Source organism: Halosimplex halobium, assembly GCF_051414055.1.
GTDB lineage: Archaea > Halobacteriota > Halobacteria > Halobacteriales > Haloarculaceae > Halosimplex > Halosimplex halobium.
On sequence record NZ_JBLKNX010000005.1, the window covers coordinates 56008 to 167009 of the forward strand.

Sequence of the window (111002 nt, forward strand, 5' to 3'; positions counted from 1 at the left end):
AGAAGTCCGAGCGTGCGGCCGGCGAACACCGCCAGCGTCCCGACGGCGTTGACCGACGCGAGCGCGGCGGGGAGCGCGACGGCCGCGATCGCCGCGCGGCGGGAGAGTTCGCGGCCGTACTGTGCGGCGACCACCCACAGGTACACCATCCAGAGGGTGAACACGGGTCTGGTAGCGGTGGCGGCCACGTAGACCGGATCGGCCACGACCTTGACACGGACCCACTCGCGGAGGGCGGCCTCGGTGGCGAACTCGGGGGCGCCGAGGAAGAGAGCGCCCATCACGACGGCCCGGAGCACCGCCGGGACCAGCGTCGGCACGAGCGTCCACCCGACGAACGCGAGTAGACGGCGGAACGAGCCCTCGCCGTCGAAGTACAGCGAGACGAGGTAGGCGACGGCGGCGACGGCGAGCCAGAGCGCGAAGTAGAGCCCGCCCGTGGCCCAGAGCGCGAGGACGATCTCTCGGGGTGCCGAAACGCGCTGTTCGCCGGCGGCGTAGACGACCCGCGCCGCGTCCGCGGCGGTCACAACGTCGCCGACCGCCCGCAGGACGACCACCGTCCCCGCCAGCGCCACGAGCGCGTGGGCGACGACCACCGCGGTCGGCCCGGCGAGCGAGTAGTCGTCCCGTCGCGCGGCGAAGAAGGCGCCCGGGTCGGTCACCAGCGTCCGCAGGCTCATCGTCTCTGGTCTCGCCCGGCCGGGGGCTTAAATCTGCCCGGTCCACGCCGCTTCGTGGCCGCCGTCCGATTCTCACCGTCGATACGGCCGCCAGAAGGTACTTGGGCGTCACCGCCCTACTGGTGGGATCCCGATGGCCCGCGACGCGTACGACTTCTGGCTGTTCGACCTCGACGGCACCGTCGTCGACGTCGACCCGGACTACCCCCGGACGATCGTCTCCGAGATCGGGGACCGGCTGGGCCACTCCTTCACGGACCGCGAGGCCGAACTGCTGTGGTACGGCGTCGGCGGCGCCCGCGAAGAGGTGTTCGCCGACCGTGCGCTCACCGCCGACCAGTTCTGGGAGACCTTCCACGAAGTGGAGGACCCCCGGGCCCGCGCCGAGTCGTCGTTCGTCTACGACGACGCCGCCGAGTTCGTCGCCGGCCTCGACCGTCCCACGGGGATCGTCACTCACTGCCAGTCGTATCTCACCGAGCCGCTGCTGGAGTACCACGACATCGCCGACTGGTTCGACACCGTCGTCTGCTGCGACGACGAGGTCGGCTGGAAGCCCGACCCGACGCCGGTCGAACTCGCCATGAACCGCCTCGGCGTCGGATATAATGGCCACGAGGGCGCCCTCGTCGGCGACGACCCCGACGACACCGGCGCGGCCTGGAACGCCGGCCTCGACGCCGTCCACGTCGACCGCGTCGACCCCGTCGAGCGCGGCCAGTGCGTCCTCGGCGACCGCCGGATCGACGGCCTCGACGAACTCTGAACGGTCGGTTTTCTACCCCAAACAGCCATCCTGGCGCGCGCTGGAGCGCGCTTTCATGCGCGCGACTGTAGCCGCGCGAGGGATGAGAAGCGCAGCCTGCGAGCATCGCAAGAGGCTGGGGAGGCGTGAGGCTCACGCCTGGCCGGTCAACCGCCATTTTGAGACGACCGTGACGGGAGTTCCCTGGCGGACTGAAAGGGCGAGGCGCGCTCGCGTTCGTGTAGTCGTCTGAGCGACCCCTATCCGGAGCGGCCGCAGGCCGCGAGGATATGTCGCTCAGCGACCGCGAGCGCGCCGAGGGCTTTCAGCGCCTGCCATCTCCCGCGGTACTGACTCCAGAGAGCGAGCGCGCCGAGGGCTTTCACCACTTGCCGTCGAGTGTGGTTGCAGTTACTGCCGGTGAGCGCGTCCAGGACCCTCATCCCCCGTCACCGACTACGTTCCAAACGGCGGAACCGAATCCCGGGACGACCCTCACTCGCTCTCGAAGCCGGTGAGGTCGTCCAGTACCGGCTCCACGTCGCCCAACAGCTCGTCTAACTCCCGAACGCTCGCTTTCTCCAGCCGCTCGGGGTTGGCCAGCACCCGAACCGACTGCGAACCCACGGGTACGAACCCCAGATCCAGCTTCTCGGCGGTCGCACGCAGCCCCAGCCCCGCGCCGGCGTCCCCGGCGGCGACCGACCGGGCGGGGCTCTCGAAGGCACGGGCGGCGAGGCCGAACCCCGAGATCGCGTCGGTCACTGCCCGCCGGTCGACGCCGCGCTCGTCGGCCAGGTCCGCGAGCGCGTTCGAGAGACTCGTCCGCAGCCCCGACTCGGTTCCACGGTTCACGAACGACAGGTCGCGGTCGACCAGGTCCGCGAGTCCCGACACTTCCTCGGAATTCCCATCGGGGACCACCAGCCCCCACTCGCGGGACCAGCCGCCGAGTACCGCCGCGTCCGCGACGCCCTCCTCGTCGGCGTCGAACGGCCCGGCGACGACGGCCACGTCGGCGAGCCCGTCGCGCAACTCCCGCAGCCCGCCGCGGGAGCCGCGAGCGAGGTACCGCGGCCGGTCGAGGCGGTCGAGCAGCCGCGAGAGCGCGGGGTCGTCCTCGCCGACACCCAGCAGCGTCGGCGGGCGCACGTCCGGCGAGAACAGGTCGACGCTCACCGCGTCACCGGCCGACAGCGCGTTCGTGTCGGCGGGTACGTCGACCACGCCGTCGGCCGCGGTGAGCGTCGTCGTCGCGCCGCTGCCCTTGTCGACCGGGTAGACTAGCGTCCGGCCGTCGGCGTCCTCGACCAGCCCGACGGCCAGCAGTCGGCGCCGGCCCTCCTCGGTGCGCTCGCCGACGGCCATCTCGCCGTCGACGCGGGCGGTCCGGGGCTCCGGCAGTCCCACGGACGACCGGATCGCCGGCGCGACGAACGTCCGGAAGATGGTCAGCGCCGACACGGGGTAGCCCGGCAGGCCGACGTAGGCGGCGCCGGACTCGCCGCCCTCGCCGGACTCGCCGCCGATCCGACCGACCAGCATCGGCTTGCCCGGTTTGATCGCGACGCCGTGCAACAGGAGGTCGCCGCGGTCCTCGATGACGCGGTAGACCACGTCGACGGCGCTGGCGCTGGTCGACCCCGAGGTGAGCACGAGGTCGCAGTCGGCGGCCGCCTCGACGAGCGTCTCCTCCATGGCGTCCATGTCGTCGCCGACGTGGGGGTAGACCACGGGCTCGCCGCCGGCCTCCTCGACGGCGGTCGCCACGGCGTAGCTGTTCACGTCGTAGATCTGGCCGGCGCGGTGGTCCAGGTCGCCGCCCGGCCGGACGAGTTCGTCCCCGGTCGAGACGATGGCGACCCGCGGCGTCGCCCGCACCGGCACCTCGTCGACGCCCAGCGCCGACAGCAGGCCGACCTCGCGGGGGGTGAGCTCCGTCCCGGGACCGAGCGCCCGCTCGCCGGCGGCGATGTCCGCGCCGGCGAGCATGACGTTCTCGCCCGGTGTGACCGCCGTCTCGACGCGGACGCGGCGGTCGGCCTCGGGATCCGGGGGACTGCCGGCCGTTTCGCCCGCCTCGACTTCCTCGGTCCGCTCGACGATCACGACGGCGTCGGCGCCCTCGGGCATGACGGCGCCCGTCGATATCTCGGCGGCCTCGCCCGCGTCGAGGGTCACGTCGGGGGACTCGCCGGCGTGGACGCTCCCGACGACCGGGAGGACTTCCGGGTCGGAGTCGGCCCCGTAGGTGTCGGACGCCCGCACGGCGTAGCCATCCATCGCGGCGCGGTCGAACCCCGGCACGTCCAGCCCGGCGTCAACCCGCTCGGCGAGAACCCGCCCACGGGCGTCTTCGAGGGGCACTCGCTCGGTCCCCGCCGACAGATCCAGCGAGGCGACGACCTCGCGGGCGCGCTCCGGGTCGGCGAGGTCGCGGAACTCCTTGCGGTCGCTCATACGGTCGCCTCCCAGCGCTCGACGGAAACCGTTTCGCCCGCGGCCGCGCGCTCGCGGTCGGCGCCGACGGCGACCCACCCGTCCGCCCGCGCGAGCGTCGACAGCGGCTCGTCCGCAACCGGAGACGCGGTCGGAGTCGCGCCTTCCTCACCTTCGCCGTCGTCGAGTTCAACCGGAACGATCGATTCGACTCCGGACTCGCTCTCGACCGGCTCGCCCAGTTCGGCCGCGACGGTCCGGGGTTCGGGCGCTTCGCGGTCGGCCAGCCGCGCCGCCGCCGGAACCACGACTCGCGTCGTCGCGACGAACGCGGCCACGGGGTCGCCGGGGATCGACACGACCGGCCGCTCGCGAACGACGCTCAGCGCGGTCGTCCCCGCGGGGTCGAGCGCGACGCCGTCTGCCAGTACGTCGCCCAGGTCGGCGATGGCGTCGACGATCCGGTCGGATTCCCCGCGCCCGGTTCCGCCGACGGTCACGAGCAGGTCCTTCGTCAGATCGCGCTCGACGGCCGGCCGGAGCGCGTGGGGGTCCGGTTCGACCGGGTCCCGCAGGACGACCTTCCCGCCTGCTCGCTCGACGAACTCGGCGACGGTCGTCCCGTCGGTCTCGACGACTTCCCCGGGCCCCGGATCACCGCCGACCAGGCCACCGCCGACCGGGACGATCCCGACCGTCGGTCGCTGGCGGACCTCGACGCGAGTCCGACCGACCGCGGTACACAACCCGGGATCGGAGGGCCCGATCCGGTCGCCCGCGGCCAGAACTTCCTCCTCGACCGCCACATCCGCACCCGTCGAGCGGACGCCCTCGCCGGGTTCGACCGGATCTGTGACCGACAGGTCGGCACCGTCGACGGTCTCCAGATCCGCTCCCGTCCCCGCGGTCGCCAGCGCGCCCAGCCCGACGACCGCGTCGGCGCCCTCCGGGAGCGGCCGCCCGGCGTCGACGCGGACGGCCGTGCCCGCGTCGGGTTCGCTCCCCACAGCGAGCGTGGCGGGGTCGCGCTCGGTCGCCCCCTCGGTGTCGGCCGCCCGGACGGCGAACCCGTCGCGGGCGGCCTGGTCGAAGCCAGGGACCGGACGGCGGGCGACCACGGGCGCGGCGAGCGTGCGACCGACGGCGGTGCTGACCGGCAGCGTCTCGGTCCGGTCGACCGGGGCGAGGTGGTCGGCCAGTCGCTCGCGCGCCGCCGCGAGCCCGACCCCCTCCGCCGTCGACCGGCGTCGTTCGTCCATACCCGGGGTTTCGGCGCCCGGCCAATAAGGGGTCGGGCGTCGCCGTTCGACCGTCGAGCGTCGCGGCCGGGGTCGCCGTCCCGGCGGCCTCGGGCGGGTGCGACCGCGGGGTTTAACGCCGTCGCATCCTAAGCCACGCTCATGTCAACGTTGCGTGATGCGCTCCGGGACCTGCCCGACGCGGTGTTCGCGGACGTGCTGGAGAGCGACGACGCGTACCTGCTGGTGATCGACCTGCCGGGCGCGACCGAGGCGACGGTCGACGCGGCGGTCGAGGGCAGCCGCCTGCGCATCGAGGCGCGCCGCGAGAAGGACGCCCCCGCCGACTTCGACTACGTCGAGGAGGAGCGGTCGCTGTTCCTCGACGTGGAGCTGCCGCTCCCGCCGGGCGTGACCGGCGCCGGCGCCTCGGGGACCGTCGACCGGGGCGTCCTCGAACTCGAGTTGCCGAAAGCCGAGGCCGCGCCGGAGACGCAGATCCCGATCGACAGCTGACTCACGTGAACCCACGCGCCTACTGGCGGTTCGTCGTCGTCACGTGGCAGTTCCTGCCGCTTCTGGTCGCCTACACGCGGGACCGCAACCGCTTCGTCTTCTTCGGCCGGAGCCGGTCGGTCTCGCCGGAGACCCAGCGCGAGCGGGCGCGGGTGCTGCTCGACACGCTGCTGACGCTCGGGCCGACGTTCATCAAGCTCGGGCAGCTGCTCTCGACCCGGCCGGACATCCTCCCGCCGGAGTACATCGAGGAGCTGGAGGAGTTGCAGGACCGCGTCCCGCCCGCGGACTGGGAGCGCGCTCGCGAGGTGCTGGAAGAGGAAGTCGGGCCGGTCGACGAGGCGTTCGAGGAGTTCGACACCGAGGCCATCAGCGGGGCCAGCCTCGGCCAGGTCTACTACGCGACCACGGAGAACGGCGAGGTGGCCGTGAAGGTGCGCCGGCCGGGCGTCGAGGACCTCGTCGAGTCCGACCTGCGTGTGATCCGCTGGTCGCTACCGGTCCTGATGTACTTCGTCGACGAGTCCCGTTCCTTTTCGCTGCAGACGCTCGCCGACGAGTTCGACAAGACGATCCGCGAGGAAATGGACTACAAACGGGAGGCGGAGATGCTCACCGAGATCAAGGGCAACTTCGCCGACGACCAGCGGATCCGCATCCCGGCGGTCGACGAGTCCCGCTCGACCGAGCGGGTGCTCACCATGGAGTACGTCCCGGGGACGAAGATCACCGACATCGAGGAGCTGGACGACCGTCGCCTCGACCGGACCGAACTGGCCGAGACGCTCCAGGAGGCGTACCTCCAGATGATCATCGAGGACGGCGTCTTCCACGCGGATCCGCACCCGGGCAACCTCGCGGTGCAGGACGACGGCACGCTGGTGTTCTACGACTTCGGGATGAGCGGCTACGTCGACCCGTTCATCCAGGACAAGATCGTCGACTTCTACGTCGCCGTCGCCGACCAGGACATCCAGGCCATCCTCGACACGCTCGTCGAGATGGGGACCCTGAGTCCCGAGGCCGACCGCAAGGTGATGGCCGACGTGCTCGAACTCGCCATCGCGGACGCCCGCGGCGAGGACATCGAGCAGTACCGCGTCCAGCAGATCGTCCAGCAGGTCGAGGACACCATCTACGACTTCCCCTTCCGCCTGCCCGCCAACCTCGCGCTGGTGCTCCGCGTGGCGACGGTCGTCGAAGGGGTCTGCGTGACGCTGGACCCGGACTTCGACTTCATCGACGTGGCGACGAACTACCTGCGCGAGCAGGGCTTTCTCGCCGACACCGCCCGCGAGTACGTCGAGGACCGCGTCGACGAGGTCCAGGAGGCCACCAAGTCGGCCGTCCGCACACCGCCGAAACTGGAGGAGGCGCTCGACCAGGCCATCAACGAGGACCTGCAGGTCGAGGTCGACATCCGCGACTCCCAGAGCCTCCTGGACCGGGTCGCGAAGCGACTCATCTACGGGATGGTGCTGGCCAGCGCCGTCTTCTCGTCGGCCGTCCTCGTCGCCTTCGAGCAGTTCGCCGCCGCCGCCGTCGCGGTCGGGTTCACTGTGATCGTCGGCGTGCTCCTGTATCTCTCCTTCCGCGACCGCAAGGGGATCCGCGCCCAGCCGCAGTTCACCCGACAGAGTATGCGCGAACGGGACCGCGAGCGGCGGTAAACGGGCGGGGCGGATCCGACGTTCCCGCGAGCGCCGAAAGATATTCACTCTCGAATTCAAAATGAATTCGTATGTCGCGCACATCGATCCCGGTGGACGAATCGACGAAGGAGCGGCTCGACGAACTGAAGCGGGACGACGAGACCTGGGACGAGTTCCTCAGACGGATCTCGTCGGAAGACGAGCCGATCCGGACGGGCGACCTGTCCGACGAGGCGCTCGACGAGATCGAACGGAACATCGAGCGAAGCCGCGAGAGCTTCTGAGATGCTGTTTCTAGACACGTCCGCGATCCTCGCGTACAAGCGCGAACGGGAGGCCGCGCTCTCGTATCTCGAAGGTCGCCGGCCGTGGTTCACGTCGACGATCTGCGTCTACGAGTTCGTCAACGGAGCCATGTGGCGGGACGGTGTCTCAGCGCACGTCGCGCGCCAGTCCATCGGCGGCGTGCGCTCGATCGACCTCACGGAGACGGTCGCGATGGAGGCGTCGCGGATCCAGAACGAACTGCGGGCGAACGGCGATGAGATGGCCGTGCGGGACCTGTTGATAGCCGCGACGGCCCGGTCGACGGGGGCGGAACTGGTCGTCGCCGATTCCGATTTCGAGACCGAACTCGTCGAGGATTCGCTGACGGTGACGAACTTAGACGGATAGGAGGTTTCCGCGCGCGACAGAGGTTTCCCGTCGCTTAACTGCCGAGCGACCGCGGGATCGGTATGGACATCGAGCCGTTCGCGCTCGAACGCTGGCTGGCCGACCACGAACACGGCGCGGCGGTCAACCTCGGCGACAGCGGGGTCCGACCGCTCGAAGCGGATCGGTTCGACACCGATCCCGGGTCCCTGGGGTACGTCGTCCCGACGAACGGCGACCCAGCCCTGCGCGAGCGGGTCGCCGACCGCTACGACCGCGGGGCCGACGAACTGCTGTTCACCTGCGGCACCCAGGAGGCGAACCTGCTGGCCGTCCTCGCGGCGCTGGACCGCGAGAGCCACGCCGTCTGCGTGACGCCGACCTACCAGTCGCTGTACTCGCTGCCCGCGGCCGTCGCCGACGTGACGCGGGTGGAACTCGACGCCCCCGAGTGGACGCTCGACCCCGAGGCGGTCGCCGACGCGGTCCGGCCGGACACCGAGCTGATCGTGCTCAACAACCCGAACAACCCCACTGGCAAGATCCACCCGCAGGGGACCGTCGAGGCGCTCTACGACCTGGCGGCGGCCGCCGACGCGTACCTCCTCTCCGACGAGGTGTACCGCCCGCTCGCCGCGCCCGACGAACGGGTCGACCCGGTCGCGAGCATGGGGCCCCACGGGATCAGCACCTGCGGGCTCTCGAAGGGGTGGGGACTGCCGGGCCTGCGGTTCGGCTGGCTGGCCGGCCCCGAGGCGGTCGTCTCCGACGCCTGGGGGTGGAAGGACTACACCACCATCTCGCCGTCGGCGTTCGGCCAGCACGTCGCCCGGCAGGCGCTCGACCGGGAGGCCGACCTCCTGGCGGAGAACCGCGAGCACGTCCGCCGGAACCGCGACCTGCTCGACGAGTTCGCGGCCGAGCACGGCCTCGACTGGCACCGCCCGGCGGGCGCGACGGGCTTTCTGACCGTCCCGGGCGGGTTCGACTCGGGCGAGGCGTTCTGCCGGGCGCTCGTCGACGAGGGCGTGGTGGTCGTCCCCGGCGAGACGTTCGACCGGCCCGGGTACGTCCGCGTCGGGTTCGGCGCCGAGCGGGCGACGCTCCACGAGGGCCTCGACCGGATGGCGACGGTGATCGGTCGCGGAGGGCGCTAGAGCGGTCCTCGGAAGGGTGTCGGAGACCGCGATTCCGGGGCCGAGGCGTTCCAAACCGTTTATACCGGTCGCTCGTTTACGCCGCGGTATGGCAACGAAGCAGGTTGAGGTCCGCGATCTGGACGAGGGCAGCTACGTCATGATCGACGACGTGGCCTGCAAGATCAACTCCTACAGTACTGCGAAGCCCGGCAAACACGGCAGTGCGAAGGCCCGCGTCGAGGCCGAGGGCGTCTTCGACGGCAAGAAGCGGAACCTCTCCCAGCCGGTCGACGCGAAGATCCGCGTCCCGATCATCAACCGCAAGCAGGGCCAGGTCGTCTCGACCTCCGGCGACGAGGCGCAGGTCATGGACCTGGAGACCTACGACACGTTCACCATCGCGCTCCCCGACGGCGTCGACCTGTCGCCCGACGACGACATCGAGTACCTCGAGATGGAAGAGCAGCGCAAGATCGTCTGATGTTCCCCGGCGCGGACGCCCCCCGGGCCGAGGCCGACTACGCCCTCGTGGGCGCGCCGCTCGACGCCTCCACCTCCTTCGAGCCCGGCGCCCGCTTCGGCCCCGACCGCGTCCGCCGCTACGCCGAAGCCTTCGACGACTACGACCACTACACCGACCGGCACTTCTCGAAGCTTGCAGTCCACGACCACGGCGACGTGGGCCCCACCGCCGACACCGGGGAGTATCTCACCTTCCTCCGGGGGACCTGCGCGGACTTCCGCGAAGCGGGCGCGGTCCCGATACTGGTCGGCGGCGAGCACACCGTGACCGTCGCCGGCGTCCGAGCGGTCGAGCCCGACGTGTTCGTCTGCCTCGACGCCCACCTCGACCTGCGGGAGTCGTACGCGGGCGACCCGCTCAGCCACGCGACGGTGACCCGCCACGCGCTGGCCGTGGCCGACCGGGCCGTGATCCTCGGTGCCCGCACCGGCAGCGAAGCCGAGTGGGACCGGGCGAGCGAGGGGGACGTACGCGCCGTCGCGCCCGCGGACGTGCCCGACTGGGAACCCGACTTCGACGCCGACGACTCGGTGTACCTCAGCGTCGATATCGACGCCTTCGATCCCGCGTACGCCCCGGGTACGGGGACGAAGGAGCCGTTCGGCATCGAACCCCGGGAGGGGCGGCGAGTCGTCCGCGAGGTGGCACCGTTCGCGGAGGGGTTCGACGTGGTCGAGGTCAACGACCGCGACGACGGGCAGGCGGCGGTACTGGCCGCGAAACTGCTGCGAGCGTTCGTCTACAGCCACGCCGCCGACCGATAGGTCGCGGGGGGTCGCACCGACTGTTTTACGTCGGCCGAGATACAGGGTGGTGGCATGGACCGACTCTCGTCCTGTTACTTCTGTGGCGCCGCCCCGGACGCCACGCTCGAAGAGCATCCCGTCGTCCCCGAATCGCTCGACCCGGGGGCCGAGGCCCAGACGACGGCCGTCCTCTGTCGCACCTGCTCGCGGAAGCTCGACGCCGTACTCGACACCGTCGTCGGCGCGGTCGAGGACGGCGACGCGACCGCCGGCACCGGACCCGGTGGCGACGCCGCGAGCGCGGACAGCGCGTCGGGGGAGGGCACGGGGGACGACCTCGAATCGACGCTCGGCGACGACGAGGAGATCCTGACGCCGCTGGGCGACGACGAGTCGACGGCCGAGGAGGCCGCGGAGGCGTCGGACATGGAGTTCGGCGACGACCGCGAGGCCGACGGGGCGGACGACGACGGGGGCCCGGACGACGGCGACGACCCGTCGAAGGCCCGCAAGTACACCCGGTCGCGCGGCGCGGGCTTCCGCAAGGAAGACGACGACACGGTCGAGTCGGGCTCGCTCACCGGCGGCGCGTTCGACGACGGTGACGACGAGGACGAGGGCGACTCGGAGTCGCTCACGGGTGGTGCGTTCTCCGACGACGGTGACGACGCGGGCTCCGGCCGTTCGACCGCCGCGGACGGCGAGTCGAGCGACCCGCTGGCCGGCGGGTCGGCCGACGAGTCCGCCGAGAGCGGATCCGGCACGTCCAGTTCCGAGAAGTCGTCTGCCGGGTCGAGTCCCGACGACGGATCCGGCGGCCAGTCGAGCAGCGACCAGTCGAGCGGCGGTCCGTCCGGTGGCGACACCTCGGACTCGGACGGCGACCACCGCGTCTCGATGACCCGGCTGGAGAACACGAAGGTGATGCGGCTGCTGGAGAACCGGGAGTTCCCGGTCGACAAGGAGGAGTTCGTCGTCGTCGCGGCCAACGCCTACCAGGTGTCTCAGAGCGACTGCGAGAAGGTGATCGATCTCGCGGTCGAACACGGCCTCCTGCGCGAGGAGGACGGCCAGCTCTACGGCGGCGACGCCTGATAGCCGACCACCCTTCCCGACAATCTTCCCCGACCGCTGGTCGCCCCGCTTCTCACGCCGGCCGCCTCGAGGTCCGTTCGGAAGCCGCAACGAATAGGGACACCTCCCTCGAACGGGGAAGCATGGACCTCTCGACGATCCGCGAGCGCTACGACGAGCGGCTCTCGCCCGGCGACTACGCCGACGTGGACGCCAGCGCCAACGGCCTGCAGGTCGGCCCCGACGAGGCCGACGTGGAGACGGTCGCCTTCGCCGTCGACGCTGCGGGCGCGACCATCGACACTGCACTCGACCGGGGAGCGGACCTGCTGGTCGTCCACCACGGGGTCTCCTGGGGCGGTATCGACCGCGTCACCGGCCTCGACTACGACCGGATCGCCCCGCTGATCGAGGGCGACCTGGCGCTGTACGCGATGCACCTGCCGCTCGACGGCCACGACGAACTCGGCAACGGCGCCGGCGTCGCGGACCTGCTCGACCTCGAAGCCCGCGAGCCGTTCGGCGAGGTCGGCCCCGTCACCATCGGCCAGCGCGGCCGGGCCGCCGACCCGTTCTCGCCCGACGAACTGGCGACGTTGCTCGAATCCGAACTGGACACCGGCGGCGAGGGCGTCCAGTACTTCGATTTCGGTCCGGCGGAGATCGAGGACGTGGCCGTCGTCACCGGCGGCGGCGCCGACTGGCTGGAAGAAGCCGTCGACGCCGGCGTCGACGCGTTCGTCACGGGAGAGGGCAAAGGGAAGGTGTACCACCAGGCCCGCGACGCCGGCGTGAACGTCTTTCTCGGCGGCCACTACGCCACCGAGACGTTCGGCGTCCAGCGGCTGCAGGGCCTGGCCGACGACTGGGGCCTGGAGACGACCTACGTCGACCACCCGACCGGCCTCTGAGTCGGTTCGGCCCCCCCGGCGCCCTACTCGGGGACGCGGTGGTCCGCCACCAGCGGCACGATCTTCTCTCTCACGACCCGCGCGTCGACCTGGTTCCAGCCGCTGACCGAGACGCCGCTGCCGAAGTTGACGGCGATCGCCTCGTCGTCGTTCGCGCCGTCGTGTGCCCGCACGAGCGGGACGATCTCCCCCTCGACCACGGAGCGCTCGACCGGCGTCCAGCCGTCGATCGGTGCGCCGTCGCCCAGATACACCTTCTGCGACTCCCGACCGGGCCGGCTCTCCGATGTCCCTCGCTCGCCGTCCGTCTCGTCGCTCTCGGACTCCTCGTCCGCCTCCGCCGATCCGGGTTCGTCCGTCGGCCCGAGTTCGACGCCGCCCGCCAGGTCCAGGTCCCGCCGCCGGACGTACTCGCTCTCGGTGACCTCGAAGAGTTCGTCCTCGGCGACGGTGTCCCGCTCGTCGAGCACCGTCTGGACCTTCTCCGTATCGACGGTCTCGCTCGTGACGCGCTCGACCGGGACGCCGTGCTCGCGGAGCGCCGCCGCGACGGTCTCGTCGTCCCGCAGCGACCGGCGCCGGCGCTTCGCCCCGGTGACCGACCCGACCGAACCAGCGACCGTCTCGTCGGGCTCGACCCGCGAGGTCAGTTCGTCCCGGGCGGCGGTCCGCAGCTCCTCGATCTCCGACTTCGCCTTCGAGAGGACGGCGTAACTGTCCGCGAGCGCCGCCGTCTCCAGCCCCGAAACGTCCGCCGACTCCATCGCCTCCAGCTCCGTGACGGTGTCCGCGAGGTCCCGGAGGAGGCGCTCGGCGCTGTCGGCGTCGAGTTCCTCGGCTCCGTCGGGTCGTTCGCGGTCCTCGTCGCTCTCGCCGGAGTCCGACCGGTCGTCGTAGACGCGCGCGCAGAACGCGCGGTCCGCGAGCAGCGACTGGACGGCCTCCCTGGACGGCTGGTCGGTACCGGGACCGGACCCCTCTAACACCGCCAGTACGGCCCGGTTTTCCAGGTCGCGCCCCGCGATCCGCTCCTCGATCGAGTCCAGCGTCGTCGACCCGGTGACCTCGAACTCGAAGGTGCTGAACGGTCGGGCCTCCAGTTCGTGGCGCGTCACCGACAGCGCCCCGCCCGTTATCGCGTACTCGTCGACACCGCGGGCGGGCGGCTCCTCGCCGACCGTCGACTTCGAGAGGACGTGCTCGGTGCTCCCCGGGTCGGAGAGTCGAACGCCCGCCCGCTCCGCCCGGGCCGGGTCGGTCCGCTTGCCGGCGAGGACCGCCGCCGGTCGCTCCGGGAGGGCGTCGGCGAGTTCCTCGACGGCGTCCTCGCGGACGTGCGCGACATCGAGGTCGCCACACGCGACCAGCAGCGTCCCGTCGTCGGTCGGGTCGTCCATCTCCCGGACGGACTCGACGGGGTCGGAGTCCGCATCGACGCCGACCAGCGTGACGCCGTCACCGACCGCGACTGCCTCGCCCTCGACCGGCGTGAGCAGGCCGCTGGTCGCCAGGCTCCGGAGCACGGTGGACCGGACTTCGAGTTCTTTCGGGCCGGGGACCAGGTAGAAGGGGATCCCCGCCTCGTCGAGCCGCGCGAGCTCGGTCTGCAGGTCCGAGACCGTCTCGCGGTCGGGCGAACCGCTCTGGAACAGCCGCCCCGTCTGGACGACGGCGTCGACGCCGCGCTCGATCGCGAGGGCTATCGCCTGTGCGAACGCGTCGAGATAGTCGGCCGTCCGGGCCGACCGACCCATGTTCTCCCGGCCGAGCGTCGCCTTCCCGACGTGCAACAGCGAGGCGTCCGAGGCCGGGTCGACGGCTGCGGACCGCACCGTTTCGGTATCCGTCGGCACGGGTTCCGCTCCCTCGCGTTCCCCATCCTCCGGCTCCCCGCCCTCGTGCTCTACATTGTCGGGACCCGCGTCCTCGCGTTCCACGCCCTCGCCGCTCTCCGCGTCGCGCCCGTCGGCCTCCGTGACCAGCGAGGCGGTTTCGGCGACGAACTTCTCGGTCGAGGGCAGTTCGTCGACCGAGAGGTGGCCGCGCAGGGCCGACGACGCGACCACGTCCGCCAGCCGCTCGCGGCGCTCGGACCCGACCCGGCAGTCCCTGAGGTGGTCGGCGGCGGCCGCGGCCTCCGCGTCGTCCATCCTGGTGATCGAGTCCGGCGCGGCGAGGTCGTCGGCGATGTCGTCGGCCGTGTTCGGCAGCCACACGTCGCCGACGACCGCGAGCGCTTTGAACAGGAACCAGGGGACGGCGTCGCCGGGACCGTACCCGAGCCCCGTCAGCAGGTCCCCGGCCTCCGGGCGGAGCGAGAACGTGTACCGGCCGCTCGGGAACGACGCCGCCACCCGGAGGTCCCCGTCGGCGGCCCGTCGCAACTCCGGTTGCTTCGCCATGTGTGCTCGGATACCCCCGGACCGGTACAAAAAGTTGATCCTCAGTACAGCTCGCCGCCCAGCGGTACCGACTCCTCGGGCGTGACCAGCACGGGGTTGCCGTCGTCGCCGGGAACCCCGACGGTCAGCGCCTCGGACTCGAACCCCGCGATGCGGACCGACCCGAGGTCCGTCGCCGCCAGCACCTGCCGCCCCTCCAGGTCCGCAGCCTCGTGGTGGTAACCCAGCTGGGCCGCCGACTGGCGCGTCTCGTCGCCGAAGTCGAGCCGGAGCTTGACCATCTCGGGCTTGTTCGCCTCCGGGAACGGTTCGGCGCGCTCGACCTCCGCCACCCGGATCGTCACGTCGAAGAGACTCTCGGCCATGTCGCGTCGCTCGCCCGAGACCGAGTTAACGGTTTCTCCGACCCGCGGCCGTCCCGTCAGTTCCCCGGTTGCCACTGTCTCACATCCGATGGTTATATTGTTACCCCCTCACACGGGGACGGAGAGGGACTGAGACCACCGATCCGACGTATTCGATCGGAAACGCTTTAGCCGGACGATCGGGTACAGGTGGCAATGAGTTACCGCATCGGACTCGTCGGCAAGCCCTCGGTGGGCAAGTCGACGCTGTTCAACGCCGCGACGATGAACGACGTGCCGGAGGGCGCGTATCCGTTCACCACCATCGACCCGAGCGTCGGCGAGGCGTACGTCCGCGTCGACTGCGCCGCCCCGGAGTTCGACCACACCTGTACGCCGAACACGGGCTACTGCGACGACGGCGTCCGGTTCGTTCCGACGAAACTCGTCGACGTGGCCGGCCTCGTCCCGGGCGCCCACGAGGGTCGCGGGCTGGGCAACCAGTTCCTCTCGGACCTCAACGAGACGGACGTGCTGGTCCACGTCGTCGACTTCTCCGGCGAGACCGACATCGAGGGCGAGGCCACCGAGGACCACGACCCCCGCGAGGACATCGACTTCCTCGAGGAGGAACTGGACATGTGGTACCTCGACATCCTGGAGAAGGGGATCGAACGCTACAGCTCGGGCTATCAGGGCGAAGAGCGGGACATCGAGACCGACCTCGCCGACCAGATGGACGCCTTCGGCATCAACGAGGACGAGATGAAGCAGGTCATCCTCTCGCGCGGGCTCGACCTGGACCCCGACGAGTGGGACGAGACCGACCGGGAAGCACTGGCCCGGGAGATCCGCCTGCGGACGAAGCCGATGGTCGTCGCCGCGAACAAGATGGACAAGCCCGCGGCCCAGGCCAACTACGACGAGATCACCAGCGACTCCGACTACGACCACCTGACGTTCGTCCCCGTCTCCGCCCACGCCGAGAAGGCGCTGAAGTCGGCCGACGAGCAGGGCGTCGTCGACTACCGCCCGGGCGACGCCGACTTCGAGATCGTCGGCGACCCGAGCGACGAGCAGGAAGCCGGGCTCGAACAGATCCGCGAGTTCGTGACCGAGTACGAGGGGACGGGCGCCCAGCGGGCCCTCGAAACCGCCCTCTTCGACGTGCTCGACGCCATCGCCGTCTTCCCGGGCGCGGAGAATCCCCAGGACGACGGCACCTTCCTCCAGGACTGTTTCGTCCTCCCGGACGGCTCGACCGCCGAGGACTTCGCCTACTTCCTGCACACCGACATCGGCGAGGGGTTCCTCCACGCGACCGACGTGCGGTCGGGCCGGCAAGTCGGTGCCGACACGGAACTCGACCACCGCGACGTGGTCGAGATCACGACGACGAACTGAGCGAACTCGCCGCTCCGACCCACCGCGGCGCCACACCGTTCTTCGCCCCCGCGAGCGATCGATTCAAGAGACCGCGCGTCATTCTCACCCCTATCGTGACGGCGCCGTCGTACGACGACATCGAGACTCACGACGCCCTCGTGGCGTGGTCCCGGGAGTACTGCAGGGACGTTCGTCGGGAGTGGCTGGTCGACGTACGCTTCGACCTCGTCGAGTGGGTGGTGTCGACCCGGGCGAAACGGCGCGCCGCCGCGCTCAAGCGCCCGAAGATCCCCGCGGCGGAAGTCGGGACACCCATCGACTGGGACAGCGCGGAGGCCGCGGGCGGGCGCGTCGCCGACGGCCGCCCCTTTCCAGTGACGCTGTCGCTGACGTGGGACGCCTTCGAGGCCTTCGACCGCGCTGAGTGGGAGTCGACGCTGCGGCACGAACTCGTCCACCTCGAACAGTACCAGCGCTGCGGCACGACGGGCCACGGGCGGGCGTTCAAGCAACGGGCCCGGGAACTCGACACGGAGGTCCACTGCGAGACGTTCTCCGACCCGAAGTACGTGGTGCGGTGCGAAGCGTGTGACGCGCTGGTCGCCCGACGCTACCGCGAGTGCAAACTCGTCCGCCGGGCCGAGGAGTACCGCTCGTCGTGTTGCGACGCGGCGCTCGCGGTCGAGTAGGCCGGCAGGCGGTCGACCGCGCCGGTCCGGTCATACGGATTATTGCAAGTCATTCCGGGATCGACCGCACGACTGCGTGCGGTCGAACCGGTAAACGCTTGCAATAATCCGTATCAGGCCATCGCGCCCGCGCCCTCGTCGAGGTGCTCGCGAGCGTACGCGACCAGCCGGTCGGCGTACGAGGAGAAGAGCGGACAGCGCACGTCGGTCTCGGCGAGCGCCCGGCGCGTGTTCTCGTCGGTGTAGGTCGTCGGCTGGGAGAGATACGGGAGCGCCGCGGGTTCGATCCCGAGCCCGTCGGCGACGCCGGGGACCCGCTCGGTCGCGAGTCGGGCGAGTTTCGTCGTCCCGCGCGCGAGAACTGCGCGCCGCCCGGCCGCCCGGGCGAGCGTCCGGACGAGTTCCCGTATCGTCGGCGGGTGAGGGTTGCAGAGCTGGTAGGTCTCGTCCACCGAATCCTCGCGCGCGGAGATCGCGGCCATCGCGTCGACCACGAAGTCCCGGGGGACGACGTTCAGCCGCGTCGCCGACGGCCGGAGGGGCACGGGCACGACTGCGACGGGCCACTGCCGGAGGACCAGCTTCAGCAGGTAGTACGGACCGTCGAACTTCTGTGTCTCCCCGGTCCGGCTGTCGCCCACTGCGATGGCCGGGCGGTAGACGGTGGCGGGCAGCCCGTCGGCCATCCGTTCGCGGACCAGCCGCTCGGCCGCGAACTTGGTGGCCTCGTAGTGGTTGTGAAAGGACTGACCGACCACCAGATCCCGGTGGGAGAAGGTCCCGTCGTAGCGACCGCTGACGTAGCAGGTGCTGACGTGGTGGAACCGGTCGGCGTCGGCCCTGGCCGCGAAGTCCAGGACGTGGCGCGTCCCGTCGACGTTCACCCGCTCGGCGAGCGGGCGGGCGACCCCGAGGTCGTAGACCGCGGCGAGGTGGTAGACGACCCGCGCCTCGCGGCAGAGTCGCTCGTAGTCGTCGACCGCGAGTTCGGGGTCGGTGATGTCGCCCTCGACCAGGCGGACCCGGTCGCGCGGGACGCCGGCGGCGTCGGTCAGGGCGGCGGCTCGCCGGGCGGCCGCCTCGCGGTACTGCGCCTGCACGAGACAGGCGACGGGTTCGTCGCTCCGTTCGAGCAGCCGCTCGACGAGCGCGGAGCCGAGGAACCCGGGGAAGCCGGTCAGCAGTCGCACGGTCACTCCCCCCACGGGCCGGGGAGCGAGCGGTTCCGCAGCCAGCGCAGCGGGCGGAGCGACGCGGTCGTGGCGGCGGCCGCGAGTCGGTCGGGCACGGCGTCGGGAAAGGCGAGCGGGTGGCCGCGCTGGGTGACGACCGTCCGCGAGTCGGTGTAGTCGCGGATCCCCTCGCGGCCGTGGCGGCGGCCGACGCCGGAGTCGCCGACGCCGCCCATCGGCGCGTCCGTCGAGGCCCACATCGCCCGGTAGCCGTCGTTGACCGAGACCGTCCCGGCCTCGACCCGGCGGGCGACCCGTTCGCCGCGGGCGGGGTCGCCGGTCCAGACGCTCGCGTGGAGGCCGTAGTCGGTGTCGTTGGCACGTTCGACCGCCTCGTCGACGCCGTCGACCGGGACGAGCGAGACGACCGGCCCGAACGTCTCCCGGTTCGCCGCCGTGGCGTCGTCCGGGAGGCCGGTCAGCACCGTCGGCTCGTAGACCCACGGCCCCACGTCCTCCCGGTGCTCGCCGCCGGTCTCGACGGTCGCGCCGCGCTCGCGGGCGTCCGCGACGTGGGACTCCACGGTGTCGAGCTGGTCCCCGCCGATCAGCGAGCCCACGTCCGGTCCCCAGCCGAGGCCGACGCCGAGGGACTGTCGCTCGGTCGCGGCGACGAACCGCTCGCGGAACTCGTCGAACAGCGAGCGGTCGACGTAGACGCGCTCGGTCGCGATGCAGAGCTGACCGGCGTTGGCGTAACAGCCGTTGACCAGCCCGCGGACCGCCTTCGACAGGTCGGCGTCGTCGAGGACGACGGCGGGGTTCTTGCCGCCGAGTTCGAGTGAGGCGTCGATCAGGTGCTCCCCGGCCAGCGCCGCCACTTCTCGACCGACCTCGGTGCTGCCGGTGAACCGGAGGTGGTCGACCCGCGCGATCAGCGGTTCGCCCAGCCGCTCGCCGTCGCCGGTGACCACCTGGAGAAGTCCCTCCGGGATGCCCGCGGATTCGAGCAGTTCGACCGCCGCGAGCGCCGAGAACGGCGTCGCCTCCGCGGGCTTGAGGACGGCGCCGTTGCCGGCCAGCAGCGCGGGCAGGAGATCCGAGACCGCGAGCGTGAGCGGGTAGTTCCACGGCGCGATACAGCCGACGACGCCCACCGGCTCGACGTGTTCGACTGCGCGCGTGAGCCCCGGGATCGCGCCCGTCCGCTCGCCCGACTCGAGGTGGCCGGGCCCCTCGCGGGCGTAGTAGTCGGCCGTGGCGACGACGTCGAGGACCTCTTCCAGCGCGTCGAACCGCGCCTTCCCCGTCTCGACCTGCACGATATCGAGCAACTCCGAACGGTTCGCGGTCACTGTGTCTGCGACCCGCCGGAGGACTTCCGCGCGCTCGGCGACAGGTCTGGCCGCCCAGTCAGCCTGGGCCGCTCTCACGCGGTCGACGGCCGCCGCCACGTCCTCGGCGGTGCAGGACGGGACCGCACCGATCACTTCGCCGGTGATCGGCGTCCGAACGTCGAGCACGTCCCGGTCGCCGACCGTCGTGACGCCCGCCCGCAGGCGGCGCTCGCGCGACTCAGGCAGGACCGCGTCGCCCCTCGCGTCCATGCCGGTAGCAAGGAAGCCACCCATTTCGGTGTTTCCCGCGACCACTCCGGATCGCGGGCTTGAAGCGCGCGGGCGGCCGACGGACGAGCGATGACCGACGAGACGCCCCGAGAGACGTTCGAGCACGACCCGATCGGTCACGCGGAGGCGCGGGCGGGCATGACCGTCGGCGAACTCGCCGACGAGTACGGCGACGCCGGCATCGGCGCGAGCGCGCTCCACGAGGCCGTCGACGTGTACGCCGAGATGCTCGGCGACGACGAGGTGACCAACTTCTTCGGCCTCGCCGGCGCGATGGTCCCGACCGGGATGCGCCGCATCGTCGCCGACCTCGTCCGCGACGGCCACATCGACGCCTTGGTCACGACCGGCGCGAACCTCACCCACGACGCCATCGAGGCCATCGGCGGCAAACACCACCACGGGCAGGTCCACGCCGAGGGCAAGACCGAGCGCGAGCACGACGAGCGCCTCCGCGACGAGGGCGTCGACCGCATTTATAATGTCTACCTCCCCCAGGAGCACTTCGCGCTGTTCGAGAACCACCTCCGCGACGAGGTCTTTCCGCCGCTCGAAGCCGAGTGCGAGGAGGAAGGGGCGGTCAGCATCCAGCGGTTCACCGAGGAACTGGGCCGGGCCAACGCCGAGGTCAACGAGGCCGAGGGCGTCGAGGAGGGCCCGGGCGTCGCCGCAGCGGCCTACGAGAACGACGTACCGATCTACTGCCCCGCCGTACAGGACTCCGTGCTGGGCCTGCAGGCGTGGATGTACTCCCAGACGAGCGAGTTCACGCTGGACGCGCTGGCCGACATGACGACCATTACCGACCAGGCGTTCGACGCCGAGAAGGCCGGCGCGATGGTCGTCGGCGGCGGCGTCCCGAAGAACTACACGCTCCAGACGATGCTGGTGGCGCCCGACGCCTACGACTACGCCGTCCAGCTGACGATGGACTCCCCCGAGACGGGGGGCCTGTCCGGCGCGACGCTCGACGAGGCGCGCTCGTGGGGGAAACTGGAGAAGGCGGCCCGTAACGCCTCCGTCTACGCCGACGCGACGATCACCCTCCCGCTCGTCGTCGCCGCCGCCCGCGAACGGGTCGAGTCCGACGACTGAGCGGTGGCCCAGGAAAGAATTGCGAACCGGGAAACGATTTACTCGGTATTTAATAATTTATTCTATGACGGTGATTAGCAAACGAACGGTGAATATGACACCTTTATCACGGACGGATGTGATCGATCGGGTACGATGTCACAACACGGGACGGCGATAGAGTCGCCGACCGCGGCGCTCGCGGACCCCCGGACAGCGGACAACGTCGCCTACGACCCCTCGCTGGCGACGCTGCGCGAGTTCGCGCGCGAGGGGGAGACGACGACGGAGTACGGCTCCCCGTCGTACACGAGCGAGCACCGGTCGCGCAACGCCGACCGGACGGAGAACGCGCTCGATACCGAGTTCGGTCCCGCCGACTACGAACACGTCGAGCGGGTCGTCGAGGCCGCCGGCGACCGCGAGATGGTCTGTCTGGACCGCAAGCTCGGCCGCCATCCCGACAACACCTACGTCTGTCGCTACTACGTCCCGAAGGAGTTCAGCCGCATCGCGCTGACCTGGGCCAACCTCTTCGAACCCGCGCCCGACGGCGCCGACCCGGACTTCACGACCGTCCAGGTGCCCGACGCCGACGAGGTGGCCATCCGCGTGCTCCCCGAGGAGGGGTTCACCGCCGTCCGCGGCACCGACTACACCGGCGAGGCCAAGAAGTCGTTCCTGCGACTCTTTATGTTCGACGCCAAGCGCCAGGGCGGGCTCGGCCTCCACGCCGGGACCAAGCGCGTCCGCCTCGAACCCGGCGACGGCGAGACCGGGGACGCCGAGACTGACGAGGAGGCGGACCTTGAGACGGTCGGCCAGGTCTTCCTCGGGCTCTCGGGCACCGGCAAGTCGACGCTGACCGCCCACGGCCTCGGGCTGGACGAGCCCGAGGACGCGACGATGCTGCAGGACGACGTGTGCGCGCTGCGCCCGGACGGCACCGTCGCCGGCAGCGAGGGCGAGGGCCTGTTCATCAAGACCATCGGCCTCGACCGCGAGGAGCAGCCGGCGCTCTACGAGGCCGCGACCCACGAGTCGGCCGTCCTGGAGAACGTCGACGTCGACGAGGACGGGACGGTCGACTTCGACAGCGACGCCCACACCGCCAACGCCCGCGCCGTCGTCCGGCGCGAACACCTCCCCTCGGCCGACGAGGAGATCGACCTCGAGTCGGTCGACCAGGTGTTCTTCATCACGCGGAACCCGGCGATGCCGCCGCTGGCGAAGCTCTCGCCGGAGGAGGCCGCCGCCGCGTTCATGCTCGGCGAGTCCGTCCAGACCAGCGCCGGCGACCCGTCGAGCGCAGGCGAGGCCATCCGCGTCGTCGGGACCAACCCCTTCATCATCGGCTCCGAGGGCGAGGAGGGCAACCGCTTCCGCGACCTCGTCGCCGACCTCGACGTCGACGCGTACCTGCTCAACACCGGGACCGTCGGCGACCGCGACATCGGCGTCGACGACACGGTGACGCTCCTCAGGGAGGTCAGCCGCGGCCGCATCGAGTGGGCCGACGACTCGACGACGGGGCTGACCGTCCCCGACGCCGTCCCGGGGCTCGACGTGAGCCGGTTCGACGTGGGCGATGCCCTCGACGACGCCGACGAACACATCGCCGACCTCCGCGAGGAGCGCCGCGACTACCTCGCCGAGTTCGACGACCTCGACGAGGAGATCCGGGCGGCCGTGTACTGACGTATCAGAGCCGGCCTACTGACCGGACGGTGGGATCGGGCCGCTTCGACCGCCGGTCAGGCCTCCCCCGCTCGTTCCCTGGAGACTTCCGCGATCCCGCTGTTGGCCGAGCAGGTCGGACAGGCGTGGACCTCGCCGTCCTCGTCGGCGAAGACGCGTGCGAACTGTTCCGAGACGTGCGTACCGCAGTGTGCGCAGGCTGGCATCGGTCGAGATTCCCGGACTGGCGTCCACGCGGAGACAGGTCGCGATCCCTACAAGACGGTTTTCCGACCTGGGACCCAAATTCCCCCGAATTGCGGTCGAATTCGCGCTCGGACGGCCTGTCGAAGCCGCTCGCTACTTGAGTGCTCCTCGCCGATACCCGTGACAGGGTCCTGTCAGTCGGAGCCGTAGCGCCCGACGACCCTCGGTCGCAGCGACGGGTCAGGCGTCGCCGCGGGCGCGGTCGACGAACTCGTCGGGGAGGTCGTCGATCTCGCCGGCCTGGACCGCCCAGAGGTTGGCGTAGAGGCCGTCTGCCCCCAGCAGTTCCTGGTGGGTGCCTCGCTCGACGACCCGCCCCTCCTCCAGCACGAGGATCGTCTCGGCGTCAGTCACCGTCGAGAGGCGGTGAGCGATGACGAAGGTCGTACGGTCGGCGGCCAGCCGGTCGAGCGAACGCTGGATGAGGACCTCGGTCTCGGTGTCGACGGCGGAGGTCGCCTCGTCGAGGATCAGGATGTCGGGGTCCTGGAGGACGGTGCGGGCGATGGAGATCCGCTGGCGCTGGCCGCCCGAGAGGCGGGCGCCGCGCTCGCCGACCTGCGTGTCGTAGCCGTCCGCGAGGTCCGTGATGAACTCGTGGGCCTCCGCGGCCTTCGCCGCCTCGACGATCTCGTCGCGGGACGCGTCGAACTCGCCGTAGCGAATGTTCTCGGCGACGGTCCCGTCGAAGAGGTACGTCTCCTGGCTGACGTAGCCGATGGACTCCCGGAGGCTCCCGACGGTCACGTCGCGGATGTCGTGGCCGTCGACGCTGATGGCGCCCTCGTCCACGTCGTAGAGGCGCATCAGAAGCTTGACCGCCGTCGACTTGCCGGCGCCCGTGGGGCCGACGAACGCGACCGTGTCGCCGGCGTCGGCCTCGAAGCTCACGTCCCGGAGGACGGTCTCCTCGCCGTCGTAGCTGAAGGTCACGTCGTCGTAGGCGACCTCGCCGCGCACCGACTCCAGTTCGACGGCGTCGGGCGAGTCCTCGATGCGGACGGGCGTGTCCATGAGGCCGAAGATGCGCTTGCCGGAGGCGCGGGCGTTCTCGAACCAGTCGATGATGTTCGAGATCTGGGCGAGCGGGTCGATGAACCGCTGGGTGAGGAAGATGAAGACGACGAAGTCGCCGACGGTGAGGTCGCCGGAGAAAAAGAGCGGCGGCCCCGAGAACAGCCAGAGGCCGCCGACGACGAACGTGGCGACGAACGAGAGGCCGGCGAGCAGGCGCATCCCCGGCCGGTAGAGGAAGGCGAGTTTCAGCACGTCCATGTTCGTCGTGTAGAAGTTCCAGGAGGCCTCCTCGACGCGGTCGGTCTCGAACTCCTCGGTGTTGGAGGTCTTGACGAGTTGCATCCCGCCGATGGAGTTCTCCAGGCGGGTGTTCAGGTCGCCGACGCTGGAGCGGACGGCGTCGTACCGCGGCGCGACGCGGCGGCTGAACCAGACCGTGAAGAGGGTCATCAGCGGCACGCCGACGAGGGTGACGAGGGCGAGCTGCCAGTTCATCGAGAGCAGCAGGGCGCCGATGGCGACGACCATGATGACCAGGCGGAAGCCGTTCTTCAGCGCCTGGTCGAGGTAGCGTTCGAGGTTGGTCGCGTCCTGGTTGAGGATGGACATGGCCTCGCCGGTCTGTTGCTCGTCGAAGAAGGCCATGTCGAGCTCCTGCATCTTCCGGAAGGTGTCGACGCGGACGGCGTGCAGCGAGCGGTGGGCGAAGATGTCGCTCGTGATCGCCTGCGCCCACGTCGTGACCGCGGTGACGACGAACGCGCCGACGATCAGGTACACCGAGAACCAGAACTGCGCCCTCGGTTCGGTCGGGAGCCAGCCGCCGGGCACGAGCGGCAGCGAGTAGGCGTTCGTCCCGCTGAAGATGGCGTCGATGGCCGTCCCGAGCACCAGCGGCGGGACGAGGCTGGAGAGGCGCGCCACCAGGTTCATCGCCACCGCGACGGCGAACCAGTGGATCCGCGGCAGGCCGTACTCCCTGAATACGCGCCGGAGCGGCGCCTCTACCTCGTCGACCCGGTCGGCGACTGCGACGGTGGTGCCCTCGGACATTCGGTCGTGTCGCCCCTGTCGATAGACGCGCAAAAGGGTTTTCATCACGGAAGCTCGACAGGTCAGATACCGGAGAGCCGTTCCGGGACCGTTCACCGTCGTTCCGTCCGCCTGTCCCCCCGTTTCGAAACGTGTCAGCTACCGATCAGCGACGAGCACGGGCGCCGGGCCGGACCGGTGGACGGCGACCCGCCGGTCGAACGCCGCCAGCAGTTCGCGGCTGGTGGCGACGTGGTCGGAGACGCCCGGGACCGCGACGCGGCCGCCCGCGAGCGCCAGGAAGACGAGCAACTGGTCGGCCATGTGGGGGTCCACGGCGGCGCCGCGCCCGCGGAAGCGCCGGACCTGGTCGGTCACTTCGGCGGCGACCGCCTCGGACCGCTTGTCCGGCGCGCCGTAGGCGTCGAAGCCGGCCAGCGGCCGTCGTCTCCCCTCGGTCCCGTCCGCGACGGGAGCGCCGTCCAGTCGGACGACCAGGACCGAGCCGGGGCTGTCGCTGGCGACGGAGGCGGTCCGGTGTTCGACGGGTTCGACCCCGAGGTCGGCGAGGGCGTCGGTCGCGGCGTCGGCCTGGCGGTCGGCCACCTCGGCGTCGGCCAGGTCCGCCGCGGCCTTCGAGTAGACCCGGGCGGCGGTCGGTTCCAGCGGCGAATCGAGGTCCAGCGGCGACAGTTCCGACGGCCAGAGGTGCAGCGTCGCGCGGCCGCCGCCCGCCGGGTAGAAGCCCGTGCGGTCGAGTTCGACGGCGGCCGCGAGCCCGAACTGACGGAGCAGGGGGAGCTTGACGGCGCGGTAGTAGGCCATCGGCGGCGACCACGTCACGTCGGTCCCGCCGGTCGCCGTGACCGACAGCGGCTCGTCGATCGCCGTCGCCAGCGGCAACAGTGTGTCGAACAGCAGCGTCACGCTCCCGGCGGTCCCGATGTCGGCTTCGTAGCGGCCGCCCGAGACCGGCCCCGGTTCGAAGGTGACCGTCTCCGAACCCAGTTCGGCGCCCTCGACCTCGGCGTCCGCCACCGCCGCGGCCGTCTCGACCGCGGCGAGGTGCTGGGCCTTCAGCCCGGGTTCCGATCGGTCGCCGCGCACGTCGTCGATCTCGACGGCGACCCCGTCGAGCATCGACAGCGTCAGCGCGCTCCGGACCAACTGGCCGCCCCCGTCGCTCCCGTCCACCTCCAGCATGGCCGGGGATAGCTCCGCTCCCGGTTTAGCTCTCCCGGTGGGGTGGCGTGGTGTCACAGACCGCGGCGACGGCGGAGGCGGCCGGCGTGGCTCCGCTCCGGCGAGTCCCGCCGCTCGCCGGTGACGAACCGCGAAAAGGAACCGGCCGCCGGGAAGCCTGACAGTACCACGGGGCCGGTGTGGGCGTCGATACGGGGGCGACGCTCAGGGGGTCGCTACTCCGTGCGGCTCTGGACCATCCGCTCGACGCGCCCGACGAGGGTGTCGCGGCCGGTCGCCCGCTCGACCATGTCGCTCATCCTCGTCTGTTCGAAGTAGCTCGCGAACGCCAGGATCGTCGGCGGCCAGAGCCCGACGAACAGGCCCTGCTCCTTGTCCCCCTTCGCGTAGAAGAAGAACCACGACAGGGCGACCGACCCCGCCGCGAGGATCACAGCCGGGTCGGTTCCTGTGTCCTCCGCCGCTCGCATCGCTTCCTGCTGTTGGCCTTGTGTTTCCATGCACGCACCCTTGCGACGGCACGGGCTTAGTTAGCCGCCGGGTAGCCGACGAAACCAGCGGTTATCGCGTTCGACGGCGTGACAACCGTGGGTTACGCCCGGAAATCGGAGGTTACTCGCCGACGGCTCGGTTGGCGTATCGTCGTCCGCGGTGGAAACCGACTTGCCGGACGGCCGCCTACGTCCGCCCGGCCGATGACGACCCGCGGTTCCGAGCCGGCCTGACGACCCGGCGGTGACGACCCCTATGAGTACCGAGGCCACTGTTTCGAGGGAAGACGACGTTTCCAAGGGCATCTAGTCGCGGCCACAGGAGACAGGGGCCCTGGTCAGATCTATGCCGGGCGGGCGGACACGGATTTAAGAACGTTGCCGAGCAATCGTACGATATGGCCGCCGAGATCTCCGACCGGGTTCGAGAAATCGCCGAGGCCCGCGGTCTTCCGGAGTCCGAGGTGTTCGAGCGGGCGCTCGAACGCGGTCTCGAAGACCTGTGGGAGGACCTCGTGCTCGCCCAGTATCTCGACGGGGAACTCGACCGCGAGGAAGCCGTCGAGCACGTCGGGCGGACGAAAGTCGAGCGAGCGGAGCGAGAGCGTGATGTCGTCGAGGAAGACGTCGACTGGGGCCTGAACGCGTGACGCTCGCAGCGGTTTCGGACGCGGGACCGCTCATTCATCTCGCCGAAATCGACTCGCTCGAACTGCTCGCGACCTTTGACACACTTCTCGTTCCGGAGATGGTTTACACGGAGGTAGACGCCGGTGGCGTTCCGGACGGGTTGGACAACCTCTCGTACGAACTCGTCAAAGCCGACGAGAGCCGAGTCGGCACTGAAGAACTGGACGCCGGAGAACGCGCGGCGATTGCGGTCGCTGAAGAGCGGGGAGCCGTTCTCCTGACCGACGACCTCGCCGCCCGAGAGACGGCATCCGACGCGGGCGTCGAAGTACGCGGTTCTATCGGCGTCATCGCGCTCGGTTACGGTCGCGGATCGCTCGATAGAGACGAAGCGCCATCCCGTATGCGAGCACTCCAGCGCGAGACGAGTCTCTTCGTGACTGAGGCGGTCGTGGAGCGCGGCATCCAGATGCTGGACGAGCAGTAACGGAACGAGCGAGACCTACAGGCGCGCTGAACACATTTTAGGTAGACTGCGAGTCGCGACACCGAGGCCAGTCTCTGACCGACCGACCGCTCACCGGGCGCGGAACGCCCGGACCGTGTCGCGGTTCACGTCCCGGCGGTCGACCTGTTCGAGGCCGAGACCGCCGAATATCTCGCCCCAGTCGCGGTAGTACAGCGGGAACTCGTCGCGGACGAAGTTCACGTCGGGGTCCTCGTCGCGTTCCACGCGCTCGGCGTCTTCGGCGTCGTCCTCGATCTCGGCGGTGACGAGCACGTCGCCGGCGACCCGTGCGATCTCGGCGAACACCCACTCGGCGTCGGGGTGGACGTGCTGGAGCGTCTCGACGGAGTAGACGGCGTCGAAGGCGTCGTCGTCGAAGTCGCCGACCACGTCCTCGATGGCGTCGGCGTAGAAGCTGCCGGCCTCCCACAGGTCGGGGTAATGGTCGGCCATCACGTCGAAGGCTTCGTCGTTGAGTTCGACCCCCGAGAGGTCGGTGAAGCCGTCGTCGAACAGGTGCGAGAGGTGGCGCCCGGAGCTACAGCCCAGCTCCAGCACGGCCGCGTCGCGGCCGACGCGGTCGCGAAGGATCTCGCGGACCGACTCGCTCGTCTCGTCGGGGCCGTAGTGGGCGTAGTACGCCGGCGAGTACTCGCCGGACCGGTCGGCCCACTGGCGCCGAACGTCGTGAGAATCCACAGTGGGACGACGAGTGGCGGACGTATAGTCCCGTCGGGCTCGGCCGGACCGACCCCACGGCGCCGGCCGCCCGGGGCGACGGCAACCGACCGCGACGACCGCGGGAACTGTAGATCCCGTCGAACCCCGCCCGTGACCCGCCGGATCGGTCACCGATCCGGGAGAAAGCACTCACTCTGGACATTCGAGTTCTGAACACGAATATAGAACACGTTCGTTTTCGAATTGCGGCTTTATCCGCACAAATACGGAAAACTTATCCGTATACCGGGCATCCGTCTACTCGCAATGGCAAACGGTAAGGTCGACTTCTTCAACGACACTGGCGGTTACGGTTTCATCGACACCGAGGACTCTGACGACGACGTATTCTTCCACATGGAGGACGTTGGCGGCGAGGATCTGACGGAAGGAACCGAGATAGATTTCGAGATCGAAGACGCCCCCAAGGGCCCGCGCGCGACGAACGTCGTCCGCGCCTGACCGAGGTTCGGACCGTCGCCTGACGGCGACCGGACGCATCTCGCTTCTCACGACAGTTCGCCGGCGAGCGACGGCACCGCAGGACGCTCGCTCCGACGGAGCGGCCGCTCCGAGTGACGAGTTTCATTAGCGCTCGGCCGCTCGAACGGGTATGAGCAGCGTCGGCGCCGGCCCACCGGAGGATCCGGGGCCGCCGGAGGACTCCGATCCACCAGCGGAGCGGGGGTCACCGAAAGACCCCGGTCAACCGGACGGCCCCCGGGAGCGGGTGCGCTTCTACCTGCTCGACCACCGGACGCCGCTGGGCAAGGCCATCGATATCGGGCTGCTCGCCCTGAACCTGGTGTTCGTCGCGGTGTTCGTCGCACAGACCTACCCGATAGCTCCGGGAACGCGAGCGCGCCTCTGGGACCTGGAGGTCGTCGTCGCGACGGTCTTCGCAGCGGAGTACGTCCTGCGACTCTACGGCGCCCGGGACCGGCTGTCGGAGGCGGCCGACCCCTACACGGTCGTCGACCTGCTGTCCGTGGTCCCGACGTTCCTGGTGATCCTCTACCCGGTGCCGGCGGTCGTGGCCAGCGCCGGGTTCCTGCGGGTGCTCCGGGTGGTTCGCGTCCTGCGGTTCTACCGGTTCACCCGCGACGAGGAGTTCTTCTTCGGCACCGTCTCCGGCGGCGCGCTCCGCGCGATGAAGCTGCTGTTGACGGTGCTGGTCGTTCTGTTCGTCTCCGCGGGGCTGTTCTACACCGCCGAGGTCCGTGCCAACCCCGGTGTCCGGCACTTCGGCGACGCCTTCTACTACGTGGTGATCACCCTGTCGACGACCGGCTTCGGCGACATCGTCCCGGTGACCTCGGCCGGGCGATGGGTCACGGTCGCCAGCATCCTCGCGGCGATCATCCTCATCCCCTGGCAGGCGAGCAAGATCGTCCGCGCCTGGACCAGCGACGACAAGGTGCCGGCCACCTGCCCCGACTGCGGACTCACCGGTCACGACCCCGACGCCTCCCACTGCAAGGCCTGCGGCCACGTCATCTACCAGGAGTACGAGTCCGAAGAGTGACGGACCGTCGCGCGGCGCGGGGACACCGCACCTCGTGCGGTTGCACGACAGTACCCGGTTGCAGTGTGTAACCCGGTTCGGTCCGTCCAACGGGGTAGCACATCCGATAGCTGATACTTATCCGGACACAGCACGACGGTTCACACGAGATGACCGACGCTTCGAGCGGTTCCGACGACGGCGGCGAGGGGCGAACAGTGACGGACGGCGGCGAGGCGGTGGCCGCGGAGCGGTCGCCGCTGACCGAGTTCACGCCGGAGGTGGCCGAGAATCGCGACCCGGACCACGACGTGGCGCCCGTGTTCGTCAACAGGTGGTCGCCGCGGGCGATGACCGGGGAGACTGTCGCCGACGGGGACCTGCGGGCGCTGTTCGAGGCGGCCCGGTGGGCGCCGTCCTCGCGCAACAACCAGCACTGGCGGTTCGGCTACGCCGAGCGCGACGACGAGGAGTGGGAGAGCTACCTGGACCTGCTGGCCGAGGGCAACCGGACGTGGGCCGCCGACGCGGGCGCGCTGCTGGTCGTCGTCTCGAAGACCACCTTCGACTACAACGGCGAGCCGGCGGGCAGCCACTCGTTCGACACCGGGGCCGCCTGGCAGAACCTCGCGCTGGAGGCCACCCGGCGGGGACTGGCGACCCACCCCATCGGCGGGTTCGACCACGAGGCCGCCCGCGAGCGACTGGACGTGCCCGAGGAGTTCGACGTGGAGGCGATGGTCGCGGTCGGCCACCGGGCCGACCCGGAGACGCTGCCCGAGGACCTCCGGGAGCGGGAGGTCCCGAACGGCCGGAAACCGCTCGGGGAGATCACCTTTCAGGGTCGATTCGACGCCGGGGAGTGACCGGCTCCGGTCGTCGCCCCCGGCTGTCGTCGCCCCCCGCTGTCGTCGCCCGGCTGTCGTCGCCCCCCGCTGTCGTCGCCCCCCGCTGTCGTCGCCCGGCTGTCGTCGCCCCCCGCTGTCGTCGCCCCCCGCTGTCGTCGCCCCCCGCTGTCGTCGCCCCCCGCTGTCGTCGACAACGGTGTCGCTATTCGCCGCTCCTCTCACGGGCCGCTCGCACGTGCTCGCGGGCTTCCTCCGGCGTCATCCCGCGGACCCCGCACGAGCAGGAACGTAACTCGGGGTCGCTCAGCTCGTCGACCCGTTCGACCTCGTCGCGCTCCAGCGAGTCGGTGTCGGGGTCGTACTCGAAAGTGACCCGGTGGTTGACCTGGGTGACGCCCTCGATGCGGTGGTCCTCGTCGGGGTCGGGGTTCGCGATTGCCTCGGCGTGTTCGGCCCCCATCGCCTCTTTCCACTCGTCGAGAGTCGCCTCCGGGTCGCGCTCGTCGGTCATGGTACGACGAGGGTTCGGCCCGGGGAAAAGTCCGACGGGCCGAGACGACCGGGGTCGCGGGCCGCTACAGCTGCAGCCGGCGGACCGTCGTGCCCGAGGCCTCCACGTCGGCGGCGCCGGCGGCGACGATCACCTGGTTCTGGCCGCGTTCGATCCCGACGGTCGTCTCGAACTCGGTGCCGTCGGGTTCGACGAGGGCGCTGTCGACGGGCGTCTTGACGGCGACGCGCTCGCCGGTCGTCTCGCCGGAGACGACCAGCTGGTCCCCGCGGAACTCCGTGTTCACGCGGAGCGCGGGGCTGCGGTCGGGCTCCTGGAGTCGTTCCTCTCGGTAGCGCTCGTGGACGACGGCGGGCGTCTCGACGGGCTCGCCGGCACTGACGCCGTGGGCGAGCCGGACGTACTGGGCCATCGACCACGCCAGCGGCGTCGCCGAGCCGGTCCCCTCGCCGAACGCCCAGTCGTAGTCGGTGGCGTGCTCGCGGTCCCACACCTGCTCGGCGATCATCCGCCCGGAGTTGGCGAACTCCTGCATCGCCCGCAGGCAGTCCTCCGGGGCCAGGTCGGGGTCGTCCAGCTGGAGTTCGTACTCACCACGTTCGCCGGTCAGGAGGGGCCACAGCCGGCCCTTGCCCTTGTGTTCGACCGACCACGGTCCGCCCACGTCGCCGCGCTCGCGTTCGCCGTAGCCGTCCCCGTTGTAGCGGTAGAAGCCGGCCGCGGAGCCGGCGTCGACGCGGATGGTGTCGTCGACCTCGGCGACGGAGTTGCGGACCACCTCGTCGTCGGCGGGTTTGATGCCGAGCCGCACGAGGTCGAGGAAGCCGCCGTCGATGATGTCACGCTCGTCGAGCGTGGGGCCGGCGTTGGCGAGCGTCCGGAGGTGGCCGGCCTCGGGGTCGCCGTCGCGGGTCACGCGGACGTAGTAGGGGGTGTTCTCGTGGCGCTCGGTCCCCGTCTCCGTGGCGGTCCAGCTCTCGACGTTGTTGACCCACTGGTCGGCCAGCGCCGTCCAGACGAGCGCGTCGGCCTCGTGGCCGGTGTCGACCGCGAGCTTGCCCGCGCAGGCCAGCCCCGCGATCTCGGCGGCGATCGAGGACGGCGAGTAGCCCGACTCCTCCTCCCAGCGCTCCTGGGCGGTCTCGGGGCCGTTGCGTGCGACGTAGTCGGCCGACCGGCGGACGTGCTCGTAGTCGTAGTCCACATCCGAGAAGTCGAGCCCGCGCTCGGCGAGGTGGTAGGCCATCACCGCCGGGAAGGAGATGTTGTCCATCTGCTCGCCGCCCCAGCGGGTGATGCCGTTGACGTAGGTGTTCTGCGGGATGAACCCGTCCTCGTCCTGCTGGTACTCGTAGATGTAGGCGAGCTGGGCGGCGGCCACGTCGAGCTCGCCGACCGCCTCGAAGACGGTGAACACCTGGTACAGATCCCGCGACCAGACGAAGTTGTAGCCGTAGCCCTTCGGCTCGTCGGCGGAGACAGCCTCGCCCCACGGGACGGACGGAGAGGCGATCGAGGCGCCGGTGTAGGTCTTGTCCTCGACGGCGTAGAGGGTCATCAGCGCGGTCCGGTACTGGGCCGCCAGGTCGCGGTCGTCGGCGACGGCGTCGGGCAGCGAGCGGTCGGCGAGGAAGTCGGCCCAGGTGCCGGCGTACTCGGCGCTGACCGTCTCGAACCCGCGGTCGAGCGCGCCGTCGGCCTCGCCGAGCGCGGCGGCGGTGTCGGCGGCGCGAGCGAACCCCAGCGCCAGCTCCGCGTCGACGGCGTCGCCGGTGCCCAGCCGGCCGACGAGGACGACGCTCTCGTTGTCGACGGCGTCGCGCGGTTCGGGGAGGGCGCCGTCGGTGAACAGCGCCCGTAGCGGCTCGCTGCCGGCGGCGCCGACGGTCGCCCACTCGAAGCGGTCGCGGGCGGCCATCGCCATCGCGACGGAGTAGCCCTCGCCGTCCTCGTCGACGAGCAGCGGGTCGGCCGTGTCGCCGGTGTAGGCGGTCGGGTCGCGGGCGACGAGGTGGTGGCCGCCGGGCTCGCCCAGCCGCAGGCCGCGGTCGGCCCGGGCGCTGTTGACCAGCGCCGTGTCCGCGACGGCGAACACCTCGTAGTCGTTGCCGTCGGCCGCCGAGAAGTCCACGTCGGCCAGCACCGCGTCGTGGTCGGGGTCGGCCGCGTACTCGACGGTCAGCTCCCACTCGTGGCCGCGGCCGTCACCCGCCTCGGTGAAGACGTGCCGGAACAGCAGCGCGTCGTCGGCGACCGGCTCGACGCGGCGCTCGACGGTGTCGTCGCTGACCCGTGACTCGTTGTGGGTCCGGATCGTGTACTCGTCGTCGTCGCGGTCGCTGACCAGGAAGTCGAGCGTGCGGAGGTTCATCAGGTCGACCTGCGGGAACCGCACCTCCGTCATCGCGCCCTCGGTGAGCGTGAACCAGACCCGCGAGGGGTCGGCGGCGTCGTGGTCGGCGGCGGTCCCGACGCCGTACTTCTCGCCGGTCGTCCACCGCATCCGGTCGGTCGGCCCCTCGATATCCGAGGTGCGCGCGGGCAGTGCCGCCTGGGCGTCGAGGAGGGCGGTCGCGCGCAGCCGGAGCGCGTGCGACCAGCCCAGCGGGGCCGCGCAGTCCAGGTCGCCGTCGTCGAACGCCTGCTCGGCGAGATACCCCGCGTCGGTCGTCAGCGGGCCGTCCGCGCCGAGCAGTTCGTACAGGTCCGCGGCGCGGTCGAGGTAGGCGTCGCCCGCCCGGCCACGCTCGTTGAGGAGGACGCCCACCTCGGCGGCGGCGACGGCGCCCATCCCCGTCGTCGCCGACCAGACCTTCTCGCGGTCCTGCTCGGCGGTGCGCCAGTCGTCGCCCTCGTAGCGGACGAGCCCGGCGACTTCGCTTTCGGGCGGGTTGCGGAAGAGGCCGTCCAGCGTCGTCGCCACGTGGTCGGCCACCCGTTCCAGGCGGTCGTCGGAAAGCGTCGCCTCCGGGACGGCGTCGTAGGCGGCGACCGCCTCGGCGAGCGCGAGCGTCGCCGCGTCGAGCCGGCGGTCGGCCTCGCCCCCGGCCAGCCGCATCGGGTAGGCGCCACGCTCGGCGTCGTACACGTCGTCGAGGCCGTCGAGCACCGCCTCGGCGGTCGCCAGGGCCCGGTCGCTCAGCTGGCGGTCGACGGGCGCCCGCGCGACCGCCGCGAACGCCTGGACGTACGTGGCCGCGGTGTGAGTGAACCGGCCGGTGGCGTCCTCCCAGACGTTCTGGCAGGGCTCTGGCAGCCCGTCGTCGACGGTCCGGGCGAGCGCGTCGACGGCCTCGGCGACCGTCTCGCGGATCGAGACGGTCAGGTCGTCGTCGAGGTCGCGCCGCCGCTCGCGCAAAAGCGTCGCGAGAAAGGCCGTCACGGAGGCGGTCTGGTCGGCCTGGTACTCGACGGCGTCGTCGGTGCGCTCGACGGTCGCGTTGGCCCACCCGGGCGCGAGCGAGCCGTCGCTCGCCCACACGCGGTGGGGCCAGGTCCCGTCGGGGAGCTGCGCCTCGCAGTAGAAGTGGGCCGCCCGGTCGACGAGACCGCCGACCGACAGGTCGAGGGAGTCGCCCGCCGCGAGGACGTGGCGGGCGAGTTCGGCGTCGTCGCGGAACCAGACGTAGCCGTAGCCGCCGGAGTTGGCGTGGAACGGGTCGAACTCGGGGGCGGCGACCCGCGCGCCGGCCGCCCCTTCGAGCAGGTCCGCCACCCGCAGGTCGGCCCGCACCAGGTCCGACCGTGGCGTCGACTCGGGCACGTCGACGGTCGTCCGGTCGCGGGCCGCCGCGCGGAGTTCGTCGGCGCTCGCGTGGTCGGTCGCACAGGCGCGCAGGTCCGCCAGCGCCCCGCCCCTGTCTATCTCGCGGTGGTCGGACAGCTGGGTGACCAGCGTCGTCCGGTTGCTCCGCCCCTCCCGTTCGAGCGGCGCGGTCACGACGAAGTCGCCGGTCATCCGCGTCTGGTCGTAGGCGCGCTCGCCCTCACCCCGCGGGAAGTCGACCGGGTCGTCGTCGAGGATCTCCGCGAACCGCTCGGGCCGCTGGCCGTGGATCCCGTCGATGCCCGTCGACGCGGTCAGGTAGTCGTGTTCCGTCCGATGGAAGACCTCCAGGGCGTCCGCGCCCGCGGGGCCGCCCTCGTCGTGGACCAGGGCGCCGACGCCGGCCTCCTCACCCTCCGGCGCCAGCGTGAGGAAGGCGACGAGGCGGGCCTCGGGCGGGACCGCGCCCCTGAGTTCGACGTGGGTGACGTGGGCCCGGCCCAGCGTCAGGTCGTACTGGTGGACGGTGAACGAGCCGGCGTCGTACTCGGTCTCGACGAGGCGCGTGTCGCGGTAGTAGTGCTGGCGGATCGTCTCCAGGTCGGCGAACCAGCGGGTGCCGCGGTCGGTCCGGACCCCCAGCTTCGAGCGGTCGATCCCGTGCAACCCCGAGAGCGGCGCGGAGTAGTCGCGCAGCGACCCGTTCGGGTCCACGTGGACCAGCCGGTCGCCGTGGCCCGAGAAGGCGCCGGCGACCGTCCTCGTCTCCTCCGGGAAGCGCCCGCCGCGCGAACGCTTGTACTCGTCGAGCGCCGTCGTCAGCCGCATACCGTCACCACGCCCGTTCCGTATATAAATCCCGCCTCGGGCGCAGGCATTGCCACGCGTTCACTGGGGGCACGGATCGCCGGACTGAAGCGGTCCGACCGAACCGCGGTCGGGTCCTCGGCGGTACGCGAGCGACCACCGGTGTCAGCGGCGCGTCTCAGCCGGGTCCGCCGGGACGACCGCGACGCTGTCGACCCGGAGTCCGTCGGCCCCGGACTCCCCGACCGGCTCGCCGGTCAGCGCATCTGTTTCGGCCGCCGCGGCGTCGACGGCGACCGTCGCCGGCTCCGCGCCGAAGTTCAGGACGACGACCACCGCGTCGGCGTCGTCGGGTTCGCCTGACTCCCGGCGGAACGCGACCACGCGGTCGTCCCACCCCTCCCGGACGTCGTAGTCGACCCGGCCGAGCGCGGCGTCGGCCGACAGCGCCGGCCGCTCGCACCGGAGCGCGGCCAGCCGGCGGACGTGCTCGCGCAGCGACTCGTCGGCGTGGCCCCAGGCGAGGTCGTCGCGCCGGCCGCGCTGGCCGAACTCCTGGCCGGCGTAAACCATCGGCGCGCCGGGGAGGGTAAAGAGCGCACCGAGCGCCGCCTCGGCCGCCGGGCGGCCGCACTCGACGAGGTACCGCGTCTCGTCGTGGTTCTCGGCGTAGAGCATGAACCCGGCGTGGTCGGGGAAGCCCGAGCGGGCGCGGTCATCGACGGCGTCGAGGACGGCCTCGGCTGGCTCGCCGTTGCCCACCCGGCGGAGCGCGGCGTAGGTCGTCGAGTCGAAGTGCATGTCGAACAGCCCCGCCTGGTAGTCGGCGATGTACGGGATGGTCTCGTCGAGCAGCAGGAACTCGCTGTCGCGGGCCTTCAGCCGGTCGTGGACCTCCCGCCAGAACGAGTCCGGGACTGCCCACGCCATGTCGCAGCGGAAGCCGTCGACCAGCGGCGCCCACTCGTCGACGGCGTCGAGCAGGTGCCGGCGGACCGGCAGATGCGAGAAGTCGAAGTTGGCGATCAGCTCCCAGTCGAAGTACGTCTCGGGCTCGGCAGGCCCGCGCCACTCGTACCACTCGCGGTACTCGCTCGACGGGTCGGCGACGGCCGCCTGGAAGTACGGGTGGGCCCGCGCCGAGTGGTTACAGACCAGGTCGAAGAGGACGCGCATGCCGCGGTCGTGGGCCGCCTCGACCAGCCGCTCGTAGTCCTCGCGCGTGCCGAGGTCCGCTGCGAGCGCGAAGAAGTCCGTGACGTTGTAGCCGTGGGGCGCGTCGTCGTTCTCGAGTACGGGCGTCAGCCAGAGCGTGTCGACGCCCAGCCCCTCGATGTACTCCACCCGCTCGCGGATGGCGTCGAAGACCGACTGGTCGTCCGCGTCGGCGCCGCTCTCCCCCGCGGCACTGCGCTCCCCCGCGTCGCTGTCCTGCCCCGGGAACGTCCGCACGTAGACCTCGTAGATGACCGCGTCCTCGGCCCACGCGGGCGGGTCGTAGGGTCGATTGACCGCGACTGTTCCATCTTCCTGGCGCCGGATGTCGACCGCGTCGGGGACGCTGTAGCCGTGGCGGCCGACGGCGACGGCGTGGACCCTGGCGCGGTCGGAGACGGCGTCGAGCGGGACGGTGACAGTCCCGCCCTCGATCCGCACGTCCTCGCGCGCCACGTCGTCGCGGTCGTCCAGCAGGACGGTTACGTCGAGGTCAGCAGCCGTCTCCGTCCCGTCGGGGTGCGGTTGTGCCTGGGTCTCGACGACGACAGTATCGCCTTCGACCGTCGCCGAGAGCGTGAGTCGCGGCCGGCCACCGCCGTCCGGGTCGACGGGGGCGTCGGCGTCGTCGTCGGCTCGGTCCGAGCCGTCGTCGGCATCGCCGCTGGTGCCGTCGGCCGCGGGGGTCGTGTCGTCGTCGGTCGTCGCCGCGTCGCCGGAACGGGCGTAGTCGGGCGCTTCGGCAGGGGCCGCGAGGCCGCCGGGGAACGCCCGGACGGTCAGTTCGTGACGGCCGTCGGGCGCGTCGAGCGCCAGGACGTAGCGGCCCGGCTCGTCGGGGGTGAAGTACTCGACGGGCTCGTCGCCCAGCGTGGCCGTCGAATCGGCGGGCGCGGCCGCGACCGTCCAGGCGTAGGTCGCCGCCGGGTCGGGCTCGCGCGGCGCGAGTTCGACCTCGTCGCCCACGGCCACGAACCGCGGCGGTCCCGGGTGGTGCATGCCCCTACCTGCGCGCGTCTCTCCCTTCGGGTTTGCGGTGTGCGCGATTCTGTCGACGATGTCGAGTCTGTCGCGGATCGACGGTGAACTGGACGACCACACTCGACAGTGAGCGCTGAAAGCCCTCGGCCCGCTCGCGGTCGCTGAGCGGGATATCCTCGCGGCCCAGGGGCCGCTTCGGATAGTGGCCCGCTCAGGCGACTAAATTGAACGCGAGCGCGCCTCGCCCTTTCAGTCCACCAGGACAGCAACGCAGACCGGCCCGCACAGCAACCGCAGACGGCCACGAACCTCCCCAGCCGATTCGCTCACTCGCTCCGCTCGCTCTCTCATCCCTCGCGCGGCTACGGTCGCGCGCATGAACGCGCGCTCCAGCGCGCGCCGACCGCACCGCAACAGTCCCCACCTGTCTCGAGCGCCAGTTCCACACCGACGCGAACAGTTAAGTCGCTCTCGGCCGGCAATCGAGACATGAGCGGGGCGAACGCCGAGGGACCGGTCTCGGTAGATGTCGACATCGAGGACGGGCGGACGACCATCGAAGTGACGGGCCAGCGCCGGGTGGCGACGGTCGTCCGCTCGGAGTCGGGCGAGCGGATCTACCTCCCGCCGGAGCGGACCGACGAGGAGGAGGAAGCGACGCCCTACCGCCCGGCGGGCGGGGACAGCCCCTACGAGGGCATCGCCGACGACAGCCCGTACGGGTCCAGCCGGCGCGCGCCGGCGACGCTCGGCCGCTCGCCGACCGCGAACGGGTTCCGCATCGTCCACCCCGAACCGGTGACGGACGTGCGACTGCTGCGCTGAACCGCGACCCGAATCGACCGGCGCGACCGACTCACTCCGCCAGGATATCCTCGTAGAAGGCGACGTGTTCGTCGGCGACCGTCTCCCAGGTGCGTTCCTCGTACTCCAGCGGCGTGTCGGCGGCCAGGCCCGCGTCGATGCCGTCGGCGATGGAGTCGGAGTCGGGTTCGACCTCGATCACGCAGTCGTCGGGGAGGATCTCCGCGGCGCCCGACTCGCTGGCGACGACGCGGGTGCCGACCGACAGCGCCTCGACGATGGTGATCCCGAACGGCTCGGCCAGCGACGGCGAGACGAACAGATCCGCCGAGGCGTAGTAGTCGCCCAGCTCCGACTCGGGGACGTAGCCGACGAACTCCACCTGGTCCTCGATATCGAGCAACTCGACGAACTCCTCCAGCTGGTCGGTGAGGTGGCCGGTGCCGCCGAGCACGAGCGTCGCGTCCGGCCGGCGGAGCTTCGAGAGCGCGTAGACGAGGTGCGAGAGCCCCTTCTGGTGGGTGTGACGGCCGACGAAGAAGAGCATGGGGCCGTCGATGTCGAGTTCGGCCTTCAGGTCGCGGCCGGTGGGCTCGACCGACGAGAAGCCGTTGTGGACGACGCGGGCGTCGCCGCCGTACTCGTGGGCGATGTTGCGCCGGACGAGGTCGCTGACGGCGATCAGGTGGTCGGCGCGGTCGACGATCCGCTGTTCGGTCTCGACCTCCCGGTCGGGCGGCTGGCGGTTCCGGTCGGTCGTCAGCGAGTGGAAGGTGGTCACCCACTCGGCGTCGTGGGTGGCCTGGGCGCGCGACCCGGGGCCGTAGCCGAACCAGTCGTGGGTGTGGACGATGTCGGCGTCGGCCGCGTAGTCGACGAACTCCCCGGCGAGGCGGTTGATGCGCGTGCTCACGTCGCCGTCGCCGGTCGGGACGCCGTGAATGTTCTCCCGGCCCTCGGGCGCGTACTCCGCCGGGAGGACGAGGTCGACTTCCACGTCGTCGCGCGCGTCGAACCTGTCGACGAGTTCGCCGACGGCCGTGTCGAGCCCGCCGCTGACGTTGGGCGGGAACCCCCAGCCGAGCATGAGTACGCGTGGCACCATCTGACAGCCCCTTCGGCACACCCCCACTTTACCGGTTCGGCCGCGACACCACTGGCGACTGCACGGACCTCCCCGTCCTGCCGGCGCCCGGGCTCACTCCTCCGGCGAGGCGCCGCAGTCCACGCAGACGTACTCGCTGCCCGTCTTCACGACCGGAGCATCGCAGACGGCACAGTTCAGCCGCTCGTTCCGGCTCCTGCGCGGGTATCGACTCATATCCAACAATACCTCCCGCAATGTTATAAAATTTCACGTTGTTCCGGTTTTGTAGTTTTATGCGTCGATATTCTCGTCGATATTGCAACGTACGTTCGACTAACTACCTCTCGGTATCGATAGGGAGGAACAGGCGTCCGGATCGAGGCCGCGGCCTCGCAGAGGGGCGCGACGATGCCGGTCGCACCCGGACGTTTGAAATCGCCGGGGCGTCAAGCCGGGGCCATGCAACAGCAGCGCCGGAGCGGCGTGTTCCTGCATCTCACCTCCCTGCCGGGGCCCCACGGGGTCGGCGACCTCGGCGCGGGGGCGCGGGCATTCCTCGACTTTCTGGAGCGGGCCGACCAGTCGCTGTGGCAGTTCTGCCCCGTCGGCCCCACCTCGGCGGCGTACGGCCACTCGCCGTACGGTTCCCCGTCGGCGTTCGCCGGCAACCCGCTGCTGGTCGACCTGACCGACCTCGCCGACCGGGGCTATCTCGACGAGTCGGCCCTCGACGGCCCCGAGGGCGCCGAGCCCGGGCGCGTGAACTACGAGGCGGTCGCACCGTTCAAGCGCGAGCGACTGCGGGAAGCCTACGAAACCTTCGCCGCGGAGGCCCCCGAGGACAAGCGGGCCGACTTCGCGGCGTTCCGCGAGCGCGAGTCGGCGTGGCTCGACGACTACGCGCTGTACGCGGCGCTGAAAGACGCCCACGGCGACGCGCCGTGGACCGACTGGCCCGCGGACCTGGCCGGCCGGGACGCCGACGCGCTGGCAGCCGCGCGGGAGACCCACGCGGAGGCGGTCGAGTACCACGCGTTCGTCCAGTGGGTCTTCGACGAGCAGTGGCGCGAGTTGCGCGCGGCGGCGGCCGACCGCGGCGTCGACCTCGTCGGCGACCTCCCCATCTACGTCGCGCTCGACTCGGCGGACGTGTGGGCCAACCAGGAGGCCTTCCGGCTGGACGCGGATGGCCGACCGACGGCCGTCGCGGGCGTCCCGCCGAACCCGGGCGACGACGGCCAGCGCTGGGGTAACCCCGTCTACGACTGGGACCGCCTGCACGAGACCGACTACGCGTGGTGGCGCCGCCGGCTCTCGCGGCTGCTCGACCTCGTCGACCTCGCCCGCATCGACCACTTCAAGGCGTTCGACGAGTACTGGGCGATCCCGGCCGACGCCGACGACCCCGCCGCCGGCGAGTGGCGGCCCGGGCCCGGCGCCGACTTCTTCGAGACGATGCGCGACCACCTCGGCGGCCTCCCGTTCGTCGTCGAGGACCTGGGCTTCCTCGACGAGAGCATGGTCGCCCTGCGGGACCGCTTCGGGTTCCCCGGGATGCGGGTACCCCACTACGCCGACTGGTGCGCCGAGACCGACCGGTACAAGCCGACGAGCTACCCCCGCCAGTCCGTCGGCTACACCTCGACCCACGACACGGACACCGCGGTCGGCTGGTACGAGTCGCTGTCCGCCGAGCAGCGGGACTGTCTCCACTACGCGCTGGCGACCGACGGCGAGCGGATCGCCTGGGACCTGATCGAGGCCGTCTGGGACTCCGACGCGGCGCTGGCGCTGACGACCGTGCCGGACCTGCTCGAACTCGGGACCGAGGCGCGGTTCAACGTCCCCGGCACCGCCGAGGGCAACTGGCGCTGGCGGGTCACCGCCGACCAGCTGGACCCCGATGTGGCCGACGAACTCGCCGGTATCACCGCGGCGACGCTGCGGTAGCCCTCGCCGTCCGTTGGGCGGACACGACACTCTCCGTCCGCGGCGGCGCGACCGTCACCGAACGGGGAGAGACGTACCGCTGGCGGAACCGATACGGTTACCGCTCCGGAGGCTCCGATATGGACCCGACGCTTCACGACTCGCTGGACCGTCAGGTCGCGCTCGTCACCGGCGGGAACCGCGGTATCGGCCGTGAGATCGTCAGCGGCCTCCTCGACCACGGGGCGACGGTGTTCGCGGGCGTCCGCGACCCCGACGCGGACGTGCCCACGGGCGCGACGCCGGTCGAACTCGACCTGACCGACGAACAGTCGCTGGTCACCGCCGTCGAGGAAGTCGTCGCGAGGGCCGGTCGGCTCGACGCGCTCGTCAACAACGCGGGCGTCGGCGGGACGGGGTCGGGTGTAGCCGACCTCGACACCGACGCGTTCGACGCCGTCCTCGACGTGAACCTGCGGGGTGCGACGCTGCTGGCCCGCGAGGCGTTGCCCCACCTGCTCGACGCCGGGGGCGGTCGCGTCGTCAACCTCTCGTCGGGTGTCGGGATCCTCTCCGACCCAATCGAGGAGGGGATGCCCGCCTACCGCGTCTCGAAGGCAGGGATCAACGCCTTGACGGTCTCGCTGGACCGGACATACGGGTCGGAAGGGCTGATCGCAAACTCCGCCGACCCGGGGTGGGTCGCGACCGAGATGGGCGGGTCGGAGGCGCCCCGCGACCCCGCCGAGGGCGCCGAGACGCCCGTCTGGCTCGCCCGGTTCGCGCCCGGCTCGCCGTCGGGGCTGTTCTGGAAGGACCGCGAGGTCATCGAGTTCTGAGCCGCAGGCCGTGAACCGCTGGAGTCGTTCCGCAGTATAGCGTCGGCCGATCCCTCCGGTCGACCGCCGCTACCACCCGTCCAGGACTCTCAATCAGCGAGTGGTCCCTCGCTCGCGTCAGCGGTGGACGACGCGGCCGTCGCGGTCGCCGGGCGGTCGACCGGTTCGGCGGTCACGGAGCCGACACTGCGGACCGTGACCTCGTACCCGCAGTACTCGAACCGCACCGTCACCGGGGCCAGCTTCCCCCCACTCGATCCGAACAGGTCGTTGAGCGCCTGCGGGTCGACGGCGTCGGCCAGCGGCGGCAGGTCGACGGGGTCGACCCGCTCGGCGGCCGCGACTGTTTCGAGCACGGAGAGGACTGTCGTACTGGCGTCGTCTTCCATGTGCGCGTAGATTCTGCCGGGGGTCATAACGTTGCTTGCAGGTTCCCTGCACCACCCGGCCGGATACGACCCTGCCGCCTGCCGCCTCCACGCCGGGTGTGTCCGGGTCGAGTGCGCCCGTGGCACCCGATACCGTCGCTCGTGGCCTTCTGACGGGGTCTGCCGGTCTGAGTCCTCCGGCCGATCGGAGTCGCTCGGTGGAGGCGCGGCTCTCGGGGGAGTCGGGCTATCGGGAGATTCGATGCTATCGGGAGAGCCGTGGCTACCGGCCGCGCGACACGCGGTCGTCGCTACGGCGCCGTCGGGGAACGAGGAAAATCAGTCGATGTGGCCTTCGTCGCGCAGCTGGTCGGCGTCCTGCTCGGAGTAGCGCCACTCGATGTTCGCCTTCTCGTCCTGCCAGTCCCACGGTTCGACGAGGACCACGTCGCCCTCGCTGATCCAGGTTCGGTACTTCATCCGGCCGGGGATCCGGCCCATGCGGTCGACGCCGTCCTCGCACTGGACGCGCACGTGGTTGCCGCCGTTGTGCTGTGTGACTACCGCGAACAGTTCGTCGTCCGAGGGCATCCGGAGGTTCCGACGCCCGCTGTTGTCGCTCTCGCTCACAGGATAGATACGGGCCCGCCACGTTTAAATCACCTGAGTATCGCGCTACCACGTGCCACGACCGCCGGACGACCGCACAGTCGGGCGGTCCCGTCTCGGTTTTCGGACCGGGCAGGGACGAGTCCAGCTCCGACCGGCCGGATTCAGACGTGGCGCGCGAGCGTCCGCACCTTCGCGAGGTCGCTCGGGTCGAACGGGTAGAGGTCGAGGTAGTCCCGGAGAGTCAGCTCGTAGCGCTGGAGGCGGTCGACCTGTTCGTCGGACAGCCTGCCGGCGCTGGTGACGAACCGCCGCTGCTGGCCGGACGTGAAGTCGTAGAGCAGCTCGCCGACCATCCGCTGGATCCGCCAGTGCAGGCCCTTCTCGTCGTTCCAGCGGTCCTCGTAGACCGCCAGGCGCTCCCGGGAGGTGTCGCCGCGGTCCAGTGCCGCGAGCGCGACGTTGGCCGCCATCTCCGCCGACTCCATGCCCGGGCGGATCCCCTCACCGAACAGGGGATTGATGCTCGACACCGCGTCGCCGATAGCCACCAGCCCGTCGGTCGCGCGCTGGTTGATGGAGTTGTTCGAGACGGCGTCGCCCGCGTGGACCGCTCGAACGGACTCAGCCTCCCACCGCGGGTCGGCGGCGATCCAGTCCTCGACGTAGTCGTCGATGGCCCCGTCGTCGGCCGGGGCGTGCGTCGCGTAGAAGTCGTCGATCCAGCAGACGCCCGCCTTGAACGCGTCGTCGCCGGCGGGGAACGTCCAGGCGTACCCGCCGGGGGCGTCGTCGTGGTCGAATCTAAATAGCATCGAGTCCAGGTCGTAGCGGCCCTCGACCTCGTACTCCTTGCCGACGCCGTGCTGGGCCGAGTCGGGGTCGAACATGCCGAGTTGCTTCGCGAGGACGGCCCGCGGGCCGGTCGCGTCGACGACGAGATCCGCCCGGAGGTCGCGCCGTTCGCCGCCGCGGGTATACTCGACGCCGACGACCCGTCCACCCTCGCGGATCGGTTTCTGGACCCGAGCGTTGGTTCGGATCTCCGCGCCCTCGCGCTCGGCGTCCTGGCCGAGGAACTCCAGGAACGCGGGGAAGTCGAGGACGTATCCCGGAATCGCCAGCGTCGAACTCGCGCCGGGCGCCTCGAAGACAACGTCCTCGTTCGCGGCCATCACCACGTCGTCGGGGATCCCGTAGCGGTCGATCACCTGTTGGAAGGTGCCGCCCGTCGACTTGTCGTTGTCCGAGAGGGCGTCGTTGGCTTCGAGGACGACGACCGAGTACTCGGAGCGGGCGGCGACTTCGCGGGCGAACTGGAGGCCGGCCGGGCCGCCCCCGGCGACCGCCACGTCTGCGTCTGCCGACATATCGCGAGCTATCGACCAGCGGGACTAATCCGTTCCGATGTGCGGCGGCGGGGACGCTCGGCGGCGTTCCGGACCGCGAGAACCAGACCGGGCCGGAGGAGACCGGGCCGGGTCGAACCGGACCGAGCCGAACCGGACCGAGCCGAACCGGACCGGGGTTCGGGGACCCTCGGCGGCCGCGGGGTCAGTACTCGTCGAGCGGTTGCTGGCGGATCTTCGAGCGGAGTTCGGCGACCGAGGGGTCGTCGTCGCCGGAGAACATCGCGAACAGCGTCGTCACCTCCGAGCGGGAGACCTTCACGTCGCCCTCCTCGATCACGTCCTCGGGGCGCTCCTCGAGTTCCCGCAGCGTGCCGACGGCCAGCAGGAATGGGATCGCCCACGCCGAGAGGGTGTTGCCGCGGATCTCGGGCATGGCCTCCAGCCAGGTCTGTGCGCCGTCGAGGTACCCCTCGGCGCGGTCGACGACCCGGCGGATGACGGGGACGAACTCCTCGCCGTCCTCCTCGCGGATGTCCTCCGTGTCGAGTTCCTGGTCCTCGAGCAGTTCCTGGGGGATGTAGACGTTGTTCTCCTCCTCGAAGTCGGTGGCCACGTCCTTCGAGACGTTGACCAGCTGGAGCAGCATCGCGAACGAGCGGGCGTTGTTCTGGAGCGTCTCGCTGACGGAGTCGTCGACGTTGCGCGAGAGCAGGCCCGTCACGAGCGTCCCGACGGTCCCGGCGGCGTACCAGCAGTACTCCTCCAGTTCGCCGAACGTCTGGAGCCGGAGCCCGCCCTGCTCGGCGTACCGTTCGACGAACATCGCCATGCCGCTGACGAGCTCGCGCACCGGCGGCCGGATGGCGGCCTTCGATTCGTCGTCGAGGCCGTCGAACGCGCGGAACACCCGCGGCGACTGGGCGACGACCTCCCAGTCGGCGTCGGGGCTCTCGGGGATCCACTCGTCGACCGCGGCCCTGAACTCCGCGACGGTGGCGTCGTCGTCGGGGTCGAGCACCCGGTTGTACAGGTCGAGGAGGGTCCGCTGTTCGGCCGGCGGGATGTGCCCCGCGTCCTCGACGGTGTCCGCGATCCGGCAGAGGAGGTAGCCGACACAGATATCGCGCGACATCGGCTCGTCGAGCTCCGCGACCGTCAGCGCGAACGTCCGCGACACGTCCTGGACGGCGTCGTAACAGTAGTCGAGGTCGTCCTGAAACACCCCTTCGGTCTGGTTCCGTGACATTCCCGATACCACCCCTTAAGATTCCACAAGTAAAAAGTTCGCCGACTGTTCGCCCGGACGGGGGACGGGGGATTCGCACCCCGGGCAGCCGGAGCGTGCCCGCTCGCGTGACCTCCGACCATCACCGAACTAACTGCACGGTGTCACTTCCGGCGGGCGACCGCGCCGACCCGGCCCGCCGATCCCCCTCCCTCTCCCCCGGCCTGGGAACACGAACCACGGGAAAGAAAGGCTTTTTCGGGAGTACTCCAAGGCCCGGATATGGGTCGTTCGGCGAGACGCTTCCGACGGCAGTTGCGGTCGACCAGCCCGTGGCTCGTCATGGCCGCGGTGGTCTACGCGGTGCTGTTCGGCGCGGGGCTGGCCGCCATGGCCGCGTACTACGATGCGGACGTGGTCGCGGCGGTCACCGGCTCGGTCGGCGGCTGGGTCTTCCTGGCCTCGGTCGGCGTGCTCGCGACCTTCGCGGGCGAGCGCCTCCGGGAGTACGCCCGCCCGAACTTCGAGCCCGGTCAGCCCCGCGACGAGTACCTCGACTCGACCGCCCGCTGGTTCGACGACGACTGACCGGCGGGATATCATCCGCCGGCGGACGCTCCTTCACCGCCGTCAGCCGACATCCTCACCGCCCAGCCACGTCGCTGTCCGAGGGGCCCGGGCCGCCGAGGTCGGCGACGAACCCGTCGAGCGCCTCGGCGTCGTCCGCGCCGGGTAGCGCCTCCTCGGCGGTGCGACAGGGCTCGTCGACGCCGAGTCGCTCGCAGACCGCGTCGGCCGTCGCCTCGGCCATCAGCCGGTAGGTGGTCAGCTTCCCGCCGACGACCGACAGGAGGTTCCCGACCCCCTCGTCAGCGTGGTCGAGCAGGAAGAACCCGCGCGAGATGCCCCGGCCGCCGCGGTCGGCCTCGTCGGGCTCGTACAGCGGGCGCACGCCCCACCACTCGCGGACGTGGGCGGCGTCGGAAAGCGGCGGGCACATCGCCGCGCACTCCTCGCGGACGCGCTCGCGCTCCCAGTCGGCCCGCTCGTAGTCGTCGGGGTCGTCGACCGCGACGCTCGTCGTCCCGAGCACCGCCTCGCGCTCGTGGGGAACGACGATGTCGCCGTCGCCCGGCTCGCGCGAGCGGTTGAGGACCGTCCCGAGGTCGGGATAGTCGACCGACACCATGAGCCCGCGGGTGGGCCGCATCGCCACGGTCGCGCCCGCCATCGCCGCGAGTTCGCCGGCCCACGCGCCCGTCGCGTTGACGACCACCTCCGGGCGGACCGTCTCGCCGAGCGCGCCGCCGACCGCGACGCCGGCCACCTCGCCGTCGTCGACCCGGATCCCCTCGACGGGCGAGTCGTAGTGGACCGAGGCGCCGCGGTCTGCGGCGTCGCGGGCGTTCGCGGCCACGAGCCGCGACGGCGAGACGACGGCGTCCGGGACGCGCATCGCCCGTTCGACCGTCTCGGAGAGTTCGGGGACGGCGGCTCGCGCCTCGTCGCCGTCGAGGGTCTCGACGGGGATCCCGACCGCCTCACAGGCGTCGCGCTTGGCGTCGAAGTAGTCGGGGTCGTCCGCCGCGAGCTGGACGAACAGGCCGCCGGTGTCCGCGACGGCCGCGCCCGCGATGTCCCGGAGGACGCGGTTCTCCGCGATGCACTCCTCGGCGCCGGTCTCGTCGGCCTCGGCGTAGCGCGCGCCGCTGTGGAGCAGGCCGTGCGAGCGGCCGGTCGTCCCGTCCGCGAGGCCGCCGCGGTCGACGAGCGTCACGTCGCACCCGCGCAGCGCGAGGTCGCGCGCGACGCCCGCACCGGTCGCCCCGCCGCCGACCACGAGGACCGTCGTGTCTATCGCCATACCGATCCCTGGGGTCGGAGACGGATGTGGGTGCCGACGAGGGGATGACCGAGTCATCGCCCGCCCTCGCGAGTCCGCGAAACCCCGTCGCCGTGGGGGAACAGTGATTACGCCGGCGGACGCACGTCCGCCAACAGTCGATGACTCGGTACAACCACGCGCGGGTGCAGGAGTACTGGCAGTACGTCTGGGACGCCGAGGGCGTCTACGAGGTGGCCGACGACGCCGCCGACCCGACGTACGTCCTGGGGATGTTCCCCTACACCTCCGGCACGCTCCACATGGGCCACGTCCGCAACTACGCGATCACCGACGCCTACGCCCGCTACCGCTCGCTGCGGGGCGACGAGGTGCTCCAGCCGATGGGGTGGGACGCCTTCGGGCTCCCAGCGGAGAACGCCGCCTACGAGCGGGGCACGGACCCCGAGTCGTGGACCCGCTCCTGTATCGAGCAGATGCGCGAGGAGCTGGAGACGATGGGCTTCGGCTACGACTGGTCGCGGGAGGTCACCACCTGCGACCCCGAGTACTACCGCTGGAACCAGTACCTCTTCAAGCGCTTCTACGAGGAGGACCTGGTCGAGTACACGGGCGCCCGCGTCAACTGGTGTCCGGACTGCGAGACGGTGCTCGCCGACGCGCAGGTCGAGCGACCCGACGACGCCGAGGCCGAATCGAGCGCGGTCGACCACGCCCACGCGGCGGGGGTCTGCTGGCGCTGCGAGACGCCCGTCGAACGGCGCGAACTCGACCAGTGGTTCTTCACGATCACCGACTACGCCGAGGAACTCGACGCCGGCCTCGACGACCTCGAGGGGTGGCCCGACAGCGTCCGCGACATCCAGCGCAACTGGATCGGCCGCCAGGAGGGCGCCCACGTCACCTTCGACCTCGACGGGGCGGCCCTCGTCGGGGACAGGGACGCGAGCGCGGCGGTGGGCGACACCGCCGACAGCGTCGACGTGTTCACCACCCGCCTCGACACCGTCCACGGTGCCACCTTCGTCGCACTCTCGCCGGGCCACGACATCGCGCGTGCGGTCGCGGAGACGGACGACGAGGTGGCCGACTACGTCGAGGACGTGACCAGCGCGGGCGCCGACGCCGGCGGCACCTCCGGCGTCGAGACGGACCTGACCGCCACGCACCCCATCACTGGCGAGGAACTGCCGGTCTACGTCGCGGCCTACGTCCTCGACGACGTCGGGACCGGGGCCGTGATGGGCGTGCCCGCCCACAACGAGCGCGACCACGCCTTCGCCGACGCCCACGACCTCCCGGTCGAACAAGTCGTCGAACCCGTCGACGGCAGCGGGACGGACCTGCCCGGCGCCCCCTACACCGACGACGGGATGCTCACGAACAGCGGCGAGTACGACGGGCTGGCCAGTTCCGCCGCTCGCGAGCGCCTGCTCGGCGAACCGGGCGTCGAGTCGGCCGTCGAGTACCGCCTCCGGGACTGGCTCATCTCGCGCCAGCGCTACTGGGGCACCCCGATCCCGATGATCCACTGCGACGACTGCGGTCGCGTCCCCGTTCCCGACGAGGACCTGCCCGTCGAACTCCCGCCGTACGTCCGCACCGCGGGCAACCCCCTCGAAGAGAGCGAGGAGTGGAAGTCCGTCGAGTGTCCGGAGTGTGGCGGCCCCGCCGAGCGCGAGACGGACACGATGGACACGTTCGTCGACTCCTCGTGGTACTTCCTGCGGTTCCTCTCGCCGGACCTGAACTCGGCGCCGTTCGACACCGACCGCGCCGACGACTGGCTCCCGGTCGACGTGTACGTCGGCGGCGAGGAACACGCTATCCTCCACCTCCTCTACATCCGATTCTTCACCCGCGCCCTCGCGGACCTGGGCCTGCTCGACACGCGCGAACCGGTCGAGCGGCTGATCAACCAGGGCACCGTCCTCTACGACGGCGAGAAGATGTCCTCCTCGAAGGGCAACGCCATCGCGCCCCACGAGTACGGCGCCGAGACGACGCGCCTGTTCCTCCTCTCCGCGGCTCACCCCGCACAGGACTTCGAGTGGACGGTCAAGTCCGTCGGTGACGTGTACGACTTCCAGCAGCGCCTCTACGCGATGGTCGCCGACCGGGACGACGTGGCGACCCGCGAGGAGTCGGCGCCACAGGACGCCTACCTCGAACGCGAGATCGACCGGACGATCACGGCGGTCGCCGAGGAGTACGAGCGGTTCCGCTTCCACCGCGTCGTCAGCGAGATCCAGCGGTTCGCCCGCCTGCTCCGCCGCTACGCCGAGTACGGGCCCGTCGACGAGGCGACCTACGAGCGTGGGCTGGGCGCGCTGACGCGGTTCGTCGCGCCGATGGCACCGTACCTCGGCGAGGAGATGTGGAACCTGCTCGACACCGACGGGATGGTCGTCGAGGCCGAGTGGCCGGCGGTCTCCGAGGCGATCGACGACTACGAACTGGAGCGGCAACTGGTCGACCGGACCCTCGACGACGTGCGCGACATCACCGAGGTCGTCGACATCGACGACCCCGACACCATCGAGATCGTCGTCGCCGAGGACTGGAAGTACCGCGCCTACGAGCACGTCCGGACGGCCGACCCGGGCGACGCCGTCGTCGGGTCCGCGCTGGACGACGACGCCGTCGGCGAGGCCGGCGACCGCGCCGCCGAGTACCTGGGCGAACTCGCGGACCGCGCGGGCGCGCTCGAACCCGTCCTCGACGCCGAGCGCGAACTCGCCGTGCTGGAGGCGGCCGGCTGGCTGTTCGCCGACGAGTTCGGCGCGGAGATCGAGGTGCGCCGTGCGACCCCCGACGACGACCTCGCCAGGAAGGCCGAACCCGCCAAACCAGCGATCCACATCGACTGATGCGTCTCAGGGAGGGCGACCGACCGTGACCCCGTCCCGGCGGGCCGTCCTCGCGGGGTCGGCGGCCTCCGTGACCGCGCTGGCGGGGCTCGGCGGGGCCGTCAGACGGCGGAGTCGACGGTCGCCGACCGCGACGGTTCGCGGGGACGCGGACGCCTGGGTCGGGTTCGCCGGCGACGCGATGCTCGGCCGGAGCGTCGACGAGCGCTGGGCGGGCAGCGAATCGGAGGGATCGGCCCGCGACCCCGCCGGCGTCTGGGGCACGACGCTCCCGGCGCTCCGTGGGCTCGACGGCCTCGTTTTGAACCTCGAATGCGGGCTCTCGACTCGCGGCGAGCGGACGCCGAACCGGGGGTACTACTTCCGGGCCGACCCGGCGTGGGCGGTCCCGGCGCTTTCGGCAGCCGGGACTTCCTTCGCGTCGCTGGCGAACAACCACCTGCTGGACTTCGGGCCGACGGCGCTGGCCGACACCGTCGACCACCTCATCGACGCCGGGATCGCGGCGGCGGGCGCCGGCCGCGACCGCGCGGCGGCGTTCGAGCCGACCGTCGCCGCCGTGGGCGACCTGGACGTGGGGGTGATCGCGCTGACCGACCAGTCGCGGTCCTACCGTGCCGGCCCCGACAGCGCGGGGACGGCGTGGCTCCGGCTCGACCCCGAGCGACCGGAGACGCGCGAGCGGGTCGGGGCGATGCTGGAGACCGTCTACCGCCGCGACCCGGACCTCGTGGTGGCGTCGCTGCACTGGGGGCCCAACTGGGAGGTCCGGCCGTCGGCGACCCAGCGGCGGTTCGCCCGCTGGCTCGTCGACCGCGGCGTCGACGTGGTCCACGGCCACAGCGCCCACGTCCTCCAGGGGATCGAGGTCTACCAGGGCCGCCCGATTCTCTACGATCTCGGGGACTACGTGGACGACTACATCGTGAAAGAGGGCCTGCACAACGACCGGAGCGCCCGCGTCGAACTCGCCGTGGAGGACGGCCGGCTGGACCGGCTGCGCGTCGCGCCCGTCGAGATCGTCGACGAGCAGGTCCGACGGGCGAGCGGCGACGTGGCGGCGTGGATCCGCGAGCGCGTCCGGACGCTCTCCGCCGAGTTCGGGACGACGGTCGAGCGCGAGGGACGGGGCGTCTCGATACCGCTCGCGACTGAGTGAGTCATCGGGCGGTGTGCGGTCGGCGCGCGCTGTCGCGCGTCTCGTCGCGCGACAGCACCGTGCGAGGGATGAGAAGCGCAACGAAGTGAGCATCGCAATCGGCTGGGGAGGTGTGTGGCTGTCTGCGGTGCTGTGCAGTAGTGCGGTCTTGGTGGACTGAAAGGGCGAGGCGCGCTCGCGTGCAGTTCAGTCGCCTGAGCGGGCACTATCCGCGTGAGTGCGTGGCGGTGCGGTTGTCCGAGCGCGGATATCCCGGTCAGCGACCGCGAGCGGGCCGAGGGATTTCACCTCCAGTCGTCGACTACGGACACCGGATCTCGGCCGTATGCGCCCACTCGTCAGTCACCTACTCCGGATTGAACACCGAATCAGAGATACGACCCGTTTAGTCACAGGAGCCCGAACGGCCGCCATGACACGGATAGGAGTCGTCGGCGCGGGCGCGGCGGCCGCGGCCGCGACGTACGTGCTCGACGGGGCGGTCCCGTCGGCCGAGGTGACGGTCCTGGAGAAGTCCCGCGGCGTCTGCGGCCGGGCGGCCACCCGCCGCCGCGGCGACGTGACCTACGACTACGGCGCCAACTACGTCAAGAGCGACGACGACCGCGTCGTCGAACTCCTGACCGAGACGCTCGACTCGGATGGGCTCGTCGACGTGACCGAACCGATCTACACCTTCGACGCCAACGGGTCGGTCTCGGAGGGCCGCGACGCCGACGAGCACAAGTGGAGCTACCGCCAGGGACTCACGCAGATCGCCAAACGCCTGCTGGGCGAGACCGACGCGACGGTGGAGAACTCGACCAGAGCCGAGACGCTCGTGCGCGACAGCCAACAGTGGCGCGTCGTCGACACCGACGGCGGGGAGTGGGGGCCGTTCGACGCGTTGCTCCTCAACCCGCCCGCACCGCAGAGCGCCGAGTTGCTGCGCGACGCCGAGTGGGACAGCGAAGTGCGGGACGACCTCGCCGAGGCGGCCGAGGCGGTCCCCTACCGGACGATCTGGACGGCGGTGCTGGGCTACGAGTTCGAACTCGACCGGCCGTACTACGCGCTGGTCAACCCCGACCGGGACCACGAGATCGGCTGGATCGCCCGCGAGGAGTGCAAGGACGGGCACGTCCCCGACGGGGAGTCGGTGCTGGTGGTGCAGGCCAACCCCGAGTGGTCGGTCGAGCGCTACGACGACGACCCGGCGGAGAACGTGGCCGACCTCGCGGAACTGACCGCGGACGTGCTGGACGACGGACGGCTGGCCGACCCCGCGTGGACCGACCACCAGGGGTGGCGCTACGCGCTCCCCGACGAGGGCGTGCGGCGGGGCGCGGTCGACGACGCCGCGGACGCGGACCTGTACGCGCTCGGCGACTGGGTGGCCGGCGAGGCGCGCCTGCACGCGGCGCTCCGGAACGGACTCGACACCGGCGAACAAGTCGCATATTCGCTGTGAGCGTGACCGGGGACCGGCAGTCGCGGGCGGTGAGTCTCGCGGCCCGCTGTCCCGATCAGGGTGCCGTCGCCGTCGTCGCCTCGCGCTCGCTCCCCGGGGACCGCCAGAGGTAGACGGCGACGACGATGGCCGCCGCGACGACGAACCCGGCGACCGACTCCAGCGCGCTGTGGGCGTTGACGAGCACCCGGGTCGGGACCATGACGACGGGGATCGCCAGCAGCGGGAGGAACTTCCGATCGAGCAGGGCGAGGTACAGCGTCGGCGCGAGCGCGAAGATGACGTGGCCGGAGATGTCCCAGAACGGCGAGAGGACGGCGTAGGGCGGGACGACCGCGATCAGCGCCGCCATGCCGCCGGGCACCAGCCGCCCCCAGTCGTAGCGGCGCCACACGCCCCAGGTGATCGCCGCCCCGAGGACCACGCCCGAGGCGACCATCATGTCCAGCTGCCAGCTGCTGCCGGAGAACGCCTTCGAGAGCGTTCCCCGCTGGAGGGCGAAGAAGGCGGCCGTGGGGACGAACCCCAGCACGCCGGCGCCGACGAAGGCTCCCCACCGCTTCCAGAGGACGGAGCGGTCCGCCGACTGGCCGGCCCACTCGTAGTGGATCAGCACCAGGACGCCGAACCCGATGACGGTGCTCGGGTGGAAGACGTACCCGTACAGGTCGACCGCTCGACCGAGCAGCGACATGACGGACGCAGTAGGCCGTCCGGCCGCATAACCCGCCTGCCGGCAGTCGCCGGGGGCCGCCGCCAGCAGTCGCGAGAGTTGCTACCGGCGGTCGCCGGGGACGATTGCGGCCGGCTGCCCTCAGGAGCGGAGCGACGACGGCCCGGGACGCGATTCGCCGCGCACGGCCGCGACGACTGCCGGCGGACCGATCAGGCCGGCCCCGAGCGCGACGGCGCAGGCGAAGACGACGGCCGGCGACGGCTCGACGACGACGGCGACGTAACCGAGCCCCGCGAGCACGGGGAGGACGCCGCCGACCAGCGCGAGGCGCCACAGCGGTCGCTCGACGGTCCCCGGATGTCCGGTGGCTTCCCAGACGACCGCCGCGCCGAGCGCCAGTCCCAGCAGGCCGAGGGCGTCGGGGCTGAACTCGCTGACGAGAAGCGCGATGCCGGACGCGCCGGCGGCCAGCAGGAACCCCCGGCGCGGGTCCCGGCCGGTCAGCGCGAAGGCGACCAGGAGAAAGGCGACGCCGAAGGCCACCCCGGCGAGCACGTCCCGGACGAAGTGGACGCCGAGGACCACCCGCGAGAGCGCGACGAGGGCGACGAGGACGGCCGCCGCGCCGTAGCGGAGGCGGTCGGAACCGGCGTCGAGGTCGACGGCGAGTGTGCCGTAGGCGACGGTCGCACCCATCGCGTGACCGCTCGGGAAGCTGTGGCCGCCGGTCGGGACAACGTTGACCGAGGCCGGCGGCCGCGGCGCGGCGAAGAAGTACTTCAGCGCGGTCAGGGCCGCCATCCCGGCGACGACGACGCCGATGGCGTGGGCGCCGCGCTCGCGGTCGACGAACCAGTAGTCGAGGGCGAACGCGACCAGGAAGACGCCGACGTTGCCGAGCCGCGTGATACCGAGGAAGACGGGCACCAGCCACGCGGGCACGGCCGCGCGGACCGCCTCGTCGATCGTCTGCAGGACGATTCCGTCGGGCACCCTGCTCGATACGACCGCCCCGCACTTGTGGCCGCGGCCGGATTTCGCCGGGGCAGGCGGTGTCAGCTCGAACGGTCAGTCGGCGGCGTCGCCCGGTTCGGCCGGCCGGCGGTCGACGCGGCGGTGCTCCTCGCGCTCGGGCGGGGCGAGGTGTCGACGATGCCACTCCCGGAGCAGTCCCTCCGCGTCGTTGACCCACGTCCCCTCGTCCGGGTCGACATCGAGGCCGAGGTTGTACTCGCGCTCCTCGACGAGGTCGGCGTTGCCGGCGCGGTCCTCCTCGCGGGGTTCCTCGGCGACGAGGTAGCGCTCCTCGACGTGTACCTCGGCGCCGTCGGCGCCCTCGGCGGTGACGCCGAACTCGCGTTCGAGCACGTGGACCCGGTCGGTGTCGTCGGCGAAGGTGTGCGACCCGAAGAACGCGGCGTCCTCGTCGGCGTCGTCGACGAGGTTCCGTCGCTGGAACTCGGTCGCCTCGTGGTCGAAGCCGGGCGGCAGGTGGTGGCCGGCGGTCGGGTCGTCGGGGTCGTGGTCGGGCGTGTCCATGTGCTCGCGGGCGAACGACGAGAGCCAGCCCCAGTCGTGGCCCTCGGCGATGTCGACGAGGTGGTCACCCAGCGTCTCCTCCTCGTCGAGTTCGCGGCGCTCGCCGTCCTCGTCGAGGACGACCCGCCCGCTCTCCCGGTCGAAGCGGCCCTCGTGGACCGTGTCGTTCTCGGGTTCGTAGATGTACGCGCTGTCGGAGCCGGCGCCCGAGGGCGCCATGCCGATCCACTCCACGTCGTCCATCCGCTCGGGCTCGCCCTCCTCGGTCGCCGGCGTCTCGCGCTCGTCGCTGACCTCGTAGGCGTCGTAGCGCCTGACCGGCCAGTTATCGAACCGCACGTTCGTCGCGCGCTCGGCCTCCGCGTCTCTGTCGGGGTCTGACATCGGTCCCACCGATAGGGGAGCGACGGGAAAAGGAAACAGGCGCCTATCGGCCCGCCCGCAGGACGCTGGCAGGATGCCGCGGAGTATCGCGGCCCTACCGGGTCGTCCCGGCGGCGGTCACGCCTGCAGTGACCTCACTGCGGTCGCGTCGCCGGCGACTCGTCGGTCGGACCCGGGTCGGTCGCCTCGGCGACGGCGGCGTCGGCGTACCACAGCACGGAGAAGTCCTGCGGGCTCGGCAGCGCACAGGCCATCCACCCGACGGCGGCGAAGCGGGCGAGTCCCTCGCCGGCAAACGGGTCGGGGACGGCGCCGAGGGGGACGAGCGCGAGCGGCGCGGCGAGCGCGAGCGGCATCACTGCCGAACACCGCAGGACCCAGGCGGGCGTCTCCGCGGTCGCCCGCGGCCTGACCGCGGCCCAGCGCCCGCGCAGGCCCGCCCCGAGGACCCCGGTCTCGTCGCCGGGGAACCAGTCGATCCGGTAGGCCACGCCCGCGGCGCGCAGGACGGCCGCGTGGGCGAGTTCGTGCGCGACGAGTCCGAGACTGACCGCGAGGGCGAGCGCGGCGACGGCCGCGGCGAGATCGATAGGCGTCATCTACCCGGGGTACGTTGGTCGTACCGGACCGGTAATCGACTATCAATCTATCGGTCGCGGAGTGCGGTAGGGTCGGGCCGAGCGGACCATCGTCGGCAGGAGACCTATGGGACTCTCGCCCCTACGGCGGGGTATGTCAGAGGACAGCGGTCCGGAGATCACGGCCGAGCCGCCCGAGAGCCCGTTCCACACGACCGGCACCGACCACATCACGCTGATCGGGAGCAACGAGGCGGACACGGTCGAGTTCTACCGCGACCTGCTGGGGATGCCGCTGGTGCTTCGCCAGCCCAACCTCGACGACCCCGACTCGACGCATCTGTTTTTCGACACCGGCGACGGCCGCATCCTCACCTTCTTCGTGACCGAGGACCGCGAGTCGTCGTCGGCCCCGCTGCGCCACCAGATCGGGTCGGTCCACCCCTCTCCTTTAGCATCGACCCCGAGCGCTTCGCGGACGTGAAACGCGCCCTGGAGGAGTTCGGCCACGGCTACAACGAGTTCGACCGGGGGATCTTCCACTCGCTGTACACCCGCGACCACAACGGCCTCACCATCGAGCTGGCGATCGACAAGTACGACATCCCGGACGACCGCCGCGGCGAGGTGCTGGCGACCGTCCAGCGGATCCGCGTCGCCGACGGCGCCGAGTACGCCGAGGCCGAACACCTGGAACGAGCGCTGGCGGAACTCGGCATCGACAGCGACCCCGTCGAACTCCCGGACGCGCCGACCGGCGCCGGCGTGGAGTGACCCAGGGAGTCATACGGATTATTGCAAGACATTCCAGGATCGACCGCACGCAGTCGTGCGGTCGACCCGGTAAACGCTTGCAATAATCCGTATCAGTCGGGCCCGGACGACCCGAGCCTGGTTCCGGGAAACCAACCACTAAGCGAGCGGCGCCCTAGCGGCCGGTATGGAGTACGTCCGACTCGGGGAGACCGGCCTGCAGGTCTCGCCCGTCTGTCTCGGGACGTGGCGCTTCGGGAAGGAACACGACGGCGTCGTCGAGACGGGCCGCGAGGAGGCCCACGAACTGCTCGACGCCTACGCCGAGCGCGGGGGTAACTTCATCGACACCGCCAACGGCTACGGCGGCGGCGACTCCGAGCGGTGGATCGGCGAGTGGCTCGAAGACGAGGACCGCGAGGACTACGTGATCGCCTCGAAGTGCTTCTGGTCGACGGTCTCGCGCTTCCAGGAGAACCTCTCGAAGAAGAACGTCCGCGCCGAGGTCGAGGGCTCGCTCGACCGGCTGGGCACGGACTACCTGGACATCCTCTACCTGCACCGCTTCGACGACGAGACACCCATCGAGCACACCTTGCGGGCGGTCGACGACCTCGTCAGCGAGGGGAAGGTCCACTACGTCGGCATCTCGACGTGTGACGCCTGGAAGCTCACGAAGGGCCTCTGGAAGGCCGACGTGAACAACTACGAGGCCTTCTCCGTCACCCAGCCACTCTTTCACGCCGCCTACTACGAGGACGTGGCCGAGTACCTGGACGTGTGCGCCGACCAGAACCTCGCGGTCTGCCCGTACTCGCCGCTGGCCGGCGGCTTCCTCACCGGGAAGTACGAGCGCGTCGGCGACGGCACCTACGACCTCGACGCCGACGAGGGGACCCGCGCCGACCTCGACCCGATGTTCGAGGACTGGTACGTCTCCGAGCGCGGCTGGCACGTCCTCGACGCGGTTCGGGAGGTCGCCGACGAGGTCGACGCCTCGCCCGCGCAGGTGGCACTCCGGTGGCTGATGGACCAGCGGGAGTTCGACTGTGTGCCCATCGTCGGGGCTCGTACGGTGGAGCAACTGGACGAGAATATGGGCGCGGTGGACGTGTCCATCTCCGACGAACAGTTCGACCGCATCTTCGAGGCGCGGTACGACGACGAGGGGGAGCTGTACAGGACGAACGCGTAGGGGACAGCGCGTTCAGTTCGTCACTCGACGGCGTCTATCACGCCTTCTACCAACACGATGACGCCCTGAAGAGCGACGACGAGCCCAGCGAAGAGGGAAACGATCCAGACAGCGGCCCCGGCGAGGACGGCATCACCTCCGCTGGTGCCCCCTAGCCCCGTAACGACGCTACCAAGACTGCCGATCAGCACTCCCGCAGTGATACGCGCCGCTGCGCGGACACGGAGGCCGATAGATTCCCCTGCATCCATGGCGAAAACCGGTCCGAGGGAAATGAAAATGTTTCTGATTCTACTGCTGGCGCTGTAGCCCGTACCGAGCACCGAGACGACCCGGAGCCCGCAGGCTTATCCGTCGGGCACTGTTCCGGACGGTATGGCTATTTCAACGGGCGACACCGTGACCATCGAGTACACAGGACGACTGGACGACGGCAGCGTCTTCGACACGTCGCTGGAGTCCGTCGCCGAGGAGGAGGGACTCACCGAGAACCAGCCCGACCGCGACTACCAGCCGCTCACCGTCGAGATCGGCTCGGGCCGCATCATCGAGGGGCTCGAAGACGGCCTGGTCGGCATGGAGGCCGGCGAGGAGGACACCGTCGAGATCGAACCCGAACAGGCGTACGGCGAGCGCACCGACGACCGCGTCGTCGAGTACGGCGCCGACGAGTTCGCGGAGATGCTCGGCGGTCGCGAGGTCGAAGAGGGGCTGGAGATCCAGACCGAGGAGGGCCTCCCCGGCGAGGTCGTCGACGCCGACGACGAGACGGTCACAGTCGACTTCAACCACGAACTCGCCGGCGAGGCGCTGACCTTCGAGGTCGAAGTCGTCGCCGTCGAGTAACCGCCGCTTTTCGCCGTAGGCGCGTAATAAACTCCCACATTCTCGCCGTTATACGGGATATAACAACGGTAGGTGGGATGGTACCACTGGGCATGGTCGAGACCGACAACCGGAACCTCCGGGGGGAGACGCTCGGCGCGTGTCCGAGCTGCGACGTGATGATCCCGACGGCGAACCTGCTGATCCGCTACGATTCGGAGGGGAGCTGGCCGAAACTCTTCGCCGAGTGTCCGAACTGCGGGGACCCGGTCCACCCGGAGTGATCGCGGTGAGCCTGTTCGCCTCGCTGGTCGCGCGCAGCGACGCCGGGACCGTCGTCGCCGAGTGTCGGCGCTGCGGCACCACCGTCGACCCCGACACGTCCGTCTGCGGGACCTGCGACTCGGAGGGCATCGTCCGGTACGACATCGACTGATCGGCGCCGGAATCCGACAGCCCCCGTTCCTCAGCCGTCGAACGCCGCGACGAACGACCGCGTCGAGTCGCGCCACGCCGCGATTATCTCGTCGTCGTTCTCGCTGTCGTAGTCGTCGATCGCGTCGCGCCGTTCGAGGTCGTCGATCGTCCGCTCGACGCCCTCGCGGAAGGGGACGGTGTACTCGAAGTCCAGGTCCCGTTTCGCCTTGCTGTTGTCGAAGACCGTCGAGTACTGGAAGTGGTCGACCAGCGGGTCCGTCCGGTCAGGGACCGCCGCGACGAGCTTGTCGGTCGGGATGTAGACGAGGTCTGGCTCCGGTGCGTCCATGGCGTCGGCGACGTACTCGTGGTACTGGTTCCAGGAGATGACCTCCTCGCTGGTGACGTGGTAGGCCTCACCGTAGGCGGTCTCGTTGCCGATGGCCGCCACGAACGCGCCCGCGACATCGTCGCGGTGGCAGGGCCCCCACAGCGTCGCGCCGTCGCCGTGGACGATGACGGGCTCGCCCTTCCGCACGCGGTCGAGGTAGTAGGTCCCCCAGCCCATCGTGTGGATGACCGGGCCGCCCTCGCCGTAGGTGCTCCACGGCCGGATCACCGTCGTCGCGAAGGCGTCGCCGTGAGCGTCGAAGAAGACGTCCTCGCACTCGGCCTTGTCGGCGCCGTAGTCGCTGACCGGCGGTTCACGGGGGGCGTCTTCCGTCGCGGGGTTGGCGTCCAGCGGCCGGTGGTACACGTCGACCGTCGAGCAGAAGACGAACTGCTCGACGCCCGCGAAGGCCTCGACGGCGCTCCGGGCCTGGTCCGGCGAGAAACACACCATGTCGACGACGACCTCGGGGTCGACCTCGGCGGCCACCTCTGCCAGCCGTTCGTCGTCGTTGCGGTCCCCGTGGACGTGTGAGACTGCCTCGGGCAAGTCCGCGTCGGTCTCGCCGCGGTGGAACGCGGTCACGTCGTGGCCGGCGTCGACCGCCTGGCGTGCGATGCCGGTGCTTATCAGCCCGGTGCCGCCGATGATGAGAACGTCCATGGGTCATCCATGGCGACGCCGGGGATAAAACGTCGCCTCGCGGAAGCCCCAACCGCGAGCGCGGCGGCCCGGCCGACGGCCCTGCGACAGGTTTTCCTCCCGGGGGCTCGCCACCCGCAGGTATGAGCGACGCCCGTGGGGACCGGGGGGAGGGGACGGCCGAGTCGGCCGGGACAGCCGAGTCGACCGGGTCGGTCGGGTCGGCCGGCGACACGCCGCCGTCGCCGCCGGGGTTGCCCGTCGTCGGGCACACGCACCGCTACGCCCGCGACCCGTTCGAATTCGTCGACTGGGCGACCGACCGCGCCGGCGACTGCCTGCTGGCACGCGTCCTCGGCGAGGGCGACCTCTGCGTGCTGGCCCACCCCGACCACGTCGAGCGCGCCCTGGTGAGCGACCGCGACGCCTTCACCAAGGGCGACGTGTTCACGGTCGCGTTCGGGCAGAACCTCCTGTCGGTCGAGGGCGACCAGTGGGAGCGCCAGCACGACGCCGTCCGGGAGTTCTTCTACCCGGGGAAGGTCCGCGGCTACGCCGAGGAGATGGCCGCGCTGACCGAGCGCCGGGTCGACCGCTGGGCCGACGGCGACCGCGTCTCGCTGCACGACGAACTGCGGGCGCTCGCGCTGGAGAACCTCTTCGCGACGCTGTTCGCCCGCCGGCTGGACCTCGACGGCGACGAGGAACTCCGGCGGGCCGCCTCGGACCTGAACCTCTGGTTCAAGCCCACCTCGTGGGCGCTGCCGGAGTGGGTGCCGACGCCGGCCCGCCGCCGGTTCGCCCGCGCCCGGGAGACGCTCGACGCCGAGGCGCGGCGGCTGCTCGCGGAGCGGGAGGCGGCGGTCGCGGCCGACGACGAGTCCGTCGGCGAGGACCTGCTCTCGACGCTCGTCGCGCTGCGGGACCGCGGCGACGCCGACCTCTCCGACGCGGAGATCGCCGACCAGGTGGCCGGCTTCATCTTCGCCGGCCACGACACGACCGCGCTGGCGATGACCTACGCCCTCCACCTGCTCGGCACCCACCCCGAGGTCCGCGAGCGGTTCCACGCCGAACTCGACGACGTGCTCGGCACGGGCCCCGGCGCCGACCGCCCCTCGTTCGACGACCTGCGGGACCTCGACGTGACCGAGCGGGTCTTCCTGGAGGCGCTGCGGCTCTACCCGCCGGTCCACACGATCCCGCGGGTGACCGCCAGGGACGTGTCCGTCGACGGCTACCGGCTCCCCGAGGGGACGACGACCCACCTCTCGGTCGTCTCGATACACCGCGACGAGCGCTTCTACGACGACCCCGGGGCGTTCCGGCCGTCGCGCTGGCGGGACGCGGACCCGCAGTCGAAGGGCTACGCGTTCGTCCCGTTCGGCGCGGGCCCCCGGGACTGTATCGGCCGGCGCTTCGCGATGCTGGAAGCCCGACTCGCGCTCGCGACGATCGGGCGGCGCTACCGGCTCGACCCGCTCGCCGACCTCGAACTCGACCCGCAGATGACGACCCAGCCCGCCGACGGCGTGCCCGCGCGGGTCGTCGAACGCTGACCCGGCCGACGCCGCACCGGGAGCGCGAACCGCGGCCGCGTTCGTCCACGGCGTTCCCGACACGGGACCGCCATTTTTCCGGACACACGAGCTCTCCCGCCGGAGTGAAACTGCGTGAAATCGGCTGAAATCGAGCTAGCGACGACCCCGGTTTAGGAGGGTGGCGCCCGGCGTATCCGGTATGACAGCCACGAGCCGGATCCCGGAAGATACCCCCATCGCGCGCACCGCCGTCGGCGACGACGAGGAGGCGACCGACGCGCTCCTCAGGGCCGCAAGACGCGCCCACGTCGACCTCGACGGGCCCGACCCGCAGCTGTACGACCAGATCGACGCCGGCGCGCTCGACAACCTGACCGCCCACAACCGGGCGAACGAGGGGTCCGGGGAGTTCGTCCTCGTCGTCGGCCTCTGGGACCGCACGTTCGTCGTCCGCCCCGACGCCGTCGAAGTGTACCCCTGACCTCGCGGTCCGTCCCCGCCGGTGTGTCCCGGTCGGCCGCCCCCGTAGAACGTAAGGTGTTTGCGAGGCCCCGCCTGAGAAGTGGTATGAGCCTCGACGACCTGCAGGACGACGTGCAGCGCGAGTACAGCGACCTCGACGAGCGGCTGTCCGTCGAGACCGACCGCGAGACGCGCAACGAGCTCGCGATGCTGCTGGCCGCGCTGGACACCGACGACCCCGACGAACTCGTCCGCCGTGGGATCCACATGCTGTTCCGGAGCGCCGTCGAGACCGGCAACCTCGACTTCCACCTCCGCACCGAGTACGACGTGACCTACGACGAGTACCTCTCGGGCATGACCTTCGACGAGATGACCGGCGCCGACCAGTTCCCCCAGTCCGGCGACCCCGACGACCGCCGCTACCAGTTCTGACACTCCGGGTTCCGACTCCGCTCACCCGACTGGCCCGGGTGCGGACGCTCGACATCTCGGAGTAGAAGACCGCCGATTCAGAGCAGGAGGACGCCGACCATCGCGACGAGGACGCCGGCGGTCAGTAGCACCTGGAGGACGCTGGAGGTGAGCATCCCCAGCAGGGTCACGCCGGCGGCGTGGGCGCTCTCCTCGAGTTCGCCCCCGTCGGCCAGTTCCATGAGGAACACGGTGCCGGCGGTCCCGAGGAGGAACCCGATCGGGCCCCACACGAGGCCGACGAGGCCGACGAGGGTGGCGACGACGGTCGTCCGGGTCGAGGCGCCGCCGGCCTTCGCCGAGACGGCGCCGGCGAGCCAGTCGGTCGCGATCGCGATCAGGGCGACGAACAGCAGCCCCGAGAGGACGAAGACGTTCGGTTCGGCGAAGCCGCTGCCCCACCAGTAGACGACGACGCCGGCGAGCGAGAGGATCCCCCCCGGGACCAGCGGGGTGACGCTGCCGACGACGCCGCCGACCAGGAGGACGAACGCGACGATCACGAACAGGTCGACGGGGAGGGCTTCCAGCGCGGGGAGTTGCATCCTCTAGATATAAGCAAGCTCTGCCCTTTAGGCTGGGGGTGTATGCGCTCGAAAATCTGTGCAGTCATTCCGACAGTGGGCCATCGGTGTCCAACGCTTTTGTTCCTTGTAGAACGAGCCCGCGCCACGTCAGACCGTGTGCGTCTTTCACGTCGCTCAATCGTTCGTACTCGTCTTCGTTCACTTCGATGCTCAGGTTTGTAATCGTAGATGTTTAGTAATTGGTTGCTTTTAACTATTACCAATCCTAATAGTTGTGTGTGAGCGCGACCGCCACGAAAACGCTCGAAGCCACGCTCGCGCCACCCACGGCACACAAGGAGCGACGGCTTCAGCGCACAGTGGCAACGTATCGCCGTGCCCTCGAAGACGCATTCGAGAGCGGTGCAGAAACGCAAACAGCGGTCAACGATGTCGTGACGCCGTACACGCTCACGTCCTACGCCAAGGACGCGCTCAAGTCCTACGTTCCACAACTCCGCGAGACGTACAACGCGTCGGAAGTGGACAACGACCACCCTGTTCGATTCACCAATCGTGGGTGGTGTCTCGACCACTCCGAAGACCGCGAGCACGAGTTCTGCTGGCGTGTTCCACAAGCAGGGCGTGGCAACGCCTTCTGGATTCCGCTCCGCATCAATCCAGCCCAACGCGAGTTGTGGCATGACCTGTTCGACGGCGACGTATCGGTCGGTGAGTTTCGATTGCAAGAACACCGCACTACCTGGGTGTTGCATGTAACCGTCGAGTACAAGATCGCAGATCCAGACGAACCAGACAACCCAACAGTAGTCGGGTTCGATATCGGTGAATCCAAACTCTTGACGGGCTGTGCCTGTCAAGACGGTACTCCAACCCAACCCATGCTGTTCGATGGCGGGCGGGCACGACAGCTCCGCAAAGAAATGTTCACGACCCTCCGTCGTCTGCAAGAACGTGATGCCGACTGGCGGATCGACGAACGTTTTGACTACTATCAGAACGCCTTGACGGATATTATCGAGAAGGCGTCTCGGCAGGCTGTGGAATACGCACAGCAATTCGAAAACCCTGTTATCGCGCTTGAAGACCTGTCGTACATTCGCGAGCAACTGGACTATGGTAAGTGGATGAATCGGCGTCTCCACCCGTGGGCGTTCGCACGGCTCACATCTCGAATCGAGGATAAAGCCCTCGACGCAGGGATACCTGTTCAGTTCGTGGATCCCGCCTACACCAGCCAAACGTGCCACGCCTGCGGACACATCGGTTCGCGTAGTTCGCAGGCGCAGTTCCGCTGTACGAACACCGACTGTTGGGTGACGGAGTACCAAGCAGACATTAACGCGAGTGTGAACATCGCAAATCGCGTCAACCCGTGGGGAGAGAGGTGCGCATTGAAACCGCACACCGATGACTCACTTCGGGATGGGAGCGCCCGTGACAGCGCCACAGGACACTGCGAGCAGAGTCAGCAATCCCGACAGACGACGCTCGCGGACTTCAGTTCTGAAACCTCCGACGATGAGGCTGCCCTTGTAGGAAGCCCCGTCCTCTAGGGCGGGCGAGGATGTCACTCGAATCGCTCCAGTTCCGCCGCGACCTTCGGGCCGCCCAAGTGTGAAAGTAGCGGTCGGGTCGCCTCCCCGAGCGCCCGCATGCACTGCCCGTGGGAGTGAAAGCCCAACTCGTCGGCCACCGCGCCCCACGAATGTCCCTGCAACGCCTTCCGCACCAGCAGACGCTCCTGGCGGGGGTCGAGTAGCGTCCCGCTCGGGTCGTCGTCCTCGCCGCCGTCGCCGGAGGAGTCGGCCTCGGTCAGGTACCGGACGGTCAGCCGCCGGAGCGGCCGCGGCGAGGTGTCGAAGATGCCGGCGCCGCCGACCGTTCCGGCGAGCAGCCGCCACTCCCACTCCGAGAGGTCGAGTTCGGGCGTCGCGTCCGCACTGCGCAGCGCCGCCCGCACCACGTCGGGATCCATGTCGTCCAGCGGGTCCGACAGCATCGCCCCGACGCGGTCGACGAACCACCGGGAGTGGCGGTCGGCCAGCTCCCGGCCGGCGTCGCTCGTGGGGTCGAGCATCACCGCCGAGTACTCGCCGCTGGCGTCGTTGCGTGTCGTCGAGAGGTGGACGGTCGCGTAGCCGTTCGCCCGCCAGAACTGCAGGAGTTCCGGCGTCGCGCCGTAGCCGGTGCCCAGCCAGTCCACGTCGTCGGCGAACTCACCCCGTATCTCGGCGAGCAAGCGCGAGCCGAGGCCGCGCGAGCGGACGGCGTGGTGGGTCGCGATCCGGAGGACGCGCAGCCCCTCCGGCACGCCCGCGTCCTCGTCTCGCAGCTGGCTCGTCAGCACGTCCGGGATCATGTTCCCGCGGACACGGCCGCCCTCGTACATGTGCGCACGCAGGTCTGCGGGGAGGTTCCCCTCGCGGGCCAGCAGCGCGACCGAGACGACGTGGCCCCCGTGGGTGAGCGCGCGGACGGTCACGTTCGGCGCGTCGAGCAGGCGGGCCAGATCCGACGGCTCCGTGCGGTAGTGGGCGGCGACGAGCAGCCCGAAGACCTCCCGGAGCAGGTGTTCGTCGGCCAGCAGGTCGGCGGCGTCGAACGCGCGGTAGTCGATCGAGTCGGCGCTCTCGCCCTCGTTCGCCCCGACGCCGGCGTCCTCGACGAGCGGGTCGACGGCGGGGCTAGCGTCGAGCAGGAGCGCGCGGAAGGCCCACACCTCCACGGGGTCGCCGGCGGCGTAGCGGATCGGGTCGGTCATCGACGCGTCCGTCACCGCGAAGTCGCTGTCGGCCAGGCGGTCGCGGAAGCGGACGGAGAACCCCCGGCCGGCGCCCTCGTAGCCGTGGACCGTCGTGGTGAACGCCGCCGCGGGCGCGTCGAGGAACCGTTCGAGCAGCCCCACGGGCAGCGCCGCGGCCTCGTCGACGACGACCGCGTCGGGTTCCCCGGGCAACTCGGCCGCGTCGGTCGGTTTCGCGAAGCGGACGCGGCCGGCCGGACCGTCGGTATCCGCGCTGCCGTCTGATTCCAGCAGTTTCGGGTCGGACTCGTCGGGGTCGCCGGCGAGCGCGCCGGCGTCGGCGAGTACCTCGCGGGCGCGGGCGAAGACTTCCGCTGCACTTCGATACTGCGGCGCGGTGACGAGCACGTCCCGCCCGTCGAGCGCGAGCGCACCCGCGGCGAGGCCGGCGGCGCTCGACTTCCCGCGGCCGCGGTCGGCCTCGACGACGACGGCGTTGCCGGGCTCCGCCAGCCCCTCCAGCGTCTCCACCGCGGTCACCTGGTCGTCGGTCCGGCACCGCTCGTAGACGGCGGCCGGGAACGCGGGGTCGTCGGGGACCGCCGGCGGGTCGGCCGGACGGCGCGGCGCGGGGTCGGTCAGCCCGTCGCGCTCGACGGTCGGGTCGCCCGCCCCGTCGCCCACGTCGACGACGCCGACCCCGGGATGGGCGCGGAGCAACTCGACCAGCCGGCGCCGGAAGTTGCCGGCCACCTCGGACACGTCGAACGGCGGGACGGCCAGCGTCTCGTCGAAGGCGTCGCGTCGGCCGGGCCACGCGTCGAGCGGCGGGACACAGAGGACGAGCAGGCCGCCGCCATCGACGGCCCCGACGGCGCGACCGAGGGCGTTCGGGCGACACGCCTCGTGGCAGTCCACCACGAGCGCGCCGTGGGTCGTCCCGAGCAGGTCGCCCGCGCGGGCCGGCGGGACCCGCTCCCAGGGCGTCCCCTCGGCGTCGCCGAGGTAGGTCACGTCCCGCGAGTCGATGTCGACCGCGTCGAGCGCCCGCTCGGCGGCTTCGCGGGTGGCGTCCCCCTCCCCCGAGAGGACGAGCAGCCGCCGCTCGTTGGTGGCGCTGGCCTCCGCGCGCAGGGCCTCGGCGACGCGGCCGACGGTCATGGGTCCCCGTCCGCCGCCGAGCGACAAATGCCCGCCGATCGGATTGAAGGGCGGTCGCCGCGCAGAGTCTGGCGTGTCCCTCCACACGTCGCTCTGTGACGCGTTCGGGATCGACCACCCCGTCGTCCAGGCGCCGGTCGGGAGCGTCTCGACGCCCGAACTGGCGGCGGCGGTCTCCGCGGCCGGCGGGCTCGGGACGCTCGCGGTGACCTGGCGCGACCTCGCGGAGACGCGCGCCGCGGTCGCCGCCATCCGCGACCGGACCGACGCGCCGTTCGCGGTGAACCTCGTCCTCGACGACGACGCCCGCGAGCGGCCCACCGGCGAGCACCTGACGGCGTGTCTCGACGCCGGCGCGCCCCTCGTCTCGTTCTCGTTCGGCGACCCGGCGTCGTACGTCGACCGGGTCCACGACGCCGGCGCCGACGTGCTTGCGACGGTGGGGAGCGCCGACGAGGCGCGCGCGGCGGTCGCGGCGGGCGTCGACGCGGTCGTCGCGCAGGGCTGGGAGGCCGGCGGCCACGTCCAGAGCGACGTGGCGACGACGGCGCTGGTGCCCCGCGTGGCCGACGCGACGCCCGAGGACGTGCCGGTGGTCGCGGCCGGCGGCGTCGCGGACGGGCGCGGGCTCGCGGCGGTCCTCGCGCTGGGGGCGGACGGCGCCTGGCTCGGGACCCGCTTCGTCGCCACCGAGGAGGCCGACGCCCACGAGCGCTACCGCGAGCGCCTCGTCGCCGGCGAGGCGACGGAGACGGTCCGGGGAACGCCGTTCCCGAAGGGCTGGCCCGGCCAGCCCCACCGGACGCTCGCCTCGCCGGCCACCGAGCGGTGGATCGCGGCCGGCCGACCGCCGGTGGCCGAGCGGGATGACGCCGACGACGTGGTCGCCGACCTCGACGGCGACCCGCTCGAACGCTACGTCGACCTGCCGCCGCTGTCGGGGGTCGACGGGAGTGTCGAGGAGCTGCCACACTACGCCGGCCAGAGCGTCGGCGGGGTCGACGCGGTGGCGCCGGCCGCCGCCGTCGTCGCGGAGCTGGTCGAGGGGGCCGAGCGGACGCTGCGCTCGCTGGCCCCGGACCGCGACGCCGACGGGCCGGGGGTGGACGGACCGGACGGACGCGGGTGAACGGCGACGCCCCGGGCTTCGGGGAGGTGGGCGCGAGCGGGCGTGACGTGTGCAGACTGCTCGCACGCCGTTGCAGCTTCGAAAGTGCTTTTAGTACTCCTCTGCCAGATGGGTGTACAGCCCGCGCGGGGTTGATGATGCTCCTAGCCTCTCAGGATATTCCGCCGCGATTTTCTCGCGGCGCCCGGGCCTGGCCCGGACCGGCGGGGGAGCGCGAGCCCACGCGCGGGAGGTGATCCACAAATGCCAGTATACGTAGATTTCGACGTGCCCGCGGACCTCGAGGACGACGCCCTCGAGGCCCTCGAGGTCGCACGAGACACAGGCACCGTGAAGAAGGGAACCAACGAGACGACCAAGACCGTCGAGCGCGGCAACGCCGAGCTCGTCTTCGTCGCCGAGGACGTCCAGCCCGAGGAGATCGTCATGCACCTCCCGGAGCTGGCCGACGAGAAAGACATCCCGTTCGTCTTCATCGGCACGCAGGACGACGTCGGCCACGCGGCCGGCCTCGAAGTCGGCAGCGCCGCGGCAGCCATCGTCGACGCGGGCGACGCGGGGAGTGACGTCGACGACATCGCCGGCAAGGTCGAGGAACTCCGGTAGGTGACCCGGTATGTCTGCTGAAGAATCCGACGGAGACGGCGGTTCCACGGCCGCCGAAGTCATCGAAGTCGTGGGCCGCACGGGGATGCACGGCGAGGCCATGCAGGTCAAGTGCCGGATCCGCGGCGGCGAGAACCAGGGCCGCATCATCACGCGAAACGTCCTCGGGCCGGTCCGGGAGGGCGACGTGCTCCAGCTCCGCGAGACCGCGCGCGAGGCCGACCAGATCGGGGGCCAATAATGCCACGAACGCGCGAATGCGACTACTGCGGCACCGACATCGAGCCCGGGACGGGCACCATGTTCGTCCGCACCAACGGCTCGACCATCCACTACTGCTCCTCGAAGTGCGAGAAGAACGCCAACCTCGGTCGCGAGTCCCGCGACCTCGAGTGGGCCGGCGAGGAGGAGGAAGCCGCCGAGCCCGACGAAGACGAGGCGTCCGAGTCGGCCGCCGACGAGCGCCCGACCGACATCGAGGACCAGGGCCAGGACGTCGACGCCCCGGGTGACACCGACGAGGACCTCGAGGATGTCGAGCCCGACGAGGCCGTCGAGGCCGGCGCCTCCGACCCCGAGGAGGCCGACGCCGACGAGGACGCCGAGGCTGACGAGGCCGACGCGGACGAGGGGTCCGACGAGGGCGACACCGACGAGGAGGAGGCCGAGGCACGATGAGCCACCACGACGAGCGGACGTTCGTGATGGCCAAGCCCGACGCCGTCCAGCGCGGGCTCACCGGCGAGATCATCACCCGCCTCGAGGAGCGCGGGCTGAAGCTCGTCGGCGCGAAGTTCATGCGGATCGACCGCGAGCTCGCCGAGCAGCACTACGGCGAGCACGAGGACAAGCCGTTCTTCGACGACCTCGTCGAATTCATCACCAGCGGTCCGGTGATGGCGATGGTCTGGGAGGGCGCCGACGCGACCCGCCAGGTCCGCCAGATGATGGGCGCGACCGACCCCGCCGAGGCCGCCCCCGGCACCATCCGGGGCGACTACGGCCTCGACCTCGGGCAGAACATCATCCACGGTTCGGACCACGAGGACGAGGGCGCCAACGAACGCGAGATCGAGCTGTTCTTCGACGAGGACGAGCTCGTCGAGTACGACCGCTCGGACGAGCCCTGGGTCTACGAAGACGAAGACCACTGAACCGGTTCTCCCGACCCGGTTCCCCGCTTCTCGGCCGTCGCTGCGCACGTCGACCGGGTTCCGGTCGACTTCGCTTCGCACTCGCGAGTCACGTTTGGTTCGCACGTTCCCGCCCGCGAGTCGCGACTGTCGCCCGGCGCGCCTTTCGGCGAAGCGAACCCCCGGCGTAGCTTTTTGACGGGCCGACCACAGCGTTCGGACGTGGACGATATCGTCGAGGACGCGCTCGCGACGCCGCCGGACGCCGACGAGGACTGTTCGGTCTGCGGCGAGTCGATCCCGATCGAGGTGGGCGTGGTTCCGCCCGAGAGCGAGGAGTACGCGGTCCTGCGGGCGGCCGACCCGGGGAGCCCCGGCGTGATGACCGAGCGGTGGGTCCACCGCGAGTGTCTCCGGGCGTATCTGGACGAGTCGGCCGAGGGGTGACCGGCGGGAGCCGAACTGGATCGAGCGCCGCCCCGACGGGTTACTCGGTCGACAGATCGCGGGTGAGCGGCGGCGCCGCAGGTGATAGATTTTTCTCACCCCCTGATCAATAGGGTGGCGTGCAGACGACATCGGCCGCCGACATCGAAGCCGTCCTCGACGAGTCCGGGCCGGACTACGAGGAGTTCACCTACGAAGCGGCCACGGGCGGGACGCGGGCGGACGTGTACATGGTCACCCTCGTCTACGACGGCAACGAGTACGAGGTCGTCGTCAAGTTCGAGCCGCCCAACGACGACCGGTTCGCGGTCGAGCCGAAGCTCCACGAGTACGTCGCCGACCGGACCGACATTCCGATCCCCCGCATCCTCGTCTTCAAGCAGGACCCCGAGCGCAACGTGCCGCCCTACTTCGTCACCGAACGGGTCCGCGGGGACAACCTCGCCGACCAGTACGGGGCGATGGACCAGAGCCACTGGGAGCGGGTCATCGAGCAGGTCGGGACGATCATGGGCGACCTGCACTCGGAGATCGCCTTCGAGGCGTTCGGCCGGCTGATGCTCCACGACGACCGGATCACGATCCGCAACTGGCGGGGCAACTGGCGGGAGTACTTCGCCGACCTCACCCGGTCGCACATCGACCGCCTCGCCGGGACGCCCTTCGAAGGGATGCAGTCGCGGGCGCGCGGCGCCTTCGAGGACACCCTCTCGCTGGTGCCCGAGGACGGGATGCCCCGGCTCGTCCACGACGACATGCAGCCGACGAACCTGCTCTGCATCCTCGACGAACCGGACCCGGTCACCGCGGTACTGGACTGGCAGGACACGCTGGCGGCCCACCGCGACTACCAGCTCGCCCAGTCGGAGTTCCTCTACATCGACTCGACGTTCGACGACCCGCAGGTGTGCGACCGCCTGCGCGAACAGCTCTACGAGGGCTACCGCACCCACGCCGAGTTCGACCCCGGCGAGACCTACGAGCAGTGCAAGCCGGTCTACCAGCTGTCGACGCTGCTGTGGCGGATGACCGGCTTCGACGACGCCTTCGCCGAGGACGACCTCGGCCGGGCCCGCGCGGAGTTCCAGTACCGCCAGCAGTTCGACCGACTGCTGGCCGAACTCCCGCGGTGACGGCCCGTAGTCCCGGCCGTCGCGCTCGCTCGCGGGTCGGCGCCTTCCCCGTTCGCCGCCCCGAGACGCCCCCGGAAGCCGCGTCTCGCCCGCCGCCCGAACCTGTCCACCTGTGGACGTGTTACCCATAACAAAGTTTTTAAGTTACCGCTCTACGGACACCCGGGCGAGATGCCCTCCATATCGGCGCTACTGACCGATCCCGACGGGTTCTTCGACCGGCAGGAGTCGGACCCGTCGCTGAAGGGACCGCTCGTGGTGATACTCGCGGTCGTGGCAGTCGACGCGGTCGCCGCGGTGTTGCAGTCCCGGTTCATGTCCCAGCTGTTCGAGGGAGCCGGGGCGGCCGGCGGGCTCGTCACCGCGATCCAGGCGTTCACGTACATCTTCGTCGTCGCCGGGCCGTTCGTGGCCTGGCTGCTGTACGCGGGCCTGTTCCACGCCATCTCCGTCGTGTTCGACGGTGACGGCGAGTTCTCGACGACGCTCTCGCTCGTCGGCTGGGGGTTCGTCCCCAGCGTCCTGGGCTCGGTCGCCTCGGCCGGGATCAACTACTACCGGTTCAACGTCCGCGGGATCGACGTGCCGGCAGAGCTCACCCAGGAGTCGATGCAGCAGTTCAACCAGGCGCTGCAGACCGGGCCGCTGGTGGCGCTGTCGGCCGCGCTCGGCATCGTCTTCACGCTCTGGAGCGCGTTCCTCTGGACGTTCGCGCTGAAACACGCCCGCGACCTGAGCATCCGGGGGGCGGCGCTGACCGTCGCCGGTCCGGTCCTGGTCGCGGTACTGATCTCGCTACGGACGCTCTTGGTCGCCGTCGAGGTCCTGTGATGGTCCGACGCCCCCGCACCCCGCGCCTCCGCTCGCCGCGTCCCCGCATCGAGTCGACAGTCACGAACCACAGCTCCCCCGACCAATGAATCGCAGCAAGACGGTAGCACTCGCGGTCCTGATCGCAGTCGCATCGCTCCCGGCCGTCGCGGCCGCAACCAGCGTCAACGTGGCCGTCTCGTCGGTCGACGTGACGCCAGCGGAACCGGTCCCCGGCGACGAGATCACGATCGAACCGACCATCGAGAACTTCGAGAGCAGCTCGGCGGGCTACTTCGTCGACCGCGTCCGGGTCATCAAGGCCGACGACGGTCCCCACCCGAAGCAGTACGCCGACGTGAAGAACATCGGGACGGTCCCCGCCGGTGCCGAGCGGACCGTCCCGCTGTCGGTGTCGTTCGACGAACCGGGCACCTACGACCTGCAGGTCAACGTCTCCGGCCGCGGCACCGAGAACGACCGGCTGACGCGGCTGAGCTACCCGGTGTCGATCACCGTCGAGGAGCGCTACCCGCAGCTCGACATCGACGCCAACGACTCCGTCGCGGGCGTCCGGACGGACGGGTCGGTCACGGTCGCCAACAGCCTGTCGGCCCCCATCGAGAGCGTCGAGCTCACCGTCGGCGGCGAGGCGGTGACCGTCACCAACCGCCGGGAGGTGCTCGCGACCGTCGGGAGCAACGACTCCCGCACCGTCGAGTTCGACTACCGCGCGGACGACCCCGGTCGCCACCGGCTGACGGCGACGCTGACCTACACGACCGCGGGCGGCGTGACCGACACGGTCACCGACACCGTGACGGTCCGCACCGAGCGCGAGCGGCCACAGCTCGACATCGACGCGAACACGTCGATCGCCGGGCTGGAGTCCGACGGCACCGTCACCGTCGCCAACGGCCTCGGCGCCGCGGTGACCAACGCCGAGCTGACGGTCGCCGGCGACGGCGTGACCGTCCGCAACGACCGCTCGGTGTTCACCCGCATCGCCGACGGCGAGTCGGCGACGGCCGCCTTCGACTTCCGGCCGTCGTCGGCCGGCGACCACGAGGTGACCGCGACGCTCTCGTACTCGACGCCCGGCGGGACGACCCGCACCGTCAACGAGACGGTATCGCTGCAGACGGACCCGCTCCGGGACAGCGTCGCGCTGGACCTCAGCACCCGGCAGGGGGGCAACGCACAGGCCGTGACGGTGTCGGTGCTCAACCGGGGTAACGCGCCCATCTCGAACGTCAGCGTGCGTGCCACCTCGCCGAACGCCTCGGTCGGGCAGGCGCTGGTCGACCGCGTCGCCGCCGGCGAGTCCCGGACGGTACGGCTGAACGCGACCCTCTCGGGTGACCGCGCGGCAGTCGACGTGGTCGCCACCTACGACGTGGCCCGCCAGCGCGGCGAGGCCGCGGCGTCGACCGCGCTGACCCAGACGCCCGGCACCATCGGCCTGACCGGACTCGAGGTCGTGCCGGACGGCGGGCGGCTCCGCATCTCCGGGAGCGCGAGCAACCTCGGGACGACCGACGCCGAGAGCGTCCTCGTCAGCGTCGTCGACACCGACCGGGTGACCCCCACCGCGCCCAACCGCGAGTACTTCGTCGGCACCGTCCCCGCGAGCGACTTCGTCTCGTTCGACGTGTACGCGACCACGCGGGGCAACGTCTCGACGGTCCCGCTGCGGGTCGAGTACCTCGTCGACGGGCAGCGCCACACCCGGACCGTCGAGGTCGACGCCGCCGGCGCCAGCCGCGCGCTCGCTGCCGGGCCCGACCCGGACCGGAGCTCCGGTGGCGGCGGCGGCTTCCTCCTCCCGCTGGCGGTCGGCGCCGTCGTCGTGGTCGTCGTCCTCGCGGTGATGGTCCGCGCCTGGAGGGCGAGCCGTGGCGGTGATTGAGACCCGGGGCGTCGTCAAGCGCTACCGGACCGGCGGGGAGACCCTGGAGGCGCTGAAGGGGATCGACTTCGCCGTCGAACCCGGCGAGTTCGTCTCCATCATGGGCCCCAGCGGCAGCGGCAAGACCACGCTGCTCAACCTGCTCGGCCTGCTCGACGACCCCAGCGAGGGCGAGGTCCTGCTCGACGGCGAGGACGTGACCGGCCTCTCGGACCGCGAGCAGACGGCCGCCCGCAAGCGCACCATCGGGTTCGTCTTCCAGAACTTCTACCTCATCCCGACGCTGACCGCGAAGGAGAACGTCGAGGTGCCCGCCCTCTTCGACCACGACCCGTCCGTGGAGGAGCGGTCCGTGGACCTGCTCGAACGGATGGGGCTGGGCGACCGCCTCGACCACAAGCCCGACGAACTCTCCGGCGGGCAGAAACAGCGGGTCGCCATCGCCCGGTCGCTCATCAACGAACCCAGGCTGTTGCTGGCCGACGAGCCGACCGGGAACCTCGACCGGGACACCGGCCGACAGATCCTCGAGGAGTTCGTCGACATCACCGAGCGCGACGTGGCCGTCATCGCCGTCACCCACGACGAGCTCGTCAACGACTACGTCGACCGGACGGTCCAGCTCGTCGACGGGCTCATGGGCGAGGACGCGCCGACCGACGGCGGCCGCGGCGAGCCCGGTCCCGGACCGGGCGGAGGGGCCGACCCCGACCCGGACACCGGCGCGCCCGGGGCGGTCGGCTCGCTGGACGACGAAGCCACGGGCGGTGATCGGCCGTGATGGGGTGGCTGCGCCGGCGGTTCCCGGCGCTGCTGATGGCCCGGCGCAACATCGGCCGGACGAAGGTCAGGTCGGTGCTGGCGGCGCTGGGCATCGTCATCGGCGTCATCGCCATCGCCTCGCTGGGGATGTTCGGGCTGACGCTGCGGTACCAGCTCACCCAGAACCTCGGCGACATCGGCAACCAGGTGATGGTCGTGCCGGGGGACTCCGCGGGTGCGCCCGACGCGCTCACCGAGCGGGACCTGCGCCAGATCGAGTCGGTCGCCAGCCCGGACGCGACCGTCGCGCCCGCGCTCCAGCGGTTCACCAGGGTCTCGTACGGCAGGGAGGCGTCCGAGACCAGGGCGGTCATGGGGATCGACCAGCCGGGCAAGCTGTTCGAGGCCCGCGACGGGTCGATCCCCGAACCCTACCGGAGCGGTGCACTGATCGGACCGAACCTCGCCGACCAGCGCGACCTGGGCCCCGGGGACACGATCGCCGTCAACGGCTCGACGGTCAGGGTCGTCGCGGTGCTCTCGCCGGGCCAGGGCTTCGGCTTCACCGACCCGAGCGACCAGATCGTGCTCCCGACCCGGAGCTTCGACACGCGCGGCTACGACACCATCACCGTCACCGAGACCGACAGCACGGCCGCCAACGCCACCGCGATGGCGATCCGCGCCCAGCTGAACGACCGCCGCGAGCGCGTCACCGTCCGGGACTACTCCGGGGTCGCCGACCAGATCGGCCAGACGTTCCAGGCGCTGAACCTCTTCCTCATCGGCATCGGCTCCATCTCCCTGCTCGTCGCGGGCGTGAGTATACTCAACGTGATGCTGATGAGCACCGTCGAGCGCCGCCAGGAGATCGGCGTGCTCCGGGCCGTCGGCTTCCAGAAGCTCGACGTGCTGAAGATCATGCTCTCGGAGGCGGTCCTGCTGGGGATCGTCGGCGGCCTCGTCGGCGCGGGCTTCTCTATCGTCGCCGGCCTGGTTCTCAACCACTTCGTCGTCGGCGACGCGATGCTGGCCTTCCGCCCGGGTAACTTCCTCTACATCGGGCTCGCCTTCGCCTTCGGCGTCGGCACCAGCCTGGTCAGCGGGCTCTACCCGGCGTGGAAGGCCGCCAACGAACGTCCCGTCGAAGCGCTGCGGGGCTGAAAAACCGCTGTCCCCTGTTTTTCGCCGCTCAGTCCGCGTTGACCGTCAGCCGCGGGCTCGCCCGGTCCACCGACACCGGCGCGAACTGCTCGAACCAGTCCGTCTCGCCGGACTCGAAGGCAGCCAGGCAGTCCCCCACGGTGAAGTGGATCTCGCCGCTCTCGTCGGCGCAGGGGAACACGGCCTGGAGGTCGCTCCCCTCGTAGACCGCCAGCGACGCCATCGGGAAGACGACCACGTCGTGGACCGCGTCGCTCCCGATGTACGAGCGCTGGCGGCGCTCGAAGGCGGGTTCGAGCCGGTAGCCGTTCTCGGCGGCCCACTCGCCGAACTCCTCGTAGGTGGCCAGCGCCTCGTCGCGGCTGTCCTGCTCGGGCGTCCGGATGCGCTGCCAGGAGGCGTCGACCTCGGTGTCGGCGACGACGCCCTCCGATTCCAGGTCCTCGACCCGTTCGAGGAGCCGCCCCTGACGGTCGTAGCTGCCGTACGTGTCTCCCCGGAGGTAGAGTTCGATCCGCTGGTCGCTGGTGTTCGTGGTCATCGTGTCTTTCACTTAACCGATCTCTCGGGTGGCCCCTTCAAAACGCTTTCCGCCCTATTCCTTCGAGGGACTCTAGGGACCTAGTATGGGGTGCGTTGACGCAGTTCTCGCGTGTTCCCCACACGTGCATACGATTCGCCCGCAACGGATCGAGGTTCGACAGCGGGCCGAAGAAGATCGGGACCGCGGTCGGTCGTCGGTCGCTATCAGTCGTCGGCCGACGCCCGTCCGCCCGCGGCGGGCACGTCGATCTCGCCGGCGTCGAGTTCCGCCTCGACCTCGCGGGCGGCCTGGACCATGTTCTCCATCTTCTCGTAGGCCTTCTCGCGGGGGAGCAGCTTCAGCCCGCAGTCCGGGGAGATCGTGAGCTGTTCCGGCGGGACGACCTTGAGTCCCTGCCTGATGTTCGCCTTGATCTCCTCGACGGACTCGACCTCGGCGGTGTGGTTGTCGACGACGCCCAGCGCCAGGTCGAGCGTGAACTCGGGCTCTTCGAACACGTCGATCTGCTCGTAGTCGCCGTTGGTGAGTTCCAGGTCCAGCTCGTCGATCGGGAAGTCGAGCACCTCGGGGTAGATCCGCGAGTAGTCGCCGTAGCAGACGTGGAGGCCGATGCGGACCTCCTCGGGGATGTCGGCGACGATGCGCTCGAGGGCCTCGCCGACGATGGCGTGGTCGTCGGGCGTCGTGGCCAGCGCGGGCTCGTCGATCTGGATGTAGCGGGCGCCGGCGTCGACCAGCTGCTCGATCTCCTCGTTGACCAGCTCCGCGAGGTCGTAGGCCAGCGCCTCGTCGTCCTCGTAGGCCTCGTTGAACGTCCAGTTGGCCAGCGTGTACGGGCCGGTGATGGGCACCTTGACCGGGCGGTCGGCCACCGAGTCGGTGAACTCGAACTCGTCGACGAGCCACTGCTCGCCGTACTCGACGGTCTCGGCGACCGACGGCTTGTTGAAGTAGTTGTGGCCCCAGACCTTCACGCGGCCGTTGAACTCGTAGCCCTCGATGCGCTCGGCGAAGTACTCGACCATCTCGTTGCGGCGCATCTCGCCGTCGACGACCGTGTCGAGGCCGGCGCGCTCGTGCTCTTTCGTGATGAGGCGGGCCGCGTCGTCCTTGGCCTCCTCCCACTCCTCGTCGCCGAAGCCCGAGTCGTCGTCCTCGTAGAGTTCGCGGGCGCGGTCGAGCCACTTGGGCTTCTTGTAGCTGCCGACGACGCTGGTCAGCAGGAAGTGGTCGTTGTCGTGGTCGGCCGGGCGGAACTGCTCGCGGTTGTCGGCGGGTCGCTCGGTCATGCTTTCACCTCCGTGCGCTCGACGGCGCCAAGGGCCGCCAGTTTCTCCTCGAACGTTCCCGACGGCAGGTAGAACGTCGGGGTGTTGATCGTCGCGTACGCGGTCCCGAAGTCGACGCCGTGTGCGTTGTCGAGCGTCCACTCGACGCGCTCTTCGATCTCGTCGCTGTCCTCGACGAGCGTGTTCTGCCCGTCGACGATGCCCAGCGCGATGTCGTCCTTGGCGCCGTACTCGCTGATGACGTAGGCGTTGTCCTCGTGGTTGGCCACGAAGTCGAAGCCGACCGCGTCCACGTCGGCGTCCATCAGGTGGGCGTAGACCTTCTCGTCGATGCCGCCGTCGCCGCCGTGGGACTCCCAGTAGGTGTGGGCGACCACGTCGGCGTCGGTCGCCGTTGCGACCGCGTCGACGGCCTCGCTGGCGCGCTCGTCGGCGCCGTCGCCGGGCGGCGATTCGAGGAGGGAGGGCTCCAGCAGGAACAGCGTCTCGACCTCGGGGAACTGCTCGGCCTCCGCGGCGAGGAAGTCGGCGACCGCCGAGAGGAACTCGGCGTCGTCGCCGTAGTGCTCGTCGGTGGCCAGGTCCGCCAGCGTGTACGGGCCGGGCAGGACGGCGGCGAGGCCGTCGTCGGTGAGCTCGGCCGCGGCGTCGAGTTCCCGGGCCACGTCGCCGGTGGCCGACAGGTCGTCGGTCACGACCGGCTCGCGGTAGAAGTTGTTGTTGTCGAAGTAGCGGACGATACCGCGGGTCTCGACGGCGTCGGAGACGGCCAGCGGGTGGGTGAGCATGTCGTCCCACCGCAGCTGGCCCTCGACGACCAGGTCGAGGCCGGCGTCGGTCTGGAGGTCGACAACCTCCTCGCGCGCTCGCTCGTAGGCGTCGCTGACCTCGTCGCTCTCGTCGCCCGTGACCAGTCCGCCCTTCTGTCGTCCCTTCAGGTCCGCCAGTTCGTCCTTCGCCCAGTCCGGCAACGGATACAGGCCGGGCGTCGTGGAGACTACCTCCGTCATTGGAACGGGCTACGCCATGACGCCCTATAATATTTCTCATCTACTTTGATGCGCTATGGTAATCTTCCGGCGTCGAACGGGCGGGCCCAGTCAGACGTCGAACGCGCGCCCGCTCCAGTCGTCGACCGCGAGTTCGAAGGGTGCCACATCGGCGGAGTCGCTCCACCGGACCGGGTTGGGTGCGGACTGGGTGTTCCGCGCCAGCGCGGCGAAGGCGGGCTCGGCTTCGTCGTAGGCGGTCTCGACCAGCCGGCCGGTGACGACGACGCTGCGCCAGACCCGCTCGCTCTCGTCTTCCTCGTAGACGGTGAACCCGACGGCCGGAGTCCGGTCCAGACAGCGGTACTTGCGGCTCGATTCGTCGCCTTCGAGTTGCACGGCGAGGGTGTCGGTCGCCGGGTCGTATCCGTACGCGACGGGAAGCGGGTACGGTGGTCCGCCGTCGGGACCGGCCAGGGCGAGCACGCCGATCCCGTTCCGCGAGAGCACGTCGACGATCCCGTCGTCGCTGAGTGGTTTCATCGGGCGGGAGTACGGGCCGCCCGCGGTTGTGAGTGAACACCCTTCCCAGCGAACGGGAACGGGGTCAGGCGTTTTCAGGGGCGCGTTCCGCAGCGGTCGGTATGCAAGCGAGCTCGGACGAGCGGTTCGCCGACTGGGACGACGAGCGGTACAGCACCGACATCGGCCGGTTCGACGAGCAACACAGGCGGCTGTTCGGGCTACTCAACGACCTCCACGCGGCGATGGACGAGGGCCATTCCGAGGAGGAGATCGGCGACATCCTGCGGGAACTCGAACGGTACACGGAGTACCACTTCGGAGACGAGGAGGAGTTCATGCAGGACTGCGGCTACGCCATGGACTGCGCCGACTGCTTCTATAACCACCGCGAGATGCACGAGGAGTTCGCCGCCAGGGTCGCCGAGTTCCGCGAGAAACACGAGAACGGCGAGTACGTCACCATGGAGGTGCTGACCTTCCTTCGCGACTGGCTCGACTCCCACATCGCGGCCCGCGACGAGGACCAGAACTACGCCGACTACTTCGACTCGGAGGTCGACGACGACTACGAGTACAGCCCCGGTGTGCTCCGACGCCGGCGGCGTTCGACGGAGTCGGCCGAGGGAGCGAGCGGGGACGCCCGGCGGGACGCGCCCGACTCCGACGTGGCTCTCGACCCCGCCGGCCCGGTCGCCGAGGGCGGCCACCTCGATGTGCCGGACGGCTCGGTAGCGGCGTGGGTCGAGTCGCTCGAAGCGTCCCACGGCGGCCGGACCGCCGCGCTGGTCCCGACGGCCGACGGCTACGCCGAGCGGACGTTCGACGACCTCGCCGACCGGGCCCGGCGTGTCGCGGCGGGGCTGCTGGAGACGGACCTGACCCCCGGCGACAGGGTCGGGATCGCGGCGGAGTCGAGCTACGAGTGGTCGGTCGCCGACCTCGCCTGCCAGTTCGCCGGGCTCGTCTCCGTCCCGCTGTACCCGTCGTTCGCCCCCGACCAGACGCGTCGAGCCGCCGAGACCGTCGGACTATCCGGTCTCGTGGCCGACGACCCGTCGGCGCTCGACGCGGTGCCCGACCCGGGCGTGAACGTCCATGTCGACATCGATGACCTCCCGACCGCACGGCCGGGCGACCTGCCGGGCCGCAGCGCCGACGGCGACGAGGTGGCGACGGTTGTGTTCGACCCCGCGGCGTCCGACCCGACCGGGCGGGCGCTCACTCACCGGGCGCTGCTCGCGGCGGCGTCGGCGCTTGCCGAGGACCTCCCGCTCGCACCCGGATCGACCGGGACCTGTCTCCTCCCGCTCGCACACGTCTACCAACGCGTTGCGACGTACTACCTCTGGTCGACGGGCAGCGCCGTCGCCTACGCTGGCTCCGAGGGGGTCGTCGACGACCTGGCGGCGGTCGAGCCGTCGGTCCTCGTCGGGGCGCCGGCGGTCTACCAGCGGCTGTACGGCGATATGCAGGACCGGATCGGCTCGATGAACTGGATGAAACGCAAGGTCGCCGGCCGCGTTGCCTCGTACGGCCGGGACCGACTGGACGGCTCCGGGACGCCGCTGAAGTACGCCGCCGCGGACCGTCTGGTCTACGGCCCGCTCCGCGAGGAGTTCGGGCTCGCCGGCCTGGAGTACGCGCTCTGCGGCGCCGGCCGGCTGGACGCCCACCTGCTGTACCTGTTCGCCGGCGTCGGCGTCCCCGTCCGGAACCTCTACGGCACCGTCGGGACCGCCGGAGTCGGCGCCCTGGCCACCCCCGAAGCCTCGGCCGACGGCGCGGCCGGTCGTCCGGTGGCGGGGACCGAGTTCGCTCACTCCGAGGACGGGGAGCTGCTGGTCCGCGGCCCCGTGGTGACGGTCGGCCGTCCCGGCGCCGACGAGACGAGGCGACCGGCCGACCGATGGTATCGGACCGGAACTGACGGCCGCGTCGAGCCCGACGGCACCGTCTTCGTCGAGTGACCGACGGTCGAACGCGATGGCGACGTTACCGCGCGTCCCGCTCGAACCGCACGACCAGCAGCGTCTCGAAGGGGTGGGACTCGCTGGCGACCTCCTCGCTCGCCAGCCCGTTCGCCGCGGCACGCTCCCGGACGGTGTCGGGGTCGGTCAGCGAACTCACGAGCAGGTACGCCGCACCGCCCGGCGCGAGGACGCGCGCCACGTCGTCGAGGAACGGGTCGATGGCCGCGCGGCCGTCCTCGCCGCCCGACAGCGCCCGCTCCATCCAGTCGTCCCACTCCCGGTCGGGCTCGGTCGGAAGGTACGGCGGGTTGAACGCCACCACGTCGAAGCTCCCGTCGCGGAACGGCCCCGTCAAGTCCGCCCGGACGACCGGGAGCCCGGCCTCGGCGGCCTGCCGGCAGGCGTGCGGATTGAGGTCGGCGCCCACCGCGTCGGCGCCCGCCTCGGCCATCCGCGCGGCGACGTAGCCCGACCCCGTGCCCACGTCCAGCGCCCGGTCGCCACGTTCCACGCGCTCGACGACGGCGTCGGCCAGCAGCTTCGAGTCCTCCGCCGGCTGGTAAACCTGCTCCACGTCGCGCTGGGCTGCGAGGGCGGGCTTGCCGTCAGAGCCGTCCGCGCCACGCCTGCCGGACCCGTCCGCTCCGCCCCCGTCGGTCATGCCGACGGGTGCTCGCCCGGTTCGCCGACCTCGTAGGCCAGCGTCGCCAGGTCGGCGAACTCCGCGGGCGTGACGTTCCCGGCACGGGCGCTCATCAGGTCCTCGTCGGCCGCGTCGACGACGGCGTCGGGGTCGCCCAGCCCGGAGATGTGGGCCGTGTTGCGGACGGCGTTGCGCATCGTCTTCCGGCGCTGGGTGAACACGGCCTTCAGGAAGTCCATGAAGAAGTCCTCGTCGTCCACCTCGTAGTCCGGGTCGCGGGGCGTCGTCCGCACGACCGCGCTCTGGACGGCCGGCGGCGGCGAGAACGCCTCCTTGGGTACCGGCTCGACCACCTCGGCGTCGGCGTAGTGGCCCGCTGTCACCGACAGCCGGCCGTAGTCGTCGGTCCCCGGCTCGGCGGCCATCCGCTCGGCGAACTCCCGCTGGAACATGAGCACGAGCGGGCGCTTCTCGGGCAGCAGCCGGAAGGCCAGTTCGCTGGACGGGCCGTACGGCAGGTTCGAGACCGAGGCGGTGAACTCGGGCAGCTCGACTTCCAGCGCGTCGCCCTCGACCACGGTGAGCCGGCCCGCGTCGATCTCGGCGGCGAACTCCCCGCGGAGGAACGCGGCGAGGTCGGGGTCGCGCTCGACGGCGGTCACCCGGTCGGCCGCGGCGAGGAGGCGGTCGGTCAGCGCGCCGGTCCCTGCGCCGATCTCCAGCACGTGCGAGAGGTCGACGTTCGCCTCTCCGGCGTATTCGGGCAGCCGGTCGAGCACGCGGTCGTCGACCAGAAAGTGCTGGTCGCGGTCGGGGTCGCCGCGGACGCCCGCCCGCCGAAGGAGGGCGTCGGGGTCGCGAGTGCCCGGCTCGGGGCTGTCGGCGGACGAGTTGCTACCGCCGCCTCCGGTCCCAGGGCTATCGGCCTCGCGCCCGCTCGGACTCTCGCCGTTCATTCCTCGTCGTCCCGGCGGGCGAAGGTACGGTACTTCAGGTCGTCCTCGCGGATCTCCTCCAGGATGCGCTCGACGACGACCTCGCGGGGGTTGTGCAGCCCCTCGACGCGCTCCTCCAGGTCGTCGAAGCCCTCGAAGGGACCACGCTTTCGCTCGTCGAGGATGGCGTTGCGCAGTTTCTTCCCGATCCCGGGCAGGAGGTTCAGCTGGTGCAGGCGCAGGGTGATGGGCTGGGCGTCGTTGTAGAAGTCGACGAACCGCCGTTCCTCCTCGTCGACCAGATCCTCGACGGCGTAGTCCAGTTCCGACTGGGCGCCGCCGGGCAGGTCCTCGTACTCGACCTCGCCGGTGCGCTCGATGGCGTCGGCCGCGCGGTCGATCACCAGGTCGTCGCCGATCGACACGTCGGCGTCGGGCCCGAGGACCACCTCGAACAGGCGGAAGTCCTCGCGCCCGAGCGCGTAGGCGAGCGGCTGCTTCTGGTACTGCGGGCGGTCGTCCTCGGTCCGGCCGTGGGCCAGGAAGTCGAGGACGACGGCCGTGGGTCCCCCCGGATCGTCGTCGCCGCGCTCGGAGTCACTCATGACAGGCGAGTAGGGCGAGACGGAACTTAAACCCCCGCCGTCGGGCGCTCGCGGGAGAACGGCGTCCGGTCAGGCGTACTGCGCGACGACCTCGAGGATGGCGTCGAGCTCGTCGCCCGAGAGGGTGAACCGCTCCTGGGCGTAGATCGCCCGCAGCTCGTCGCGGTCCCGCGGGCGCAGGTTCGCGATCTTGTAGGCGGTCGCCTCGTCGACCTTGTCCAGTTCCTGCAGCTCGGCGACGAACTCGCGGGACTCCTCGGGGTCGAGCACGGCGAAACGGTTGACGTGCTCGATGGCCCGCGCGAGCTCGTAGCGCATCTCGCGGTCCTCGTCGGCCGCGCGCTCGCGCTCGAGCTCCTCGAGGATCGCCTTGGTCTCGGCGACCGTGAGGTACTCTTCGTCGACCTTCTCTTTGAAGATCGTCATGCCTGGCTGCGGAGGTGGGCGGGCTTGACGATGAGCGTCTTGTCGACGCCGCCGTCGGTGATGGCGACCTTGTAGGCGGCGCCCTGTTCGCCGACGACCTCGCCGGTGCGCCCGTCGAAGCGCGGGTGGAAGCGCCCGTCCGGGACGCTCGGGTCGATCTTCAGGTGGACTTTCTCGCCGTGCTCGAACTCGGTGACCGAGCGCTGGGGCGGCGACGTGCCGCTGTCTCGGGGCTCGTTGCGGAGCTTCTTGCGCGTCTTCTTCCGGGGTCCGTTGGAGTTGGGCATTCGTGCGGTTCCGTTATCCGGTCACGCTTATAAAACGTGCGTTACGCGGTCGTGACCGCCGTGTGAGCGGCTACCGCGACTCCAGCGGTCGCGGCGGGCGGTCGCGGCGTCGACACCCCCGTGGGCCGGTGTCGCGACTCGGCGGTCGGCTGTCGGAAAAAGCGAGCGAACCGTTACAGGCGACCGACGTCGCCGACTTCGACGCTTTCGACGCCTTCGACGCCGGCGAAGGCCTCCTCGACGGCCTCGGTGCCGCCGGCCTCGTCCGGGACGACGACGGTCGGGAGCAGGGCGACGAGGCCGAAGGCCACGTCGTCGCGCTCGAAGCCGTTGATCTTCGCGCCCTCGGGCAGCGACGCCTCGAGTCGCTCCTGGAGGGCGTCGAGGTCGACTTCCGGGCTCTGCGGCATGACCTTGATCTGCGCGGCGACTTTCCCCATCGTTACGGCCCCGTGAACCCGCAGTCCGGGCACTCGTAGAGGTTGCTCTGCTTGCGACACTTCGCGCAGCGGTAGATCTGCTGGCCGCAGTCGGGACACTTGAACGCGGCGGCGTTCGTGCCGGCGATGTTGATGCCGCACGAAACGCACTTTTGCTGGCGTTTCTGTTGGCTCTCGCTCATACCACTCCGTATCCTCTCACGGTTTTTAACCGTTGTCAAAGGCGTCGACCACCGACGCGCGACGCCGAACCACAGTCGAGCCGCCGCGCCACCGCCGGCGATCGGCCCTCGCGACCGCGCGCCCGCGACGTGCATCCGGAGTTCTATCCGAAGTTCTCGACCTTCGCGGCCTCGGCGTCGCCCCCGGCCGCCGAGATGGCGGCCGTGGCGTCGTCGAGGAAGTCGGCGAAGCCGTAGACGAACACCTGCGTGTCGTCGGTCAGTACCTCGTCGACCGACGACGCCAGCGGCGACGACGGCGCGAGGACGGCCACCGAGGCGCCCCGCTCGTTCAACTCGGTCAGCCGGTCGTCGTGGATCGGCGCGGCGTCGCGGTAGACGATTGCGGCCTCGCCGCCCTCGTCGAGGGCCCGCTCGGCGATCCCGATCGCCGGGCCGACGCCGGGGCCGCCCGCGAGGATCAGCACCCGCTGTTCGCCCTCGTAGTAGGCGTCGCCGTACGGCCCGGAGATCTCGACGGTGTCGCCGGCGGTCAGGGCCGCCAGCTCCGGCCCGACCTCGCCCTCGGGGTCGATGCCGACGGTGATCTCGAACGTCCCCGCCACGTCCGGCGAGGAGACCGTGTAGAACCGCGACTCCTCGACCCCGTCGAGGGAGACCTTCACGAACTGGCCGGGCTGTGCGTCGAACCCGTCGGGCGTCTCGAAGTCGATGGCGACCGCGTCCTCGCCGACCGACTCGACCGCGACGACGGCGACTTCCGTGTCCTCCATACTCCGCTCTCGCGTCGCACGGCGCATGGTCCTTTCGTTCCGGGTCGTCGGTCTTCCGTTTCGGGCCGTCGGTCTTCCGTTTCGGGCCGTCGGTCCGGCCCCGTCCACCCGCCGCGATCGGGGACCGACGTTCACCATCGGAGGACAACGTTACCGGCTGTTCGAAACCGTCGATTTTCGCCTGTGCGTCCACTTTTGCGACGAATGTGGGGGTCCCGTCCCCGGGCCATTACAGAAGTCTTTTTGCCGGGCGGAAGATACTCCAACGCAGTATGCCCGAGGACCTGAACTGGGCCATCGGCGGTGAAGCCGGTGACGGGATCGACTCTACCGGGAAGATCTTCGCTCAGGCACTCTCGCGTGCCGGCCGTCACGTCTTCACCTCGAAGGACTTCGCGTCACGGATCCGGGGCGGGTACACCGCCTACAAGGTCCGGACGTCCGTCGACCGCGTCGAGAGCGTCGTCGACAGGCTCGACATCCTGATCGCGCTCACCGAGCGGACTATCGACGAGAACATGGACGAACTGCACGAGGGCAGCGTCATCATCTACGACGGCGAGCGCTCCACGATGGAGGACGTGGAGGTGCCCGAGGGGATGATCGGCCTGTCGGTCCCGCTCCAGCGGCTCGCCGAGGACGCCGGCGGCGCCATCATGGCGAACGTCGTCGCCCTGGGCGCCGCCTGCGAGGTGGCGAACTTCCCCATCGAGAACCTCGACGAGTCGCTGGAGAAGCGCTTCGGCGACAAGGGCGAGGCCATCGTCGAGAACAACAAGGAGGCCGCCCGCCTGGGCCAGCAACACGTCGCCGAGGAGTACGACCACGACTTCGACTACGACATCGAGACCACGGACAACGACTACGTCCTCCTCAACGGCGACGAGGCCATCGGCATGGGCGCCATCGCCGCCGGCTGTCGCTTCTACTCGGGCTACCCCATCACGCCCGCGACGGACGTGATGGAGTACCTGACAGGCCGCATCGAGCAGTACGGCGGCAAGGTCGTCCAGGCCGAGGACGAGCTCTCCGCCATCAACATGGCGCTGGGCGCGGCCCGCGCCGGCGCACGCGCGATGACGGCCACCTCGGGCCCCGGCATCGACCTGATGACCGAGACGTTCGGCCTCGTGGCGACCACGGAGACGCCGCTGGTCATCTGCGACGTGATGCGATCCGGTCCCTCGACCGGGATGCCGACCAAGCAGGAGCAGGGCGACCTCAACATGACGCTGTACGGCGGCCACGGCGAGATCCCGCGGTTCGTCGTCGCGCCCACGTCGGTCTCGGAGTGTTTCTGGAAGACCGTCGAGGCGTTCAACTACGCCGAGAAGTACCAGACGCCCGTCTTCCTGGTCGCGGACCTGGCGCTCGCAGTCACGGAGCAGACGTTCCCGCCCGAGGCGTTCGACATGGACGAGGTCGAGATCGAGCGCGGCAAGGTCGTCGACGAGGAGGAAGTCGACGCCTGGCTCGACGAGCGGGACCGCTTTCAGGCGCACTTCCCGACCGCCGACGGCGTCAGCCCCCGCGCGTTCCCGGGCACGGCCGACGCCGCCCACATGACCACCGGCCTCGAACACGACGAGCTCGGCCGCCGGACCGAGGAGGAGGAGGTCCGCATCGAGCAGGTCGACAAACGCCAGCGGAAGGTCGAGACAGCCAAGGAGGAGGAGGACTGGGACTACCGCGAGTTCGGCGACGAAGACGCCGACACCCTCGTCATCTCCTGGGGCTCCAACGAGGGCGCCATGCGCGAGGCGCTGGAGTTCCTCGACGAGCGCGGCCACGATATCCGGTTCATCTCGGTCCCCTACATCTTCCCGCGGCCCGATCTGTCCGAGGAGATCGAGGCGGCCGACGACGTCATCGTCGTCGAGTGTAACGCCACCGGCCAGTTCGCCGACGTGATCGAGCACGACGTGCTCCAGCGCGTCCAGCGGGTCAACAAGTACAACGGCGTGCGATTCAAGGCCGACGAACTCGCAACGGAAATCGAGAACACACTCACGGGCGCCGACGCCGGCGCCACGGAGGTGGAGGCAGAATGAGCTCCGACGTTCGATTCACGGACTTCAAATCCGACAAGCAACCGACCTGGTGTCCCGGCTGCGGCGACTTCGGGACGATGAACGGCATGATGAAAGCGCTCGCCGAGACGGGCAACGACCCCGACAACACGTTCGTGGTCGCCGGCATCGGGTGCTCCGGCAAGATCGGCACCTACATGCACAGCTACGCGCTGCACGGCGTCCACGGCCGCGCCCTGCCCGTCGGCATCGGCGTCAAGCTCGCCAACCCCGACCTGGAAGTGATGGTCGCGGGCGGCGACGGCGACGGCTACTCCATCGGCGCCGGCCACTTCGTCCACGCCGTCCGGCGCAACGTCGACATGACCTACGTCGTCATGGACAACCGCATCTACGGCCTCACCAAGGGCCAGGCGTCGCCGACCAGCCGGCAGGACTTCGAGACGAGCACCACACCCGAGGGCCCGCAGATGCCACCGGTCAACCCGCTCGCGCTCGCCCTGGCCTCGGGCGCCACCTTCATCGCCCAGTCGTTCTCTTCGGACTCCCAGCGCCACGCCCAGATCGTCCAGGAGGCCATCGAGCACGACGGCTTCGGCTTCGTCAACGTCTACTCGCCGTGCGTGACGTTCAACGACGTCGACACCTACGACTACTTCCGCGACTCCATCGTCGACCTCGACGAGGAGGACCACGACCCCACCGACCGCTCCGACGCCAAGGACAAGATCCTCGAGGGCGACAAGGAGTACATGGGCGTCATCTACAAGGACGACAACTCCGTCCCGTGGGAGCAGCGCGAGGGCATCGAGGGGGACATGTCCGACATCCCCGACGGCGCCCCCGACGACGCGATGGACCTCGTGCGAGAGTTCTACTAGGACCCACCTAGTTACCATCTTTTTCCCGCCCGGGTTTCCTCGGTCGCTTCGCTCCCTGCGGGAACCCGGACGGCAAAAACATGGGTGAAAAAGGCCGGACGCGTCAGTCGCTTCGCTCCCTCGCGTCCGGTGAACCGGCGCTCCGCGCCGGATGCTGACTGCACTGCAACCGCACCGCCACAGCATCTGCGCCGCCACAGCATCTGCGCCGCCACAGCATCTGCGCCGCCACAGCATCTGCGCCGCCACAGCATCTGCGCCGCCACAGCATCTGCGCCGCTACCGCGCCAGCACCGCCACCGCGTCCTTTCAGCCGGAAACCACTTGAGCGAGCCCGTCCTCGGTCCCCGACGTGCAGCGATCCGGAACCGCGCTCGTCGGCCTCCTCGCGCTGGTCGCGCTCGCGGGAGCCGCCGGCACGTTCGGCGCGGTCGACGGGCCCGTCGTCACCGGCGACGGGACGCCGGCGGGTCCGGCGACGCCGACGGAGGTGCCGCCGCCGACCGGCGTGCCGGGCGGTGCGTCCGAGTCCGAAGTCCAGCGGGCCGCGACGCCGACGACGGCCGCAGCCGGGGACTCCGGCGGCGTCTCCCGGTTCGTCGTGCCCGCCGTCGGCGGGTCGCTGCTGGCGGCCGGGCTGCTCGTCGTCTTCCTGACCGGTCACGACGAGCGGGCGCCCGAGGTCCCCGACGACGGTCCGGGCGACGACGACCCGACACCGGCCGTCGACCCGGCGTACGACTCGCCGGACGGGAACGCGGTGACGCGAGCGTGGCGACACCTCCGCGACCGCGCGGACGCCGACGAGACGGCGACGCCCGGCGACGTAGCGGCGCGAGCGCTCGACGCCGGCCTCCCCGGGTCGCCGGTCGAGACCGTCACCGACCGGTTCCGCGCGGTCCGCTACGGCGACGGGTCACCGTCCACCGACGGGTCCGATCCCGCCGCTACGGCCGCCGAGCGGCTCGAACTGACCGAAAGTCCCGGCCGAGACGACGACGACACGGACGACGAACCGGATCCAGCCCGGGGCCGATAAAAACTTGTAGCTGGGCCGAACACTCCCGTCCGTGAGACGATCCGCGACCGCCCTGGTCGCCCTCCTCGCGCTGGTCGCGCTCGTGACGGCCGCCGGGTCGCTCGGCGGGGCCGACCAGCCGACGCTGTACTCCGGGACGACGCCGACCCAGCCGATGCCGACGGGCACCCCGGCCGCCGTCGGCGGCGTCGGCGGCGCGAACGGAACGGACGCCCCCGACTCCCGGCAGGCCGTCGGGGAAGACACGCCAGTCCCGCCGGACGAGAGCGACGGCGACGGCGGCGTCTCGACGCTGCTCGTCGCGGGTCTCGTCGGCGGGCTGGTCGTCGCCGTCGTCCTCGCCGTCGTGCTGACCGGCGACGACACCCGCGCGCCGCCCCGCGACGAGAGCGGCGACGGGGAGGGGCCGAGCGGACCACCGACGCCGACGGTCGACCCCGCCTACGACGCGCCGGCCGACAACGCGGTCGTCCGCGCCTGGCGACGGCTCCGCGACCGGACGGGCGCCGACGAGTCGACGACGCCGGGGGAGACGGCCGCGGCCGCCGTCGACCGCGGCTACCCAGCGGAGGCGGTCGAGGGCGTGACCCGCGGCTTCGAGGCGGTCCGCTACGGCCGCCGGCCGCCGACCGACGAACAGGAACGCCGGGCCAGCCGGCTGGCCGACCGGCTGGACGCCGGCGACGACCGCGACGCGAGCGGAGGTGACGGCGCGTGAGCCGCCGCCGGCGAGTCCTGCTGGCGGTCGGAGTCGCGGCCGTCGCCGCGGGGCTCGTCCTGACGGTCCGCCCCGGACTCGTCACGTTCGACTGGGCGACGCTGGTGACGCTCGGGGTCTGGTTCGCGGCGCTCGCCGGCGTCGGCCTCGCGGCCGTCGAGCGGTTCGAGCGCGACGACGCGCCGGCCGGCGGCCTCCCCCGGGTGGGCGAGCGCCCCGACTACGGCGTGCCAGGCGACGACCTCGCGACGGCCGTCTCGGCGGTGGGTGCGAGCGAGCGTGACGCGGCCGAGCGCGACCGCATCCGCGAGCGCCTGCGCGGCGCCGCCGTCGACGCGCTGGAGCGGTTCGCGGGCCTCGACCCGGACACGGCCGAACGCCGGGTCGCCGACGGCTCGTGGACGGACGACCCCGAGGCGGCCGCGCTGTTCGCCGGCGACGACTCGATCCACGAGGGCGTCGAGGCCGACTTCGACCGGCGGGCCGAGCGTGCCGCGGCCGCGGTCGCGCGACTCCGCGACCGGGGCGACCGGCGTGACGGCGACGGCGGCCCGGACGGACGCGGTCGATCCGGAGACGCCGGCCGGCCCGGAGGTGTCGCCGATGACTGAGGCGGCGGCCGTCGGCACGGGGCTGGACCGCGGCGAACAGCGCCTCGAACGGACCGGTCGCTGGGCGGGGATCCACGGGCTCGCGCTGGCGGCGACGGCGGTCGCGATCCTCGTCGGGAAGCCGGTCGCCATCCTCGCCGGACTGGCCGGCGTCGGCTTCGCGGCCTACAGCCGGGCCGCCGACGCGCCGGCGCCCGAACTCGCCGTCGAGCGGCACGTCAGCGACACCGACCCGGCGCCGGGCGAGCGGGTCCGCGTCACGCTCACCGTCGAAAACGAGAGCGGGGCGACGCTGCCGGACCTGCGGTTCGCCGACGACGTGCCCCCGGGTCTGGAGGTCGTCGACGGGACCGCCCGGCATACGACCGCGCTCCGGCCGGGCAAGCGCGCGTCGATCGCCTACGAGTTCGAGGCCGTCCGCGGGCGCCACGAGTTCGACAGCCTCACCGTCGTGACCCGCGATCTCAGCGGTGCGAGCCGCCGGGTGGCCCGCGAGGCGACCGACCGCTCGACGGTCGTCTGTCGGCCGACCTACGAGGACCGGACGGCGCCGCTGGGCGAGCTGGCGACGCGGCTGACGGGGAGCCAGCCCGTCTCGGCGACCGGCGAGGGGCAGGCGTTCCACTCGCTGCGGGAGTACCGCAACGGGGACCCGCTCGGGAGCATCGACTGGAACCGCTTCGCCAAGGACGGGGAACTCGCCACGCGGCGGTTCGACCAGCCCCGGACGGTCAAGGTCGTCCTGCTGGTCGACGCGCGGGCCGCCGCCTACGTGACCGCCGGGGACGGCTGCCCGGCGGTGGACGCCTGCGTCCGCGCCGCGGGCGCGCTCGTCGGCGGCCTCGCCGAGGCGGACTGTCACGTCGGTCTCGCTGCGCTGTCGCCCCGCGAGTGCTGGCTCCCGCCCGCCTCCGGCCGGGGCCACCGCGAGCGGCTGCTCGACGCGCTCACCACCCACGACGCCTTCGGCTGGCGGCCGCCCGCGGAGCGCGACGACACCGCGGGCGGCGACGGCTTCGACCGCTTGCTGACCCAGTTGTCGGGCGACACGCAGGTGGTCGTCTGCTCGCCGCTGGTCGACGACCGGCCCGTCGAGGTCGCGCGGGCGCTCGACGCCCGGGGCCACGACGTGACCGTCGCCAGCCCGGACGTGACCGCCGACGACACCGCGTACCGACGGCTCGCCGCGGCCGAACGGCAGGTGCGCCTCGACGAGTGCCGGCGAGCGGGCCTCGCGGTCGTGGAGTGGGCCGACGGCGACGAGCGCGGGGCGGCACAGTCCCGGAGCGCGACGGACGCGGGTCCCGATGGCGGCGCCGGAACGCGAGTCGCGACCGACGGGGGTGACCGCCGGTGGCGGTGAGTCGCGGGACCGGCCGGCGGCGACCGCGGGCGAGCCACGCGCTGGCGCTGCTCGCCGCCGTCGCGGCCGTGGCGGCCGTCCGCGGGTCGACGATGGCGACGCTGATCGCTCTCGCTGGTACCGGGGCCGTCCTCGCCGGACTCCTGCGCCGGTCGGAGTCGTGGGTGGTCTTCGGCGGCGCGGCGCTGTTCGCCGCGACGGTGCTGGCGGCGACCGGGCCAGCGTCGGCGGAGGCGGTCCTGCTGGGCGGGTTCGGTGCGGTTGTCGCGGCGGACCTGGGGACCTTCGGGCTCGGCATCGACCGGGACGCCGACCCGGCGGTGGCGACGACGCGGGTCGAACTGCTCCACGCCGTCGGGAGCGTCGTCGTCGCGGTCCTGACCGCGGGAGTGGGCTACGCGCTCTTCGAGACGGTCCCCCGCGGCGGTTCGCTCGGCGTCGTCGCGCTGCTTTTGGGCGGCGTCGTGCTGGCGTGGCTGTTGCGGGAGTAGGTCGGAACCGCCGGGATGACGGGGTCGCCGGCGAGCCGGTCCGCGGTGGCCGGAAACGTCGCGAAGGGGTTCGGGGCGTTCAGCAACACTAATGTCGGAGACGCCGGACCAACGTCTATGGGCGACCGCTTTGACGTGGTGATCGCGGGTGCCGGACCCGCCGGAGCGCAGTGCGCGCGCGACCTGGCGGCGAGGGATCACGAGGTGCTCGTGCTGGAGACGGAACCCGAGGCCGAGTTCCCGCGTCAGAGCAACAAGTCGACCGCCGGGACCTTCCCCTCGATGATGGCGTCGTTCAACGTCCCCGACGAGGTGGTGATGAACTTCACCGAGACGGTCGTGCTGGAGTCGCCGAACGACCACTTCGTCCGCGACCAGCCCGGCGCCGTCCTGGAGTTCGCCGACTTCAAGCGCTGGCTCGTCGCCGAGGGCCGGGCGAACGGTGCGGAGTACCGCTTCGACTCGCGGGTCTCGAAGCCGATCGTCGAGGACGGCGAGCCGGTCGGCGTCCGCTACGACGGGCAGGAAGAGGTGTACGCCGACGTCGTGATCGACGCGACGGGCCCGGCGGCACCGCTGGCGAAGGAGCTGGGCGTCACCGACCTGCAGCGCGACCGCCAGGCCATCGGCGTCGAGTACGAGTTCGAGGGCGTCGAGGCCGACCACCCCGAGTTCGCCGACTGCACCGACGCGATGATGCTCCGCCTGGACCACGACCTCGCGCCGGGCGGCTACTCCTGGCTGTTCCACACGGGCGAGGACACGGCGAAGGTCGGGCTCTGCTACATCCAGAACGACAGCCACCGCGAGTACGCCAGGGAGGGGATGGGCATCGACGACTACCTGGAGTACTGGCTGGAGAGCGACCCCCGCTTCGAGAACGCGACGCGGCTCGACGGCAAGCAACACCGCGGGTCGGCCCACATCCAGAAGCCGGGGCAGATGACCACCGATAGCTTCATCGCCATCGGCGACACCGTCCCGACGATCGACCCGCTGTGGGGCGAAGGGATCCACAAGGGGATGAAATCCGCGCGGGCGGCGGCGGCCACGGCCGACCGGGCGCTGACCGGGACGGTCGACACCTCCGCCGAGGAGATGACCATCTACAACGACCTGTGGCACAGCGACGTGGCGCCGAAGATGAACACCCGCCTGCTGATGACCGAGCTGCTGTATCTCGCGCCCAACGAGCGCTACGACCGGCTGATGGCCGACCTGCGGGAGGCCGACGGCGACACGCTCGCGGAGGTCAACAGCGGCAACCGGCTGGCGATGCGGAACCTGATCCACCTCGACGACCTGCCCCTGCTCGCGCGGTTCGCCCGCGAGCGACTGGGGAGCTGACCGCGACCGCGCAGTCGCGTCGCCGCGGCAGTCACGGCGAGTTCGCGGTGTGCCTCCGGACACGCCGGCAGTGCCCGCTGGGCGCCGCCGACAGTCCCTCGAAAAGCCGACAGGATTTTACCGTTCCCGGTCGCGTCGTCGAGCATGGAACGGGAACCGAGCAGGCGACGATTCGTCAAGGGGTGCTGTCTCGCCGGCGCGGGGGCGCTGGCCGCGAGCGGTTCGGTCGGCAACGCGACGGCGAGCGGTCGACAGGAAGTGCCGCCGACCCGCTGGGAGCGGACCTACGACAGGGGGACGCCGGCCGAGGCGAACGCCGTCGTGCCGGCCGGCGACGGCGGGTTCGTCGTCGCGGGGACGACCGAGCCCGCGGACGGCGAGGCCGCCGAGGCGATCTGGCTCGCCAGGCTGACCGCCGGCGGGCGGATCGACTGGGAGACGACCGTCGCCGAGCGCGCCGTCACGAGGGGGTTCGACGTGGCGCCCGTCGGCGACGGGTTCGTCGTCGCCGGCCACACCCACGAGGAGGGGTCGAGCCAGCAGGGCGCGTTCGCCGTCCGCGTCGACGGCGAGGGGACCGAGCAGTGGCGACGGGTGTTCAACGTCAGGTCGGAGCGGACCGACACGGTGCGAGGGGTCACGGTCGACGAACAGGGACGGTTCGTCTTCGTGGGGTGGACCGACCGGTTCGACGACGCCTGGGTCGTCCGGATGAACCCCGACCAGTCGATCGACTGGTCCGAGACCATCGGGCCCGGGGGCCGCAACCAGCTCCACGGGGTCGTCGTCGCCGAGGAGGGCGGCTACATCGCGGTCGGCGAGACCGACGACACGGCGGACGACACCGCGGGGTGGATCGTCAAGCTCGACGACGAGGGGACCCAGGTGTTCTCACAGCAGTTCAAGAAGCGCTCCGACGACGCGATCAACTCCTACGACGACTACAACGTCCTCTACGACGTGGCGGAGACGCGCAACGGGTTCGTCGCCGTCGGCGCCAACGCCTTCGACCCGCAGACCAACGACCGGCAGGGCTGGGCACTGGAGATCAACGTCGACGGCGGCAAGCGGTGGGGGACCCGCGTCGAGTCCGACACCTACACCGTGTTGCGGAGCGTCACCGGCGGCTACCTGGAGTACTACGTCGCCGGCGAGACGGCCACGAACGGGGACGGCGTCAACGCCCGGGGGTTCGCCGCCAACCTCGGCATCGACGGCGAGACCAGGTGGAAGCAGACGTACGGGTCGGGCTCCAGCGAGTTCTCCGCGTTCCACCTCACCGACGACGAGGGGATGGTCTGCGTCGGGAGCACGGCCGACTCGGCCGGCGGACCCGCCGCCGGCTGGGGCGTGAAGGTCGGCGGCGCGGAGGTCGCCACGGCGACGCCCTCGCCGACGCCCAGCCCGACCGCCTCGCCGACCGCGACGCCGACCGACGACTCGACGCCGACGTTCACCCCGACGCCGACCGACGAACCCGGTACCGACGCAGGTGGCGGCGCCACGGCCACCGCGACGCCGACGGCGACGCCGTCGGGGGGTCCGGGGACGGCGACCCGGGACGGCGGTGACGGCGGGACCGCGACGACGGCCGGCGACGGCGGTGGCGGCGGACTCTCGCCGGCGGTCATCGGCGTCGGCGCGGCGATCCTCGCTATCGGGAGCGCCGGCGTGCTCTACAACCGGTTCCTCGCCGGCGACGACGAGGGCGCCGGCGGCGACGAGGGCGCCCCGTCCGACGACAGCGGTGGGGGCGGCGGCGACGGCGGGGGGAGCGGCGTCGAGACGACCGAGCCCGACACCGAGGGCACCCAGGAGGTCCAGGCCGCCCAGACCGTCGTCGATAGCCCCGACGGCGAGCGGACGGAGGTGGCCGACGACGACGCGACGGACGCCGGAACGGACGATGCCAGCGGCGACGAGGCGGACGACCCCGGGGCAGCCGAATCCGAGTCCGACGGTGCGACCGCGGACGACGCGACCGAGGAGTCCGGAGACGGCGATGCGACCGACGGATCCGGAGCGGGGGACGCGGGCGACGGCACGAGCGACGAGACGTAGGAGCGCGTTCCGGAGTCGCAACCCCTATTGGTCGCTCGTCCCGATGGTCGCGTATGTCTCAGGACAGCCAGTCCCCCGAGAGCGTGTCGCGCGTCGACGGGATGCCGACCTTCGGGCTCGGGACGTGGGAAAACGAGAACCCCGAGCAGTGCGCCGAGAGCGTCCGGACGGCGCTAGAGATGGGGTACCGTCACGTCGACACCGCCCAGATCTACGGCAACGAGTCGGCCGTCGGCGACGGCATCGCCGCGGCGGACGTGCCCCGCGAGGAGGTCTTCCTCGCGACGAAGGTGTGGATCGACCACCTCGACCGCGACGGCGTGGTCGAGAGCACGGAGGAGAGTCTCGAGAAACTGGGCGTCGACAGCGTCGACCTGCTGTACGTCCACTGGCCCTCGCGCACCTACGACGCCGAGGAGACGCTGCCCGCCTTCGAGGAGCTGAAATCGCGCGGGCTGGTCGACCGCATCGGCGTCTCGAACTTCGAACCCCACCACATCGAGGAAGCCCAGGAGGTGCTCGACGAGCCGATCTTCGCCAACCAGGTGGAGTGTCATCCGCTGCTCCCCCAGGCGGAACTGCGCGAGTACGTCGCGGGGACGGACATCGAACTCGTCGGCTACTCGCCGCTGGCCCGCGGCGCCGTCTTCGACGTGCCGGCGATCACCGAGGTCGCGGAGAAACACGGCGTCAGCGAGGCACAGGTGTCGCTCGCCTGGCTCCGCGAGAAGGGCGTGACGGCCATCCCGAAGGCCACCGGCGAGGCCCACATCCGCGACAACTGGGAGAGCCTCGGCCTCGAACTGGACGAGGAGGATGTGGCGACCATCGACGCCATCGACCGGACCGACCGGCAGGTCCACACCAGCTTCGCACCCGAGGCCTGGGACTGAGCGGACGGCGCCTCGGGCCTGCGCCGTCGCCCGGCCGACAGCCCGTCCGCCGTTCTGACCGCTGTCGACCCGCTGTTTTCCCCGCTGTCGGCCGCCCGCTGGCCCGGGCTGGTGCCGGGCTGCTCCCGGCTCTCGGAACCGCCGATCCTGTCGTCGAGAGGACCTGTCGACGGTGAAACAGCGGCGGCCGTCGGCGGGCAACAGAAGAGGTATACAGGGCGCTGCCAAAGTCGGGAACATGTCAGTCGGGAACCGGCAGGGGGTCGTCGAAGCCGTCCGCTTCGACCTGAACAAGTTCCACGAGACCTGGATGGAGTTGCTCTACCCGCGACAGCGCGGTGCGGGCGACACCGTGCTGGGGAAGTGGCGACCGGAGACTGCCCGGGAGAAGGTGACCTACAACGCGTGGGCGGCGCTGGGGGCGCTCGTCGTCGCGGTGCTGTACCCGCTGGCCCTGTTCGGCGTCGTCGTCCGCTTCCACGCCCGGAAGATCGACGTGTCGGTCGAGAAACTCGGCGCCGTCGGCGTGATCCTGCTCGCGATCCTCGTGTGGGGCGGCCTCTCGGCGCTGGTGGAGTTCCGGCTGGACTACTCGAACCAGGCGGCCAACGCCATCATCGCCGCCAGCGTCGTCGCCGTCCTCTCGGCGGCGCTGGCCGTGTTCTTCCGGGCGGTCGGCGGCCGGGTCACGACCGTCGTCTTCGCGTACCCGTTCGGGATGACGGCCATCTTCCTGCCGCCGGTCGTCGCCGCGCTCGTCTCCGAGGACGTGGCCCAGTTCAGCATCGTCTACGCCGACCAGATCGCCGAGTTCGTCCGCCAGTCGGTCCTCGAACCGGTCGGGCTCCGCGACTACGTCGTCGAGAAGTTCGACATGACCGAGTTCGCCTACGTCCTCATCTGGATCGGGATCTCCGTCCCGCTCGGGTGGCTGCTGGGAACCACCGTCGCGCTCGCCGACTTCATCCGCCCGAAAGGCGAGTAGGCGCCGTCCCGCCGGCGGTCCGCTCTTCGCCGTCCGTTCCCTGTCTCCCGGTCTTTTCTCCGAAGTAGCTACAGCACGTCACCGGGGTCGACGACGGCAGGTTCCGGGGCGTTGTCCGCCGCGTCGCCGCTCGCGACGGCGACCGTCCCGGTCGACTCGCGGTCGACGAGCACCGTTGCGCCCGCGGCGACCGGCGCGAGCACGCCCGCGACGACGGTCCCGGGGTCGGCCAGCGGCGCCCGGACCGACACCTCGTCGTCGGCGGCGAGGCCGTACTCGTCGACGACTCGCTCGGCGGCCGACAGGAGTCGCTCGTGAGTGAACTCGCGGTCGGCGGCGGCGAGGGCGGTGTCGGTCGGGTCGACGCGGTCCGGCGGCGCGGTCGGGTTCTCGCTCCACATCTCGGCCTCGAAGTGGGCGAACTCGGGGTCGTCCGGTACGTCGCCGTAGACGAACGTCTTGGTGCCGGGGTCGGGGTCGTAGGCGTCGGCGCGAGCGGCGGGGGCGACCAGCGCCTTCGCCGAGGGCGACTCGCCGGGGTCGAAGCGGGTCGTCGCGCCGAGGAGGCACGCGCCGAACAGGGCCAGCAGCGGCGGCGGCGTGAGCGGGTCGCCGGCGTCGACGGCGACGGTCGCGCCGCCGCGGACCCCGTAGTGGCGCAGGATGTTGCCCGTCTTCCAGGCGTTCGTGCAGCACTTCTCGTAGCTGTACGACCCGGCGCGGCTGTCGGTCCGGACAGCGAGGTCGTCGCTCCGCCGGTCGCGTGCGACCAGGTCCCCGATCACGTCCATGGCGGCGCTTCGGCCGGTACCGGCAAAAGGAGTCCGACACGGGCCGACGGCGGCGACGAACGTCTTCGGTCCGCGGGCCCGCGGATTTCTGATCCGAAAGTAACAGGTCGGTGGACCCGAACGCTCCAGCAATGACTGACTGGGACGTGTACCTCGTCACGCAGGAGAGTCTCTCGGGCGACCGAACGACGCGCGAGGTCGTCGAGGCGGCCGTCGCCGGCGGCGTCGACGTGGTGCAACTGCGCGAGAAGGACCGGAGCGCTCGCGAGCGCTACCACGTGGGCCGCAAGCTCCGGGAGCTCACCCGCGAGGCCGGGGTGACGTTCGTCGTCAACGACCGGGTGGACCTCGCCGCGGCGGTCGACGCCGACGGGGTCCACCTCGGCGACGACGACCTGCCGGTCGAGGTGGCCCGCGAGCAACTCGGGGACGACGCCATCGTCGGCCGGTCGGTGTCGTTCGTCGACGACGCCCGCCGCGCCGAGAAGGCGGGCGCCGACTACCTCGGGGTCGGCGCCGTCTACGCCACCGGCTCGAAGGACGACATCGACGACGACGAGTACGAGATCGGCCCCGAGCGCGTCGGCGAGATCGCCGCGGCCGTCGACATCCCCGTCGTGGGCATCGGCGGGATCACCGCGGACAACGCCGCGCCGGTCGTCGAGGCGGGCGCCGACGGCGCCGCCGTGATCACGGCGATCACCCGCGCCGACGACCCCGAGGCGGCGACCCGCGACCTGGCCGAGACCGTCGCCGACGTACGCGGGGACTGACGGGCCCGGTCGGGAACAAACAGCGCCGAGGCCGACCCTAGCTATTCCCGATCGCGGGCCGAACGGGCCGGCGTGCAGGACCCTCGGGCGGTGGGCGCGTCGCTCGCCGGACGCCGGCGGGCGCTGGTCGCCGTCCTCGCTATCGTCTTCGTCGACCTGCTGGGGTTCGGGATCGTCGTCCCGATCCTCCCCTTCTACGTCCGCGACCTGGGCGGGACGGACGTGGTCTACGGCCTGCTTGCGGCCTCCTACTCGCTGATGCAGTTCGTCTCCGCGCCGCTGCTCGGACAGCTGTCGGACGCCCGCGGGCGGCGGCCGGTCCTCATGCTCTCGCTTCTGGCGAACACCGTGGCCTGGACCGTCTTCGGGCTCGGCGGCGAGGTCGGGGCGGCCGCGGGCGCGACCGCGGCGCTGGCGACGCTCTTTCTCGCGCGGATGCTCGCCGGTGCGATGGGCGGCAACATCGCGACCGCGCAGGCGTACATCGCGGACGTGACGCCGGCCGACCGCCGCGCCGGCGCGCTCGGGCTGGTCGGCGCCGCCTTCGGCCTGGGGTTCGTCTTCGGGCCGGCGCTCGGGTCGGTACTGGCGAGCGACGGCGTCGTCGCCGCTGCGGCGGGCACCTTCCCGGCGTTCGTCCCGGCGACGCGCTTTTCGCTGCCGAGCTTCGGCGCTGCGGCCCTGAGCTTCCTCGCCTTCCTCGGGGCGTGGGCCTTCCTGCCCGAGCCCGAGCGGCAGGCGCGGACGGCCGGCCGGCCGCGGATCGTCGGCCAGTTCGTCGACGCCGCCCGCGACGCCACACTGCGGCCGCTGGTCGGCGCCTTCCTCGTCGCCTCGGTCGCCTTCTCCGGTATCCAGGTGGCGTTCATCCCATACGTCGCGGACGTGTACGGCTACGACGCCTCCCAGGCCGGACTCCTGCTCACGTACGTCGGCGCGCTGGCGGTGGTCAACCAGGGGGTCGTCGTCGGCCGGCTCTCTCGGGTGGTTCCCGCCCGACAGCTCGCCGCCGCCGGCGCCGCGCTGCTGGTCGTTGCGCTCGCGGCGTTTCCCTTCTCCCCGGAGATCGGGCGGGCGCTGCTGGGCGAGCGGGCGATCCTCGGGTTCGGGCCGCGGGTGGTCGCGCTGCTGGGCGCGCTGACGCTGCTGTCGCTCGGCAACAGCCTGCTGAACGTCTCGCTGACGACGCTGGTGTCGCTGGCGACGAGCGCCGACCGGCAGGGCGGGGCCTTCGGCGTCACGCAGGGGGCGGGCAGCCTCGGGCGGACGGTCGGTCCGCCGGTCATGACGGCGCTGTACGCCCTCGTCGTCTACTGGTCGCCGTTCGTCTTCGGCGCGGCCCTCACGGTCGGGATCGTCGTCCTGCTGACGACCGTCCGGGTCGTCGGCGACCCCGCGGAGGCACCGGCCGATGGCACCGACTAGCCGGTCGCCATCGGCCCCACTCGTTTGGCGCCGGGCTTGAGTGGCGGGCGTCCGAACGACGGGTATGGGAAACTGGACCGCCGCCGACGTGCCGGACCTGTCGGGAAAGACCGTCGTCGTCACCGGGGCCAACAGCGGCCTGGGCTACGAGGCGACCCGCGTGTTCGCCCGGAAGGGCGCGACTGTGGTGATGGCCTGCCGGAGCGCCGACCGCGGCGAGCAGGCGGCCGCCGAGATCCGCGACGAGGAACGGCTCGACGGCGACCCCCTCGACGTGCGCGAGTGCGACCTGGCCGACCTCGACTCGGTGGCGTCGTTCGCCGAGGGCTTCCTCGCCGACTACGACGCGCTGCACGTCCTCTGCAACAACGCCGGCGTGATGGCGATCCCCCGCTCGGAGACGGCCGACGGCTTCGAGACACAGTTCGGCGTCAACCACCTCGGCCATTTCGCGCTGACGGGCCACCTCCTCGACAGGATCGTCGCCACGCCGGGGGAGACGCGGGTCGTCACCCACTCCAGCGGCGCCCACCAGGGCGGGGAGATCGACTTCGATGACCTCCACCACGAGGAGTCCTACGGGAAGTGGGAGGCCTACGGCCAGTCGAAGCTGGCAAACCTGCTGTTCGCCTACGAACTCCAGCGCCGCCTCTCGGCGGCGGGGATCGAGGACACGATCTCCGTGGCCTGCCACCCCGGCTACGCCGCCACCTCGCTGCAGGCGCGCGGCCCGAAGGAGGAGGGGTCGACCGTGAAACTGTACGTGATGCGGGCGATGAACGCCGTTCTCGGCCAGTCCGCCGAGATGGGTGCGCTCCCGCTAATCTACGCCGCGACGGAACCCGGCGTCGACGGCGGGGCCTACGTCGGCCCCGGCGGGCTGTTCGACATGCGAGGGCACCCCGAGCCCCAGCGCTCCAGCGACGCCTCCTACGACACCGACCGCGCCGAGCGACTCTGGCGCGTGTCCGAGGACATGACGGGCGTCACCTACGACTTCGACGGGTTCGCCGGGGCGGCGGAACCGGGAACGGACGCCCCGGGCGACGCGAGCGACGAGGCCGCGGGCGACGAGGCCGCAAGCGGCGCGGACTGACGGGCGGACCGGGTCCTCCCCGTCAGTCGTCGGTCCCGTCGAACGACCCGTTCAGTACCTTTCCCGCCGTCAGCACGGGGTCCCAGACGGGCGAGAACGGCGGTGCGTAGGCCAGGTCGAGGTTCTCGACCTCCGTGACGGTCATATTGCCTTCCAGCGCGGTCGCGACGGTGTCGATCCGGACGGCCGCGCGGTCGGTGCCGACGATGGTACCGCCGAGTAGCCGCCCCGTCTCGCGGTCGGCGGTCAGCGTGACCACTGTCTCGGCCGCGCCGGGGTAGTAACCCGACCGGGAGGCGGTCGTGATCGTCTCGCTGACGGGGTCGAATCCCGCCTCGCGCGCCCGCTCGTGGTCGACGATCCCCGTCCGGCCGCACTCCTGGTCGAAGGCCTTGACGACGGCCGTCCCCGCGACGGCCCCGGTCGGCTTCGGGTCGCCGGCGACGGTCCTCCCGATCGCGCGACCCGCGCGGTTGGCCGTCAGCCCGAGCGGCACCCAGTCGAACTCGCCGGTGACGGCGTGGCGCGCCTCCGCGCAGTCGCCCGCGGCGTAGACGCCCTCGGCCGACGTGCGCCCGTAGTCGTCGACGGCGACCGCGCCGGAGTCGCCGAGTTCGACCGGCGTGTCGTCGACGAGGTCGACGTTCGGCCGGATCCCCACACCCACCAGCGCCAGGTCGACGTCGAGGGCGGTCCCGCCGGCACACTCCAGTCGCTCGACGCGGCCGTCGCCCGCCAGCCGCTCGACCTCGGTGTCGAGGTGGAGCCGTACCCCCCGATCGCGCAGTTCGGCCTCGACCCGCTCGGCGACGGCCTCGCCGAAGGGGTCGAGGAGGTGCTCGCCCCGCTGGAAGACGTGTACGTCGAGGCCGTGGGCTGTGAACGCCTCGGCCATCTCGACGCCGACGTAGCCGCCGCCCACGATGGCGACCGTCTCCGGCGGCTCCCAGTCGGCGTACGGCTCGATCACCGACGGGTCGAGGAAGTCGCCGCCGCCCAGCGACTCGACGGTCGCCTCGCCGGCGGGTTCGAGCGCCGCACGGATCGCCGCCGCGTCGTCAAGTCCGTGGAGCGAGCGGACGCCGGCCAGGCCGGTGCCGTCCACCGGGCCGGTCAGCGCGTGGGCACCGGTGGCGACGAGCAGGTCGCCGTAGGGCTGTTCGCGGCGGTCGCCGTCCGGACCGCGGACGGTCACGGTCCGGTCGTCCGTGTCGATCCCCGTCACCTCGTGCTCGCGGTGGAGGTCGATCCCTCGTTCGTCGATGTCCTCGGGGGAGAGCGTCAGCAGGTCGGTCAGCGCGTCGACCTCGCCTTTCACGTAGTAGGGGGTCCCGCAGTGGGCGTAGGAGACCCACCGCCCCTTCTCGAAGACGACCACCTCGCGGTCGGGGTCCTCCCGTTTGCACTTGCTCGCGGCGCTCAGCCCGGCGGCGTCGCCGCCGACCACGACGAACGGCTCGGCTGTCATGGCTCCGAGATGGGAGCGCCCCGACGTAGTGGTTCGGGCCGTTTGGCCGTGTCGCGCACGACCGCTCGAGCGGGGCGGAGCCGCAACTGCCACGGCCGGTCGTCGACGCGGCCGCCGAGGAATGGACGACCCGCGCTCACCAGTTCCAGGGCCCGTGGTCGGGGTCGATCTCCCGGTGGCGCTCGTCGATCGAGTCGATCAGCTCGATATCCTCCTCGTCCAGTTCGAGGTCGCCGGCGGCGAGGTTCTGTGCCATGTGCTCGCGGCTGCTGGCCTTCGGGATGGCGGCGACGTTGTCGTGGGAGAGCACCCACGCGAGGCTGACCTGCGCCGGGGTGGCGTCGTGTTTCTCGGCGACCTGCTCGATCTCCGGCACGTCGAGCGCCGCGCCCTTCCCCAGCGGCGAGTACGCCACCAGACAGTAGTCGTGCTCCTGGGCGTGCGCGACGAGTTCCCGCTGGGGGAGCAGCGGGTGCATCTCCACCTGGTGGGCGAACAGCGGGGCGTCCAGCACTTCCCGGGCCTCGTCGAGCAACTCGGGCGTGAAGTTCGACAGCCCGACGTTCCGGGTCTTCCCGGCCTCGTAGGCGGCGTCGAACGCGGGCAGGACTTCCTCGTGGTCGTAGACGCCGGAGGGCCAGTGGACGTACAGCAGGTCGACGTAGTCGACGCCCAGGCGGTCGAGACAGCCGTCGATGGCGTCGGGGACCTGTTCGGGCTCGGGCGGCACGTCGTGGTGGACCGTCTTCGTCGAGAGCCACACGTCGTCGCGGGCCACGTCGCTGTCGCGGAGCCCCTGCCCGACGTACTCCTCGTTCTCGTAGACCTGCGCGGTGTCGACGTGGCGAAAACCCACGTCGAGGGCCGTGCGGACGTTCTCGCGCCACTGCTCGCGGTCGTCGTCGGAGTAGGTCCCCAGCCCGAGTCGCGGGAGAGAATCGACTGGCATGGTCCGGCCTTGCGGCCATCACGGCTTGACCCTGCCGGTCGCGGAAGTCCGGGTGGGGCCGATCCCGTCAGTAGATCGGCGGCACGTAGAGGTTCAGCGTCTGCAGGGGCTCGTCGCCGTCGTTCTCGATCTCGTGGGTCTCGCCGGCCTCGATGACGAGCAACTCGCCCGCCTCGAAGCGCACGTCCTCGCCGTCGACGGTGGCGCGGCCCGACCCCGAGACGACGTAGAGCCACTGGTCGCTGTCGGGGTGGCGGTTGTCGGGGCCGCCGGTCGACTGGCCGGGCGAGAGCGTCATCTGGGCGGCCTGGGCGTCCTCGGTGGTCTCGCGCACGTCGAAAAAGCCCTCGAAGTCGAGACTGGCGCGTCTCATGGCCGGGATGTCGGCCCCCGGGGTCCTGACGGTTTCGACGGCGAGTCGGGGTCGGACGGCGGACGGGCCGAGAACGGGGCGGCCGACGGGGCCGTCACCGGCCCCGTAGCGGCTCAGTCCCGGCGGCTGAAGTCGCCGCCAGCGTACGCCGAGACGCTGCGACCGTCGGCGATCAGCTGGTCGACGGCGAACTCGGCGACCGCGTCGCGCATCCGGAGCGTGGCGGTCTCGTCGCCCATCGTCACCTGGAACATCCGGGCGCCGGCCATCGAGGTGTAGATGCTCCGGCCGACCCACTCGGGGTCGACGTCCTCGTGGAACACGCCCGCCTCGACGCCGTCCTCGATGATCCCGCTGACGACCGATGCGTTCTCGCGGTAGTGGGCCGCGAGCTTCTCGCGGAACTCCTCGTTGTGGGCGGCCTGGACGCGCAACTGGAGGATCGCGAGGGCGAACGTCTCCCGCTGTTCCTCGCCGGGTTCGATGACGAACTTGTCGATGAACTCCTCGAGGCGCGCAAGCGGCTCCTCGGTGTCGGACTCGGCGAGCCGGTTGCCGATCCAGCCGATGACCCGGTCGAGGAAGACCAGCATCAGCTCCTCTTTGGTGTCGTAGTGGTAGTGCAGCAGCGAGCGGCTCTTGTCGAACTCGTCGGCGATGTCCTGCATCGTGAGGTGGGCGTAGCCGTGCTTGCACAGCGCGTGGTAGGTCGCACCCATGATCGCGTCGTGTGTGTCACCCTGCACGTCCACCTCGGAAGCCATACCCACGTGTTACCGGCCGCGGGCAAAAATCTTCCGCGCCCGTGAACGGTTGGAACCACCGGGGCACGGGACGAGGCCTGCGACTAACATTTGAGTTAGTTATTTAAGGAGGCAGTCGTTATGCGGTGCTATGTCATGGGGTTTCTCCGGCGGGAACGACGACGCCGACGCGTTCGAGGACCTCCGTGAGTCGGCCGACCGGCCGATGTGGGAGATATTCACGGAGTACGGGCGCGACTACAAGGGCGAGTTCGCGCTCGGCGCGGTGGCGAGTATCGTCGCCCGCTTTTTCGAGCTGATCCCGGCGCTCATCCTCGGGATCGCCATCGACTCGCTGTTCGCGGGCACACAGCCGTTCCGGCTGCCGCTGGTTCCGGGGTCGGCCATCCCCGAGGGGACCGAGGGGCAGTTCTGGTTCGCCGTCGGGCTCGTGGCGGCGATCTACGTGCTGACGGCGACGCTGAACTGGGTCAACTCCTGGGCGTGGAACCGCTTCGCCCAGCACCTCCAGCACGAGGTGCGCGTCGACACCTACGACGTGGTCCAGCGGCTGGACATGAGCTTCTTCGACTCGAAACAGACGGGGGAGATCATGTCCATCCTCAACAACGACGTGAACCAGCTGGAGAGCTTCCTCACCGACGACCTCAACGCCGGCATCCGCATCGGCGTCCTCGTCGTCGGGACCGGCGCGCTGATGGTCTGGCTCAACGCGCAACTGGCGGTCGTCGCCCTCCTCTCGATCCCGGTCCTCGCCCTGGCGAGTTACGTGTTCGTCCAGAAGATCGGGCCGAAGTACGGCCGCGTGCGCAGCTCCGTGGGCGCGCTGAACTCCCGGCTGGAGAACAACATCGGCGGCATCGAGGTCGTCAAGTCCTACGGCCGCGAGGGCTTCGAGCGCGACCGCGTCGAGTCCGCCTCCGAGGACTACCTCGACGCCAACTGGGACGCGATCACGACGCGGATCAAGTTCTTCCCCTCGCTGCGGATCATCACCGGTTTCGGCTACGTCATCACCTTCCTCGTCGGCGGCTACTGGCTGCTGTTCGGCGCGCCCGGCCCCTTCTCGGGCACGCTCCAGCTCGGGACGCTCACCACGATGCTTTTGTGGTCGCGGCGGTTCCTCTGGCCGATGCGCCAGTTCGGCAACGTCGTCAACAACTACCGCTACGCCTTCGCCGCCGCCGAGCGAGTGGTCGGCCTGATGAACGACCCCGGGACGATCCACGAGGACGACGACGCGATCGACCTGGACGGCGTCGAGGGCCTCGTCGAGTACGAGGACGTGCGCTTTCGCTACCCCGAGGCCGACGAGAACTCCGTCGAGGACGTGACCTTCACCGCCGAACCCGGCGACTTCGTCGGCCTCGTCGGCCCGACCGGGGCGGGCAAGACCACGCTGCTCAAGCTGCTGATGCGGCTGTACGACCCCCACGAGGGGACGATCCGGATCGACGGACGGGACGTGCGGGACCTGTCGCTGTCGAGCCTGCGGAGCCACATCGGCTACGTCAGCCAGGAGCCGTACCTCTTCCACGGCACCATCGAGGAGAACGTCGCCTACGGGCTGGAGGCGAGCGACGACGAGATCGTCGAGGCGCTGCGGATGGCCGGGGCGATGGAGTTCGTCGCCGACCTGCCCGACGGCATCGAGACGACCGTCGGCGAGCGCGGGGTGAAACTCTCCGGCGGCCAGCGCCAGCGGATCGCTATCGCGCGGGCCATCCTCGAGGACCCGGAGATCCTCGTCCTCGACGAGGCGACCAGCCACGTCGACAACGAGACGGAGGTGCTGATCCAGCAGTCGCTGGAGAACCTCACCGCCGAGCGGACGACCTTCGCCATCGCTCACCGGCTGTCGACCGTCCGGGACGCCGACACCATCCTCGTCATGGACGACGGGAAGGTCGTCGAGCAGGGGTCCCACGAGGACCTGCTGGAGGCCGACGGGCTGTACGCGAACCTCTGGAGCGTCCAGGTCGGCGAGGTCGACGCGCTCCCCGAGGAGTTCGTCGAGCGGACCGCCGAACGGGAACGCGCCAGCCTCGACGACGACTGAGCGGCCCCGGAGCCCGGACGACTGAGCGGCCCCGTGCTCAGTCGACGGTGGATCCGACCGCGACCACGCGGCCGCCGTCGCCGGCGATGGGCGTCTCGACCGTCTCGACGCCGGAGAAGACCACTCTCGCGCCGCCGCTCTCGCTCTCGGTCATCTCGACGGACCAGCCGTGGGCGCGGGCGATGGCCTCGACGATTGCGAGGCCGAGGCCGGTCCCGTCGTCGTCGGTCGTGTAGGCGTACTCGAAGACCTGGTCGCGCTCGTCCGGCGGGACGCCGGGACCGTCGTCGGCGACGGCGAACCCCTCGTCGGTGCGCTCGACGGTGACCGTCAGCGACGCGCCGCCGTGCTCGATGCAGTTGCGGTAGAGGTTCTCGAAGACCGACTGCAGGCGCGTCGCGTCGGCGTAGATCCGGACCCCCGCGTCCGCCCGCACGTCGAGTTCGGCCTCGCCGGTGTCGACGGTGCCCCAGGCGTCGCGGGCGACGGTCGCCAGGTCGACCCGGTCCAGTTCGTCGATGGTCTGGCCCTCCCGGGCGAGCGTGAGCGTGTCGCCGATGATCTGGTCGATCCGGTCGAGCGCGTCGCTGGCGGTCTCGAGGTGCTCGTCGTCGTGGCGCTCGCGGGCGAGTTCGACCCGCCCGTGGGCGACGTTCAGCGGGTTGCGCAGGTCGTGGCTGAGCGTGCTCGCGAACCGCTCCAGCTGGGTAGTCTGCTGTTCGAGGTCCCGGACGTGCTGGCGCCGCTCGGTCACGTCGCGCAACACAAGCGTGTACCCCGCGACCGACCCGCGCACCTCCAGCGGGGAGACGGTCACGTCGTACTCCCGGACCTCGCCGTCCTCGAACCGCGTGAACGTCGAGACGAACGGCGAGTCGTCGGTCCCGGTCGAGGGGAGCACGTCCGTCGGATCGCCGCCCGAGGGCGACTCGCTCGCCCCGGTTCCGGCGGCCGACCGCCCGACGGCCGCATCGATGACTCCCCCGTCGCCGTTCCCCGTGTCCGCGGGGTCGCCGTCCCGCTCGTCGTCGCCGTCCTCCCCGCGCTCGCTGGCCGGGCGGAGTTCCGGGATGGCGTGCTCGACGAGCTCGCCCTCGTGCTCGGCGACGGCTGGGAACCGTTCGGCGGCCGCCGCGTTGTAGTCGAGCAGCCGCCGGTCGCGGTCGACGACCACGACGGCGTCGTCGAGGACCTCCAGCACGGACTCGCGGGCCAGCGGCGCCAGGTCGAACAGCTGGTGTCTGAAGACCGCCCAGGCGACGACGGCGAGTATCAGCGGCGACCCGATGACCAGCGCGCCGGCCAGCGGCCCCGGGATAGCGCCGCCGAACCACAGCGTGAAGATGGCGAAGGTCGGGAGGTAGCCGACCAGCAGCGCGGCCGTCTGCTTGCGCCCGACGCTCGGCCCGACGAGCAGGTGTGCGCCCAGCAAGGCGATCGACGCGTAGTACAGTATCGTCCCGGGGAGCACAAGCGCGACCGCGAGCGCGGTGCCCTCCGCCTGGACGTGCGGGAACGGTGACGCGAGGATCGTGTACCCGCTCCAGACCAGGTCGTGTATCGGGTTGGTGATCTCAAGTGCCGCGACCACGACGTTCCAGCCGACCAGCGCGTAGACGGCCGCCCGGGGGACCCGGCGGAGGTGCCCCGTGTACTCCAGGATGAACAGGAACCACAGCAGCGGGAGGAAGGCCGTGACGGCGGCCTCGAAGTTGTACGCCGCGACCATCCACATCCGCGACGGCGCCAGTAGCTCGCCGATCACCAGCAGGCCCGCCACTGCGTACACGGCGACGATCCCCACGAACAGTCGCCCCTGCAGGTTCATTTCCTCGTCCCACAGCCACCACGCGGCGACCGCCGCGATCGCCGTCGAGAGCGCGACCAGCCCGACGTAGACAGTCTCCGAGACCACGATACCCTACCTGATACGCGTACTGCCTAAAGAATTCTCGCTATAGAATCAAAATTGAGACTAATGGCCAGGGATATGCTGGAATAAAATCCAATAATTTCGGATATCGGAACTAATGACGGTCATATAGGGCTTCGAACTTACAGTATCGAATATGATATCGAAGCGCGAAGCGGTCGTGAACCGAGGGCCCGAAGGCGGCGACGAACCGACGGACCCAAGCGGTCGAGG

Annotated in this window: 109 protein-coding genes and 1 pseudogene (1 of these 110 running past the window's edge); 62 read left to right on the forward strand and 48 right to left on the reverse strand. The window is 70.8% G+C overall.

Features of this window, described 5'->3' with window-relative positions; all coding sequences use genetic code 11:
- Positions 1-683, reverse strand: the 5' portion of a protein-coding gene (locus ACMGFG_RS06830; RefSeq protein ID WP_436929588.1) for a YIP1 family protein. The gene continues 4 nt to the left of window position 1, outside the view; 683 of the gene's 687 nt are visible here — the first part of the coding sequence; it begins with the start codon at positions 681-683; the stop codon falls past the left edge of the window.
- A gap of 133 nt (positions 684-816) precedes the next feature.
- On the opposite strand from ACMGFG_RS06830, the gene ACMGFG_RS06835 reads away from it, so the two are divergent.
- Positions 817-1449, forward strand: coding sequence for an HAD family hydrolase (locus ACMGFG_RS06835; protein ID WP_436929589.1), 633 nt, complete (start codon positions 817-819; stop codon positions 1447-1449).
- A gap of 474 nt (positions 1450-1923) precedes the next feature.
- Here the strand turns inward: ACMGFG_RS06835 and ACMGFG_RS06840 are convergent, their stop codons facing one another.
- Positions 1924-3888: a molybdopterin biosynthesis protein gene (locus ACMGFG_RS06840; RefSeq protein ID WP_436929590.1), complete on the reverse strand. Its 1965-nt coding sequence runs from the start codon at positions 3886-3888 to the stop codon at positions 1924-1926.
- Entirely contained in the window at positions 3885-5126 is a 1242-nt protein-coding gene (locus tag ACMGFG_RS06845) for a molybdopterin molybdotransferase MoeA (protein WP_436929591.1), read from the reverse strand. The genes ACMGFG_RS06840 and ACMGFG_RS06845 overlap by 4 nt, the downstream gene beginning before the upstream one ends.
- Before the next feature lie 141 nt (positions 5127-5267).
- Between ACMGFG_RS06845 and ACMGFG_RS06850 the strand changes: the two genes are divergently transcribed.
- From ACMGFG_RS06850 to ACMGFG_RS06890, 9 genes are all read left to right on the forward strand, one after another.
- Complete coding sequence (locus tag ACMGFG_RS06850; protein ID WP_436929592.1) at positions 5268-5621, forward strand: Hsp20/alpha crystallin family protein; 354 nt, start codon at positions 5268-5270, stop codon at positions 5619-5621.
- A 5-nt stretch (positions 5622-5626) separates the two neighbouring features.
- Entirely contained in the window at positions 5627-7291 is a 1665-nt protein-coding gene (locus ACMGFG_RS06855) for an ABC1 kinase family protein (RefSeq protein WP_436929593.1), read from the forward strand.
- Positions 7292-7362: 71 nt separating this feature from the next.
- Entirely contained in the window at positions 7363-7557 is a 195-nt protein-coding gene (locus ACMGFG_RS06860) for a DUF7557 family protein (protein WP_436929594.1), read from the forward strand.
- A gap of 1 nt (position 7558) precedes the next feature.
- Positions 7559-7948 (forward strand): PIN domain-containing protein, encoded by a 390-nt coding sequence (locus ACMGFG_RS06865; RefSeq protein ID WP_436929595.1) that lies wholly within the window; start codon positions 7559-7561, stop codon positions 7946-7948.
- A 62-nt stretch (positions 7949-8010) separates the two neighbouring features.
- On the forward strand, positions 8011-9084 hold the full coding sequence (locus tag ACMGFG_RS06870; protein ID WP_436929596.1) for an aminotransferase class I/II-fold pyridoxal phosphate-dependent enzyme: 1074 nt from the start codon (positions 8011-8013) through the stop codon (positions 9082-9084).
- A gap of 88 nt (positions 9085-9172) precedes the next feature.
- On the forward strand, positions 9173-9547 hold the full coding sequence (locus tag ACMGFG_RS06875; protein WP_135362945.1) for a translation initiation factor IF-5A: 375 nt from the start codon (positions 9173-9175) through the stop codon (positions 9545-9547).
- A complete protein-coding gene (gene speB, locus ACMGFG_RS06880; RefSeq protein ID WP_436929597.1) occupies positions 9547-10353 on the forward strand; it encodes an agmatinase in 807 nt (268 codons plus the stop codon). Before ACMGFG_RS06875 ends, speB begins: the two co-directional genes overlap by 1 nt.
- A gap of 54 nt (positions 10354-10407) precedes the next feature.
- Positions 10408-11430, forward strand: coding sequence for a DUF8528 domain-containing protein (locus ACMGFG_RS06885; protein WP_436929598.1), 1023 nt, complete (start codon positions 10408-10410; stop codon positions 11428-11430).
- 122 nt (positions 11431-11552) lie between these two features.
- Entirely contained in the window at positions 11553-12320 is a 768-nt protein-coding gene (locus ACMGFG_RS06890) for a Nif3-like dinuclear metal center hexameric protein (RefSeq protein ID WP_436929599.1), read from the forward strand.
- 23 nt (positions 12321-12343) lie between these two features.
- Here ACMGFG_RS06890 and ACMGFG_RS06895 read toward each other — a convergent pair whose 3' ends face one another.
- Together ACMGFG_RS06895 and ACMGFG_RS06900 are read right to left on the reverse strand one after the other, a co-directional pair.
- A complete protein-coding gene (locus ACMGFG_RS06895; RefSeq protein WP_436929600.1) occupies positions 12344-14722 on the reverse strand; it encodes a DUF7983 family protein in 2379 nt (792 codons plus the stop codon).
- 41 nt (positions 14723-14763) lie between these two features.
- Positions 14764-15087: a tRNA-binding protein gene (locus ACMGFG_RS06900; RefSeq protein ID WP_436929601.1), complete on the reverse strand. Its 324-nt coding sequence runs from the start codon at positions 15085-15087 to the stop codon at positions 14764-14766.
- 195 nt (positions 15088-15282) lie between these two features.
- Here ACMGFG_RS06900 and ACMGFG_RS06905 point away from each other — a divergent pair, with 195 nt between their 5' ends.
- On the forward strand, positions 15283-16470 hold the full coding sequence (locus ACMGFG_RS06905) for a redox-regulated ATPase YchF (RefSeq protein ID WP_436929602.1): 1188 nt from the start codon (positions 15283-15285) through the stop codon (positions 16468-16470).
- Between the two features lie 95 nt (positions 16471-16565).
- Positions 16566-17141 (forward strand): SprT-like domain-containing protein, encoded by a 576-nt coding sequence (locus ACMGFG_RS06910; protein ID WP_436929603.1) that lies wholly within the window; start codon positions 16566-16568, stop codon positions 17139-17141.
- 113 nt (positions 17142-17254) lie between these two features.
- Here the strand turns inward: ACMGFG_RS06910 and ACMGFG_RS06915 are convergent, their stop codons facing one another.
- Both ACMGFG_RS06915 and ACMGFG_RS06920 read right to left on the reverse strand, forming a co-directional pair.
- A complete protein-coding gene (locus tag ACMGFG_RS06915) occupies positions 17255-18331 on the reverse strand; it encodes an SDR family oxidoreductase (RefSeq protein ID WP_436929604.1) in 1077 nt (358 codons plus the stop codon).
- Positions 18332-18333: 2 nt separating this feature from the next.
- The gene (locus ACMGFG_RS06920) at positions 18334-19920 is read right to left on the reverse strand and encodes a succinic semialdehyde dehydrogenase (protein ID WP_436929605.1); all 1587 of its coding nucleotides are present in this window, start codon (positions 19918-19920) and stop codon (positions 18334-18336) included.
- Positions 19921-20010: 90 nt separating this feature from the next.
- Between ACMGFG_RS06920 and ACMGFG_RS06925 the strand changes: the two genes are divergently transcribed.
- Entirely contained in the window at positions 20011-21036 is a 1026-nt protein-coding gene (locus tag ACMGFG_RS06925; RefSeq protein WP_436929606.1) for a deoxyhypusine synthase, read from the forward strand.
- A 135-nt stretch (positions 21037-21171) separates the two neighbouring features.
- Complete coding sequence (locus tag ACMGFG_RS06930; protein ID WP_436929607.1) at positions 21172-22713, forward strand: phosphoenolpyruvate carboxykinase (ATP); 1542 nt, start codon at positions 21172-21174, stop codon at positions 22711-22713.
- Between the two features lie 56 nt (positions 22714-22769).
- Here ACMGFG_RS06930 and ACMGFG_RS06935 read toward each other — a convergent pair whose 3' ends face one another.
- The 4 genes from ACMGFG_RS06935 to ACMGFG_RS06950 form a co-directional block, all read right to left on the reverse strand.
- Positions 22770-22919 carry a DUF7563 family protein gene (locus ACMGFG_RS06935; protein ID WP_436929608.1) on the reverse strand — a complete coding sequence of 50 codons (150 nt, stop codon included), beginning with the start codon at positions 22917-22919 and terminating at the stop codon, positions 22770-22772.
- A gap of 220 nt (positions 22920-23139) precedes the next feature.
- The gene (locus ACMGFG_RS06940; protein WP_436929609.1) at positions 23140-25029 is read right to left on the reverse strand and encodes an ABC transporter ATP-binding protein; all 1890 of its coding nucleotides are present in this window, start codon (positions 25027-25029) and stop codon (positions 23140-23142) included.
- A gap of 138 nt (positions 25030-25167) precedes the next feature.
- Positions 25168-26211, reverse strand: coding sequence for an RNA 3'-terminal phosphate cyclase (rtcA, locus tag ACMGFG_RS06945; protein ID WP_436929610.1), 1044 nt, complete (start codon positions 26209-26211; stop codon positions 25168-25170).
- 215 nt (positions 26212-26426) lie between these two features.
- A complete protein-coding gene (locus ACMGFG_RS06950) occupies positions 26427-26711 on the reverse strand; it encodes a hypothetical protein (protein WP_436929611.1) in 285 nt (94 codons plus the stop codon).
- A gap of 389 nt (positions 26712-27100) precedes the next feature.
- Between ACMGFG_RS06950 and ACMGFG_RS06955 the strand changes: the two genes are divergently transcribed.
- Both ACMGFG_RS06955 and ACMGFG_RS06960 read left to right on the forward strand, forming a co-directional pair.
- Complete coding sequence (locus ACMGFG_RS06955; RefSeq protein ID WP_436929612.1) at positions 27101-27352, forward strand: hypothetical protein; 252 nt, start codon at positions 27101-27103, stop codon at positions 27350-27352.
- Positions 27349-27819, forward strand: a complete 471-nt coding sequence (locus ACMGFG_RS06960) for a PIN domain-containing protein (RefSeq protein ID WP_436929613.1) — start codon at positions 27349-27351, stop codon at positions 27817-27819. The genes ACMGFG_RS06955 and ACMGFG_RS06960 overlap by 4 nt, the downstream gene beginning before the upstream one ends.
- 90 nt (positions 27820-27909) lie before the next feature.
- Here the strand turns inward: ACMGFG_RS06960 and ACMGFG_RS06965 are convergent, their stop codons facing one another.
- A complete protein-coding gene (locus tag ACMGFG_RS06965) occupies positions 27910-28539 on the reverse strand; it encodes a methyltransferase domain-containing protein (RefSeq protein WP_436929614.1) in 630 nt (209 codons plus the stop codon).
- A 288-nt stretch (positions 28540-28827) separates the two neighbouring features.
- On the opposite strand from ACMGFG_RS06965, the gene ACMGFG_RS06970 reads away from it, so the two are divergent.
- The 3 genes from ACMGFG_RS06970 (at position 28828) to ACMGFG_RS06980 (ending at position 30930) form a co-directional block, all read left to right on the forward strand.
- Entirely contained in the window at positions 28828-29022 is a 195-nt protein-coding gene (locus tag ACMGFG_RS06970) for a cold-shock protein (RefSeq protein WP_006883975.1), read from the forward strand.
- 268 nt (positions 29023-29290) lie between these two features.
- Positions 29291-30085, forward strand: coding sequence for a potassium channel family protein (locus ACMGFG_RS06975; RefSeq protein ID WP_436929803.1), 795 nt, complete (start codon positions 29291-29293; stop codon positions 30083-30085).
- 149 nt (positions 30086-30234) lie between these two features.
- Positions 30235-30930 carry a nitroreductase family protein gene (locus ACMGFG_RS06980; RefSeq protein WP_436929615.1) on the forward strand — a complete coding sequence of 232 codons (696 nt, stop codon included), beginning with the start codon at positions 30235-30237 and terminating at the stop codon, positions 30928-30930.
- Positions 30931-31114: 184 nt separating this feature from the next.
- On the opposite strand, the gene ACMGFG_RS06985 is transcribed toward ACMGFG_RS06980, so the two are convergent.
- The 3 genes from ACMGFG_RS06985 to malA all read right to left on the reverse strand — a co-directional run bounded on the left by ACMGFG_RS06985 (position 31115) and on the right by malA (position 38210).
- Positions 31115-31423, reverse strand: coding sequence for a hypothetical protein (locus ACMGFG_RS06985; protein ID WP_436929616.1), 309 nt, complete (start codon positions 31421-31423; stop codon positions 31115-31117).
- A gap of 64 nt (positions 31424-31487) precedes the next feature.
- Positions 31488-36017, reverse strand: a complete 4530-nt coding sequence (locus ACMGFG_RS06990; RefSeq protein WP_436929617.1) for a DUF7997 domain-containing protein — start codon at positions 36015-36017, stop codon at positions 31488-31490.
- Between the two features lie 144 nt (positions 36018-36161).
- Positions 36162-38210: an alpha-amylase MalA gene (gene malA / locus ACMGFG_RS06995; protein WP_436929618.1), complete on the reverse strand. Its 2049-nt coding sequence runs from the start codon at positions 38208-38210 to the stop codon at positions 36162-36164.
- Positions 38211-38681: 471 nt separating this feature from the next.
- Between malA and ACMGFG_RS07000 the strand changes: the two genes are divergently transcribed.
- A complete protein-coding gene (locus tag ACMGFG_RS07000) occupies positions 38682-39017 on the forward strand; it encodes a DUF7510 family protein (RefSeq protein ID WP_436929619.1) in 336 nt (111 codons plus the stop codon).
- A gap of 31 nt (positions 39018-39048) precedes the next feature.
- Here ACMGFG_RS07000 and ACMGFG_RS07005 read toward each other — a convergent pair whose 3' ends face one another.
- Positions 39049-40101: a glycosyltransferase family 4 protein gene (locus ACMGFG_RS07005; protein WP_436929620.1), complete on the reverse strand. Its 1053-nt coding sequence runs from the start codon at positions 40099-40101 to the stop codon at positions 39049-39051.
- Positions 40102-40194: 93 nt separating this feature from the next.
- A complete protein-coding gene (locus ACMGFG_RS07010; protein ID WP_436929621.1) occupies positions 40195-40317 on the reverse strand; it encodes a hypothetical protein in 123 nt (40 codons plus the stop codon).
- 225 nt (positions 40318-40542) lie between these two features.
- Here ACMGFG_RS07010 and malQ point away from each other — a divergent pair, with 225 nt between their 5' ends.
- Positions 40543-42033, forward strand: coding sequence for a 4-alpha-glucanotransferase (malQ, locus tag ACMGFG_RS07015; RefSeq protein ID WP_436929622.1), 1491 nt, complete (start codon positions 40543-40545; stop codon positions 42031-42033).
- A 119-nt stretch (positions 42034-42152) separates the two neighbouring features.
- On the forward strand, positions 42153-42851 hold the full coding sequence (locus ACMGFG_RS07020; protein WP_436929623.1) for an SDR family NAD(P)-dependent oxidoreductase: 699 nt from the start codon (positions 42153-42155) through the stop codon (positions 42849-42851).
- Between the two features lie 89 nt (positions 42852-42940).
- Here the strand turns inward: ACMGFG_RS07020 and ddfA are convergent, their stop codons facing one another.
- The 4 genes from ddfA to ACMGFG_RS07040 form a co-directional block, all read right to left on the reverse strand.
- Complete coding sequence (ddfA, locus tag ACMGFG_RS07025) at positions 42941-43240, reverse strand: DdfA family disk-determining factor (protein WP_436929624.1); 300 nt, start codon at positions 43238-43240, stop codon at positions 42941-42943.
- A gap of 318 nt (positions 43241-43558) precedes the next feature.
- Positions 43559-43849, reverse strand: a complete 291-nt coding sequence (locus ACMGFG_RS07030; RefSeq protein ID WP_135362923.1) for a translation initiation factor eIF-1A — start codon at positions 43847-43849, stop codon at positions 43559-43561.
- Positions 43850-43992: 143 nt separating this feature from the next.
- Complete coding sequence (locus tag ACMGFG_RS07035) at positions 43993-45198, reverse strand: NAD(P)/FAD-dependent oxidoreductase (protein ID WP_436929625.1); 1206 nt, start codon at positions 45196-45198, stop codon at positions 43993-43995.
- 184 nt (positions 45199-45382) lie between these two features.
- Complete coding sequence (locus ACMGFG_RS07040) at positions 45383-46426, reverse strand: phytoene/squalene synthase family protein (protein WP_436929626.1); 1044 nt, start codon at positions 46424-46426, stop codon at positions 45383-45385.
- Between the two features lie 261 nt (positions 46427-46687).
- Between ACMGFG_RS07040 and ACMGFG_RS07045 the strand changes: the two genes are divergently transcribed.
- Positions 46688-46993 (forward strand): hypothetical protein, encoded by a 306-nt coding sequence (locus tag ACMGFG_RS07045; protein WP_436929627.1) that lies wholly within the window; start codon positions 46688-46690, stop codon positions 46991-46993.
- Positions 46994-47048: 55 nt separating this feature from the next.
- Here the strand turns inward: ACMGFG_RS07045 and ACMGFG_RS07050 are convergent, their stop codons facing one another.
- A complete protein-coding gene (locus ACMGFG_RS07050; protein WP_436929628.1) occupies positions 47049-48269 on the reverse strand; it encodes an FAD-dependent oxidoreductase in 1221 nt (406 codons plus the stop codon).
- Between the two features lie 140 nt (positions 48270-48409).
- Here ACMGFG_RS07050 and leuS point away from each other — a divergent pair, with 140 nt between their 5' ends.
- From leuS to ACMGFG_RS07065, 3 genes are all read left to right on the forward strand, one after another.
- Positions 48410-51118 (forward strand): leucine--tRNA ligase, encoded by a 2709-nt coding sequence (gene leuS, locus ACMGFG_RS07055; protein ID WP_436929629.1) that lies wholly within the window; start codon positions 48410-48412, stop codon positions 51116-51118.
- 25 nt (positions 51119-51143) lie between these two features.
- Positions 51144-52277: a CapA family protein gene (locus ACMGFG_RS07060; RefSeq protein ID WP_436929630.1), complete on the forward strand. Its 1134-nt coding sequence runs from the start codon at positions 51144-51146 to the stop codon at positions 52275-52277.
- A 412-nt stretch (positions 52278-52689) separates the two neighbouring features.
- The gene (locus tag ACMGFG_RS07065) at positions 52690-53727 is read left to right on the forward strand and encodes an NAD(P)/FAD-dependent oxidoreductase (RefSeq protein ID WP_436929631.1); all 1038 of its coding nucleotides are present in this window, start codon (positions 52690-52692) and stop codon (positions 53725-53727) included.
- A gap of 55 nt (positions 53728-53782) precedes the next feature.
- Here ACMGFG_RS07065 and ACMGFG_RS07070 read toward each other — a convergent pair whose 3' ends face one another.
- The 4 genes from ACMGFG_RS07070 to ACMGFG_RS07085 form a co-directional block, all read right to left on the reverse strand.
- Entirely contained in the window at positions 53783-54421 is a 639-nt protein-coding gene (locus ACMGFG_RS07070; RefSeq protein ID WP_436929632.1) for a phosphoesterase, read from the reverse strand.
- Between the two features lie 120 nt (positions 54422-54541).
- Positions 54542-55396 carry a phosphatase PAP2 family protein gene (locus ACMGFG_RS07075; RefSeq protein ID WP_436929633.1) on the reverse strand — a complete coding sequence of 285 codons (855 nt, stop codon included), beginning with the start codon at positions 55394-55396 and terminating at the stop codon, positions 54542-54544.
- Between the two features lie 75 nt (positions 55397-55471).
- The gene (locus ACMGFG_RS07080) at positions 55472-56326 is read right to left on the reverse strand and encodes a hypothetical protein (RefSeq protein WP_436929634.1); all 855 of its coding nucleotides are present in this window, start codon (positions 56324-56326) and stop codon (positions 55472-55474) included.
- A 134-nt stretch (positions 56327-56460) separates the two neighbouring features.
- Positions 56461-56925, reverse strand: a complete 465-nt coding sequence (locus ACMGFG_RS07085; protein ID WP_436929635.1) for a hypothetical protein — start codon at positions 56923-56925, stop codon at positions 56461-56463.
- A gap of 133 nt (positions 56926-57058) precedes the next feature.
- On the opposite strand from ACMGFG_RS07085, the pseudogene ACMGFG_RS07090 reads away from it, so the two are divergent.
- Positions 57059-57678: pseudogene (locus tag ACMGFG_RS07090) on the forward strand (VOC family protein).
- Positions 57679-57844: 166 nt separating this feature from the next.
- Positions 57845-58852, forward strand: a complete 1008-nt coding sequence (locus ACMGFG_RS07095; protein WP_436929636.1) for an aldo/keto reductase — start codon at positions 57845-57847, stop codon at positions 58850-58852.
- A 20-nt stretch (positions 58853-58872) separates the two neighbouring features.
- Here the strand turns inward: ACMGFG_RS07095 and ACMGFG_RS07100 are convergent, their stop codons facing one another.
- A complete protein-coding gene (locus ACMGFG_RS07100; protein ID WP_436929637.1) occupies positions 58873-59103 on the reverse strand; it encodes a hypothetical protein in 231 nt (76 codons plus the stop codon).
- 124 nt (positions 59104-59227) lie between these two features.
- Between ACMGFG_RS07100 and ACMGFG_RS07105 the strand changes: the two genes are divergently transcribed.
- From ACMGFG_RS07105 to ACMGFG_RS07115, 3 genes are all read left to right on the forward strand, one after another.
- On the forward strand, positions 59228-59698 hold the full coding sequence (locus ACMGFG_RS07105) for an FKBP-type peptidyl-prolyl cis-trans isomerase (RefSeq protein WP_436929638.1): 471 nt from the start codon (positions 59228-59230) through the stop codon (positions 59696-59698).
- A 77-nt stretch (positions 59699-59775) separates the two neighbouring features.
- Positions 59776-59961 (forward strand): DUF7837 family putative zinc-binding protein, encoded by a 186-nt coding sequence (locus ACMGFG_RS07110; protein WP_436929639.1) that lies wholly within the window; start codon positions 59776-59778, stop codon positions 59959-59961.
- Positions 59962-59966: 5 nt separating this feature from the next.
- Positions 59967-60113: a hypothetical protein gene (locus ACMGFG_RS07115; protein WP_436929640.1), complete on the forward strand. Its 147-nt coding sequence runs from the start codon at positions 59967-59969 to the stop codon at positions 60111-60113.
- Positions 60114-60143: 30 nt separating this feature from the next.
- On the opposite strand, the gene ACMGFG_RS07120 is transcribed toward ACMGFG_RS07115, so the two are convergent.
- Positions 60144-61148, reverse strand: coding sequence for an NAD-dependent epimerase/dehydratase family protein (locus ACMGFG_RS07120; RefSeq protein ID WP_436929641.1), 1005 nt, complete (start codon positions 61146-61148; stop codon positions 60144-60146).
- A gap of 122 nt (positions 61149-61270) precedes the next feature.
- Between ACMGFG_RS07120 and ACMGFG_RS07125 the strand changes: the two genes are divergently transcribed.
- The 3 genes from ACMGFG_RS07125 (at position 61271) to ACMGFG_RS07135 (ending at position 63565) form a co-directional block, all read left to right on the forward strand.
- Entirely contained in the window at positions 61271-62686 is a 1416-nt protein-coding gene (locus ACMGFG_RS07125) for a cytochrome P450 (RefSeq protein WP_436929642.1), read from the forward strand.
- A gap of 181 nt (positions 62687-62867) precedes the next feature.
- The gene (locus ACMGFG_RS07130; RefSeq protein ID WP_436929643.1) at positions 62868-63149 is read left to right on the forward strand and encodes a hypothetical protein; all 282 of its coding nucleotides are present in this window, start codon (positions 62868-62870) and stop codon (positions 63147-63149) included.
- A gap of 86 nt (positions 63150-63235) precedes the next feature.
- Positions 63236-63565 (forward strand): ribbon-helix-helix protein, encoded by a 330-nt coding sequence (locus ACMGFG_RS07135; protein ID WP_436929644.1) that lies wholly within the window; start codon positions 63236-63238, stop codon positions 63563-63565.
- Positions 63566-63642: 77 nt separating this feature from the next.
- Here ACMGFG_RS07135 and ACMGFG_RS07140 read toward each other — a convergent pair whose 3' ends face one another.
- A complete protein-coding gene (locus ACMGFG_RS07140) occupies positions 63643-64149 on the reverse strand; it encodes a DUF456 domain-containing protein (protein WP_436929645.1) in 507 nt (168 codons plus the stop codon).
- Between the two features lie 260 nt (positions 64150-64409).
- On the opposite strand from ACMGFG_RS07140, the gene ACMGFG_RS07145 reads away from it, so the two are divergent.
- A complete protein-coding gene (locus ACMGFG_RS07145; protein WP_436929646.1) occupies positions 64410-65687 on the forward strand; it encodes an RNA-guided endonuclease TnpB family protein in 1278 nt (425 codons plus the stop codon).
- A gap of 14 nt (positions 65688-65701) precedes the next feature.
- Here ACMGFG_RS07145 and tmcA read toward each other — a convergent pair whose 3' ends face one another.
- Positions 65702-68038 (reverse strand): tRNA(Met) cytidine acetyltransferase TmcA, encoded by a 2337-nt coding sequence (tmcA, locus tag ACMGFG_RS07150; RefSeq protein ID WP_436929647.1) that lies wholly within the window; start codon positions 68036-68038, stop codon positions 65702-65704.
- A 73-nt stretch (positions 68039-68111) separates the two neighbouring features.
- Between tmcA and ACMGFG_RS07155 the strand changes: the two genes are divergently transcribed.
- The 11 genes from ACMGFG_RS07155 (at position 68112) to ACMGFG_RS07205 (ending at position 77131) form a co-directional block, all read left to right on the forward strand.
- On the forward strand, positions 68112-69167 hold the full coding sequence (locus tag ACMGFG_RS07155; protein ID WP_436929648.1) for an NAD(P)H-dependent flavin oxidoreductase: 1056 nt from the start codon (positions 68112-68114) through the stop codon (positions 69165-69167).
- A 243-nt stretch (positions 69168-69410) separates the two neighbouring features.
- A complete protein-coding gene (rpl7ae, locus tag ACMGFG_RS07160) occupies positions 69411-69773 on the forward strand; it encodes a 50S ribosomal protein L7Ae (protein ID WP_436929649.1) in 363 nt (120 codons plus the stop codon).
- Positions 69774-69783: 10 nt separating this feature from the next.
- Positions 69784-70014: a 30S ribosomal protein S28e gene (locus tag ACMGFG_RS07165; RefSeq protein ID WP_135362901.1), complete on the forward strand. Its 231-nt coding sequence runs from the start codon at positions 69784-69786 to the stop codon at positions 70012-70014.
- Entirely contained in the window at positions 70014-70451 is a 438-nt protein-coding gene (locus ACMGFG_RS07170; RefSeq protein WP_436929650.1) for a 50S ribosomal protein L24e, read from the forward strand. The genes ACMGFG_RS07165 and ACMGFG_RS07170 overlap by 1 nt, the downstream gene beginning before the upstream one ends.
- Positions 70448-70927: a nucleoside-diphosphate kinase gene (ndk, locus tag ACMGFG_RS07175; protein WP_436929651.1), complete on the forward strand. Its 480-nt coding sequence runs from the start codon at positions 70448-70450 to the stop codon at positions 70925-70927. The genes ACMGFG_RS07170 and ndk overlap by 4 nt, the downstream gene beginning before the upstream one ends.
- A gap of 201 nt (positions 70928-71128) precedes the next feature.
- On the forward strand, positions 71129-71353 hold the full coding sequence (locus tag ACMGFG_RS07180) for a hypothetical protein (protein ID WP_436929652.1): 225 nt from the start codon (positions 71129-71131) through the stop codon (positions 71351-71353).
- Positions 71354-71472: 119 nt separating this feature from the next.
- Positions 71473-72486: a phosphotransferase family protein gene (locus tag ACMGFG_RS07185; protein WP_436929653.1), complete on the forward strand. Its 1014-nt coding sequence runs from the start codon at positions 71473-71475 to the stop codon at positions 72484-72486.
- A gap of 171 nt (positions 72487-72657) precedes the next feature.
- Positions 72658-73317 carry a YIP1 family protein gene (locus tag ACMGFG_RS07190; protein ID WP_436929654.1) on the forward strand — a complete coding sequence of 220 codons (660 nt, stop codon included), beginning with the start codon at positions 72658-72660 and terminating at the stop codon, positions 73315-73317.
- Between the two features lie 85 nt (positions 73318-73402).
- Complete coding sequence (locus ACMGFG_RS07195; protein ID WP_436929655.1) at positions 73403-75205, forward strand: COG1361 family protein; 1803 nt, start codon at positions 73403-73405, stop codon at positions 75203-75205.
- Positions 75192-75986 (forward strand): ABC transporter ATP-binding protein, encoded by a 795-nt coding sequence (locus tag ACMGFG_RS07200; protein WP_436929656.1) that lies wholly within the window; start codon positions 75192-75194, stop codon positions 75984-75986. The genes ACMGFG_RS07195 and ACMGFG_RS07200 overlap by 14 nt, the downstream gene beginning before the upstream one ends.
- Positions 75986-77131: an ABC transporter permease gene (locus tag ACMGFG_RS07205; protein ID WP_436929657.1), complete on the forward strand. Its 1146-nt coding sequence runs from the start codon at positions 75986-75988 to the stop codon at positions 77129-77131. Before ACMGFG_RS07200 ends, ACMGFG_RS07205 begins: the two co-directional genes overlap by 1 nt.
- Positions 77132-77159: 28 nt before the next feature.
- Here the strand turns inward: ACMGFG_RS07205 and ACMGFG_RS07210 are convergent, their stop codons facing one another.
- The 4 genes from ACMGFG_RS07210 to ACMGFG_RS07225 form a co-directional block, all read right to left on the reverse strand.
- The gene (locus ACMGFG_RS07210) at positions 77160-77684 is read right to left on the reverse strand and encodes an HTH domain-containing protein (protein WP_436929658.1); all 525 of its coding nucleotides are present in this window, start codon (positions 77682-77684) and stop codon (positions 77160-77162) included.
- 194 nt (positions 77685-77878) lie between these two features.
- Positions 77879-78964 (reverse strand): methionine synthase, encoded by a 1086-nt coding sequence (locus ACMGFG_RS07215; protein ID WP_436929659.1) that lies wholly within the window; start codon positions 78962-78964, stop codon positions 77879-77881.
- Positions 78961-79974 carry a 5-methyltetrahydropteroyltriglutamate--homocysteine methyltransferase gene (locus ACMGFG_RS07220; protein WP_436929660.1) on the reverse strand — a complete coding sequence of 338 codons (1014 nt, stop codon included), beginning with the start codon at positions 79972-79974 and terminating at the stop codon, positions 78961-78963. Before ACMGFG_RS07220 ends, ACMGFG_RS07215 begins: the two co-directional genes overlap by 4 nt.
- 90 nt (positions 79975-80064) lie before the next feature.
- The gene (locus ACMGFG_RS07225; RefSeq protein ID WP_436929661.1) at positions 80065-80496 is read right to left on the reverse strand and encodes a pyridoxamine 5'-phosphate oxidase family protein; all 432 of its coding nucleotides are present in this window, start codon (positions 80494-80496) and stop codon (positions 80065-80067) included.
- Positions 80497-80597: 101 nt separating this feature from the next.
- Between ACMGFG_RS07225 and ACMGFG_RS07230 the strand changes: the two genes are divergently transcribed.
- Positions 80598-82445, forward strand: coding sequence for a bacteriohemerythrin (locus tag ACMGFG_RS07230; RefSeq protein WP_436929662.1), 1848 nt, complete (start codon positions 80598-80600; stop codon positions 82443-82445).
- Between the two features lie 25 nt (positions 82446-82470).
- Here the strand turns inward: ACMGFG_RS07230 and ACMGFG_RS07235 are convergent, their stop codons facing one another.
- The 8 genes from ACMGFG_RS07235 to ACMGFG_RS07270 form a co-directional block, all read right to left on the reverse strand.
- The gene (locus tag ACMGFG_RS07235; RefSeq protein WP_436929663.1) at positions 82471-83109 is read right to left on the reverse strand and encodes a HemK2/MTQ2 family protein methyltransferase; all 639 of its coding nucleotides are present in this window, start codon (positions 83107-83109) and stop codon (positions 82471-82473) included.
- Positions 83106-84047, reverse strand: a complete 942-nt coding sequence (locus tag ACMGFG_RS07240; RefSeq protein WP_436929664.1) for a 16S ribosomal RNA methyltransferase A — start codon at positions 84045-84047, stop codon at positions 83106-83108. Before ACMGFG_RS07240 ends, ACMGFG_RS07235 begins: the two co-directional genes overlap by 4 nt.
- Entirely contained in the window at positions 84044-84631 is a 588-nt protein-coding gene (locus ACMGFG_RS07245) for a DUF655 domain-containing protein (protein ID WP_436929665.1), read from the reverse strand. The genes ACMGFG_RS07240 and ACMGFG_RS07245 overlap by 4 nt, the downstream gene beginning before the upstream one ends.
- A gap of 69 nt (positions 84632-84700) precedes the next feature.
- Entirely contained in the window at positions 84701-85057 is a 357-nt protein-coding gene (locus tag ACMGFG_RS07250; protein ID WP_436929666.1) for an RNA polymerase Rpb4 family protein, read from the reverse strand.
- Entirely contained in the window at positions 85054-85344 is a 291-nt protein-coding gene (locus ACMGFG_RS07255; protein WP_436929667.1) for a 50S ribosomal protein L21e, read from the reverse strand. Before ACMGFG_RS07255 ends, ACMGFG_RS07250 begins: the two co-directional genes overlap by 4 nt.
- Positions 85345-85517: 173 nt before the next feature.
- Positions 85518-85784 carry an elongation factor 1-beta gene (locus tag ACMGFG_RS07260; protein ID WP_436929668.1) on the reverse strand — a complete coding sequence of 89 codons (267 nt, stop codon included), beginning with the start codon at positions 85782-85784 and terminating at the stop codon, positions 85518-85520.
- Between the two features lie 2 nt (positions 85785-85786).
- Positions 85787-85966: an HVO_2753 family zinc finger protein gene (locus ACMGFG_RS07265; RefSeq protein WP_436929669.1), complete on the reverse strand. Its 180-nt coding sequence runs from the start codon at positions 85964-85966 to the stop codon at positions 85787-85789.
- A gap of 143 nt (positions 85967-86109) precedes the next feature.
- Positions 86110-86739, reverse strand: a complete 630-nt coding sequence (locus ACMGFG_RS07270; RefSeq protein ID WP_436929670.1) for an FAD-dependent oxidoreductase — start codon at positions 86737-86739, stop codon at positions 86110-86112.
- 272 nt (positions 86740-87011) lie between these two features.
- Here ACMGFG_RS07270 and ACMGFG_RS07275 point away from each other — a divergent pair, with 272 nt between their 5' ends.
- The 11 genes from ACMGFG_RS07275 to ACMGFG_RS07325 all read left to right on the forward strand — a co-directional run bounded on the left by ACMGFG_RS07275 (position 87012) and on the right by ACMGFG_RS07325 (position 99158).
- A complete protein-coding gene (locus tag ACMGFG_RS07275; protein WP_436929671.1) occupies positions 87012-88790 on the forward strand; it encodes a 2-oxoacid:acceptor oxidoreductase subunit alpha in 1779 nt (592 codons plus the stop codon).
- Positions 88787-89650 (forward strand): 2-oxoacid:ferredoxin oxidoreductase subunit beta, encoded by an 864-nt coding sequence (locus tag ACMGFG_RS07280; protein ID WP_436929672.1) that lies wholly within the window; start codon positions 88787-88789, stop codon positions 89648-89650. Before ACMGFG_RS07275 ends, ACMGFG_RS07280 begins: the two co-directional genes overlap by 4 nt.
- A gap of 352 nt (positions 89651-90002) precedes the next feature.
- On the forward strand, positions 90003-90689 hold the full coding sequence (locus tag ACMGFG_RS07285; RefSeq protein ID WP_436929673.1) for a DUF4129 domain-containing protein: 687 nt from the start codon (positions 90003-90005) through the stop codon (positions 90687-90689).
- Between the two features lie 31 nt (positions 90690-90720).
- Positions 90721-91407, forward strand: a complete 687-nt coding sequence (locus ACMGFG_RS07290; RefSeq protein ID WP_436929674.1) for a DUF4129 domain-containing protein — start codon at positions 90721-90723, stop codon at positions 91405-91407.
- Positions 91404-92018, forward strand: coding sequence for a DUF7269 family protein (locus ACMGFG_RS07295; protein WP_436929675.1), 615 nt, complete (start codon positions 91404-91406; stop codon positions 92016-92018). Before ACMGFG_RS07290 ends, ACMGFG_RS07295 begins: the two co-directional genes overlap by 4 nt.
- On the forward strand, positions 92011-93381 hold the full coding sequence (locus tag ACMGFG_RS07300; RefSeq protein WP_436929676.1) for a DUF58 domain-containing protein: 1371 nt from the start codon (positions 92011-92013) through the stop codon (positions 93379-93381). The genes ACMGFG_RS07295 and ACMGFG_RS07300 overlap by 8 nt, the downstream gene beginning before the upstream one ends.
- Positions 93372-93872, forward strand: coding sequence for a DUF7519 family protein (locus ACMGFG_RS07305; protein ID WP_436929677.1), 501 nt, complete (start codon positions 93372-93374; stop codon positions 93870-93872). The genes ACMGFG_RS07300 and ACMGFG_RS07305 overlap by 10 nt, the downstream gene beginning before the upstream one ends.
- Positions 93873-93989: 117 nt before the next feature.
- Positions 93990-95219, forward strand: a complete 1230-nt coding sequence (locus ACMGFG_RS07310) for a digeranylgeranylglycerophospholipid reductase (protein WP_436929678.1) — start codon at positions 93990-93992, stop codon at positions 95217-95219.
- A 144-nt stretch (positions 95220-95363) separates the two neighbouring features.
- The gene (locus ACMGFG_RS07315; protein WP_436929679.1) at positions 95364-97280 is read left to right on the forward strand and encodes a twin-arginine translocation signal domain-containing protein; all 1917 of its coding nucleotides are present in this window, start codon (positions 95364-95366) and stop codon (positions 97278-97280) included.
- Between the two features lie 53 nt (positions 97281-97333).
- The gene (locus ACMGFG_RS07320) at positions 97334-98173 is read left to right on the forward strand and encodes an aldo/keto reductase (protein ID WP_436929680.1); all 840 of its coding nucleotides are present in this window, start codon (positions 97334-97336) and stop codon (positions 98171-98173) included.
- Between the two features lie 238 nt (positions 98174-98411).
- On the forward strand, positions 98412-99158 hold the full coding sequence (locus ACMGFG_RS07325; protein ID WP_436929681.1) for a hypothetical protein: 747 nt from the start codon (positions 98412-98414) through the stop codon (positions 99156-99158).
- Between the two features lie 68 nt (positions 99159-99226).
- Here ACMGFG_RS07325 and ACMGFG_RS07330 read toward each other — a convergent pair whose 3' ends face one another.
- Positions 99227-99949 (reverse strand): hypothetical protein, encoded by a 723-nt coding sequence (locus tag ACMGFG_RS07330; RefSeq protein WP_436929682.1) that lies wholly within the window; start codon positions 99947-99949, stop codon positions 99227-99229.
- 131 nt (positions 99950-100080) lie between these two features.
- Between ACMGFG_RS07330 and thiE the strand changes: the two genes are divergently transcribed.
- From thiE to ACMGFG_RS07345, 3 genes are all read left to right on the forward strand, one after another.
- The gene (gene thiE / locus ACMGFG_RS07335) at positions 100081-100722 is read left to right on the forward strand and encodes a thiamine phosphate synthase (protein ID WP_436929683.1); all 642 of its coding nucleotides are present in this window, start codon (positions 100081-100083) and stop codon (positions 100720-100722) included.
- 72 nt (positions 100723-100794) lie between these two features.
- Complete coding sequence (locus ACMGFG_RS07340; protein WP_436929684.1) at positions 100795-102147, forward strand: MFS transporter; 1353 nt, start codon at positions 100795-100797, stop codon at positions 102145-102147.
- Between the two features lie 64 nt (positions 102148-102211).
- Positions 102212-103243, forward strand: a complete 1032-nt coding sequence (locus ACMGFG_RS07345) for an oxidoreductase (RefSeq protein ID WP_436929685.1) — start codon at positions 102212-102214, stop codon at positions 103241-103243.
- A 22-nt stretch (positions 103244-103265) separates the two neighbouring features.
- Here the strand turns inward: ACMGFG_RS07345 and ACMGFG_RS07350 are convergent, their stop codons facing one another.
- The 4 genes from ACMGFG_RS07350 to ACMGFG_RS07365 form a co-directional block, all read right to left on the reverse strand.
- Positions 103266-104711, reverse strand: a complete 1446-nt coding sequence (locus ACMGFG_RS07350; protein ID WP_436929686.1) for an FAD-dependent oxidoreductase — start codon at positions 104709-104711, stop codon at positions 103266-103268.
- Between the two features lie 136 nt (positions 104712-104847).
- On the reverse strand, positions 104848-105660 hold the full coding sequence (locus ACMGFG_RS07355) for an aldo/keto reductase (RefSeq protein ID WP_436929687.1): 813 nt from the start codon (positions 105658-105660) through the stop codon (positions 104848-104850).
- Positions 105661-105727: 67 nt separating this feature from the next.
- Complete coding sequence (locus ACMGFG_RS07360; protein WP_436929688.1) at positions 105728-106033, reverse strand: cupin domain-containing protein; 306 nt, start codon at positions 106031-106033, stop codon at positions 105728-105730.
- Positions 106034-106146: 113 nt separating this feature from the next.
- On the reverse strand, positions 106147-106797 hold the full coding sequence (locus ACMGFG_RS07365) for a TetR/AcrR family transcriptional regulator (protein ID WP_436929689.1): 651 nt from the start codon (positions 106795-106797) through the stop codon (positions 106147-106149).
- Between the two features lie 130 nt (positions 106798-106927).
- Between ACMGFG_RS07365 and ACMGFG_RS07370 the strand changes: the two genes are divergently transcribed.
- Complete coding sequence (locus ACMGFG_RS07370; RefSeq protein ID WP_436929690.1) at positions 106928-108856, forward strand: ABC transporter ATP-binding protein; 1929 nt, start codon at positions 106928-106930, stop codon at positions 108854-108856.
- 37 nt (positions 108857-108893) lie between these two features.
- Here the strand turns inward: ACMGFG_RS07370 and ACMGFG_RS07375 are convergent, their stop codons facing one another.
- On the reverse strand, positions 108894-110771 hold the full coding sequence (locus tag ACMGFG_RS07375; RefSeq protein WP_436929691.1) for a sensor histidine kinase: 1878 nt from the start codon (positions 110769-110771) through the stop codon (positions 108894-108896).
- Positions 110772-111002: the final 231 nt, after the last annotated feature.

What these genes read in the sequence shown, in the direction of transcription:
- ACMGFG_RS06920 (WP_436929605.1), bottom strand. Translation starts at nt 19,920, where the DNA reads ATGGACGCGAGGGGCGACGCGGTCCTGCCTGAGTCGCGCGAGCGCCGC.
- ACMGFG_RS07040 (WP_436929626.1), bottom strand. Translation starts at nt 46,426, where the DNA reads ATGTCACGGAACCAGACCGAAGGGGTGTTTCAGGACGACCTCGACTAC.
- ACMGFG_RS06980 (WP_436929615.1), top strand. Translation starts at nt 30,235, where the DNA reads ATGACCGACGCTTCGAGCGGTTCCGACGACGGCGGCGAGGGGCGAACA.
- rtcA (WP_436929610.1), bottom strand. Translation starts at nt 26,211, where the DNA reads ATGCTGGAGGTGGACGGGAGCGACGGGGGCGGCCAGTTGGTCCGGAGC.
- ACMGFG_RS07085 (WP_436929635.1), bottom strand. Translation starts at nt 56,925, where the DNA reads ATGACGCCTATCGATCTCGCCGCGGCCGTCGCCGCGCTCGCCCTCGCG.
- ACMGFG_RS07035 (WP_436929625.1), bottom strand. Translation starts at nt 45,198, where the DNA reads ATGTCGGCAGACGCAGACGTGGCGGTCGCCGGGGGCGGCCCGGCCGGC.
- ACMGFG_RS07300 (WP_436929676.1), top strand. Translation starts at nt 92,011, where the DNA reads ATGACTGAGGCGGCGGCCGTCGGCACGGGGCTGGACCGCGGCGAACAG.
- ACMGFG_RS07360 (WP_436929688.1), bottom strand. Translation starts at nt 106,033, where the DNA reads ATGAGACGCGCCAGTCTCGACTTCGAGGGCTTTTTCGACGTGCGCGAG.
- ACMGFG_RS07245 (WP_436929665.1), bottom strand. Translation starts at nt 84,631, where the DNA reads ATGAGTGACTCCGAGCGCGGCGACGACGATCCGGGGGGACCCACGGCC.
- ACMGFG_RS07080 (WP_436929634.1), bottom strand. Translation starts at nt 56,326, where the DNA reads ATGTCAGACCCCGACAGAGACGCGGAGGCCGAGCGCGCGACGAACGTG.
- ACMGFG_RS07235 (WP_436929663.1), bottom strand. Translation starts at nt 83,109, where the DNA reads ATGACCGACGGGGGCGGAGCGGACGGGTCCGGCAGGCGTGGCGCGGAC.
- ACMGFG_RS07370 (WP_436929690.1), top strand. Translation starts at nt 106,928, where the DNA reads ATGTCATGGGGTTTCTCCGGCGGGAACGACGACGCCGACGCGTTCGAG.
- ndk (WP_436929651.1), top strand. Translation starts at nt 70,448, where the DNA reads ATGAGCCACCACGACGAGCGGACGTTCGTGATGGCCAAGCCCGACGCC.
- ACMGFG_RS06850 (WP_436929592.1), top strand. Translation starts at nt 5,268, where the DNA reads ATGTCAACGTTGCGTGATGCGCTCCGGGACCTGCCCGACGCGGTGTTC.
- speB (WP_436929597.1), top strand. Translation starts at nt 9,547, where the DNA reads ATGTTCCCCGGCGCGGACGCCCCCCGGGCCGAGGCCGACTACGCCCTC.
- ACMGFG_RS06885 (WP_436929598.1), top strand. Translation starts at nt 10,408, where the DNA reads ATGGACCGACTCTCGTCCTGTTACTTCTGTGGCGCCGCCCCGGACGCC.
- ACMGFG_RS07065 (WP_436929631.1), top strand. Translation starts at nt 52,690, where the DNA reads ATGACACGGATAGGAGTCGTCGGCGCGGGCGCGGCGGCCGCGGCCGCG.
- ACMGFG_RS07125 (WP_436929642.1), top strand. Translation starts at nt 61,271, where the DNA reads ATGAGCGACGCCCGTGGGGACCGGGGGGAGGGGACGGCCGAGTCGGCC.
- ACMGFG_RS07270 (WP_436929670.1), bottom strand. Translation starts at nt 86,739, where the DNA reads ATGGAGGACACGGAAGTCGCCGTCGTCGCGGTCGAGTCGGTCGGCGAG.
- ACMGFG_RS07140 (WP_436929645.1), bottom strand. Translation starts at nt 64,149, where the DNA reads ATGCAACTCCCCGCGCTGGAAGCCCTCCCCGTCGACCTGTTCGTGATC.
- ACMGFG_RS07005 (WP_436929620.1), bottom strand. Translation starts at nt 40,101, where the DNA reads ATGGTGCCACGCGTACTCATGCTCGGCTGGGGGTTCCCGCCCAACGTC.
- ACMGFG_RS06835 (WP_436929589.1), top strand. Translation starts at nt 817, where the DNA reads ATGGCCCGCGACGCGTACGACTTCTGGCTGTTCGACCTCGACGGCACC.
- ACMGFG_RS07020 (WP_436929623.1), top strand. Translation starts at nt 42,153, where the DNA reads ATGGACCCGACGCTTCACGACTCGCTGGACCGTCAGGTCGCGCTCGTC.
- ACMGFG_RS07260 (WP_436929668.1), bottom strand. Translation starts at nt 85,784, where the DNA reads ATGGGGAAAGTCGCCGCGCAGATCAAGGTCATGCCGCAGAGCCCGGAA.
- ACMGFG_RS07100 (WP_436929637.1), bottom strand. Translation starts at nt 59,103, where the DNA reads ATGGATGCAGGGGAATCTATCGGCCTCCGTGTCCGCGCAGCGGCGCGT.
- ACMGFG_RS07315 (WP_436929679.1), top strand. Translation starts at nt 95,364, where the DNA reads ATGGAACGGGAACCGAGCAGGCGACGATTCGTCAAGGGGTGCTGTCTC.
- ACMGFG_RS07250 (WP_436929666.1), bottom strand. Translation starts at nt 85,057, where the DNA reads ATGACGATCTTCAAAGAGAAGGTCGACGAAGAGTACCTCACGGTCGCC.
- ACMGFG_RS07265 (WP_436929669.1), bottom strand. Translation starts at nt 85,966, where the DNA reads ATGAGCGAGAGCCAACAGAAACGCCAGCAAAAGTGCGTTTCGTGCGGC.
- ACMGFG_RS07320 (WP_436929680.1), top strand. Translation starts at nt 97,334, where the DNA reads ATGTCTCAGGACAGCCAGTCCCCCGAGAGCGTGTCGCGCGTCGACGGG.
- ACMGFG_RS07225 (WP_436929661.1), bottom strand. Translation starts at nt 80,496, where the DNA reads ATGAAACCACTCAGCGACGACGGGATCGTCGACGTGCTCTCGCGGAAC.
- ACMGFG_RS07000 (WP_436929619.1), top strand. Translation starts at nt 38,682, where the DNA reads ATGAGCGGGGCGAACGCCGAGGGACCGGTCTCGGTAGATGTCGACATC.
- ACMGFG_RS07130 (WP_436929643.1), top strand. Translation starts at nt 62,868, where the DNA reads ATGACAGCCACGAGCCGGATCCCGGAAGATACCCCCATCGCGCGCACC.
- ACMGFG_RS07070 (WP_436929632.1), bottom strand. Translation starts at nt 54,421, where the DNA reads ATGTCGCTGCTCGGTCGAGCGGTCGACCTGTACGGGTACGTCTTCCAC.
- ACMGFG_RS07010 (WP_436929621.1), bottom strand. Translation starts at nt 40,317, where the DNA reads ATGAGTCGATACCCGCGCAGGAGCCGGAACGAGCGGCTGAACTGTGCC.
- ACMGFG_RS07220 (WP_436929660.1), bottom strand. Translation starts at nt 79,974, where the DNA reads ATGACGGAGGTAGTCTCCACGACGCCCGGCCTGTATCCGTTGCCGGAC.
- ACMGFG_RS06970 (WP_006883975.1), top strand. Translation starts at nt 28,828, where the DNA reads ATGGCAAACGGTAAGGTCGACTTCTTCAACGACACTGGCGGTTACGGT.
- malQ (WP_436929622.1), top strand. Translation starts at nt 40,543, where the DNA reads ATGCAACAGCAGCGCCGGAGCGGCGTGTTCCTGCATCTCACCTCCCTG.
- ACMGFG_RS07330 (WP_436929682.1), bottom strand. Translation starts at nt 99,949, where the DNA reads ATGGACGTGATCGGGGACCTGGTCGCACGCGACCGGCGGAGCGACGAC.
- ACMGFG_RS06895 (WP_436929600.1), bottom strand. Translation starts at nt 14,722, where the DNA reads ATGGCGAAGCAACCGGAGTTGCGACGGGCCGCCGACGGGGACCTCCGG.
- ACMGFG_RS07310 (WP_436929678.1), top strand. Translation starts at nt 93,990, where the DNA reads ATGGGCGACCGCTTTGACGTGGTGATCGCGGGTGCCGGACCCGCCGGA.
- ACMGFG_RS06900 (WP_436929601.1), bottom strand. Translation starts at nt 15,087, where the DNA reads ATGGCCGAGAGTCTCTTCGACGTGACGATCCGGGTGGCGGAGGTCGAG.
- ACMGFG_RS06990 (WP_436929617.1), bottom strand. Translation starts at nt 36,017, where the DNA reads ATGCGGCTGACGACGGCGCTCGACGAGTACAAGCGTTCGCGCGGCGGG.
- ACMGFG_RS06840 (WP_436929590.1), bottom strand. Translation starts at nt 3,888, where the DNA reads ATGAGCGACCGCAAGGAGTTCCGCGACCTCGCCGACCCGGAGCGCGCC.
- rpl7ae (WP_436929649.1), top strand. Translation starts at nt 69,411, where the DNA reads ATGCCAGTATACGTAGATTTCGACGTGCCCGCGGACCTCGAGGACGAC.
- ACMGFG_RS07050 (WP_436929628.1), bottom strand. Translation starts at nt 48,269, where the DNA reads ATGGCGATAGACACGACGGTCCTCGTGGTCGGCGGCGGGGCGACCGGT.
- ACMGFG_RS07045 (WP_436929627.1), top strand. Translation starts at nt 46,688, where the DNA reads ATGGGTCGTTCGGCGAGACGCTTCCGACGGCAGTTGCGGTCGACCAGC.
- ACMGFG_RS06905 (WP_436929602.1), top strand. Translation starts at nt 15,283, where the DNA reads ATGAGTTACCGCATCGGACTCGTCGGCAAGCCCTCGGTGGGCAAGTCG.
- ACMGFG_RS07230 (WP_436929662.1), top strand. Translation starts at nt 80,598, where the DNA reads ATGCAAGCGAGCTCGGACGAGCGGTTCGCCGACTGGGACGACGAGCGG.
- ACMGFG_RS07275 (WP_436929671.1), top strand. Translation starts at nt 87,012, where the DNA reads ATGCCCGAGGACCTGAACTGGGCCATCGGCGGTGAAGCCGGTGACGGG.
- ACMGFG_RS07165 (WP_135362901.1), top strand. Translation starts at nt 69,784, where the DNA reads ATGTCTGCTGAAGAATCCGACGGAGACGGCGGTTCCACGGCCGCCGAA.
- ACMGFG_RS07240 (WP_436929664.1), bottom strand. Translation starts at nt 84,047, where the DNA reads ATGAACGGCGAGAGTCCGAGCGGGCGCGAGGCCGATAGCCCTGGGACC.
- ACMGFG_RS06890 (WP_436929599.1), top strand. Translation starts at nt 11,553, where the DNA reads ATGGACCTCTCGACGATCCGCGAGCGCTACGACGAGCGGCTCTCGCCC.
- ACMGFG_RS07355 (WP_436929687.1), bottom strand. Translation starts at nt 105,660, where the DNA reads ATGCCAGTCGATTCTCTCCCGCGACTCGGGCTGGGGACCTACTCCGAC.
- ACMGFG_RS06845 (WP_436929591.1), bottom strand. Translation starts at nt 5,126, where the DNA reads ATGGACGAACGACGCCGGTCGACGGCGGAGGGGGTCGGGCTCGCGGCG.
- thiE (WP_436929683.1), top strand. Translation starts at nt 100,081, where the DNA reads ATGACTGACTGGGACGTGTACCTCGTCACGCAGGAGAGTCTCTCGGGC.
- ACMGFG_RS07205 (WP_436929657.1), top strand. Translation starts at nt 75,986, where the DNA reads ATGGGGTGGCTGCGCCGGCGGTTCCCGGCGCTGCTGATGGCCCGGCGC.
- ACMGFG_RS07365 (WP_436929689.1), bottom strand. Translation starts at nt 106,797, where the DNA reads ATGGCTTCCGAGGTGGACGTGCAGGGTGACACACACGACGCGATCATG.
- ACMGFG_RS06925 (WP_436929606.1), top strand. Translation starts at nt 20,011, where the DNA reads ATGACCGACGAGACGCCCCGAGAGACGTTCGAGCACGACCCGATCGGT.
- ACMGFG_RS06930 (WP_436929607.1), top strand. Translation starts at nt 21,172, where the DNA reads ATGTCACAACACGGGACGGCGATAGAGTCGCCGACCGCGGCGCTCGCG.
- ACMGFG_RS07105 (WP_436929638.1), top strand. Translation starts at nt 59,228, where the DNA reads ATGGCTATTTCAACGGGCGACACCGTGACCATCGAGTACACAGGACGA.
- ACMGFG_RS06870 (WP_436929596.1), top strand. Translation starts at nt 8,011, where the DNA reads ATGGACATCGAGCCGTTCGCGCTCGAACGCTGGCTGGCCGACCACGAA.
- ACMGFG_RS06985 (WP_436929616.1), bottom strand. Translation starts at nt 31,423, where the DNA reads ATGACCGACGAGCGCGACCCGGAGGCGACTCTCGACGAGTGGAAAGAG.
- malA (WP_436929618.1), bottom strand. Translation starts at nt 38,210, where the DNA reads ATGCACCACCCGGGACCGCCGCGGTTCGTGGCCGTGGGCGACGAGGTC.
- ACMGFG_RS07095 (WP_436929636.1), top strand. Translation starts at nt 57,845, where the DNA reads ATGGAGTACGTCCGACTCGGGGAGACCGGCCTGCAGGTCTCGCCCGTC.
- ACMGFG_RS07135 (WP_436929644.1), top strand. Translation starts at nt 63,236, where the DNA reads ATGAGCCTCGACGACCTGCAGGACGACGTGCAGCGCGAGTACAGCGAC.
- ACMGFG_RS06935 (WP_436929608.1), bottom strand. Translation starts at nt 22,919, where the DNA reads ATGCCAGCCTGCGCACACTGCGGTACGCACGTCTCGGAACAGTTCGCA.
- ACMGFG_RS06860 (WP_436929594.1), top strand. Translation starts at nt 7,363, where the DNA reads ATGTCGCGCACATCGATCCCGGTGGACGAATCGACGAAGGAGCGGCTC.
- ACMGFG_RS07190 (WP_436929654.1), top strand. Translation starts at nt 72,658, where the DNA reads ATGCCCTCCATATCGGCGCTACTGACCGATCCCGACGGGTTCTTCGAC.
- ACMGFG_RS06955 (WP_436929612.1), top strand. Translation starts at nt 27,101, where the DNA reads ATGGCCGCCGAGATCTCCGACCGGGTTCGAGAAATCGCCGAGGCCCGC.
- ACMGFG_RS06875 (WP_135362945.1), top strand. Translation starts at nt 9,173, where the DNA reads ATGGCAACGAAGCAGGTTGAGGTCCGCGATCTGGACGAGGGCAGCTAC.
- ACMGFG_RS07345 (WP_436929685.1), top strand. Translation starts at nt 102,212, where the DNA reads ATGGGAAACTGGACCGCCGCCGACGTGCCGGACCTGTCGGGAAAGACC.
- ACMGFG_RS07110 (WP_436929639.1), top strand. Translation starts at nt 59,776, where the DNA reads ATGGTACCACTGGGCATGGTCGAGACCGACAACCGGAACCTCCGGGGG.
- ACMGFG_RS06950 (WP_436929611.1), bottom strand. Translation starts at nt 26,711, where the DNA reads ATGGAAACACAAGGCCAACAGCAGGAAGCGATGCGAGCGGCGGAGGAC.
- ACMGFG_RS07120 (WP_436929641.1), bottom strand. Translation starts at nt 61,148, where the DNA reads ATGGACGTTCTCATCATCGGCGGCACCGGGCTGATAAGCACCGGCATC.
- ACMGFG_RS07350 (WP_436929686.1), bottom strand. Translation starts at nt 104,711, where the DNA reads ATGACAGCCGAGCCGTTCGTCGTGGTCGGCGGCGACGCCGCCGGGCTG.
- ACMGFG_RS06940 (WP_436929609.1), bottom strand. Translation starts at nt 25,029, where the DNA reads ATGTCCGAGGGCACCACCGTCGCAGTCGCCGACCGGGTCGACGAGGTA.
- ACMGFG_RS07255 (WP_436929667.1), bottom strand. Translation starts at nt 85,344, where the DNA reads ATGCCCAACTCCAACGGACCCCGGAAGAAGACGCGCAAGAAGCTCCGC.
- leuS (WP_436929629.1), top strand. Translation starts at nt 48,410, where the DNA reads ATGACTCGGTACAACCACGCGCGGGTGCAGGAGTACTGGCAGTACGTC.
- tmcA (WP_436929647.1), bottom strand. Translation starts at nt 68,038, where the DNA reads ATGACCGTCGGCCGCGTCGCCGAGGCCCTGCGCGCGGAGGCCAGCGCC.
- ACMGFG_RS07170 (WP_436929650.1), top strand. Translation starts at nt 70,014, where the DNA reads ATGCCACGAACGCGCGAATGCGACTACTGCGGCACCGACATCGAGCCC.
- ACMGFG_RS06865 (WP_436929595.1), top strand. Translation starts at nt 7,559, where the DNA reads ATGCTGTTTCTAGACACGTCCGCGATCCTCGCGTACAAGCGCGAACGG.
- ACMGFG_RS07215 (WP_436929659.1), bottom strand. Translation starts at nt 78,964, where the DNA reads ATGACCGAGCGACCCGCCGACAACCGCGAGCAGTTCCGCCCGGCCGAC.
- ACMGFG_RS07325 (WP_436929681.1), top strand. Translation starts at nt 98,412, where the DNA reads ATGTCAGTCGGGAACCGGCAGGGGGTCGTCGAAGCCGTCCGCTTCGAC.
- ddfA (WP_436929624.1), bottom strand. Translation starts at nt 43,240, where the DNA reads ATGGAAGACGACGCCAGTACGACAGTCCTCTCCGTGCTCGAAACAGTC.
- ACMGFG_RS07280 (WP_436929672.1), top strand. Translation starts at nt 88,787, where the DNA reads ATGAGCTCCGACGTTCGATTCACGGACTTCAAATCCGACAAGCAACCG.
- ACMGFG_RS07195 (WP_436929655.1), top strand. Translation starts at nt 73,403, where the DNA reads ATGAATCGCAGCAAGACGGTAGCACTCGCGGTCCTGATCGCAGTCGCA.